Here is a 112,833-nt window from a genome sequence, read left to right as displayed (position 1 = left end):
ACGATTTTATGGTGGCTGTGTGCGGGAGACCTTCGGGTCTGCCGAGGTTGCCTAACGACTCGGTCTTGCAGACCCGCGCACAGCCGCCACCCATCATCTGCAAGTGATGCTAGCGGCTCCAACATTCGTTAGGTGATTTGCCATGATCAAAGTAGCTACCAACGCTCCAAAAAACGCCGGCTCGTCATTCAGCCGTGAGTCACTCGTAAAACCCCAAACCTTCATCCGCCATCACATCCAGTTGCAAGCCGCTCTGGTACATGGCGAAGCCTGGTTCTGTGCCCGTGATTTTGGTCGTCTGATGGGGTTGGAAATCAATGGGCGACAAGTTCTGAAGCTTGATGAAGATCAGCGGCTGATGATGTATCTGTCGGGAAACGATGGTGTTCAAGAGACCTTGATGTTGAGCGAGTCCGGCGTTTACGCAATGCTGGTTTATCACTACTCCCCGGAGAACCGTCATTTGCGTCGTTGGCTGACCCATGAGGTCGTGCCGATGCTTCGTCAGGGCTCGGAGTCAGTTTCAGATCCGCATCTACGTTTGATGATGTGCGCAGGGGAAACGTTGAGACTTCTGCATTGGCGCAATGAGCCATGGATGCGCATGCGAGATATGCCGCACTTGCTGACTCAGGAAAGTCGTCGCCAGGGTTGAAGGCTTCTCGCTAGCGGACTTACTCGCGAATGCGCTGTGTCATTCAGAAAGGTGTTGTCTGACACTCCCTCTTCGCGGGCAAGTCCGCTCCCACAGCGGACATCATTGCCTCAAGACTTACCGTTGCTTTCGATATGCCCCAACGGCACGCGCTTCTCGATGGCGCTCGACAACACAATCGACGTCTTGCTGAACCCGAACTTCGCCACCCGGTTGATCAACTCCTCCAGCTCCGGCATCGATCCCACTGCGGCCTTCATGATCACGCACGGATCGCCCGTCACGCGAAAGCACTCGGTCAGTTGCGGAATTTTGACCAATTCGTCGTACACCTTCTGGCTGCCGTTTTGATGCAGGCGCAGTTCGATCACACACTGGATCGGCAGACCGATTTTCGACAGGTCGATTTTCGCTTCATAGCCGGTGATCACGCCCGATGCCTCAAGCTTGGCCACGCGCTCGGCCACGGCGGGGGCGGAGAGGTTTACTTTGCGCGCCAGGTCGGCGTAGGACGCCCGGCCGTTTTCGAGCAGGGCGCTGAGCAGCATGCGGTCGTATTTATCCAAGGCTTAACTCCTGAAAGTGTCAGTCTTTCGAAATCGTGGTTCATTCCGTAGATCTCCGTGATTTCAAAAGTGTACTGGCCTGATAAACAGGTTTTGTAACTTATTTTTGCCCGCTGGCCTTTCTAGAATAACCAATCTTCTGACACAGACTGTCGAGCTGCCCATGCCTGCCTTGCGCCGTTTTTCCTTGCCGCTGATCGCCGCGTTTTTTGCGTTGTATGTGATTTGGGGTTCGACCTATCTGGTGATTCGCATCGGCGTTGAATATTGGCCACCGCTGATGCTTGGCGGAGTGCGCTTCATCATTGCTGGCACGTTGATGTACGCGTTCCTGCGCTGGCGCGGGGCACCGGCGCCGACGTGGGTGCAGTGGAAAGCGGCGGGGATCATCGGGATTTTGCTGCTCAGTTTTGGTAACGGTGCGGTGAGTGTGGCGGAGCACACGGGGGTGGCTTCTGGCGTGGCGGCATTGGCGGTGGCGACGGTGCCGCTGTTTACGTTGCTCTGCGGTTATTTCTGGGGCGCGCGTAATACTCGTCTCGAATGGGCCGGGGTGGCGCTGGGGATTGTCGGCATTGCCATGCTCAACATGGGGTCCAACCTGCAATCGAGCCCCTTGGGCGCTGCTTTGCTGATTTTCGCGGCGGCGACCTGGGCCTTCGGTTCGGTGTGGAGCAGGCACCTGCCGTTACCGCAGGGCGCGATGGCCAGTGCGGTGGAAATGCTGGTCGGCGGTGTTGTCCTGCTGATCGGCAGTGCGGTGAGTGGTGAACGCTTGCAAGCCGTGCCGCCGATGGAAGGCTGGTTGGCGCTGGCGTATCTGATCTTCTTTGGCTCGATCATCGCCTTCAATTCCTACATGTATCTGCTCAAGCATGTGCGTCCGGCGGCGGCCACCAGTTATGCCTACGTCAATCCGGCGGTGGCGGTGTTGCTGGGGATCGTGTTTGTCGGCGAGACCATCGGCATTGAAGAAGCGCTGGCGATGCTGGTGATCATCAGTGCCGTGGTGCTGATCGGTCTGCCGCAATGGCGTCGTCCGGCACAGCCGCCGGTAGACGTGCCGACGGCCGTTCCGACGGAACAGCGCGCGAATTAGGGTAAACTGCGCGCCATTGCACACTCGTGTCGCACAACTGCGCTGAATTTTCCTACGGTACTCCCATGACTTTCGCCTCCCTTGGCCTGATCGAACCCTTGCTGCGCTCCCTTGAGACGCTCGGCTACCAGACCCCGACACCGGTTCAGGCGCAAGCCATTCCGGCCGTTCTGGCCGGTCGCGACCTGATGGCAGCGGCCCAGACCGGTACCGGCAAGACCGCCGGTTTCGCCTTGCCGTTGTTGCAGTTGCTGGCTATGGAAGGCCCAAAAGTCACCGCGAATTCGGCGCGTGCGCTGATTCTGGTGCCGACCCGCGAGCTGGCCGAGCAGGTTCATGAGTCCGTGCGCCAGTACGCCGAAAACCTGCCGCTGCGCACTTATGCGGTTTACGGCGGCGTCAGCATCAACCCACAAATGATGAAGCTGCGCGGCGGCGTCGATGTGCTTGTTGCCACTCCTGGTCGCCTGATCGACCTGTTCCGCCAGAACGCGCTGAAACTCGATCAGTTGCAAACCCTGGTGCTGGATGAAGCCGATCGTATGCTTGACCTGGGCTTCTCCGAAGAACTGGCGAACATTTACCGCATGCTGCCGAAAAAGCGCCAGACCCTGCTGTTCTCCGCGACTTTTTCCGATGACATTCGTCTGCTGGCCGGGCAAATGCTCAACGACCCGCTGAGCATCGAAGTCAGCCCGCGCAACGTTGCCGCCAACACCGTCAAGCAGTGGATCGTGACGGTGGACAAGAAGCGCAAGGCCGAACTGTTCGTGCACCTGATGCGCAAAGGCAAGTGGAAGCAGGTGCTGGTATTCGCCAAGACCCGCAACGGCGTGGATGCGCTGGTGGAAAAACTCCAGGGTCTGGGCATCAACGCCGACGGCATCCATGGCGACAAGCCGCAAGCGACACGCCAGCGTGCGCTGGATCGTTTCAAACTCAGCGAAGTGCAGATTCTGGTGGCCACCGACGTGGCGGCCCGTGGTCTGGACATCGAAGATTTGCCGCTGGTGGTCAACTTCGACCTGCCGATCGTGGCCGAAGATTACATTCACCGGATCGGTCGTACTGGCCGTGCGGGTGCGACGGGCGAGGCGATCTCGCTGGTGTGTGCCGATGAGGTGAACATGCTCTCGGCGATCGAGATGCTCACGCGTCAGACGTTGAAGCGTCAGAACGAACCTGACTTCGAGCCTGAGCACCGTGTGCCGGATACCGATGCCAGCGGTCAGGTGATCAAGAAGCCGAAGAAACCTAAAAAGCCGAAATCGTCCGGCGGTGGCGGCAAGCGCAATCTGGGCAAGTGGGTGGACAGCGGCGAGACGCAGGCGCCGGAGCCATCGATCAAGCCTGTGCGTAAAGTGCCGGTGTTCAATACCGGGCCGCGCAAGCGTAAGCCATAACCCTCTGCTGAAGGCGCGCTATCCAGGTAGGAGCTGCGGCACGCTGCGATCTTTTGATCTTGTTTTTAAAGGTCAAAAGATCGCAGCCTCGTTTCACTCGACAGCTCCTACAGGGTTTTGTGCCGAAGCCACTCCAGCATCCCGAACCCCGCCGCCCGGCCACTGGCAAAACACCCCGTCAGCAAATAGCCCCCCGTCGGCGCCTCCCAATCGAGCATCTCACCTGCGCAGAACACCCCCGGCAACGCCTTGAGCATCAGCCGCTCGTCCATCGCTTCGAACGTCACGCCCCCGGCACTGCTGATCGCTTCGTCCAGCGGGCGGGTTTTGATCAGTGTCAGCGGCAACGCTTTGATCGCCCGAGCGAGCAGCGCCGGATCGGCAAAGGTTGCAGCGTCAGTCAATTCACGCAACAACGCCGCTTTCACACCATCAATCCCGATCTGACTGTGCAGATGCTTGGCCATCGAGCGCGAGCCGCGCGGTTTGCTCAATGCTGCCTGCAATTTATCCACAGGTCGGCCCGGCAGCAGGTCGATATGAATGGTGGCTGAGCCGTGCTGGTTGATTGCCTCGCGGATCGGTGCCGACAACGCGTAGATCAAACTGCCCTCAATCCCGGTCGCCGTGATCACGCATTCGCCCAAGCGCGGCACATCGTCATTCAAACCGATGGCGATATTTTTCAGCGGCGCGCCGGCGAATTTGCTGACCAGCAATTCGCTCCAGGCCTGCACTTCAAAGCCGCAATTACTGGGCTGCAACGGCGCCAGTCCTACACCGCACTGCTCCAGCGGCAACATCCACGCGCCGTCCGAACCCAGCCGCGACCAACTGCCGCCGCCGAGGGCGAGCAGGGTGGCGTCGGGGTTGATGGATTTCTCGCCTTCCGGGCTGTCGATGCGCAACGCACCTTGTTCATCCCAACCGAGCCAGCGATGGCGGGTGTGGATAACTACGCCACTGTCGCGCAGACGCTTGAGCCAGGCGCGCAGCAAAGGGGCGGCTTTCATGTCGGTGGGGAACACGCGGCCAGAGCTGCCGATAAAGGTTTCGATGCCCAGCTCATGAATCCAGCGGCACAGCGCATCGGCATCAAAACCGCGCAGCAGCGGAGCGATGTGCGGCGCGCGTTCGGCGTAGCGTGAGAGGAACGCCGGGTAGGCTTCGGAGTGGGTGATGTTCATGCCGCCGACCCCGGCCAGCAGGAACTTGCGGCCTACCGAAGGCATGCCGTCGTAGAGATCGACGCGGACTCCGGCCTGGCTCAGCACTTCGGCGGACATCAGGCCGGCGGGGCCACCGCCGATGATGGCGACGTGAGCGTGGGAGGGGGCGGAGTTCTGGGTCATGGCGTGCGCTGCGGTATGGCGGGATAAGGCGCGCATTCTAACAGCCGGGATCTTTGTAGCGGTTGGTTAAAAATTAACCGCCGCGCTGCGCGCCATGTTCGGTATGGGCTGCAGCCCCTTTCACTCAGGTTATCCACAGGCCGTTCCACAGCCATTGTGGGTAACGCAGCACAGCTCAATGACAGCCGTGTGACTGCCAGACGCGCTGCGCGCTGTGGTGGAGAATGCCGTGGCGGCGGGCGAGGGCGTGGCGGTCCTTGCTGTAACCACCGCCGATCACGCCCATCACCGGGATGTCGCGGCCCAGGCAATGGCGCATCACGCTTTCATCCCGGGCAGCGACGCCTTCATCAGTCAGTTGCAGATAACCGAGGGCGTCGTCCTTGTGCACATCGACGCCGGCGTCGTACAGCACCAGATCCGGTTGATAAAGGGGCAGCAGATAATTGAGTGTGTCGTCCACGACCTTCAAATAATCGGCATCGCCCATGCCTTTGGGCAATGGAATGTCCCAGTCACTTTCCGCTTTGCGTGCAGGAAAATTCTTCTCGCAGTGCAGGGAAACGGTAATCGCCTCCGGGGTGTTGTGCAGAATCCGCGCCGTGCCGTCGCCCTGATGCACGTCGCAATCGAAGATCAACACACGGCTCACCCGGCCGCTCTGCAGCAGATATTGGCTGATGATCGCCAGGTCATTGAAGATGCAGAACCCCGCCGGGTAGTCGTAGTGGGCGTGATGGGTGCCGCCGGCCAAGTGGCAAGCCAACCCATGCTCCAGGGCTTTTTCCGCCGCCAGTATCGAACCACCCACCGCGCGCACCGTGCGTCGGGCCAGCGCTTCGTTCCATGGCAGGCCAAGACGCCGCTGGTCTTCGCGGGACAACTCACCGCTCATGTAGCGTTCGATATAGCTACGGTCATGGGCCAGGGCGAGGATGTCGTTGGGGCAGATTTCGGGGCGCAGCAGATCGGCGTCACGGGTCAAGCCGCTGTCGACCAGGTGATCGCGCAGAAGACGAAACTTGTCCATGGGAAAGCGGTGATCCGCAGGAAACTCCGGGCTGTAGTCTTCGTGGTAGATCAGCGGCAGTGGCATGGCGATTTCTGTCAGACGTGTAGGAAAGAGTGAAGGATCCTACCAGCGATGTAGACTTGCGGCATGGAAACGGAGGGGCACGATGGAGCCGATACTGGAACTGGAAAGCGCACGGTTGCTGATGCGTCAGTGGCAGGATGAGGATTTGCCGGAATTTGCGGCGATGTGTGCCGATCCTCAGGTGATGCGCTATTTTCCGGAGCCGTTGAGCCGGCTGGAAAGTGCCGCGTTGATCGGTCGCGTGCGCGGACATTTTGCCGAACACGGCTACGGCTTGTGGGCGCTGGAGCGCAAGGACAGCGGCGAATTCATCGGTTTCACCGGGCTTGGCGTGGTCGGTTTCGACGCGCCGTTCACCCCGGCGGTGGAGATTGGCTGGCGTCTGGCGAAGGAGCATTGGGGCCTGGGTTACGCCAGTGAAGCGGCTTGGACCGCTCTGCGTTGCGGGTTTGATCGATTGGCCCTGAAGGAAATCGTGTCGTTCACTGCGCAACCAAATCTGCCTTCGGAGAAAGTCATGCAGGCGATCGGCATGCATCACGCGCCGGCCGATGACTTTGATCACCCCAAGCTTGCCGTCGATCACCCGTTAAGAAGACATGTGCTGTATCGGATTACCCGGGAGCAGTGGCTGCAAACCTTGCATGGATAAGCTGACACGGACGTTTACAATGGCCGCCATATCATTGGCCCGTGCCAGTACCTGAATCGCCCGCCGCAGCCAAGACTGCGCGGCATTGCTTTGTGTGAGGAGAGTCTGAATGAGCCAAGTGTTGGAAGATCTGGTCGATTTGCTGACCCTGGAACCGATCGAAGAAAACCTGTTCCGTGGTCGCAGCCAGGACTTGGGTTTCCGTCAGTTGTTCGGCGGTCAGGTGCTCGGTCAGTCGCTGTCGGCGGCCAGTCAGACGGTTGAAGAAGCGCGCCATGTGCATTCGATGCACGGTTATTTCCTGCGTCCGGGCGACGCCAAGTTGCCGGTGGTGTACTCGGTTGACCGCGTGCGCGATGGCGGTAGCTTCAGCACCCGTCGCGTCACGGCAATCCAGAAGGGCCATCCGATCTTCACCTGCAGCGCTTCGTTTCAGTATGACGAAGACGGCTTCGTGCATCAGACTCAGATGCCGCAAGTAGTCGGCCCGGAAAGCCTGCCGTCGGAACTGGAACTGTTCCAGCAACGCGCGCAACTGATCCCGGAACACATGCGTGAAAAACTGCTGTGCCCGAAGCCGATCGAAGTGCGCCCAGTCACCGAAAAAGACCCCTACAACCCGCAACCGGCGGATCCGATCAAGTACGTGTGGTTCCGCGCCGACGGCGCACTGGCGGACATTCCGGCGCTGCACAAATACCTGCTGGCCTACGCCTCGGACTTCGGCCTGCTGACCACTTCGATGCTGCCCCACGGCAAATCGGTCTGGCAGAAAGACATGCAGGTCGCCAGCCTCGATCACGCGCTGTGGTTCCACAACGATCTGCGCGCCGATGACTGGTTGCTTTACGCGATGGACAGTCCGTGGGCCGGCAATTCTCGCGGGTTCTCCCGTGGCAGCGTGTTCAACCGCGCCGGGCAACTGGTGGCGTCGGTGACCCAGGAAGGCTTGATCCGTCATCGCAAGGATTGGGCATGAGCCTGGCCGATGTGAAGCACTGGGTGTTCGACATGGATGGCACCCTGACGGTCGCCGTGCATGACTTCGCGGCGATTCGTGTGGCGTTGGCGATTCCGCCGGAGGACGACATCCTCACCCATCTTGCCGCGCTGCCGGCGGATGAATCAGCAGAGAAACATGCGTGGTTGCTGGAGCACGAGCGCGATCTGGCGCTCGGCTCGACGCCGGCCACCGGGGCGGTGGAACTGGTGCGTGATCTGCATTCGCGCGGTTATCGCCTCGGCATTCTTACCCGCAATGCGCGGGAATTGGCGCATGTGACGCTCGAAGCGATTGGTCTGGCCGACTGCTTTGCGGTGGAAGATGTGCTGGGCCGTGATGAAGCGCCGCCCAAGCCGCATCCGGGTGGGTTGCTCAAGTTGGCGGAAGCCTGGGCGGTACCGGCCAGCGAGATGGTGATGGTCGGCGATTACCGCTTTGATCTGGATTGCGGGCGAGCGGCGGGCGCGCGGACGGTGTTGGTGAATCTACCGGATAACCCGTGGCCGGAGCTGACGGATTGGCATGCGCAGGATTGTGTCGAGTTGCGGCGGATGCTGTTGGCCTAAGATCAAAAGATCGCAGCCTTCGGCAGCTCCTACAGTTGCTATTGCAATCCCCTTTAGGAGCTGCCGAAGGCTGCGATCTTTGCTTTTGCTTCTATTCGAACAACGCTTTCTGCCCCTCCGGCGACGTCAACATCCCATCGCCGTTATGCCCGACCCCGGGCACTTCCACCAGCCGCTGATTCACTCCTTCCGGGTGACGGCGCAGCAAATAGCCGAAAAACAGTTTGCCGCGTATCAAACGATAAGCCCCTTGCGCCTCAGCCTCACAGCCCTTGTCCAGCGCCGGGTGCTGCGGGTCGATGTCTTGCTGCCCAAGCAGATAAATCACCTCGCGTTTGATGTAACTGCTTTCAAGCTGCAACGGCGTTTGCCCACCGGCGTACACCGGCATGTCTGACAGACCGTACTTCCAGCGATTGAAACCCATGCACTTGGCGTGATCGAACGCCACGGGCCGCTGCTCATTGAAATACGCGTAGGAAGAAGGATTGGCCACCACGTAACGCAGGCGGATGCCGTTGGCCTTCAGTGCCGGCTGATCCTTGGCGAGCAGGGCATAACGTTGCACCACTTGCCCGCCACCGGAGTGGCCGAAAATCACTATCTGCTTCACGTCCGGAAACTGCTTGCGATCGGTGACTCGGGCGACGATTTCGTCCAGTGCCGCGTAGGAGCTCAACGGATTCGGCCCTGTGGATAAACCGCCACCCATCCACTCGTTGCCTTTCCAGCGCAACACCGTGGCGGGCAACGAGTACAGGGCCACATCACTTTCATTGAGAAACTGCGGCGCGATCACCAGTGTGTGTGCGGTTTGGCCGGCCATCTCGGCGGCGCTTTCGGCGCTCTTGCGATACGTCTCGGCGTTGCGCAGGCGACCGTGAATGACGATCAGCACGCGCTCGATTTTCTCTGGCGCAGGTCCTATGCCCACCGCCATTTCCCCGGCCTTCAGTTGCAGGCGCCCGGAGCTGATCGCGTCGACACCGGCCGCTTGCGCTGTGCTGCCAAAGATCAGTAAAGCCAAAAGCCATTTATGCATTTACAGGTTTTTCGCCGCGAAGGTGTCGCACTGGCCGACCTGGCCCTGCGCGAATCCGGTTTTGAACCAGCGCACCCTTTGCGCCGACGTACCGTGGGTAAACGAGTCCGGCACCACACGGCCCTGACCCTGTTGTTGCAGGCGATCATCACCGATGGCGTTGGCGGCGTTCAAGGCTTCTTCTATATCGCCGGGTTCCAGCCAGTTCAAACGCTTCTGTGCGCTGTAGGCCCAGACGCCGGCAAGGCAATCGGCCTGCAACTCCTGACGTACCAGCAAGCCACCGTCACCTTCCATCTGCCGACCTTGCTGGCGGGCTGTCTGAATTTTCGCCGAGACACCGAGAAGCGTCTGCACATGGTGTCCGACTTCGTGCGCAATCACGTAGGCCTGGGCGAAGTCGCCGGCCGCCTTGAAGCGTTGCGACATCTCCTGGAAGAACGCCATGTCCAGATAAACCTTCTGATCCGCCGGGCAGTAAAACGGCCCGGTGGCCGAGGTGGCCAGACCACACGCCGAGTTGACCCGATTGCTGAACAGCACCAGGGTCGGGTCCTTATATTGCCGGTCGGCCTGCTGGAAAATCGCGCCCCAGGTGTCTTCGGTGTCGCCAAGGATCGAGCGGACAAACTCTGCCTGCTCATCATTGGCCGGCGGCGCCTGGCGGGTTTGCGAGGTGGGTGCCGATTGCTCGGTCATCTGCCCGGTGAGTTGCCCGAGGATCTGCAATGGATCCTGGCCGGTGATCCAGCCAATGCCGACGATCAACAGGATGGCCCCGATGCTAAGCCCCTTGCCGCCACCAAAGCGCATGCCGCCGCCACCGCCAGCATCATCACCACGGGCATCGACGACGTTGTCACTGCGTCGGCCTTTTTTCCATAGCATGTGGGAATCCTCTCTCTAATCGTGGTGATGAGTGTTGCTGGTGTGTGAGTGTGGCGCCAGTCCGGTCGTCCGTCTATTCGTACGCCGTCAGGCAGGTTGACGGGTAAGAACCTGTAGCGTTCGGTGAATTCCATTCCATAAAGTTTTTTTGTGAAGTTATCAGATGGTTCCAGATTTTGCGTTGTGCTGAATGTATTTTAGAATCTGCCAAATTTCAGTGGGATCTCATCATGGCCGGCAGTCAAATTGAACGGGTTTTCAGCGTGCTGGAAAACCTCACCAGTGAGCCGCGTGGTTTAGCGCTGCAAACGCTCGCCGAGCAGATCGACATCCCGAAAAGTGCGACTCACCGCTTGCTCGCCGAGCTGACCCGACTGGGTTATGTAAGGCAGAACCCGGAGACCTTGCGGTATCACTTGTCGACCAAACTGGTGGCGATGGGTTTTCGTTACCTGTCGAGCAGCGGCGCCGATATCGTGCAACCGGTGCTTGACCGCTTGGCTCAGGAAACCGGCGAGCTAATTCGACTTGGGGTTATCGACGGCGAGCGCCAGACCTGGATCGCCAAGGCTCAGGGCGCGCGCAGCGGTTTGCGTTACGACCCGGACATGGGCCGCGATGCGCCGCTGTTCTACACCGCGTCGGGCCATGCGTGGCTGGCGTGCATGAGCGATGCTGAGGCGTTGTCGCTGGTTGAGCGCCAGGGCGCCGAGGTGCCGGCGGATATCGGGCCGAATGCGCCGCGCTCCAATATCGAATTGCTCGAGCGTCTGCGGGTCGCCCGGGAGCAAGGGTATGCTTGCGTCGAAGAAAGTTCGGCCGTGGGGACTGCGGCAATTGCGGCGGTGGTGCGCCACCCCGCTGATGGGCGGGTGATCGGTGTGCTGAGCATCGCCGGGCCGAGTGCGCGGATGCCGGGCGCGAGGCTGCACGAACTGGCACCGTTACTGTTGAAATTCACTGAAGAGTTGTCGGCGGCGAGTCTGGCTTCGGAGCTGTTCGTTTAACTTGAGTTCACTTGGGCCCTCTGCACCTGCTCGCTTGTAAAACTGTGCGCTGTTCGCACACTTTTATGGTTGTCGGGTGTCGTAATCTGGAACCAGGTTCTAGATTGTTGCTTGAGGCTTTTTTCCTCAGCTTGTTTTCTTCAGAGATAGCCAATGACTGTCAGCACCCCACTTTCCGGAGTCAACCAACCCTTCAAGGGGATCTTGCTGATTGTCGTGGCGACCTTCCTGTTCTCCAGCCATGACGCACTGTCGAAGTATCTGTCGGGGTTCTATCCGATCGTGATGGTGGTGTGGGCGCGGTATGTCGTGCACACCTTGTTGATGGCGGGGATTTTTCTGCCGCGTTCCGGGTTGCGTGTCCTGCGCACCAAAAAGCCTTTATGGCAGTTGACCCGCGCACTGTGTCTGCTTGGCACGAGTCTGTTCTTCACCACGGCACTTTTGTACATCCCGCTGGCGGAAGCCACGGCGGTTAACTTTCTTGCGCCGGTTTTGGTGACGGCGTTGTCGGTACCACTGCTGAAGGAGCGGGTGACGCGCGGCCAATGGATTGCGGTGATTTGCGGCTTTGTCGGTGTGCTGATCATCGTCCACCCGGGCGGTGAACTGTTCACGCCGGCGGTGTTGCTGCCCTTCTGCTCGGCACTGTTTTTCTGCTTCTACCAACTGCTGACTCGCAAGCTCGCCGAAGTCGACAGCCCGACCACCAGCAACTTCTTTGCCGGGTTGTGCAACACGTTGGTGATGAGTGCGCTGGTGCCGTTCTTCTGGCAGGTGCCGACGCTGACCCACGCCGGGCTGATGCTGGCACTGGGCAGTTGCGGGATGACCGCGCATTTGTTTCTGACTCAGGCGTTCCGCCATGCCGCGCCGGCGTTGCTGGCGCCGTTCGGTTATTGCCAGATTGTGTTTGCGGGGTTGTTGGGCTGGCTGCTGTTCAACCACACGCCGAGTCTGTTGACGATGATCGGGATTGCGGTGATCTGTTGCAGCGGGTTGGCGGCGGCGTGGCAGCAAAGTCGCCGCTGAAAAGACAGCCGGCCTGAAATCAGGCCGGTGTTTGTAGGCAGGTTACTCGGTAACGGTCGGAATCTTGCGCGGTGCCATGAAGTACATCCACGTCAGCGCAATGAAATACATCGCCGGAATCAGGGTGAACAACACGGTGTAGTTGTTGTTGGTGACGGTGAGGATGTGGCCGACGATCTGAGTCATGAACATTCCGCCGATCGCCGCGCACATGCCGCCGAAACCGAACACCGTGCTCATCATGTGCTTGGGCGTGTAGTCCATCACCAGGCTCCAGATGTTCGCCGTCCATGCCTGGTGCGCGCCGATTGCCAGGGAAATAGCAGCCACGGCGACCCACAAATTGGCGGAGCCGGCAGCCATGACCACGCCGATAATGCAGCAGGCGAACAGCAACATCGACAGCAACCGCGCCTTGATCGCGTTCATCCCGCGACCGATCAGGAACGAGGACAGAATGCCGCCACCCACGCTGCCAAAGTCGGCGGTGACGTAGATGATGATCAGCGGGATCCCCATCTGGGTCACGTTGATGCCCAGGTTGTATTGCTGATTGAGAAACGGCGGCAGCCAGTACAGGTAGAACCAGAACACCGGCGCGGTCAGCGAGTAGGCGAGGGCGAAGGCCCAGGTGCCGCGCATCCGCAGGATTTTCGAGAACGGCACGCGGGCCTGCTCCGGTTCGACTTCCTGCTGGATGTAATCCAGCTCGGACTGTTTCACGCTCGGGTGATCTTCCGGGTTGTAATACTTCAGGCCCCAGAACAACAGCCAGATCCCGCCCAGCGCCGCCATGCACAGAAACGCGGCTTGCCAGCCCCACACATGAAGAACCAGCGGCAGCAGCATCGGCGTGAACATGGCACCGACGTTGGTGCCGGCGTTGAAGATGCCGGTGGCGACGGCGCGTTCACCCGCCGGGAACCACAGACGCGTGGTTTTCACACAAGCGGGATAGTTCGCCGCTTCGGTCAGGCCGAGGACGAAACGGCAGACCATGAAGCCGACCGCCGATGTCGCCAGGCCGTGGGCACCCGTGGCCAGGCTCCAGAGCAGCACGGCGCAGAAGAACACGCGCTTGACGCCGACCCGGTCGATCAGTCGCCCTTGCAGCACGAAACCAATGGCGTAGCCGACCTGAAACCAGAAGTTGATGTTGGCGTAATCCATCGCCGTCCAGCTCATTTCCTTGGCGAGGATGGGCTGCATGACGCCGAGGGCGGCGCGGTCGATGTAGTTCAGGGTGGTGGCGAAAAACACCAGCGCCAGCATGCCCCAACGGGTTTTGCCGACAGCCAGGGCGCCGCGGATCTTGTCGCCGATGCCACCCGTGGCAGTGCTCATGGCCGGAGCCATGCGGGAAGTCTGTGAAGGAATCATGTGTTCCACCCGTTTTTGGATTTTTTATTTGGTGTGCTTTTTGGTTTGCACGCTGCGACCGGTGGTTCAGGCCCGGACTCAATGTGCGGTCGATGTTGGGCAGTGGACGAAAAATCGTCAATTCGTCAAAACGGCATTGTGTTCGATAATCGCACGCAAAACTAACCGGGTAGTACACTTTAAATTGCTGCGCGAAGTGATGCAGCCAATAATTTACCCCACGACAAAAATGGTCCCCCGCAACAAAGCGGCGCAGTCCGGGAGTTGAAACATGCAGCGTTCCATTGCCACCGTTTCCTTGAGCGGCACCCTGCCGGAAAAACTCGAAGCCATCGCCGCCGCCGGGTTCGACGGGGTGGAGATTTTCGAGAACGACCTTCTGTACTACGACGGCAGTCCACGTGAAATTAAACAGATGTGCGCCGATCTCGGGATTGCCATCACCCTGTTTCAGCCGTTCCGCGATTTTGAAGGCTGCCGCCGTGATCGGCTGGCGCGCAATCTGGAGCGGGCCGAGCGCAAGTTCGACCTGATGCAGGAACTGGGCACCGATCTGGTGCTGGTGTGCAGCAACGCTTCGGCGGACAGCGTCGGCGATCAGCAAATACTCATCGATGACCTGCGCTTGCTGGCTGAACATGCCGGCGCCCGTGGCTTGCGCATTGGCTATGAAGCACTGGCCTGGGGCCGTCACGTCAATACGTATCAACAGGTCTGGGACATCGTGCGTCAGGCCGATCACCCGAGCCTCGGCGTGCTGCTCGACAGCTTCCATACGCTATCGCTCAAGGGCGATCCGCGTGCGATTGCCGAGATTCCTGGCGACAAGATTTTCTTCGTGCAAATGGCCGATGCGCCGATTCTGGCGATGGATGTTCTGGAGTGGAGTCGGCATTTTCGCTGCTTCCCGGGGCAGGGCGAGTTTGATCTTGCGGGGTTCCTCGCGCCGATCATCAAGAGTGGCTACACCGGGCCGCTGTCGCTGGAGATTTTCAACGATGGCTTCCGCGCCGCACCGCCACGGGCCAATGCGGCAGACGGCTTGCGCTCGCTGCTCTATCTGGAAGAGAAAACCCGTCAGCGTCTGGAGCAGGAAGCGGCCCCCGTGGCCAACCGCGAAATCCTTTTCGAAACGCCGAAGGCCAGCGAGTACAACGGCATCGAGTTTCTCGAATTCGCTGTCGATGAAAGCCTCGGCGCCAAGTTGTCGAACTGGCTGGAACGCCTGGGGTTCGTCAAGGCCGGGCAACATCGCTCCAAGAGTGTGAGCCTGCTGCGACAGGGTGATATCAACCTGATCCTCAACGCTGAACCCTATTCGTTTGCACACAGCTTTTTCGAAGCACACGGCCCGTCGCTGTGTGCCACCGCCGTGCGGGTCAAGGACAGCGCGAGTGCTCTGGCGCGTGCCGTTGCCTACAAGGGCCAGCCCTATCGCGGTCTGGTCGGTCCTAACGAATTGGAACTGGCGGCAGTGCGCGCGCCGGATGGCAGCCTGATTTATCTGGTGGATGAGGCGGCTGATGTGTATGGCACCGACTTCAATCTGCTGCCAGGCGCGCAGGTGCGCGGAGGCCTCAAGCGCATCGATCACATGGCCATGGCGCTGCCGGCGGATAGCCTCGACAGTTGGGTGCTGTTCTACAAGAGCCTGCTGGATTTCGAGGCCGATGACGAAGTGGTGCTGCCCGACCCCTATGGTCTGGTGAAAAGCCGCGCGCTGCGCAGTCGTGACAGCTCGATCCGTTTGCCGCTGAACATTTCCGAGAACCGCAACACCGCGATCTCCCATGCGTTGTCGAGTTATCGCGGCTCCGGTGTGCATCACATCGCCTTCGATTGTGACGATATCTTCGCCGAAGTCAGCCGAGCCAAAGAGGCCGGCGTGCCGCTGCTGGATATTCCGCTCAACTATTACGACGACCTTGCCGCGCGTTTTGACTTCGACGACGAGTTCCTCAGTGAGCTGGCGTATTACAACGTGCTCTATGACCGTGACGCCCAGGGTGGTGAGTTGTTTCACGTTTACACCGAGCCGTTTGAGGGGCGGTTCTTCTTCGAGATCATCCAGCGTAAAAACGGCTATGCCGGATACGGCGCGGCGAACGTCGCGGTGCGGCTGGCGGCGATGGCCAAATCACGCAGTGGCGCCGTCCGTCAGGCGAAGTTGTAGGAAATTCGTAAGCGCGGGATTAAACACGGGTCGCGCGGCTTCCTTCACCGTGCCGCGCAGCCCATAATCGCCAGCCTGTGCAGTGATGGCCGTGAGCCCGCAATGACAATGACTTCAGAACTCCCCGCAGCCCCCATCGAGCCCGCCGTTGAGCCGCGCAAGAGTCGCAAGAACAATCCGGAAAAGACCCGCGAGAACATCCTGCAGGAGGCGATCGTCGAGTTCGTCCAGCAAGGATTGTCCGGCGCGCGCGTCGACGCGATCGCCGAACGCATCCACACCTCCAAACGCATGATCTATTACTACTTCGGCAGTAAGGAGCAGCTGTACGTCGAGGTGCTGGAAAAGCTCTACGGCGATATTCGTAACACGGAAAGCCGTCTGCACCTTGCCGAGCTGTCGCCAGTGGTAGCGATCCGGCGGCTGGTGGAGTTCACTTTCGATCATCACGACCGCAACGTCGATTTTGTCCGCATCGTCTGCATTGAAAACATCCACAACGCCGAATTCGTGAAGCGTTCCGATGCGATCAAGGCGATGAACAACACCATCCTCGATTCACTCGGCGAGATTTTGCGTCGGGGCGCCGAAGAAGGCGTTTTCCGCAGCGGGCTCAACGCGCTGGACGTGCATTTGCTGATCAGCTCGTTCAGCTTCTATCGCGTGTCGAACCGCCACACATTCGGTGAGATTTTTCAGATTGATCTGCCGGACGAGAGCATCAAGCAGCGTCATCGCGAGATGATCTGCGAGTCGGTGTTGCGTTACTTGCAGGCCTGACATGAGACGAGGGGGCAAGCCCCCTCATTTGGCTAGCCATTCATGCTTTGGAAGTGCGCAAGCATGCGCTGCGCATCCGGCACCACGCCACTGAACAACTCAAACGCCTTCACCGCCTGAAACACCGCCATGTTGCCGCCATCCAGCGTCCGGCAACCTATGGCGCGGGCGTTGCGCAGCAGTTCGGTTTCCAATGGGAAGTACACGATCTCCGCCACCCACAATTCCTTGCGCAGCAACTCGACTGGCACCGGCATACCCGGCAGTTTGGCCATGCCCATCGGTGTGGTGTTCACCAAGCCGTCAGCCTGATTCATTGCGCTCGGCAAATCCTGCCCGGCCACTGCGCGGCCAAAGCCGAAATGCTCATTGAGGTTGTTCGCCAGATGCTCGGCGCGATCACTGTCCACGTCGAAAATGTTCAGCCTTTGTACGCCTTCGCTCAATAGCGCGTGGGCCACTGCCGCGCCTGCACCACCAGCGCCCATCTGGACTACACGCTCACGGGCGGCTTCCTTCAGGCCGCGACGAAAGCCCTCGGCAAAACCCAGGCAGTCGGTGTTGTGGCCGACGCGTTTGCCGTCCTTGAGCACCACGGTATTGACCGCGCCGATACCGCGGGCTTCGGGTGACAGTTCGTCGAGCAGCGGGATAATCGCCTGCTTGCAGGGGAAGGTGATGTTGAGACCGGTGTAGTTCATGCGCTCGGCGGCCAGCAACAAGTCGGGCAGGGCATGGGTGTCCAGTTGCAGTTGATCCAGGTCGATCAGCCGATACAGATATCGCAAGCCCTGGGCGTCGCCTTCGTGCTCATGCAGCGCCGGCGTGCGGGAGGCCTGAATGCCGGCACCGATCAGCCCGGCCAGTATCACGTTTTTGCGGCTCATGCTGCTTGCCCCTTCAGCCGCTGGCTCAAGTGTTCCAGGGCCAGACGATAGCCATGGCTGCCAAACCCGCACATCACCGCCGTGGCGATGGCCGAGACAAACGAGTGATGACGGAACGGCTCGCGGGCATGGACGTTGGACAGATGCACTTCGATCACCGGCAACTCACTGGCCACCAGCGCGTCGCGAATCGCCACCGAGGTGTGCGTCCAGGCTGCCGGGTTGATGACAATCCCGGCGCAACGACCGCGAGCGGCGTGAATCCAGTCGAGCAGTTCACCTTCGTGGTTGGTCTGGCGAAATTCCACGGCCAGGCCGAATTCTTCGCCTGCGCGACCGCACAGGGCAGAGATATCCGCCAGGGTTTCATGGCCGTAAGTGGCGGGCTCACGGGTGCCAAGCAGGTTCAGGTTCGGGCCGTTGAGCACCAGAACGATAGGGGGCATGGGGGTAACTCCACTTCTTGTTTTTGGCTTGGGCCATGGGTTTCGGCCTGTGGAGATAAAATGTACTAGATGGTTACATCGGTCAATTGAACGGCGCCGGCCTTAGCGTTTTTTGTTCGGTGATCGCACAACCTGAAACAAGCGCCCACAAAAAAGCCGTCATTCACGACGGCTTCTTCGTATCTGGCAACAGCAATCAGCGGCGGGTCAGCAACACGCCCGACTCCATGTGATGCGTCCACGGGAACTGGTCGAACAGCGCGCACTGGGTAATGCGGTGCGTGTCGTGCAACTGGGCGATGTTGGCCGCCAGGGTTTCCGGGTTGCAGGAGATGTAGAGGATGTTGTCAAAGCGCCGGGTCAGCTCGCAGGTGTCAGGGTCCATGCCGGCACGCGGCGGGTCGACGAACACGCTGCCGAACTCGTAGCTCTTGAGGTCGATGCCGTGCAGGCGACGGAATGGGCGCACTTCGTTGAGGGCTTCGGTCAGTTCTTCGGCGGACAAACGCACCAGAGTGACGTTATCCACAGCGTTTTCGCTGAGGTTGCTCAGTGCGGCGTTGACCGAGGTCTTGCTGATTTCGGTGGCCAGCACTTTGCGTACGCGGGTCGCGAGCGGCAGGGTGAAGTTGCCATTGCCGCAGTACAGCTCCAGCAAATCGTCAGTGCGATCGCCCAATGCTTCGTAAGCCCAGTTCAACATCTTTTGGTTTACGGTGCCGTTGGGCTGGGTGAAGGCACCTTCCGGCTGGCGATAGCTGAACGTGCGGCCGCCGACTTCAAGTTTCTCCACTACATAGTCTTGGCCGAGCACTTCGCGTTTGCCCTTGGAGCGGCCGATGATGCTGACCCCGAGATCTGCCGACAGCTTGGTCGCTGCCGCATGCCAGTGCTCGTCCAGCGGACGGTGGTAGCACAGGGTAATCATCGCGTCGCCCGCCAGGGTGGTCAGAAACTCCACCTGAAACAGCTTGTGGCTCAACGCCGCGCTGGCCTGCCACGCCGCCTTGAGCTGCGGCATCAGTTGATTGATGCGCAGGCTGGCGATCGGGAACTCTTCGATCAGGATCGGCGTGCGTTTATCGTCCTGAGAGAACATCGCGTAATGACGCTCACCGGCCTCGCGCCACAGGCGGAATTCGGCGCGCAGGCGGAAGTTCTGAAGTGGCGAGTCGAATACGCTCGGCTCGGGTGCATCGAACGGGGCCAACAGGTCACGCAAACGCGTGACCTTGTCTTCTAGCTGTGCGGCGTAAGCCTGGGAATCGAAAGTCATGCGTTGAACCAACCCAACTTGATCACGAACAGAATCGACAGAATCACCAGCGCCGGGTTCAGCTCACGGGCACGACCGGACAGCAGTTTGATTGCGGTCCAGGCGATGAAGCCGAATGCGATGCCGTTGGCGATCGAATACGTGAACGGCATGGCCAGAGCGGTCACCACGACCGGTGCGGCGACGGTGATGTCGTCCCATTCTATTTCCGCCAGGCCCGACATCATCAAGACGGCGACGAACAGCAGCGCCGGTGCGGTGGCGAAAGCCGGAACGCTGGCCGCCAGTGGCGAGAAGAACAACGCCAGCATGAACAGAATCGCCACGACAACAGCTGTCAGACCGGTACGGCCGCCCGCACTCACGCCGGCAGCGGATTCGATGTAGCTGGTGGTGGTCGAGGTGCCCAGCAGCGAACCCGCCATGGCGGCGGTGCTGTCGGCAATCAGTGCGCGCCCCATTTTCGGCATGTGGCCATCCTTGCCCATCAGGCCGGCGCGCTTGGCGACGCCGATCAGGGTGCCGGAGTTGTCGAACAGGTCGACAAACAGGAAGGCGAAGATCACGCTGACCAGACCGATGTCCAGTGCACCCATGATGTCCAGCTGCAGGAAGGTCGGGGCCAGCGAAGGTGGCATCGACGTCACGCCATTGAACGCGGTGAAGCCAAAGGCGATGGAAACGATGGTCACCGCGAGAATGCCGATCAACACCGCGCCGCGCACTTTCAGTGCCTCAAGGGCAACGATCAGGGCGAAACCGAGGGTGGCGAGGATCGGTGCAGGCTGTTTCAGGTCACCGAGGCCGACCATGGTCGCCGGGTTGCTGACCACGATACCGGCGTTGTGCAGCGCGATCAGCGCCAGGAACAGGCCGATACCGGCCGCAATCGCCGAGCGCAGCGGCAGCGGGATGCTGTTGATGATCCATTCGCGGATGCGGAAGATCGACAGCAGGAAGAAGCATACGGCCGAGATGAACACCGCGCCCAGCGCCACTTGCCAGGTGTGGCCCATGTGCAGCACGACGGTATAAGTGAAGAAGGCGTTCAGGCCCATGCCCGGAGCGAGGGCGATCGGGTAGTTGGCGATCAGGCCCATGACCGTGGAGCCGATGGCGGCTGCCAGACAGGTGGCGACGAACACCGCACCTTTGTCCATGCCAGTCTCGCCGAGAATGCTCGGGTTGACGAACAGAATGTAGGCCATGGCCAGGAACGTCGTGATGCCCGCAAGAATCTCGGTGCGCACGTTGGTGTTGTGTGCCTTGAGTTGAAACAGCCTTTCCAGCATGTCTGCTCCCCGTGGCGCGCATGGCGCCGTGAATGTATCGACCTCAACAGCAAAGCACAGACAGTCGCAAGCGCCTGAGAAATTGTGGTGGGCCGGAAAAAGCCGCGCATCATACCAGCAGCGTGAGGAATATGGCGGTTGTTGGTGTCGATCGTCGTCGAAGTTTTGCGTTGGGTCCAACTGCGCCATACTGCGCGCTGATTTTTTGGGGGGTGGGTAACGCATGAGCAAGCGCTGGTTGAAGACTTTCGGCCTATTGGCCGTTCTGATGGGCGGGGCGTCTGGCGCCTGGGCTGCGTCGGCCCCACCGTTAACTCAGTTAAAGGTGTTGAAAGTCGAGTCACCGAGCTGCGGCTTCGAAGACATCGCTGAAGGTCAGGAACAGACGCGTTGCGACCACAGCGGCCCGAATATCAAGGTTTACGTGCTGGAGGTCGGCTACGGTCGCGAGGCGCACGTAGCGTTGGACGGTTTTGAGGTGAACGGCACACGAACCCCGGTCTGCGCTTTTGATAACGGCAATCTGACCGAGTGCACGGTCGGCAAGAAAACCTTGGGCTATCTGTATGTGCTCGACCTGGCTGGCAAGCAGGACGGTATCTTCACCTTTACCAACATGTCCATCAACGCGCCGGGCAACAGGATGTCGACGCAGCTTTACATCAAGTAACGGCGACGACCGAACGAGGCCGGGTAAAGCTGACTACGCTTTGAAGATCACTCAGCGGATAGCGCCCATGACCTTTAGAGCCCTGATTACCCTCGCCGAGGGCATCGATGATCTGCAAAGCGTGACCCTGATCGACGTATTGCGTCGCGCCGGCATCGAAGTGATGGCGGCCAGCATCGAAGGTCGGCGCATGCTGACCTGTGCCCGCGGCACCCGCCTGACCGCCGACGGCATGCTGATCGATGTGCTGGCACAGACTTTCGACCTGATCGTCCTGCCCGGCGGCGGCGTCGGTTCACAACACCTGGCGGCTCATCAGCCGCTGCAACAACTGCTCAAGGATCAGGCCAGCGCCGGACGCCTGTTCGCCGCCATCGCCGAAGCCCCGGCAGTCGCCCTGCAAGCCTTCGGCGTTTTGCGCCAGCGGCGCATGACGTGTCTACCGAGCGCCAGTCATCAGTTGTCGGGCTGTACGTTTGTTGATCAACCGGTGGTGGTTGATGGCAACTGCATCACCGCCCAGGGTTCTGGTGCGGTGCTGGAATTTGCTCTGGCGCTGGTGGAACAACTTGGGGGCAAGGCATTAAGGGCGAAAGTTGGGGGGGAGTTGTTGGTCTGACGAGCGCTAAACCTTCGCCTCTTCCACCAACTCCGTCATCCGATCCCGTTTGGCCAATGTCGGAAACAGTTTGATCCACGTCCCCGTCACCACCAGCGTACCGACTCCGCCCATTACCACTGCCGGCACGGTGCCGAACCAGTGGGCGGTGAGGCCGGATTCGAATTCGCCCAACTGGTTCGAGGCGCCGATGAACAGGCCGTTCACCGCACTGACCCGGCCGCGCATTTCGTCCGGGGTTTCCAGTTGGACGAAGGAGGCGCGGATCACCATGCTGATCATGTCCGCCGCACCGAGCACCACCAGCACGGCCAGCGAGAACCAGAACGAAGTCGACAGGCCGAAAGCGATGGTGGCGACGCCGAATATGCCCACCGCGGTGAACATCACCCGGCCGACATTGCGCTCCACGGCAAACCGCGCGAGGAACAGTGACATCCCCAGCGCGCCGACCGCTGGCGCCGAGCGCAGCAGGCCGAGGCCCCACGGCCCGGTCAGCAATATGTCTTTGGCGAATACCGGCAGCAACGCGGTGGCGCCACCAAGCAGCACCGCGAACAGATCCAGAGAGATCGCCCCGAGAATGTCCGGACGGCTGCGAATGAAACGAATCCCCGCCAGCAACGAATCCAGCGTGGCTTTGCCTTTATTCAACGGGGTTTGCCGAGCGGGCAGGTTGAGCATCAGCGAGCAGGCAATCACATAAAGCAGCACCGTCGGGCCATACACCCAGACGCTGCCGAACGCATAAAGCAAACCGCCGAGTGCCGGGGCGACGATGGTTGCCGACTGTTGCGCCGATTGCGCGGCCGCGACTGCGCGCGGGAACAGCGACGCGGGCACGATGCTCGGCAGCAGCGCCTGTGTGGTCGGCATTTCGAACGAGCGCGCCGCACCCAGCAGGAAGGCGAGGATGAAGATCATTTCCCGGGTGACGTGATCGGTGGCGCTGCCAATGGCCAGCGCCAGAGCGATCAAGGCCTGCAACGACTGACAGATCGCCGCGACTTTGCGCCGGTCATAGCGGTCTGCGACATGCCCGGTGTGCAGCATGAACAGCACGCGCGGTGCGAACTCGACAAGACCCACCAGGCCCAGGTCGAGCACGTTGCCGGTCAACTGATACAGGTTCCAGCCAATCGCCACAGTGAGCATCTGGAACCCGCTGGCGGTGAAAATCCGGGCCAGCCAGAACGCAAGAAACGGACGATGGTGACGTAACAGCAGGGGCTCTTGGCTGGGCATCTGGAGGCAGGTCTGGTTCGAGGGGGAACTGCGAGGTTATCACCAGTCTGTAACAGGAAGTTGCTATGAAAAAAAATTTAGTTAGCCAGACATCGATTATCCCCGCGCCCTCAACTCCCTGCGACAAGGGAGCACGCCGTTTCGCCACATGGCATGTACTTCAGAGCATTGCCGTAACCGTGAGGCAACTTGTCACGCGGCAAACGACCACGCGGTTCTTCGTCTGAAATGGGACTACTCTTTCAACGTTGCTTGATCCAGATCAAGGCCTCTAACGGAATTGATCCGGCGGCCCGATGGCCAGACTCCCTGCGTTGCGATGGTTGTTAAAAAAGAACGAATCAGAATTCGCCGCACTCCATATCCGTGGGGGCAGTAGGCGTAGGGGTCACAAGCCCCGCAGCCGGTATTACCTGACAGAGGAAGACTTATGTTCGGTTTAGAGGCACTCGATCTCGCCCGAATTCAGTTCGCGTTTACCGTCTCATTTCACATCCTGTTCCCGGCCATCACCATTGGCCTGGCGAGCTACCTGGCGGTGCTCGAAGGCTTGTGGCTGAAAACTCATAACGACACCTACCGTGACCTCTACCATTTCTGGTCGAAGATCTTTGCCGTCAACTTCGGCATGGGCGTGGTCTCCGGTCTGGTTATGTCCTACCAGTTCGGCACCAACTGGAGCCGCTTCTCGGACTTCGCCGGTGCCGTCACCGGGCCTTTGCTGACCTATGAGGTGCTCACGGCGTTCTTCCTCGAGGCCGGTTTCCTCGGGGTGATGCTGTTTGGCTGGAACAAGGTCGGACGCGGTCTGCACTTTTTCTCCACGGTGATGGTGGCGATCGGCACATTGATCTCGACGTTCTGGATTCTCGCTTCCAATAGTTGGATGCAAACCCCGCAGGGCTTCGAAATCGTTAACGGCCAAGTCATTCCCACCGACTGGCTGGCCATCATCTTCAACCCCTCGTTCCCGTACCGCCTGATGCACATGGCGACTGCCGCGTTTGTGGCCACGGCATTCTTCGTCGGCTCCTCGGCGGCCTGGCACCTGTTGCGCGGCAAGGACAACCCGGCGATACGCACCATGCTGTCGATGGCGATGTGGATGGCATTGATCGTCGCGCCGATCCAGGCCGTCATCGGCGACTTCCATGGCCTCAACACCCTCAAGCATCAACCGGCAAAAATCGCTGCCATCGAAGGCCACTGGGAAAACAAGGGTGACGAACCCACGCCGCTGATCCTGTTCGGCTGGCCGGACATGAAAGAAGAGAAAACCAAATTCGCCGTGGAGATCCCGTACCTCGGCAGCCTGATCCTGACCCACTCGCTGGACAAGCAAGTGCCGGCGCTCAAGGATTTTCCACCCGAAGACCGGCCGAACTCGACCATCGTGTTCTGGTCGTTCCGGATCATGGTCGGTCTGGGTTTCCTGATGATCTTCACCGGTCTGTGGAGCTTGTGGCTGCGTAAACGCGACACCCTCTACACCTCACGTCCGTTCCTGTATCTGGCATTGTGGATGGGGCCGTCCGGGTTGATCGCGATTCTCGCCGGCTGGTTCACCACGGAAATCGGCCGTCAGCCGTGGGTGGTCTACGGGCTGATGCGCACGGCGGATGCGTCGTCCAATCACAGCTTCGTGCAGATGAGCATCACGCTGATCATGTTCGTCGTGGTGTATTTCGCCCTGTTCGGTGCCGGCCTGGGCTACATGATGCGTCTGGTGCGCAAAGGGCCGAAGATCAGCGAAGGCGCAGAAACGCCAGAAGGTGGTCCGGGCAAGCAACGCACGCCGGCCCGTCCGCTGTCCGCTGCGGACGATACGGCCGATGCCGATCACGATGCTCCCAGCCTGACCAAGGAGATTTGACTCATGGGTATTGATCTTCCGCTGATCTGGGCCGTGATTATCATCTTCGGCATCATGATGTACGTGGTCATGGACGGCTTCGACCTCGGGATCGGGATTCTCTTCCCGTTCATTCCGGGCAAGACCGACCGTGACGTGATGATGAACACCGTCGCCCCGGTCTGGGACGGTAACGAAACGTGGTTGGTGCTGGGCGGCGCGGCGTTGTTCGGCGCCTTTCCGCTGGCCTATTCGGTGGTGCTCTCGGCGCTGTACTTGCCGTTGATTTTCATGCTGATCGGTTTGATTTTTCGCGGCGTGGCATTTGAGTTTCGCTTCAAGGCCAAGGACGACAAGCGTCACCTGTGGGACAAGGCATTCATCGGCGGTTCGGTGGCGGCGACGTTCTTCCAGGGCGTGGCGCTCGGCGCATTCATCGATGGTTTGCCGGTGGTCAATCGACAGTTTGCCGGCGGATCACTGGACTGGCTGACACCGTTCACGATGTTCTGCGGCGCTGCGCTCGTGGTGGCTTATGCCTTGCTCGGTTGCACCTGGCTGATCATGAAGACCGAAGGCAAGCTTCAGGAACAGATGCATAACCTGGCACGGCCGCTGGCATTCGTGCTGCTGGCCGTGATCGGTATCGTCAGTATCTGGACACCACTGGCGCACCCGGACATCGCGACACGCTGGTTCAGCATGCCGAATCTGTTCTGGTTCATGCCGGTACCGATTCTGGTGATGGTGACGATGTACGGTTTGATCCGTGCCGTGGCGCGCAATGCCAACTACATGCCGTTCCTGCTGACCCTGGTGTTGATTTTTCTCGGCTACAGCGGTCTGGGTATCAGCCTGTGGCCGAACATTGTGCCGCCGTCGATCTCGATCTGGGACGCCGCCGCACCGCCGCAAAGTCAGGGCTTCATGCTGGTAGGCACGCTGTTCATCATCCCGTTCATTCTGGGTTACACCTTCTGGAGCTACTACGTGTTCCGCGGCAAGGTCACCCATGAAGACGGTTATCACTAGGCGTGATCACGATGGCGCTGCCCGCAGCGCCATCTCCCTCAAACGGAGGATGAAGCAATGACCGGCAAACATTCCCTGAACGATATTGAAGAAGCTGAAAAAAAGCCGCTGTGGCAGCGGCTCGGCTGGTTAGCGATGATCTGGGTTGGTAGCGTCGGCGCGCTGTTTATCATCGCCAGCCTGATGCGCATGTTCATGAACGCCGCAGGCCTGACCACTCACTGAATCACTCCGTCCCGGCGCCTTCGGGTACGGATTTGTAACCCTCCTGATGGAGGGTTTTTTTTGCCTGGCGGTTTACTTGCGGGCCTTGAGGATCACGAATTTCGGTGTGGCGGCGACTTGCTCGACACCACGGAACAGCCGCGCCAGTTTGCTGTGATAACCCAGATGACGGTTGCCGACGATGTACAACGCGCCGCCCACCACCAGCGCCTCGCGGGCTTGCTGGAACATGCGCCAGGCGAGGAAATCACCCACGACCTGCTGCTGATGGAACGGCGGATTGCACAACACCACGTCCAGCGATTGCGGCTCTTGACCGGCCAAACCATCACCCGCACGCACGATCACGTCGCGATCACCGAACGCGGCGCGCCAGTTTTCGGCAGCCGACTGCACGGCCATGAACGATTCATCGACCAGCGTGTACTGTGCGTCCGGGTTTTGCAGTGCGCTGGCAATGGCCAGTACACCGTTACCGCAACCCAGGTCGGCGACTCGTGCACTGCCAAGATTCTTCGGCAGATGCGGGAGAAACGCGCGGGTGCCGATGTCCAGGCCTTCGCGGCAGAACACGTTGGCGTGGTTAAGCAACTCAATGGCCGGATCGTCAAGGCGATAGCGAGACGGGTAGGGCGACACGGCTGGCGTTTTCGCCTCAGGTGTGGCGATCAGCAGCCGAGCTTTTTTTACCGCCAGTGATGCCTGTACGGGGCCGACGTAGCGCTCCAGCAGGTCGCCCGCTGCGCGCGGCAGATGTTTGACCATCGCTGCTGCGACCACTTCAGCGCCGGGCGCCAGTTGTCCTTGCAGGCGAATCAGTTGTTCCTCCAGCAAGGCCAGGGTTTTCGGTACGCGGATCAATACCCGATCGAACGGCCCGAGCAAGGGCTCACTGGCCGGGATACCGCAAATCGCGTCGAACGCGTGGCCATTGCGCAGCAGGTTTTTTTCCAGCCCTTGAAAGCCCAGAAACGAATCACCGCTACTGCTGACCGTCACCTTGCCGAGCAGACTGGCGGCCAGCGCGCCGAAGCTGTCGTTGAGCACCAGAACCCGCGTGTCAGCCGTCGGTTGCTGCGCGGCCAGATGATTGAGCAAATATTCATCGGCGGCATCGAACGCCTGCAGCGGTTCGTTTTGCTGTTCGGGCTGGCGGATCAGGTCGAGTTGGGCGAAGGGCGTATCGAGCAAAGGCATGGGGCGGGGACTCAGGATAATCGACGGATGTCCCGCTGCCTGGGTGACGTACGGCGGAACCCGACCGAGTGGACTGCAACGCAAACGGCTGGCGTCATCACTCAGGAAGGGCATAAATGGTACGTTTTTTTCTGCGGGAATACCCGCACGTTTTAATCGGGGGCAAAGCAATGGGTCTAGATGATTCCTGCTCTGGCGGCCGCGATGACAGCGGAAATCTTGTTGCAGACGTTGAGCTTCCCGATAACGTTCTGCACGTGATAGTTCACGGTGCGTTCGCTCAAGCTGAGGATTTTCGAGATCTCATAAGCCGTTTTGCCACTGGCGGACAATTGCAGCACCTCCAGTTCTCGGGGTGAAAGATGCGGTTGGCGGGACTTGGCGGGCTGTGCGGGCAAGGCCCTGGCGAACAGTTCGCTCAAGTAGCTGGTGGCGTAGAACATATAGCCAAAATGCTCATACAACTCGAGCGGACTGATCGGGCAGTGCTTTCGGGCAAGGCTGATAATGCTGCACAAGCCGCTTTCCTCGTTATGGAACGCCTGAGACCAGCCGTGTTGCAGTCTGTGTTCCTTCAGTGATTCCCATAACTGAGGCGTTTCGGCGAATACCGTTTCATTCCATACGATGGGTAACATTGAGTGGTTGCAGTGTGCTATTACCGGATCAATTTTCCGGAAGTTTTTTTGTGCATATTGTTGATTCCATTCTTCAGGGTAGTTGTTGATTTGCAAGGCATTAAGATGAATTTCCCGGTGCGGCGAAGTGACTGAAATTGCGCAGAAGTTAAATCCTAGATTCTCGGCAAATTTCAGCAAGATCGGATAAGCGGCATCTATTCCCTTGGCGAAAGTCAGTTGCTTTAGTTGCGACTCCTTCCACGTTTCCATTAAAAACTCTCCGTTGGTGTTGCGGGGGCGCCGAGTGGATCCAAAAGATCCGGCACGGGTCGAAGTGTAGGACGTTTCCTACGAAGAGTTTTAAATTTTTTCGCTCTTGAGAATGCGTGTGTGGTCATAAAGCGTTATTAGCAATAGCGAAGTTTTAGTATGCAACTTGTCATCCTAAATTTTAGTTTGCATAGCTTGCTTGCTTTAAATGCGGTTAATAGTTGTCGGTGGCGAGCGTTGATAAAGCCATTACCAATCATCGGTGTTTAAGCGCGCAGATTTGCGGGACACTGCTGGTCATAGTTCAACGGAGTGCCCCATGACCGCCAGTGCAGAGAAGTTTACCGCTCAGACCTTGCTCGACGTGCAGCCCTTGACCTCCAGCCTGTTCACTTTGCGCACCAGTCGTGATGCCGGTTTTCGTTTCCGGGCTGGGCAATTCGCCCGGCTCGGCGTGACCAAGGCCGATGGCAGCACTGTGTGGCGCGCCTATTCGATGGTGTCGTCACCCTTTGACGAGTTTCTTGAATTTTTCTCCATCGTAGTGCCGGGCGGCGAGTTCACCAGCGAGCTGAGCCGACTGCAGATCGGCGATACCTTGCTGGTGGATCGCCAAGCATTCGGCTACCTGACCCTTGATCGCTTCGTTGACGGCCGTGATCTGTGGCTGTTATCCACCGGTACCGGGGTGGCGCCTTTTCTGTCGATCCTTCAGGACTTCGAGGTCTGGGAAAAATTCGAACGGATCATTCTGGTGTACAGCGTGCGCGAAGCGCGGGAGCTGGCGTATCAGCAGATGATTGCCGGGCTGGCGCAACGTGAATACTTGAGTGAACACGCACACAAGTTGCGTTTCATCCCGACAGTCACCCGTGAAGCCCATCCCGGAGCGTTGAACGGTCGCATTACTACACTGATCGAAAACGGTGAGCTGGAACGGGCGGCGGGCGTGGAGCTGTCGGCTGAACATTCGCGGGTCATGTTGTGCGGCAATCCGCAGATGATCGACGACACTCGTGCGTTGCTGAAAAAAAGGCACATGAGCCTCAGCCTCACCCGCCGACCGGGACAGGTGGCCGTAGAAAACTACTGGTAAACAAACGGCGCCCTAAGGCGCCGTTTTTCAGGGTGCAGTCAAGTCAGGGCTGATTGTTCCGGGCCTTGAGCAGATCGCGGATCTCACCCAGCAATTCTTCTTCCTTGGTCGGCACCGGTGGCAGGGTAGGGGCCACGGCTTCTTCGCGTTTCAGGCGGTTGATGGCTTTGACGCCCATGAAGATTGCGAAAGCGACAATCACGAAGTCGAGCACGCTCTGGATGAATTTGCCGTAAGCCAGCATGACCGCAGGGGCCTCGCCTTGGGCAGCTTTGAGCGTAATGGCCAGGTCACTGAAATCCACTCCACCGATCAGCAGGCCGATCGGCGGCATGATCACGTCACCGACAAACGATGAAACGATTTTGCCGAAGGCGGCACCGATGATGATACCGACGGCCATGTCGACCACATTGCCTTTGACCGCGAAGGCCTTGAACTCACTTATCACGCCCATAGGTTATTTCCTTGTTACAGATGAGTTTGGTGTACGCAGTGTAAATCAGCAAAACGCGTCCTGCGCGAAACACCTTCTTACAATGCCCGTTTTAATCGACACATTAATCCACGATTAGTTTGCAAAGTGCCACTAATCGCGCGCGAAATACGCCGTAACTCACTGATCGGGAAGCCAATTTTTTCAATCATGGCGTTACGTTCTTTCTATTTATGTTCAGCGGCACAGGCCTCTAGCCTTGGGTTGGCGCACCTGGATGCGCCCAAAAAAACCAGAGGAACCTGATATGAATGCCACTCTTGGACTGGGGGCTTTTCCCCATCGCCGCACACTTGGCGTAATCACCGCCAGCCTGTTGACCTTTTCCGTGCATGCCGCGCCCCTGACCCGGGATAACGGTGCGGCGGTGGGCGACAATCAGAACTCGCAGACCGCCGGCGCCAACGGCCCGGTGTTGCTGCAGGATGTGCAGTTGATCCAGAAGCTGCAGCGCTTTGACCGCGAGCGCATTCCCGAGCGTGTGGTTCACGCCCGTGGCACCGGCGCCCACGGCACTTTCACCGTGACCAACGACCTCAGCGACTTGAGCAAGGCCAAGGTATTTGCCGCCGGCCAGAGCACGCCGGTATTCGTGCGGTTCTCTGCCGTGGTTCACGGTAACCACTCCCCGGAAACCCTGCGTGACCCGCGTGGTTTCGCCACCAAGTTCTATACCGCCGACGGCAACTGGGATCTGGTGGGCAACAACTTCCCGACCTTCTTCATCCGTGACGCGATCAAATTTCCGGACATGGTGCATGCGTTCAAACCCGACCCGCGCACCAATCTTGATGATGACTCGCGCCGATTCGACTTCTTCTCCCATGTACCGGAAGCCACGCGTACGCTGACCGAGCTGTATTCCAACTCGGGAACACCAGCCAGTTATCGCGAAATGGACGGCAACGGAGTGCATGCCTATAAGTTGGTCAATGCCAAAGGCGAAGTGCACTACGTAAAGTTTCACTGGAAGAGCTTGCAGGGCATCAACAATCTCACCCCTAAACAAGTCACAAAAGTTCAGGGTCAGGATTACAGTCATATGACCAATGACTTGGTGACTAATATAAACAAAGGCAACTTCCCGAAATGGGACTTGTACATTCAGGTTCTGAAACCACAAGATTTGTCCAAGTTTGATTTCGATCCGCTGGATGCAACCAAGATCTGGCCGGGTATTCCAGAACGTAAAGTTGGACAAATGGTTCTAAACCGTAATCCGGCAAACGTATTCCAGGAAACCGAACAAGTTGCAATGGCTCCGGCCAATGTTGTGCCGGGTATCGAACCTTCCGAAGATCGATTGTTGCAAGGTCGCGTGTTCTCTTATGCCGACACGCAAATGTATCGTCTTGGCGCCAATGCCCTGCAATTGCCGATCAACGCGCCGAAAGTCGCGGTGAACAACGGCAATCAGGATGGCGCGATGAACTTCGGTGCCAGCCAGTCCGGTGTGAACTATCAGCCGAGCCGTTTGCAACCGCGTGAAGAAACGCCAGCGGCGCGTTACAGCCAGATGGCGCTGTCGGGCAGCACGCAGCAGGCGAAGATCCAGCGTGAGCAGAACTTCAAGCAGGCCGGCGATCTGTATCGCTCGTTCAGCAAAAAGGAACGCCGCGACCTGATCGACAGCTTCGGCGGCTCGCTGGCCACCACGGATGACGAGAGCAAGCACATCATCCTGTCCTTCCTTTATAAGGCCGATCCGGAGTACGGCACCGGCGTGACTGAAGTGGCCAAGGGTGACCTGAGCCGGGTCAAGGCACTGGCGGCCAAACTGGTCGACTGATCCAACGCTGATGCAAAACGGGGTCTGAATCAGGCCCCGTTTCGCCAAAGGAGACTGCTGATGCGTATCTGTCTTTTATTGTTTTGCGGTTGCCTGTCGTTCTCTGCGTGGGCGGCTTCGCCCGAGCAGGACCCTGAAGCCATCAGGGCGCAACTGCAGGACTACTATTTCGACGCGGCCCGGCGCGGTGATGTGCCGATGCTCGATACCTTTATCGAGTCCGGATATTCGCTCGACACCCGCGATGACAAGGGCTACACCGCGCTGATTCTGGCGGCGTATCACGGCCAGGCACCCGCGGTTGAAAGGCTACTCGCCGCCGGGGCGGATGCCTGTGCTCAGGATCAACGCGGCAACACGGCGCTGATGGGCGCGATTTTCAAGGGCGAGTTGCAGATTGCCCGGCGCTTGATGGCCACCGATTGCAGTCCCGACCAACGTAACGGTGCCGGTCAGACGGCCGCCATGTACGCCGGCTTGTTCAAGCGTCAGGAATTGCTCGACGCGCTGAAAGCCAAAGGCGCCGATCTGAATGCCGAAGATCCGCTGGGTAACAGCCCCGCACGTCTGGCCAGCGGGGAATTCCGTACCGCCGCGCCGCGCTGATCGGCAGCGCGTGCGTTATCATCGCGGTTTTTGTCGGGGGTTCTGATGGCCAAGGCCAAGCGCATGTACGGCTGCACCGAGTGCGGCGCAACCTTTCCCAAGTGGGCCGGCCAATGTGGCGAGTGCGGTGCCTGGAACACCTTGACCGAAACCATGATCGAGAGCGGCGGCGCGACGGCGCCCACCGGTCGCACTGGTTGGGCCGGGCAACAGGCGCAGATCAAGACGCTGGCCGAAGTCAGCATCGAAGAGATTCCACGGTTTTCTACTGCCTCCGGCGAACTGGACCGCGTGCTCGGTGGCGGGCTGGTCGATGGCTCGGTAGTGCTGATTGGTGGTGATCCAGGGATCGGCAAGTCAACGATTCTGTTGCAGACCCTTTGCAACCTCGCCAAGAGCATGCCAGCGCTGTACGTCACCGGCGAAGAATCCCAGCAGCAAGTAGCCATGCGCGCCCGACGCCTCGGCTTGCCGCAGGATCAACTGCGGGTGATGACCGAAACCTGTATCGAAACCATCATCGCCACTGCCCGTCAGGAAAAACCCAAGGTGATGGTGATCGACTCGATCCAGACGATTTTCACCGAACAACTGCAATCGGCGCCCGGCGGTGTCTCTCAGGTGCGCGAAAGTGCGGCGCTGCTGGTGCGATACGCCAAGCAAAGCGGCACTGCGATTTTCCTCGTCGGCCACGTCACCAAGGAAGGCGCGCTTGCCGGCCCGCGCGTGCTGGAACATATGGTCGACACCGTGCTGTATTTCGAAGGTGAATCCGATGGCCGTTTGCGTTTGCTGCGGGCGGTGAAAAACCGTTTTGGTGCGGTCAACGAACTCGGTGTGTTCGGCATGACCGACAAGGGACTTAAAGAAGTCTCCAACCCATCGGCGATTTTTCTCACCCGTGCTCAGGAAGAAGTCCCGGGCAGTGTGGTGATGGCGACGTGGGAGGGCACTCGGCCGATGCTGGTGGAAGTGCAGGCGCTGGTCGATGACAGTCATCTGGCCAACCCGCGCCGGGTGACGTTGGGCCTGGATCAGAACCGATTGGCGATGTTGCTGGCGGTTTTGCATCGACACGGCGGCATTCCGACCCACGATCAGGACGTGTTCCTTAACGTGGTCGGCGGGGTGAAGGTGCTGGAAACCGCATCCGATCTGGCGTTGATGGCGGCCGTGATGTCGAGCCTGCGTAATCGGCCGTTGCCCCATGATCTGTTGGTGTTTGGCGAAGTCGGTTTGTCCGGCGAAGTGCGTCCGGTGCCGAGTGGCCAGGAACGTTTGAAGGAAGCAGCCAAGCATGGCTTCAAGCGCGCGATCGTGCCCAAGGGCAACGCGCCGAAAGAGTCGCCGCCGGGGTTGCAGATCATCGCCGTGACGCGTCTCGAACAAGCCCTCGACGCCCTGTTCGAATAATCTCTCAGATACGCCACATACCCTGTGGGAGCGGGCAAGCCCGCTCCCACAGGGATTTGTAGTGGTTTCTAGATTTCGATCAGAGCGCCCAATTCTCGCTCCAGCTCCTGCGGGTCACCTAGGTTGAACTCAATCAAGCGCCGCAGGCGTTCGATGGACTCCAGGCTGATGTGCTTGCAGACGAAGCCGAGTTGGCCATGGTCGTCGTGGGTCAGTTGCACATCCATCTTGATGCCGACCTCATCGTTGAGATGAATATCGACCAGAAAATGCCGCTCCCGATCACCTAACCACGGCTCGGGTTTTTCGATCAACAGACCCTTGAGCGACAGATCAATCAATTTGACCGGCCAGATGTACTCGCCCTGACTCAATTCAGTCTTGGCATCGAACGCGATACGTTTGAAGCGGCGACGCTCAGCTGGGTGCTGGCTCATGGCGCAATCCTCACGAAGGTTTGCTGACTATAGACCCGACCAGTCGGTCGCAGCCAATCGTTAAGGCGTCTAGACCAATGTCGGGGTATGGCCTTTGTCGCCGTAAGCGCTAAACTCGGGGTGGCTGTCTTTCTTGTCCACCCTGGCTGGAATAATAAAATGAAAAATAATAATAGCCTGCTACGCCACTTACCCTGGCTAGTGCTGGCAATCGTAGGAGCGTGCGCCCTGGGCGTAGTGGCATTGCGCCGAGGCGAGGCGATCAACGCCTTGTGGATTGTGGTCGCTGCCGTGGCCATTTATCTGGTTGCGTACCGTTACTACAGCCTGTTCATCGCTAACCATGTGATGCAACTCGATCCGCGTCGGGCCACCCCCGCCGTGCTCAACAATGACGGTCTGGACTATGTGCCGACCAACAAACACATTCTCTTCGGTCACCACTTCGCGGCCATCGCTGGCGCGGGGCCTCTGGTCGGTCCGGTACTGGCGGCGCAGATGGGGTATTTGCCCGGCACGCTGTGGCTGATCGCTGGTGTGGTGCTGGCGGGTGCGGTGCAGGACTTCATGGTTCTGTTCATGTCGACCCGTCGTAACGGCCGCTCCCTGGGCGACATGGTGCGTGAAGAAATGGGCCGCATTCCCGGCACCATCGCGCTGTTTGGCTGCTTCCTGATCATGATCATCATCCTCGCGGTGCTGGCGCTGATCGTCGTGAAAGCCCTGGCCGAGAGCCCATGGGGCATTTTCACGGTGATGGCGACCATCCCGATCGCGATGTTCATGGGCATTTACATGCGCTACATCCGTCCGGGTCGCATTGGTGAGATCTCGGTGGTCGGCGTGTTGCTGCTGCTGGGTTCGATCTGGCTCGGTGGGCAGATCGCCGCCGATCCGGTGTGGGCCAAGGCGTTCACCTTCACGGGTGTGCAGATTACCTGGATGCTGGTCGGTTACGGTTTTGTGGCCGCTTCGCTACCGGTCTGGTTGATTCTGGCGCCGCGTGACTACCTCTCCACTTTCCTCAAGATCGGTACCATCGTCGCTTTGGCGATCGGCATTCTGGTGACCATGCCTGAGCTGAAAATGCCCGCGCTGACCCAGTTCGTCGACGGCACTGGCCCGGTGTGGAAGGGCGGTCTGTTCCCGTTCCTGTTTATCACCATCGCTTGCGGTGCGGTCTCCGGTTTCCATGCGCTGATCTCGTCGGGCACCACGCCGAAGTTGCTGGATAACGAAACCAACGCCCGTTACATCGGTTACGGCGGCATGCTGATGGAATCGTTTGTAGCGATCATGGCCATGGTTGCTGCTTCGGTGATCGAGCCTGGCGTGTACTTCGCCATGAACAGCCCGGCAGCCGTCGTCGGCAGTGATGTGGTGTCTGTTGCGCAAGTGGTCACCAGTTGGGGCTTCGCCATTACGCCTGAGGCGCTGCAAGCCGTGGCGAATGACATTGGCGAAACCACGATCCTGGCCCGTGCCGGCGGTGCGCCGACCCTGGCGGTCGGTATCGCGCAGATCCTGCACAGTGTCCTGCCGGGTGAAAACACCATGGCGTTCTGGTACCACTTCGCAATTCTGTTCGAAGCACTGTTCATCCTCACCGCTGTAGACGCCGGCACCCGTGCCGGGCGTTTCATGCTGCAGGATCTGCTCGGCTCTTTCGTGCCGGCGCTGAAACGTACCGAGTCGTGGACCGCCAACCTGATCGCCACCGCCGGTTGTGTGGCGATGTGGGGCTGGTTGCTGTACCAGGGCGTGATCGATCCACTGGGCGGCATCAACACCCTGTGGCCGCTGTTCGGTATCTCTAACCAGATGCTGGCCGGTATCGCGTTGATGCTTGGTACCGTTGTGCTGATCAAAATGAAGCGCCAGCGCTACATCTGGGTCACTTTGCTTCCGGCTACCTGGCTGCTGATTTGCACCACCACAGCAGGCTTCATCAAGCTGTTCGACGCCAACCCGGCGATCGGCTTCCTGTCGCTGGCCAAGAAGTACAGCGATGCACTCGCCAATGGTCAGGTGCTCGCGCCGGCCAAAAGCGTGGAGCAAATGCAGCACGTGATCTTTAACGCCTACACCAACGCAACGCTGACAGTGCTGTTCCTGTTTGTGGTGTTCAGTATCCTGTTCTACGCGCTCAAGGTCGGCATCGCCGCCTGGGGTAAAAAAGAGCGTACGGATAAAGAATCACCATTCCAGGCCCTGCCGGATGCGTAACCAGAGGATTGCACCATGTTCAATGACCTGAGTCGCCTCGGTAAATACCTCGGTCAGGCCGCGCGCCTGATGGTCGGCATGCCCGACTACGACACCTACGTCGAGCATATGCAAACCAAGCACCCGGACAAACCGGTGATGAGCTATGAGATGTTCTTTCGCGAACGTCAGGAAGCCCGTTACGGTGGCAAGGGTGGGCCGAAGTGCTGTTGATTAGAGCCTGAGGTCGAAGCTATCCCCTGTGGGAGCGAGCCTGCTCGCGAATACGGAGTGTCAGTTGATGAATCCATTGGCTGACGCACCGCTTTCGCGAGCAGGCTCGCTCCCACATTTGTTTTTGTGTTCCTTTTAAGGAGATCGGGTTTTGTCTTCTCCCATACCTGTCACTGTACTCAGCGGTTTCCTCGGCGCCGGCAAGACCACTTTGTTGCGGCACCTGTTGAAAGCCGAGCACGGCCTGAAAATCGCCGTGATCGAAAACGAATTCAGCGACGCCGGCATCGACACTCAGTTGCTTGGCGACGAACCTGTGCAAGTCATGACCCTGGCCAACGGCTGTGTCTGCTGCACCATCCACACCGATCTGACCAAAGCCCTGTACTTGTTGCTTGAGCGGCTGGACAGCGGCGAAATCGCCTTCGACCGACTGGTGATCGAATGCACCGGTCTGGCCGATCCGGCACCCGTGGCGCAGACCTTTTTCATCGATGAAGAACTGCGCGAGCGTTACCTGCTCGACGGCATCATCACCTTGGTTGACGCGGCTCATGCCGATGTACACCTGACTCAGACCATCGCCCAGGCACAGATCGGTTTCGCCGACCGCTTGCTGGTCAGCAAAACTGATCTGGTGGATGAAGCAGCGTTCACCGCATTGAGTGAGCGCCTGACGCGGATCAACCGTCGTGCGCCGATCCGTGTGGTCGAGCACGGCAACATCGATCTGGCTGAATTGCTCGACGTGCGTGGCTTCAACCTCAACGCCGATCTCGGCGGTGGGCTGAATCTGCGTCCGGTCAGCAAGGCGCCGTCGATCGATCGCATCTCCAGCCTCGTGCTGCGCACCGAGCAGCCGCTGGATATCGACCAGCTCAGCGAGTTCATGAATGAGTTGCTGGAAGAACACGGCAAACAATTGCTGCGTTACAAAGGCGTGCTGAACATTGCCGGGGAAGATCGGCGATTGGTGTTTCAGGGTGTGCTGAAACTCTATGGTTTCGACTGGGACACCGAATGGGCCGAAGGTGAGGCGCGCGAAAGTGTGATTGTGTTTATTGCTGATGACTTGCCGGAAGAGAAGATTCGGGCGGGGTTTGCCAAGGTTTCGGCAGCCTGATGGATCTTCGGTGTCAGAGATGACGCCATCGCGGGCTTGCCCGCGATGGCTATCTATCCGGCAGCGCAGTGCGCATTGACGGAATACAACAGGGTGCCTTCCAAATGATCCAGATGTTGATTCATCAACATCGCCGCTTTAGCTGCATCCCCACATTCCACCGCCTCGACAATCTCCAAATGCTCCTGCCACGCGCAACAACTGCGCGTCGTTCCATCACCCCGCGCAATCGCCAGTGACGTAATCGGCACAAGGCTGCCAAGAAAATGCGCCAACGGTGCATTCCCCGCCATCTGCGCCAATTGCAGATGAAACTCCCCCGACAATCGAATCGCCGCGCCGCGCCGATCCTGCTCTACGGCCTGACGCTCGCGCTCGATCAAGGCGCGCAGGCGTTTCACGCCATCAGCCTGTGGTCGCTGACAAGCCAGGCGCACCAGTGTGTTTTCGGTCAGGCGCCGTGCATGCAAGGTCTGCCGGGTCTGCTCCATATCGGGCGCAGCAACACGCGGCCGATGATTGGCGCGCAGGACGATCACTTGTTCATGGGACAACTGCGTCAGCACCCGACGCACGTCCGCGCGGCTGACGCCGAACATCTGCTTGAGGCTCTCTTCGGTGAAGCGGCTGGCCGGGTCGATACGTTGTTCCAGAATCGCATCGAACAGCCGTGGATACAGGTCATCAATGCGGGAGAAGGGCAGGGCGGCCGACATGTGGCGAGTGCGCTGTGGTGAGGCAAGACTGTTCATGGCCGGTCTCCAGTGGGAAGAAATTCAGTTGTTCAAATTGTCGTCCGGAATGTTCAGCTCGATGCCCATCCGCTGGCCTTCGCGCAGGATGTGCCGGCGCATTTCGGCGCTGGCCTGGGCGCTGTTTTTGCTGCGGATCGCACGAACCACGGCTTCGTTTTCCTCCAACCTTTCGGCCAGATGCTCAGGGGAATTGCGCAGCACCTCGGCGCTTTGCTTGAGGGCATTGCTGGTCTGTTGCACCACGCTCTGGAAGATCGGATTCGACGTCAGGGTGAACAGCTCTTCGTGAAACGCGATGTAGGCGCTGACCCCGGCTTCGCTGTCACCCGCCTCGAGGGCTTCGCGCATGTCCATCAGAGTCAGGCGCAACTGGCCGACTTCCTTGCTGCTGATCGACTGTGCAACGAGGCCGACGATGAACGGTTCAAGGGTGTAGCGCAGTTGCAGCACGTCTTCGAGACTGGCGCTGGCCACTGCACTGTCGTGGCTTTGGCTGTCGCTGAGCTGTGCGTCGAGTACGACTACGCCTTTGCCCGGCATCGAGCGCACGAGACCGAGGGTTTCCAGGACGATCACCGCTTCGCGCAGGCTCGGGCGGCTGATGCCCAGTTGTTCGGCCAGTTCGCGCTGGCCCGGCAGCATGTCGCCGGAGCGCCACTGACCTCGGGCCAGTGCGGCCCGGAGTTTTTCTACGACTGAGTTGACGACGGTTGAGGTGGTAATCACGTGTCTTGCTCCATGAGCCGTGCCTGCGGGTCAGCAGGCACGGCGATCAATCAGAATTCTTTGGCCGCCGCTTGAGCGACGGTTTTTCTCGGCTGAAAGGTATAGCCCTGCTCGCCGTTGAGCACCTTGTTCGCCCGTTGCACATCGATGTCCTTCTCCCAACGAGCGATGGCCACGGTGGCGACGCAGTTGCCGATCAGGTTAGTCAGTGCGCGGCCGATGCCCATGAACCAGTCCACCGCCAGCACTAACACCAGACCGACCACCGGAATGGCCGGGATCGCCGTCAATGTCGCCGCCAGAATCACCAGTGCTGAACCGGGAATGCCATGGGCGCCTTTGGAGGTGATCAGCGACACCAGCAGAATCGTCAGCAAATCAGTCATGGCCAGCGGCGTGCCGGTGGCGTTGGCGATGAACACGATGGCCAGGGTCAGATAGATCGAGAAACCGTCGAGGTTGAACGAGTAGCCGGTGGGAATCACCAGCCCGACCGTCGAGCTGCCAATCCCCAAGTGTTCAAGTTTGCGCATGATCTGTGGCAGCACGGCGTCAGACGACGCGGTGCCCATGACGATCAGCAGTTCTTCACGCAGGTATTTGAGCAGTGGCCACATGCGCAGGCCGGAGGCGCGCATCACCACACCGAGAATCACGCTGACGAAGGCGACGCAGGTCAGGTAGAACAGGCCAACCAGACTGCCCAGGTGTTGCAGCGAGTCGAGGCCATATTTGCTGGTGGTGAACGCGATGGCGCCGAACACACCGATCGGCGCCAGACGCACGATCATGCCCATGATGCGGAAGATCACATGGCTCAGTTCGTTGATCAGGCGCGAGATCCCGGAAGCGGCTTCGCCGACCAGATTCAATGCGCTGCCGAACAGCACCGAGAACAGCAGTACTTGCAGGATGTTGTTGTCGGCAAACGCGCCGATCACCGACGTCGGGATCAGGTCCATCAGGAACTGCGTGGTGGTGTGCATGTGCTGGCTGCGTTCGGCGAGGTCGCCCATGTCGGCGGCGGACAGTTGCTCCAGATGGATATTGGCGCCGCTGCCGATGCCGGTGCTGAAGGCGAACACCAGACCGATCACCAAGGCAATGGTGGTCAACACTTCAAAGTAGATAACGGATTTGAGGCCGATGCGCCCGACCTTCTTCAGATCGCCCGCGCCACTGATGCCGCTGACCACCACGCAGAATACGATCAGACCGATGAGCATCTTGATCAGTTTGATGAAGCCGTCACCGAGCGGTTTGAGCTGGGCCGAGTATTCAGGAAGGGTCAGTCCGCAGACGATGCCAAGCACCAGTCCGAGAACCACTTGGAGGAAGATTGAACGCGAGCACCATCTGAGCATGGGAGGAATCCTGGTCGGTGTCCTGGCTGCCGTGCGCGTGGCGCATCAGATTCAGGACTTAATTATTTTGGTCTTACCGGTATGTCCAGTGCGGGTGCAGTCTAGGCGCGGATTTTTGCGAATCGCAAGTGAAAAATGACGAATTGGCATGACCGGTCTGACCAGTTGTGCGGTGAGTCCCATTTTTGAGCGGTTCAGGCGTTTGAAAAAATGCAGACATAAAAAAACCGGCCAATCACTTGGCCGGTTTTTCATGCTGCGGATTTAACGTCGCGATTAAGCGCCGTACACCGGCAGTTTCTTGCAGATGGCTTTGACTTTCTCACGAACGGCGTCGATCACCGCTTCGTTGTTCAGGTCAGCCAGGATGTCGCAGATCCAGCCGGCCAGCTCTTTGCACTCAGCCTCTTTGAAGCCACGAGTGGTCACAGCCGGAGTACCGAAGCGCAGGCCGGAAGTGACGAACGGGGAGCGTGGATCGTTAGGCACGGAGTTCTTGTTCACGGTGATGAACGCTTTGCCCAGAGCGGCGTCTGCGTCTTTACCAGAGATTTCCTGCTTGATCAGCGACAGCAGGAACAGGTGGTTTTCAGTACCGCCGGACACCACGTCGAAACCACGCTCGATGAACACACCGGCCATGGCCTTGGCGTTTTTCACCACTTGCTGCTGGTAAGTCTTGAACTCAGGCTGCAGCGCTTCCTTGAAGCAGATCGCTTTAGCGGCGATCACGTGCTCCAGCGGGCCACCCTGGGCACCCGGGAATACCGCGGAGTTCAGCTTCTTCTCGATGTCGGCGTTGGCGCGAGCCAGGATCAGGCCGCCACGTGGACCGCGCAGGGTCTTGTGCGTGGTGGTGGTCACGACGTCAGCGAATGGCACCGGGTTTGGGTAGACGCCAGCGGCGACCAGACCGGCCACGTGAGCCATGTCGACGAACAGGTAGGCGCCAACCTTGTCAGCGATAGCGCGGAAGCGTGGGAAATCCAGAATCTGCGAGTAGGCAGAGAAACCGGCCACGATCATTTTTGGCTTGTGCTCAACCGCCAGACGCTCGACTTCGTCGTAGTCGATCAGGCCGTTGGCGTCGATGCCGTACTGGATAGCGTTGTAAAGCTTGCCGGAGGAGGAAACGCTGGCGCCGTGGGTCAAGTGACCGCCGTGGGCCAGGCTCATGCCCAGAATGGTGTCACCGGCCGACAGCAGGGCCAGGTAGACAGCAGCGTTGGCTTGCGAACCGGCGTGCGGCTGAACGTTGGCGTAATCGGCGCCGAACAGTTCTTTGGCGCGGTCGATGGCCAGTTGCTCAACAACGTCGACGAACTCGCAACCACCGTAGTAGCGCTTGCCCGGGTAGCCTTCGGCGTACTTGTTGGTCAGTACCGAGCCTTGAGCCTCCATCACCGCTGGGCTGGTGTAGTTCTCCGAAGCGATCAGCTCGATGTGTTCTTCCTGGCGCTGAGCTTCTTGCTCCATGGCGGCAAAAAGATCGGCGTCGTACTTGGCAATAGTCAAATCACGGCTGAACATGGCGGTCCTCAAGGATCGGGGGCAGAAAAGGGGGGCATTCTAACCCAATGGGTTTTGGATGGCATATGAAACGACATCATGTCGCAGACAAGTGGTTTTCATGACCGATGTGCGGTGCTTTTGAAGGCCTCTTCGCGAGCAGGCTCGCTCCCACAGTAATCGAGGCAGGCCTGCGATTTTGTGATCGACATCAATTCCTGTGGGAGCGAGCCTGCTCGCGAAGGCCGCACCGCAGATTTTCAGTCGAACATGAAGAGGGCGTCATTGCTGAACTGCGCCTCAAACCGACCCGCCGGCATCGGCCTTCCAAACAGATACCCCTGAACCTCATCGCAGCCATGCTCACGCAGGAAGTCGAGCTGCTCATGGGTTTCCACACCCTCGGCAATCACCGCCAGATTCAAGCTGTGGGCCATGGCGATGATCGCCCGGGCGATCTGCGCGTCCTGTTCGCCGGACGGCAAACCGTCGACGAAGGTGCGGTCGATCTTCAACACGTCGATCGGGAATTGCTTGAGGTAGTTCAGCGATGAATAACCGGTGCCGAAGTCGTCGACCGCGATGCTCAGGCCAAGGTTTTTCAGCCCGGCGAGGATCTGCATGGCTTCGCTGACCTCGCGCATCAGGATACTTTCGGTCAGTTCCAGCTCCAGGCATGCCGGCGGCAGGCCGGTTTCGCGCAGGATGGTGGCGATCCGCGTGCCGAGTTGGCCGTCGGAGAACTGCCGCGCCGAGATGTTCACCGACACCTTAGGCACGCGCACGCGGCTCTGGTGCCAGGTCTTGAGCTGACGGCAGGCCTCGCTGATCACCCAGTCGCCGACATCCACCACCAGTCCGAGTTCTTCCAGCACCGGAATGAAATCCCCCGGCGGCACCAGCCCACGACGCGGATGACGCCAGCGCAGCAGGGCTTCGGCGCCGGTCAGGCGCTTGCCGTCGCCGCTGAATTGGGGTTGGTAATACAGGACGAATTCGTTCTGCTCCAAGGCATGGCGCAGGTCGCTTTCCAGCTCCAGACGCTCCAGCGCACTGGCGTTCATGTCGGCCTGATAGAACTGGAAGTTGTTCTTGCCGCGCTCTTTGGCGTGGTACATCGCGGTGTCGGCGTTCTTCATCAACTGGCTGAGTTCGTTGCCGTCCTGCGGACTCAGAGCGATGCCGATACTCGCGGTGACGAAGAACTCGCGACCTTCGAGCACGAACGGGCGTACCAGACTGCCGAGAATCTGCTCGGCCACATGTATCGCGCGGTTCAGCGCCAGCTCCCGACTTGAGCGGTGTTGCAGCAGGAGAGTGAACTCATCGCCACCCATCCGCGCCACGGTGTCGTCATCGTCGACGCAGGCCAGCAGGCGCGTGGCCATGTCTTTCAACATGCGGTCGCCGGCAGCGTGGCCGAGGGAGTCGTTGATCGGTTTGAAGCGGTCGAGGTCGAGAAACATCAGCACCACCCACGACTTCTGTCGCTCCGCTGCTTGCAGCGCAGTGTGCAGGCGATCCTGGAACAACGTGCGGTTGGGCAGATGGGTCAGGGCGTCGTAATAGGCGAGGCGGTGGATGCGCTGTTCGCTGGCCTTGCGCTCGCTGATGTCGCTGAAGAAGCACACGTAACTGGCCAGATCGCCTTCATCGTCGAGCACAGCGGTGATGCCGACCCACGCCGGGTAGTGCTCGCCATTGCGGCGCTTGAGCCAGACTTCGCCTTCCCACGTACTGTGCTGATGCAGTTGCTTGAGCACGTAACGCAGGTGCGCATCCTGTTGCTCGTCGACGGTGAGCATGTTGGGCAATTGGTCGAGCACTTCCGCCACCGCGTAACCGCTGACCCGACTGAACGCCTCGTTGGCCTGGACGATGTAACCGGCCGGGTCGGTGATCAGGATCGCCGACGTCGAGTGTTCGAATACCGTGGCGGCCATGCGCAAATCTTTCTCGGCGCGGCGCTGCTGACTGATGTCGCGGCCAACGCCGAGCACGCCTTCGAACGCGCCGTGTTCGTCCCACACCAGCACCAGACGCAGTTCGATCGGGATCTTGCGGCCATCGGCGCGCAGGCAGTCGAACAGGAACAGTTGGGTCTGCACCTGATTGCGCAAAATGGCTAACTGTTCGGGTTTATCCAGGGCTTTGCTGACGCGATCCATCAGGGTGTAGATGCCGCTCAGTTGCTGCGGGTTGGCGATGGTCGATTGCCAGCCGTTCTGGAAAATCCATTCGGCGTCGTAGCCCAGCACCGCTTGCACCGACGGGCTGACGTAGTTCAGCGAGAGCTTGCTGTCGGTGGAGAAGATCACGTCGCTGATGCTTTCGGCGAGCATCCGGTAGCGCTGCTCGCTGTCGCGCAGGGATTCGCTGGCTTCGATCTGCTCGGTTATGTCCTTGGCCACGCCGATGATCCGCGTGACCTGATCGTGCTTGTCCCGGGCCAGCGCCTGTTCACGAATGTCGAAGCGCCGCCATTCGCCATCGCGATGACGGAAGCGCAACTGGCACTGCAACAGTTGGCTGTAACCGGCGTGGCGCTGCATCTGCCGTGAGCGATGGTAATAGTCGGCGTCTTCCGGGTGCAGGAGAATTTCCCAGAAGTACTCGCCCATCTGATGCAGTTCGGTGCGGTTGTAACCGAGGGTCTGGCCGAGATGGTGGTTGCTGAAAATCATCCGCTGGCTGATCACATCCTGCACGTACAGATGATCCGGCACGGTGCGCACCACGTCCGACCAGAAGCCCTCGCGCTCCAGCAGCGACAGCTCGATCAGCTTGCGGCTGGTGATGTCGTTGATACTCAGGATCACCGCTTTATAGTCGTGCCGCTCGGTCGGCAGGCGCAGCACCATCCACAGGTGTTGATCGCGACCGTTGATGTCCGGGAGTTTGATTTCCAGTTCCAGCTGCTTTTGTTGCTGGAGCACCGCGTCGAGTACTTGATGGCCGATCGCGCAGTGACGATGTGGATGACCGTCGATCAACAACTGCCAGGCGTGTTCGCAGGAATTGACATTGAGCAATTGCAGCGCGACCTGATTGACCTCGGTGACACGCAGTTCCTGCAGCAATTGCTGGCGCTGTTGCGGCTGGTCCAGCCAGGCCTTGAGCTGGTCGCTGGTCTGGATCTGCGCCTTGTCGAAAATCTGCTTGAGCCCGGACAGATCGAGCACGCACAGGGCAACCCCGGTACCGTCGAAAATGTCCTGATAGCGGCGGCGGCCTTCATGTAATTGGCGCTGACGCCGGCGCATGTTCAGTAGCGCGATCACCGGTAGCATCGAGAACGCCAGACCCAGCAGGCATTTGCCGATGAACGCCGGCAGCAACTCTTCCAGCACGCGCTGGCGGTCGAACAGGCCACGCAATTGCCAATCACTGCTGCTCAGCGGCACGGTGAGTACGGTGTTGGCCAGATCGTCCGGGCTCAGCACGCCAGGCTTGGCGGATGACAGGGCTTCGTCGCGACTGATGATCTGATGGTTGATACGGTTTTCCACCAGCCACAGCGGACGCAGGCCGGTTTCACTCTGCTTGGTCAGCGAGTCGAAGAACGTCGGCGTCAGGCGCAAAGCCCAATAGGCGCGTGTACTGCCGCTGGCCTGATGCAACAAAAGATGCACCACCGAGCCATCGTCGGCGTTACTGAAATAGTGCGCCTGGGCGCGGCTGCGGCGTACCAGTTCGGTGAGGTAGCTGGCGTCGGAGCTGTCGGCGGCGCTGTCACTGATGATTCGCCCGGAAGGGCTGAGCAACGCGAGGCTGCGCAGGTCAGGCAGCGATTGCTGGAGCTTGCGCAGCAACTGCTGCTGTTCGTCGGCCGATTGCGGTTGTTCGACGATCGGTAGCAGATTGAGGGCGATTTGCGCATTCAGCGCCATGTTCAGGCTGACCTGCGAGGCGAGGTCGGCGGTGTAATCGATGGTGTACTGGCGCTGGTTTTTCTGGGTTTCGCGCAGTTGATCGAGCAGTTGCCAGAACAGCAGCGCCAGCAGCAAAAGCACGAGTGTCGCCAGCGCACCCTTTAATGTCCCGCGCAGGGGCGAGCCGGGCGCCGGTTGGGTGCTGCTCACAGAAGCTGGCGGAGTGACATTGGACAAGCTGTAATCCTGCGATCTGGCTGGACTGGCGCGACGTGCACTATAAGCCGGACGCCCAAAGGGCGGCTAGCATGCCTTGAGTCGTGGCGAAGTGCCAGCCCCTCGCGGCTGGACTGCCTTCCGTCAATCAGGTAGCTTTGCCGGTTACGCGGGAGCGTTCCAGCTCCTAGAATCAGACTTTTTCAGCGCGCACGCATTGATCACCATCAAGTGAACGACGCGCACGGTCTGGCCGGGCATCGCCTGCGCTCCAATCATTCATCTGTCACTGACCCAAGGTTCTCCATGGCTCAATACGTCTTCACCATGCATCGGCTGGGCAAAGTTGTTCCGCCGAAGCGGGAAATCCTGAAAAACATTTCGCTGTCGTTCTTCCCCGGCGCCAAGATCGGCGTACTCGGCCTTAACGGTTCGGGTAAGTCCACGTTGCTGAAAATCATGGCCGGCGTCGACACCGAGTTCGAAGGCGAAGCCCGTCCGATGCCGGATCTGAACATCGGTTATCTGCCGCAAGAACCGCAACTTGATCCGACCAAGACCGTGCGTGAAGTGGTCGAGGAAGCGGTCAGCGTGATCAAGAACGCCCAGGCGCGCCTGGACGAGGTCTACGCGGCTTACGCTGAAGAAGACGCCGATTTCGACAAACTGGCTGCTGAGCAGGCCAAGCTCGAAGCGATCCTGCAAGCCAGCGACGGCCACAATCTGGATCGTCAACTGGAAGTCGCTGCCGATGCGCTGCGTCTGCCGGCATGGGACGCCAAGGTCGAATTCCTCTCCGGTGGTGAAAAGCGTCGTGTGGCCCTGTGCCGTCTGCTGCTGTCCGCTCCGGACATGCTGCTGCTCGACGAACCGACCAACCACTTGGACGCCGATTCCGTTGCGTGGCTGGAGCACTTCCTGCACGACTTCCCGGGCACCGTGGTTGCGATCACGCACGACCGTTACTTCCTGGACAACGTTGCTGGCTGGATTCTGGAACTCGACCGCGGTGCGGGCATTCCTTACGAGGGCAACTATTCGGGTTGGCTTGAAGCCAAGTCCGATCGTCTGGCTGCCGAATCCAAGCAGCAGTCGGCCCACGAAAAAGCCATGAAAGAAGAACTGGAGTGGGTGCGCAAAGGCGCCAAGGCTCGTCAGTCGAAATCCAAGGCGCGTCTGCAACGCTTCGAAGAAATGCAATCGCAGGAATTCCAGAAGCGTTCGGAAACCAACGAGATCTACATCCCGGCCGGTCCGCGCCTGGGCGACAAGGTCATCGAGTTCAAGAACGTCACCAAGGGCTACGGCGATCGCGTGCTGATCGACAACCTGTCGTTCTCGATGCCGAAAGGCGCCATCGTCGGCGTGATCGGCGGTAACGGTGCCGGTAAGTCGACCCTGTTCCGCATGCTGATGGGCAAGGAAACGCCGGACTCGGGCAGCATCGAAGTCGGCGAAACCGTGCAACTGGCCTGTGTGGATCAGAGCCGCGAAGACCTCGACGGCAGCAAGACTGTGTTCCAGCAGATCTCCGACGGTTCCGACCAGATCCGCATCGGTAACTACGAGATCCCGTCGCGTACCTACGTCGGTCGCTTCAACTTCAAGGGCGGCGATCAGCAGAAGTTCGTCAAGGACCTGTCCGGTGGTGAGCGCGGTCGTCTGCATCTGGCGCTGACGCTGAAGGAGGGCGGCAACGTCCTGCTGCTCGACGAACCGTCCAACGACCTCGACGTTGAAACCCTGCGTTCCCTGGAAGAAGCCCTGCTGGACTTCCCGGGCGCCGCCATTGTGATCTCTCACGATCGGTGGTTCCTTGATCGCGTCGCGACCCACATCCTGGCGTACGAAGACGACTCGCAAGCGATCTTCTTCGAAGGCAACTACACCGAGTACGAAGCCGACCGCAAAAAGCGCCTCGGCGAAGCGGCTGCCCAGCCACACCGGGTACGTCACAAGAAACTGGCCTGATATCGGGTTGGTTGCATGAAAAGCGGAGCCTTAGGGCTCCGTTTTTTTTTGCCTTTTTTCTCCAGTGAGACCGAGTCGCGGCCTTCGCGAGCAGGCTCGCTCCCACAGGGAAATGCATTTCAAATGTGGGAGCGAGCCTGCTCGCGAAGGCGGTGTTACTGTTGGTGCATCACTTGGGTTTCGCCTCCCCATTCAGGTGCAAAAAAGCCCTTGAAGGACTTCTGATTTATATCCTGTGCACCATTTAATTTCATATCTGCGACATTTTGAACTGTTCCTGTATGCAAATCGTTTGTTACAGTCCGGCCCAATCTCCTCCAACGACAATAAATTTGCCGAGACTTTTCCCATGACCGAATCCGTCGAATCCTTCCTCGCACGCCTGAAAAAACGCGACCCGGATCAACCCGAATTCCACCAGGCTGTCGAAGAAGTCCTGCGCAGTCTCTGGCCGTTTCTCGAAGCCAATCCGCGTTACCTGACCTCGGGAATCCTGGAGCGCATCTGCGAGCCGGAACGGGCGGTGGTGTTCCGGGTGTCGTGGGTCGATGACCAAGGCAAGGTTCAGGTCAATCGCGGTTTCCGAGTCCAGATGAACAGCGCCATCGGCCCGTACAAGGGCGGCCTTCGTTTTCATCCGTCGGTGAATCTGGGCGTGCTGAAATTCCTCGCCTTCGAACAGACCTTCAAAAACTCGCTCACGTCGCTGCCCATGGGTGGCGGCAAGGGCGGTTCGGACTTCGATCCGAAGGGCAAGAGTGACGCCGAAGTCATGCGGTTCTGCCAGGCGTTCATGAGCGAGTTGTACCGCCATATCGGCTCGGACGTCGACGTGCCGGCCGGTGACATCGGCGTTGGCGCGCGGGAGATCGGTTTTCTGTTCGGCCAATACAAGCGCTTGAGCAACCAGTTCACCAGCGTGCTGACCGGCAAAGGCATGACTTACGGCGGCAGTTTGATCCGCCCGGAAGCTACCGGTTTTGGCTGTGTGTACTTCGCCGAAGAAATGCTCAAGCGTCGCGAGCAGACCGTCGAAGGCAAGCGCGTGGCGATCTCCGGTTCCGGCAACGTCGCGCAATACGCGGCGCGCAAGGTGATGGATCTGGGCGGCAAAGTGATTTCCCTGTCCGACTCCGAAGGCACGCTGTATTGCGAGGCGGGGTTGAGCGAAGAACAGTGGTCGGCGCTGCTGGAACTGAAAAACGTCAAACGCGGGCGCATCAGCGAAATGGCGGCGGCATTTGGCCTGGAGTTCCGTGTTGGTCAGCACCCATGGTCGCTGCCGTGCGACATCGCGCTGCCCTGCGCCACCCAGAACGAACTCGACGCCGATGCCGCCCGCACGCTGCTGCGCAATGGCTGTGTTTGCGTGGCCGAAGGCGCGAACATGCCGACCACGCTGGAGGCTGTGGATATCTTTATCGAGGCCGGCATTCTGTTCGCGCCGGGCAAGGCCTCTAATGCCGGCGGCGTGGCGGTGAGTGGTCTGGAAATGTCGCAGAACGCCATGCGTCTGCTGTGGACGGCGGGCGAGGTGGACAGCAAGTTGCACGCGATCATGCAGTCGATCCACCACGCTTGCGTGCATTACGGCGAAGAGAACGGGCGGATCAACTACGTCAAAGGCGCGAACATCGCAGGCTTCGTCAAAGTCGCCGATGCAATGCTGGCGCAGGGTGTGGTTTAACTCGGTTCGACGCGGATCACTTCAATCACTTGATCGCCGGCGGGGCGTTGCCACAGCACCTCGTCGTTGAGCCGGGCACCGAGCAGTGCGCGGCCCAAAGGTGATCCCCAATTGATCAGGCCTTTGGCGGCGTCGGCCTGATCTTCGCCCACCAGTTGCACCCGGCGTTCGGTGCTGTGTTCGTCGGCGTAGGTGACCCAACTGCCGATCTGCACCTTGTCGGTGGAGGTCGCGGCGACGGCGACCTGCGCGCCGCCCAGGCGTTGGTTGAAGTAGCGCAGATCCCGTTCAAGATCGGCCAGGCGCTGTTTGTCAGCCTGTTCGCCCTTGGCCGATTGCTCGGCGTGCAGGGCTTGCAGCTCGGCGACTTTCGCCTGCAACTGCGCCAGCCCTTGCGGGGTGACGTAATTGGGCTGTGTGCTGACCTGCCGTTCGACCGGTTGATCGGCTTGCGCAGCGGCATTGTCTTCGTTGACGAAAGCGCGACTCATGGTGTCCTCCTCTTCATAGAGTTTGGGCCATGGTCGCCGGCATTTGGTTTCACTGGATGTCTGGAAGCGACCTACTGCGAGCGATAAGCCCGCCCGGCGTCCTGGTCTTTCTGTTGCTGCCAGGCGCGTTCGCGTTCGTCCCAATGTTCGTTGCGATATTCTTCGCGACCCTTGTTTTCCAGCATTGCCTGACACTGGCGGAAGCCATCGGTCCAGCCTTCGGCGTACTGCTTGTCCTTGAGATAGCGCGGCACGTTCTTGCGGAATTCACCGCTGATCGAACCGGCCGCCTGGCGGCCGCTGACACAACCGTCATCGAAACCGTCGGCGAAGGCCGGTGGATAACCTTTGGCAATCAAATCTTCGTGAGTGGTCTGGCAACCGCTCAGCACCAGCAAAACGCCCAGCAAACCCGCACACCGCCACATCGCACTCTCCCGCGCCGGTTTTCGGCTTATGGGGGAAGTCTAGAAGGGGATTCGTTGATGGGGTGTGAAAGAAAGATCAAAAGATCGCAGCCTGCGGCAGCTCCTACAGTTGGAATGCATTTCCCCTGGAGCTGCCGCAGGCTGCGATCTTTTCAGTAGTGATACCACTTCACTTCTAGCATCACTTCAGTCTCCGGCGTGGCCAGATGACTGAACTCACGCTGCGCACTCAAGCGCAAGCCGAGGTTGCGTGACAACTCCCACTGCTGATTCAGACTCAGGCTGCGGCGCACTTCGCCATTGAAGAAGTAATCGCCCTTGGCTTCCAGGCTGAGATTGCCCAGCGGGTTTTTCCACAGCACGCCGGTATTGAAACCGCCCGCCGGGGAAACAAACTCGGCGAAGTCATTGTTGTGTTCCACCCGCACCGTGCCGAGAGCAAAACCCAGCACATCGTCGCCCAGCGCCCACGTACCGCCACCACCGCCATTGACGTGGCTGACCAGCGTCTCGTCATCGTGTTTGCCCGGCACCCGCTCCAGGCCTCCGGTGACTTGCCACGACAGCGGCTGCAATAGCTCATTGCGAGGGGTAAGCGAGCGAATGGTCGCAAGATCCAGTTGCTGGAATTGCCACTGGTTGCCTTCGTACTGGCGCAGTTTCATCTGCAGGATTTCAATCTGCGCACCCAGCGGGAAGCTTTCGGCGTTGTCGTTGAGATCGTGATAGGCCATGCGCAAGCCGTACTCGCCAAATGCGCGGTCACCTCGAGTACCGAGACCGGCCTGCCAGGTCCTTGATTCGTGGCCATCTTCGGGCAAGCCCGGTTGCGGGATTTCCAGCTCCGGCGCCGGATTTTTGTTGATTGCCCGCAGCAGTTCAAAACTGCGCTGCGCCCTTTGTGGGTCGCGTTCCTGGCCGTTGGCGCGGTAGCGTTCCAGACGATACGCCGCGTCGATGATCAAGGCTTGGCGGGCGCGGGGCAGGGCCTTGAAGGTCAGGTCTTGCAAAACTTGCTGGTCAGCGCTGACTTTCAGCACCCACTGCTGTTCTTCATCGCTTAACGGTTCGGCGCGACTGAGCAGTTCACGCTCGCGGGAGGGGCGGTATTCGATGCTTTCGACCAGCCCGGCTTCTTTCACCGCTTTGACCGTGTCGGTAGGAATCGCGGTCAGCGGGAATTGTTCGGTCAGGCGCAGGCTCGGCCGCGCCACTTGCAGCAGTTCGAGCAAGCGGTAGGAGCAGTTTTCATCGAAGAAGAAGTAGTCGAACTGGATCTGCTTCAACTCCCACACATGTTCAACCATGCGCGCGGTTTCTTCTTGCGTCAGATTGAGTCGGTATTCCCACAGATCGCGGTTTTCCAGACTGCGGTATTCGGAGAGTTTTTCCTGATACGGCACCAGTGCGAACAGGCCGGGATAGCCACCCATCAAACCTTTCCAGGCGTAAAGGATGCTGTTGTCCGAACCTTCGATGTAAGCACCGAAGTTGATCGCGTAACTGAGCAGCGACGTCTTGTCTGCCTGCACGTCAGCCTGATCGATGCGCAGCAGCGTGTGGCCGAACATCGACGATGGGCTGTTGAGATAAGCCGCCGGGAAGATCATCACCGCGCTGTGCGGCGAGACATCCTTGAACCATTTTTTGTACTCGGCGCACGCAGGTGCCGGCAGGTCGGTCAGGTTGAGCTGCGTTTTCAGCCAGCGCGTGCGCGCCGGGTAAACGCATTGTGCGTGTTGCTCGCCGAGGCTGGCCGGGGCATACAGTGCCTGAACGGTGGCGGCAAGTTCATGGTCGGGATGTTCGTTGCCGTCGGGCGCCAGAAAGAACTTCTTGTCGCTGACATAGCTGCGCCAGCCACCGAGCTTGGCGGTTTCGTAATGACCGAGGGAGATCCAGAAGCGGTCGTTGGCCAGTTGCTGCAAACGTTGAGGGTCGATGTTTGGCGCGGCGGACAGCGGGGCGCAGACACAGAGCGCCAGCCAGGCAAGGCGTTTGAGCATAGTCGGCAACTTAAACAGGAAAAAAACAAAAACCCAAAGAGGGACGGGCCAAAAAAATAAAACCCGCTTCCCGAAAGAAGCGGGCGGAGTCGAGCTTAAGCCTGAGTTGCGTACTTGGCCAGACGTGGGTCTGACTTCAGAACGGACAGGGTGTTGGTATGCACGTCTTCAGCGGTCACGTCAGCCTTGCTGAAGATCTGCTGGAAGTGCTCGTGAGTGACAGCAGCGAAGTGCGCACGGTCTTCCGGCGCCACGCCCAGTACCACGGCATAGGTAGTCAGCGCTTCGCCGTTACCTTTTGCCATGTCTTCGGACAGCTCGTTCATCATGCCATTCATGGCAAACCAGGATTTGCCGCCGTAGGTCAGCGACGCGTTGGTCGAGCAACCGTTGGTGCCGGAAGTCATACCAAACGTGGCGTTACCGGAAGTGCCGTTGGTGGTGGATGCCAGGAAGTGAGCAGGGGTGCCACGCTGACCTTCGAACAGCATGTTGCCCCAACCGCAATCCGGGCCGCCTGGAGCTTGCGCCATTGCGTTGATGGATACAGCGGTGAAGAGAGTACCGAGAAGAATCCGTTTCATAGCTTTGTTCTCTTTATGTGCATACCAATGGACAGGGTTCTGACACCTGACGGTGCCAGTGGGCCAGTATTAGTTCCAGCCGCGCAGTTTGGAGTTTAGGCACGTTCCCGGGGTTCCGTGAGTTTTTACAAAAGATTTGGCGATAACCCCGATTTCATGGGTGGCGGGACATGGGCAGCCGGTTGTCTATGCTTTGTCACATGGCGCGCCTTGCCAGTGGGGCACGGGCAGCGCCAGAATGCCGCTATCTGCCCCGCCTGATTGTTAAGGAAGCCCGATGCCTGATCCTGTTGCTGCCAGCCTGCGTATAGCGCCCGAAGCGCTGACCCGTCCGTTTTCCGCTGAACAGTTCAGCTTCACTACCACCAATGATCTGGAGCCCTTTCGCGGTGTGCTCGGCCAGGAACGTGCGGTCGAAGCCTTGCAGTTCGGCGTGGCCATGCCACGCCCCGGTTACAACGTATTCGTCATGGGCGAGCCCGGCACCGGTCGCTTCTCGTTCGTCAAACGCTACCTGAAAGCCGAAGGCAAACGCCTGCAGACCCCGGCGGACTGGGTTTACGTCAACAATTTCGATGAGCCGCGCGAGCCCCGCGTGCTGGAGCTGCCATCGGGCACGGCCGGCGCGTTCATCGGTGACATCAACGGCTTGATCGACAACCTGCTGGCGACCTTCCCGGCGGTGTTCGAACACCCGTCCTACCAGCAAAAGAAAAGCGCCATCGACCGCGCCTTCAACCAGCGCTACGACAAGGCCCTCGACATCATCGAGCGTCTGGCCCTGGAAAAAGACGTCGCCCTGTACCGCGACAGTAGCAACATCGCCTTCACGCCGATGCTCGACGGCAAGGCGCTGGATGAAGCTGAGTTCTCGCAGTTGCCGGAGGCCGATCGCGAGCGCTTTCATGAAGATATTTCCGGCCTTGAAGAGCGTCTGAACGAAGAACTCGCCAGCCTGCCGCAGTGGAAGCGTGAGTCGAACAACCAACTGCGTTCGCTCAACGAAGAAACCATCACCCTGGCCTTGCAGCCACTGCTGTCGCCGCTGTCTGAGAAGTACGCGGAAAACGCCGCTGTCTGCGGTTATCTGCAAGCGATGCAGGTGTACCTGCTGAAAACCGTGGTCGAGCAACTGGTCGACGACAGCAAGACCGACGCCGTCGCGCGCAAGTTGCTGGAAGAGCAATACGCGCCGAGTCTGGTGGTTGGTCATCCGGCCAGCGGCGGTGCGCCGGTGGTGTTCGAGCCGCACCCGACTTACGAAAACCTGTTCGGCCGTATCGAGTACACCACCGATCAGGGCGCGCTCTACACGACCTATCGCCAGTTGCGTCCGGGTGCCTTGCACCGCGCCAACGGCGGTTTCCTGATCCTTGAAGCGGAAAAAATGCTCAGCGAGCCGTTCGTGTGGGATGCGCTTAAACGCGCCCTGCAATCGCGCAAGCTGAAAATGGAATCACCGCTGGGCGAGATGGGTCGTTTCGCCACCGTGACCCTCAACCCGCAGCACATTCCGCTGCAGGTCAAAGTCATCATCATCGGTGCGCGGTCGCTCTACTACACGCTGCAAGACCTCGATCCGGACTTCCAGGAGATGTTCCGCGTCCTGGTCGACTTCGACGAAGACATTCCGATGGTCGACGAGAGCCTTGAGCAATTCGCCCAGTTGCTGAAAACCCGTACGTCGGAAGAAGGCATGGCGCCGTTGACCGCCGATGCGGTCGCGCGTCTGGCCACTTACAGTGCACGTCTGGCCGAGCATCAGGGGCGCTTGTCGGCGCGCATTGGCGATCTGTTCCAGTTGGTCAGCGAAGCGGATTTCATTCGTCACTTGGCCGGCGATGAAATGACCGATGCCGGTCATATCGAACGTGCCCTGAAAGCCAAGGCCACTCGCACCGGACGTGTGTCGGCGCGGATTCTCGACGACATGCTCGCCGGGATCATCCTGATCGACACCGACGGCGCGGCGGTCGGCAAATGCAACGGGCTGACCGTGCTTGAAGTCGGCGACTCGGCGTTCGGTGTGCCGGCGCGGATTTCCGCCACGGTGTACCCGGGCGGCAGCGGTATCGTCGACATCGAGCGTGAGGTCAACCTCGGCCAGCCGATCCACTCCAAAGGCGTGATGATCCTCACCGGGTATCTGGGCAGCCGTTACGCTCAGGAATTCCCGTTGGCAATTTCCGCGAGTATCGCGCTGGAGCAATCCTACGGTTACGTCGATGGCGACAGTGCATCGCTGGGCGAGGCGTGCACGCTGATTTCGGCGCTGTCGAAAACCCCGCTCAAGCAGTGCTTTGCGATCACCGGCTCGATCAACCAATTCGGCGAGGTGCAGGCAGTTGGCGGGGTCAACGAGAAAATCGAAGGCTTCTTCCGCCTCTGCGAAGCACGCGGGCTGACCGGGGAGCAGGGTGCGATCATTCCGCAGGCCAACGTCGCCACGTTGATGCTCGACGAGAAAGTGCTGGCGGCGGTGCGCGCCGGGCAGTTCCACGTTTACGCAGTGCGTCAGGCCGACGAGGCGTTGAGCCTGCTGGTCGGCGAGCCGGCCGGTGAACCGGATGCTGACGGTCAATTCCCTGAAGGCAGCGTCAACGCTCGGGTGGTTGAGCGTCTGCGCGTGATTGCCGAGATGATCAGTGAAGAAGATCTGAAAGAGGCCGAGAAGGAACTGGCGCAGGAGGCGTTGGCGGAAGCCAAACCGGCGTAACACATTAAGCGGTTAAAACTGTAGGAGCGAGCCTGCTCGCGATCACGGTGTATCAGTCGACATTTCCATCAACTGACACACCATGATCGCGAGCAGGCTCACTCCTACATTTGTTTTGTGTCGATCTTCGGGAAAAGTGCCATCACTCTGGCGCCAATATTCACACAATGACCATTCGGCGCCTTCTGGTTCCATAAAGCTTGCGCGGCGAACTTTTCTTCTATTCTCAGCTCAAGGATATCGACAGTATCACTGGATCGAGCCAGTCCTCCCGTGAGGGCTGAATACCGGCTTCACCGAGGGTCGCCGCCATGTCGCGCAACCTCTGCCTCACCCGTCAATGCCTGGGTCTCGTGACCCGTATCGAGTGCGCCATCAAGCCGTTGGCCGGCGATACTGGCATGTGGACGCTGCTCTTCGCTGCCGGCATGGCCGGCGAACAACCCTCTGCCATCAAAGCCCAAGGCCCGTTTCACGGCCCGGTCGCTGCCGAGTCGATCCTCGATACCATCGTCGAAAGTCTGACCCTGCACGGCTACGAATTGGCCGACGATCCGCAAATCTGGAGCCTGCACCTGCAAGCCCAGCTTCGGCAGATCAACGGCGGGCGAGGACGTAGCCTCAACAGTTAAGGCGCAGGGGCGGGTGCCTGCGACTTGTCGAGTTTGACCTCAAAGCCGTATTGCACGGTGGCGAGGTCGGTTCGCTGGAAGGTTTCGACGTGGGTTGGTCGGCCGTAGAAGTAGTGCACACCGAACAACGCTGGGCCTTCTGCGCTCGCATCATGGCTGACCGAGAGGATCTGCTTCAGATAGTTGCCGCTGTCGTCCTTGACGAAGAACCGCCATTCGTTCGCAGGAAACAGTTTCAGATCCACCGCCAGGGTGTTGTTTTTGATCTCCAGGCCTTTGGGCAAAGACTTGGCGTCGTAGGATTTTTTGTCGACCGTGGCGAGAAACAACGGCATCGAACCGACGGCAATCGCCGGGGTTTCCGGGAACAGATTCAGATCATAGGTAATCGTCGCCCGCAACGGGTCGACCTGATAAGCCTCGGGCGGCAGTTCGATTGGCTCATCAAGTTTGCCGCTGCGCTTTTCGGTGAAGAACGTCACCGGGCTGACGCCGGGGCTAAAGTCGTCACCGAGCAATTCGTCGTTGAAGGTACGTCGATGGGAAAACTCGATACGCGCCGCACTGGGGTCTTCCACCGATTGATGAATACGGATGCCGGCCTTCAATTGGTCTTCTGTCAGGCTTGCGCCTTTGAGCCAGTTCACCGCCAGATCGTCATACACCACCACGGGCAGATCCAGCGCTTGAATGGCTTTTTCCGTGGTGTGCTGATTGAACGCACGAATCGGCAGATCCAGGTTTTTGCGGGTCACGGTGGCCGATGAGAAGTCGAGCACGCTGACTTCCAGGGTTTCGATCGGGCCGTTGAAGTAAACCTTGTTGTAGCGCTTGGGGTGTTGCTGCTCAAAGGCTTGCTGATCGTTACTGAGCTGTTTTTCCAGGGTGTCGCTCCAGCTTTTCTGCTGTTGCAACTGAGCCAGTTGTTTTTCGTAGAAGGCAACCTGCTCCGGACTTTCGTTGATCGAGCCGGCACGCATCAAATATTGCCCGCTGATGTCGCGGGCTTGAACGATCAGCGGATTGAGCTGGGCGTCTGCGACTTCCGGTGCCAATGGCAGGCTGTTGCTGAACTCTACTTGCGCGTAGTTCTTTTCAAGCTTGAGCAGTTTGACGCTGAGGTTGTCGTTGGTGCGGATCTGGCCAACGTCTTTTTGCGTCAGGTCGAAACTGTACAAACGTCGCGGCGCAATGACTTCGACCTGGCCTTGCAGGCTCACTGGTTGCGGCTGGGTTTTCTTGTCCACATTCAGGCCGTCTATGAATGGGTAGGTCACCGTCAGGTCATCGGGGTTGGTGACGTTGGAGCTGGACGGGCTCAACTGAATGCCGGGATCGGTTTCCGACCACTCGGGTTGATAAGCAATGACGCGCTTGTTGCTCAGCGTTACCGACTGCCATTCCACACTATGGGGAAACAGGAAGCCGCCGGGAATGTTCAGGTTGAAGGGGAAGACCGGTTGCAGATCCGTGAGGTAATCGGAACTGGCGTCCTTGTGCAGTACGAACAGGCCATTGATGAAGGTATCGACAAGGCTCTGCGGGGTCGGGTAATGCTTTAGCACGCCGAGGGCGTCTTCGCCGTATTCGGTTTTTGCCGGATTGCTGTCGAGTTTCTGTTTTGCGCGCTCAAGCAGCAGCAGCGAACCGCCAAGTTCGGTGATGGCGTCCTTGAGCTTCGGATCGGTGATGGCATCCAGTGACTGTTCGAACTTTGTGGTCTTTTCTTCAAGGCTGGCAGCCTGCTTGTCGTCGCCGGGTGAGCAACCGCCGAGTAGCATGGCGAAGCAAATTCCGGCAGTCGTTATCGGCAATCGCAGATCCATTTCCACTCGTCCTGTCCACTGTCGCTGGGCTGTCAATGATTTGGACACTAGCAGAAAAACCTTGTCACACACACGCAGGTGGCGGATTTCCGGGCGGTTTCTGGCTGTCACAGGTGGCTGGTATACTCGCCACCCATTACAACCCCCCTTGTGTGAGATTCAATGGAACGCTTTATCGAAAATGCAATGTACGCCTCGCGTTGGCTGCTGGCGCCGATCTACATCGGGTTGTCACTCGGGCTGCTGGCGTTGGCGCTGAAATTCTTCCAGGAAGTTTTCCACATCCTGCCCAACGTGTTCTCGATGGCCGAGTCGGAGCTGATTCTGGTGCTGCTGTCGCTGATCGACATGGCGCTGGTGGGTGGCCTGCTGGTGATGGTGATGATTTCCGGCTACGAGAACTTCGTTTCCGAACTGAACATCGACGAAGGCAAGGAAAAACTCAGCTGGCTCGGAACCATGGACTCTTCGTCGCTGAAGATGAAAGTGGCGGCCTCGATCGTGGCGATCTCCTCGATCCACCTGCTGCGGATCTTCATGGACGCCAAGAACGTCGATCCCGAGCACCTGATGTGGTACGTGATCATCCACATGACCTTTGTGATCTCGGCGTTTGCCATGGGTTACCTCGACAAGCTCACCAAGCACTGATCATTGTGGCGAGGGAGCTTGCTCCCGCTGGATCGCGTAGCGATCCCCCCCTCGCAACACAAAAACACCGCCCGTCTGTTGCGAAACAGACGGGCGGTGTCGTTTGTGGCTTGTGCTTTGGGGCGTGCGGGCATATCCCTGTAGAGGTCTTGGCTCGCCACTGCGTGAGGTGTGTTCATGAACCTGCAAGAGTTGAATGCGTTTGCTATCGCCAAAAAAGTAGATGAGCTGAATCTGATCTCCATGGAAGGCGGGATTTATCTGCTGGAAGCGCGGATGCATGGGGCGGCGTATCCGTTGAGCGATCTCAAGGGCAACATGCTGACGCTGCGTTCGGTGGAGCATGCACGAGATTTGCTGCATAACTTTCCGGTGCTGCCGTTCAACCTCGTCCACACCTCGGTGCATGATGAAATGTGTGGACTAAGTGCCAGCATTGAAGAGAGCCTGAAATTGCCGATTGCCTGGCGCTCCGCCCTGTAGACCCCGTGCCCCAACCGACGGGGCATCTGTGCTAGTCTGCTCGCCCTTTTTGGTTCCGGGCGCGCCGGGACGCGCTGTGTTCGCACGGCAAGTCTTGAGGTCGTCCGCACAGCGGAGCAGTGTCATGTCCGAAGTAAATCTGTCCACCGATGAAACCCGCGTCAGCTACGGCATCGGCCGTCAGCTGGGTGACCAGCTGCGCGACAACCCGCCACCGGGTGTCAGCCTGGACGCCATCCTGGCCGGTCTGACCGACGCCTTCGCCGGCAAGCCAAGCCGTGTGGGTCAGGAAGAAATGTCCGCCAGCTTCAAAGTGATCCGCGAGATCATGCAAGCCGAAGCCGCTGCCAAAGCTGAAGCCGCTGCGGGCGAAGGCCTGGCATTCCTGGCTGAGAACGCCAAGCGTGACGGCATCACCACTCTGGCGTCCGGCCTGCAATTCGAAGTGCTGACTCAGGGCGAAGGCGCCAAGCCTACCCGTGAAGATCAAGTGCGTACTCACTACCACGGCACCCTGATCGACGGCACTGTGTTCGACAGCTCCTACGAGCGCGGCCAGCCTGCAGAATTCCCGGTTGGCGGCGTGATTGCCGGCTGGACCGAAGCTCTGCAACTGATGAATGCCGGCAGCAAGTGGCGTCTGTACGTGCCGAGCGAACTGGCTTACGGCGCTCAAGGCGTTGGCAGCATCCCGCCGCACAGCGTTCTGGTGTTCGACGTCGAGCTGCTCGACGTTCTGTAAGACCTGGCCTGTCCTTGTGATGGGCTAATGTGGGAGCCAGCCTGCTGGCGATGGTGCGACGGGGTTTTCTTTCAGGACCGCGTTGATGCCATCGCCAGTAATCTGGCTCCCACAATTTTTTGTGGTACTGCTCATATTTCGATCTTGTGATGCAGCTCATTGGTCGGGCGCAAGGCCCGGGCATAGCAGAACAGAAACAGATTGCGCACGAGCTCCTTGAGCACCAGCGGCTCGCTGGAATTCAGGCTGCTGACGTCCAGATCCCCTTGATCCTGCAGCTCATGCAGGGCCTCTTCTTCCAGCACTGCGCAGACTTCCCCGGTTTCCCGATGCAGGATTCTCAGATAAGGGTGTGGGCGATCCAGCCAGGCGTCGATCAAATAAGTCATGGTTCTAATCTCCTTGAAAGGGTTTCAATGAGAATAATTCTTATTCGTCAAATAGCAAGCGACTATTGGCATGTTGCGAGTTTTTACGGGTAAAGATTGCGTAAGGTCAAAACGGCTGGCGTTTAGCTATTGCGTGGTTTTTCTGGGGGAAAGCGAGGAGGGTGGAGCTCCATCCCACGGCTGGCGCGGGATGGATGACAGCAGGCTCAGACTTTTCTGACGAACTCGGATTTGAGTTTCATCGGGCCGATGCCGTCGATCTTGCAGTCGATATCGTGGTCGCCATCGCACAAGCGGATGTTCTTGACCTTGGTGCCGACCTTGACCACCAGCGACGTGCCCTTGACCTTCAGGTCCTTGATCACGGTGATGGTGTCGCCGTCCTGCAGGACGTTACCGACCGAATCTTTCTTCACTGCATCGTCAGAGGCCACTTCGGCTTTGCCATTGGCAGACCACTCGTGGGCGCACTCCGGGCAGATCAGTTGGGCACCGTCTTCATAGGTGTATTCGGAATTGCATTTCGGGCAGGGTGGCAGCGTGCTCACTAAGGCTCCTTGAGGATGTGGTTCGCTAAAAGTCGCACATTGTATAAGGTTTTTGCCGTGAGAGGGCAGGCAACAAAAAGCCGCAGGCTTCGGGGAAGGCTGCGGCTCTTGGTGATGCGGCAGAATCAATGCGTGCGCGCGACCGCAAACTCACTCAGTTCAACCAGTGCATCGCGGTATTCGCTGGCCGGCAGCGCATCGAGGCACTTGATCGCACGGGCCACGTAATCACGGGCCAGTTGCGCGGTGTACTCCAGCGAACCGGACGCTTCCACGGCGACGCGGATGCTTTCCAGGTTTTCGATCCCGCCTTTCTGGATCGCCTGGCGCACCAGTGCAGCCTGCTCAGGCGTGCCTTCGCGCATGGTGAAGATCAGCGGCAGAGTCGGTTTGCCTTCGGCCAGATCGTCACCGACGTTCTTGCCCAGGGTTTCGGCGTCGCCCTTGTAGTCGAGCAGGTCGTCGACCAGTTGGAACGCCACGCCCAGGTGATCACCGAAGGTGCGCAGGGCTTCGCTCTGCTCGGCGGTGGCACCGGCCAACGCGGCGGCGCTGTGGGTCGAAGCTTCAAAGAGCATCGCGGTCTTGCCGCGGATGACTTCCATGTAGGTTTCTTCGGTGGTGCTGGCGTCGCGCACCTTGGACAGTTGCAATACTTCGCCTTCGGCGATGATGCGCGTGGCCTGGGACAGAATCTTCATCACCGGCATCGAGCCCAGTTCGACCATCATTTCGAACGAGCGCGAGTACAGGAAATCGCCGACCAGCACGCTCGGGGCGTTGCCCCACATGGCGTTGGCGGTTGAACGGCCACGACGCATGCCGGACATGTCGACGACGTCGTCATGCAGTAGGGTGGCGGTGTGCAGGAATTCGATGGTCGCCGCCAGCAGGCGCATGTCGTCGCCTTCGCGACCCAAGGCCTTGCCACACAGCAACACTAATAAAGGACGCAGACGTTTGCCGCCGGCCGACGTGATGTAGTCGCCGATTTTCGATACCAGCGGCACTCGGGAAGTCAGCTGCTTCTTGATGATGCCGTCGACGGCGCTAAAATCGTCCGCCACCGCGCGGTAGAAAGCTTGGGGTTGCATCAGCGAGAGTCGCTCCAGAAGGGTTGCGCGGCATGCTAGGACCCCCGTCCAGACCTGTCAAGGCGCGATGGACGGCTACTTGCAAGCCTGCCGCGCCTTGCGTACAATCGCGCACCCTGAACTTCCTGGGCAGCACCTGCCTTACGCAATTGCAAGCAGGCCTTCCAGCCTCATGCAGCCATGCCAGCCAATACCTCTTCTTATAAAGAGCTGGGTGAGCAGGATTATCGGAGAAATACCATGTCTTATGCAGTAATCGTTACTGGCGGCAAGCAATACAAGGTCGCCCCAGGTGAATACCTGAAGATCGAAAAACTGGAAATCGCTACCGGCGAATCCGTTACCTTTGATCGCGTTCTGTTGGTTGCCAATGGCGACGACGTGAATATCGGCGCTCCAGTTGTTGCTGGCGCTACTGTTGTGGCTGAAGTGATCTCCCAAGGTCGTCACGATAAAGTCCGCATCATCAAGTTCCGTCGTCGTAAGCACCACATGAAGCGTATGGGCCACCGCCAGTGGTACACCGAGATCAAAATCACCGGTATTCAGGCTTAATTTCAGCCTAATTCCTCACTAGGAGAATTGAACTCATGGCACACAAAAAAGCTGGTGGTAGTACCCGTAACGGTCGCGACTCAGAAGCCAAACGCCTTGGCGTCAAGATGTATGGCGGCCAGAAAATCATTCCGGGCAACATCATCGTGCGTCAGCGCGGCACCCAATTCCACGCCGGTTACGGTGTTGGCATGGGTAAAGATCACACCCTCTTCGCGAAAATCGAAGGCGTGATCAAGTTTGAAGTAAAAGGCGCGTTCAACCGCCGTTACGTGAGCGTTGTCGCAGCTTAATTGCGCAATCGCTGGAAGAGCCCTGTCTTGCGACGGGGCTTTTTCGTTTGTGGGGTGAGTCTCTTGCAAAACTGTTTGTATGGGCTGTCGGCGTGCGATGCAGGTCGTGTATTGGGGTCGCTGCGCTCATTTTTGCAAGAGTCTTATGTCTTGATTGTTTTTCGGCTCGTCCGTATGGCGAGAGGCGTTGGTTATGAAGTTTGTTGATGAAGTATCGATTCGCGTAAAGGCTGGTGACGGCGGCAATGGTGCCATGAGTTTCCGTCGGGAAAAATTCATCGAAAACGGTGGGCCGAACGGTGGTGATGGCGGTGATGGCGGTTCCATCTACATGATGGCCGACGAAAACCTCAACACCCTGGTGGACTACCGTTACACCCGGCACTTCGATGCCGAGCGTGGCTCCAACGGCGGCAGCACCGACTGCACCGGCAAAAAAGGTGAGGATCTGATCCTGCGCGTGCCGGTCGGTACCACGGTGATCGACTCCGCCACCCAGGAAGTCATTGGCGACCTGACCAAGGCTGGTCAGAAGTTGATGGTTGTGCAGGGCGGCTGGCACGGTCTGGGCAACACCCGTTTCAAATCCAGTACCAACCGTGCGCCGCGTCAGACCACTCCGGGTAAGCCGGGTGAGCAGCGCGACCTGAAGCTGGAAATGAAAGTGCTGGCCGACGTCGGTCTGCTGGGCTTGCCGAACGCCGGGAAAAGTACTTTTATCCGTTCGGTTTCGGCGGCCAAGCCGAAAGTTGCCGACTACCCGTTCACCACGCTGGTGCCGAACCTGGGTGTGGTCAGTGTCGATCGCTGGAAGAGCTTCGTCGTTGCCGATATTCCGGGCTTGATCGAAGGTGCTTCTGACGGTGCTGGTCTGGGTATTCGTTTCCTCAAGCACTTGGCGCGCACGCGTCTGCTGCTGCATCTCGTCGACATGGCGCCGCTGGATGACTCCAGCGCTCCGGATGCGGCGGAAGTGATCGTCAACGAGCTGATCAAATTCAGCCCGTCCCTGGCTGAGCGTGATCGCTGGCTGGTGCTGAACAAGTGCGACCAGATCCTTGAGGAAGATCACGATGCTCGCGTCAAGGAAATCGTTGATCGCCTGGAGTGGACTGGTCCGGTTTACGTGATCTCGGCCATCGCCAAGATCGGCACCGAGCGTCTTTGCCACGACATCATGCGTTACATGGAAGATCGCGCCGATCGCCTTGCTGCCGACCCGGCTTACAAGGAAGAGCTGGCCGATCTGGATCAGCGCATCGAAGACGAAGCGCGTGCGCAATTGCAGGCGCTGGATGACAAGCGTGCCCTGCGTCGCAGCGGCGTGAAGTCGGTCCACGACATCGGTGACGATGACTGGGATGAAGAAGATGTGGATGACGAAGACGGTCCGGAAATCATTTACGTGCGTGACTGATTCGTTGCAGTAAACTTAAGCGCCGCTCAATCGAGCGGCGTTTTAGTATCTGGAAATCGATCGTTGGTCAGGAACAGCCACGAATAACGTCACGGGCAGCGCTGGGTCGCGCTGTCCTCAAGCTAAGGTTGAAGATGATGCGGAGCAAGGTGACAGGTGCGCAGCGTTGGGTCGTGAAGATCGGCAGCGCTTTGCTGACAGCTGATGGCAAAGGGTTGGATCGTGCGGCAATGAGTGTCTGGGTTGAGCAGATGGTGGCCTTGCATGAGGCTGGCGTCGAGTTGGTGCTGGTGTCCTCCGGGGCGGTGGCGGCCGGCATGAGTCGTTTGGGCTGGATCGCACGACCCAGTGCGATGCATGAGCTCCAGGCGGCCGCTGCGATCGGTCAGATGGGCTTGGTGCAAGCGTGGGAATCGAGCTTCGCCGAGCATGGCCGACACACGGCGCAGATTCTCCTGACCCACGACGACCTGTCCGATCGCAAGCGCTACCTGAACGCCCGCAGTACCTTGCGTGCGCTGGTCGAGCTGAAAGTCATCCCGGTGATCAACGAAAACGACACTGTAGTCACTGATGAAATTCGTTTCGGTGACAACGATACGCTGGCGGCGCTGGTGGCCAACCTGGTCGAGGCTGATCTGTTGGTGATCCTGACGGATCGCGATGGCATGTTCGACGCTGATCCGCGCAACAATCCCGATGCGCAGATGATCTACGAGGCGCGTGCCGATGATCCGAGTCTGGATGCGGTGGCGGGCGGCACTGGCGGTGCGCTGGGGCGCGGCGGTATGCAGACCAAATTGCGCGCGGCGCGGCTGGCGGCGCGCTCAGGTGCCCACACCATCATCGTCGGTGGGCGGCTTGAGCGGGTGCTTGATCGTCTTAAAGCTGGCGAGCGTATCGGCACCTTGCTGTCGCCTGAGCGCGGCATGCTGGCTGCACGCAAGCAGTGGCTGGCCGGGCATCTGCAGACCCGTGGCACCTTAGTGCTGGATGATGGTGCGGTGTCGGCGTTGTCACAGGGCAACAAGAGCCTGCTGCCGGTGGGTGTCAAACTGGTGCAGGGCAGTTTCCGTCGTGGTGAGATGGTGGTGTGCGTGGCGCCGGATGGTCGTGAGATCGCTCGTGGTCTGGCCAACTACAGTGCGCTGGAAGCACAAAAAATTATCGGACAGTCGTCGGATGCGATTGTCGGTTTGCTGGGTTACATGGCTGAGCCGGAACTGGTTCACCGTGACAATCTGATTCTGGTTTGAGGAAAGCTCGATGCGTGTAGCAAAAGGATTGTTGGGTCTGCTGATTGCGTTGCCATTGCTGGCCTCGGCCGAGGAAATCGGTCAGGTGTCGACGGTGTTCAAGTTTGTCGGGCCGAACGACCGGATCGTGGTCGAGGCCTTTGATGATCCGAAGGTGGAAGGTGTGACCTGTTATCTGTCGCGCGCCAAGACGGGTGGCGTGAAGGGTGGTCTGGGTCTGGCCGAGGATCGCGCCGAAGCCTCGATCGCTTGCCGTCAGGTCGGTCCGATCAATTTCAAGGGTGAGCTGAAAGATGGTGATGAGGTGTTCAAGGAGCGCACGTCACTGGTGTTCAAGACCATGCAGGTGGTGCGTTTTCTCGACAAGAAACGCAATACGTTGGTGTACCTGGTCTACAGCGACCGCTTGATCGAGGGCAGTCCGCAGAATGCGGTGACGGCGATTCCGATCCTGCCGTGGGTGCCGGTTCAGCAATAAGGCAAGAAAATCCATGTGGGAGCCAGCTCCCACATTTTTTTGCTCTGCATTCACCAAATCGCAGGCAATAAAAAACCGACCCTGAGGTCGGTTTTTTAATGACTACGTCGCTTAGGCAGCTTCTTTCAGTGCCTTGACGTGGCCATTCAGACGGCTCTTATGACGAGCAGCCTTGTTCTTGTGGATGATGCCTTTATCGGCCATGCGGTCGATAACTGGCACAGCCAGAACGTATGCAGCTTGAGCTTTTTCAGCGTCTTTTGCGTCGATGGCCTTAACTACATTCTTGATGTAGGTACGAACCATGGAACGCAGGCTGGCGTTGTGGCTGCGACGCTTCTCAGCCTGTTTTGCACGTTTTTTGGCGGAAGGTGAGTTGGCCACCGTCGAGCTCCTCGAAAGACTTTTTAGGAAATAGCAAACAAAATAGGCCGCGAATCATGCCGATGAAGAGATGTCTTGTCAAGGGCACTTCAATCGTTCCGCTAAGTGGTAGGTATAAAGAGGCGGGATATTTATTTCCGGCGCTTGACCTGTAAACTCGCGAGCTTTGGCTCTGTGCTGTTGCGGCGCGGAGTATCGCACAAGTAGGCGCATTGTTCGCCTGCTGTTTATCGAAAGGCCCTGATTTCCTCAATGAATCTGCTCAAATCGTTGGCCGCCGTCAGCTCTATCACGATGCTTTCCCGTATTTTGGGATTTGTTCGTGACACGCTCATCGCTCGCACATTCGGCGCCGGAATGGCGACTGACGCCTTCTTTATCGCCTTCAAACTGCCCAATCTGCTGCGGCGAATTTTTGCCGAAGGCGCGTTCTCTCAGGCATTTGTGCCGATTCTGGCCGAATACAAAAGCCAGCAGGGCGAGGAGGCGACTCGAACCTTTATTGCCTACGTATCGGGTTTGTTGACCCTGGTACTGGCCGTGGTAACGGCCCTGGGCATGATCGCTGCGCCTTGGGTAATCTGGGCCACAGCCCCTGGTTTCACAGATACGCCGGAAAAATTCCAGCTCACCTCTGATCTGTTGCGGGTGACCTTCCCTTATATATTGCTGATCTCCCTGTCGTCGCTGGCCGGGGCAATTCTCAATACCTGGAACCGTTTCTCGGTGCCGGCCTTTGTGCCGACATTGCTCAACGTCAGCATGATCGTGTTTTCGCTGTTCCTCACGCCGTACTTCGATCCACCGGTCATGGCCCTTGGCTGGGCGGTGCTGGTCGGTGGTCTGGCGCAATTGCTCTATCAACTGCCACACCTGAAAAAGATCGGCATGCTGGTGCTGCCGCGCCTGAATCTGCGCGACACCGGTGTCTGGCGTGTGATGAAGCAGATGCTGCCGGCGATCCTTGGTGTCTCGGTGAGCCAGATTTCGCTGATCATCAACACCATCTTTGCCTCGTTTCTGGTCGCAGGTTCGGTGTCGTGGATGTACTACGCCGACCGCTTGATGGAGTTGCCATCCGGCGTACTGGGCGTCGCGCTGGGCACGATTCTGTTGCCGACTCTGGCCAAAACCTACGCCAGCAAGGATCGCCACGAGTATTCGCGCATTCTCGACTGGGGCCTGCGCCTGTGCTTCGTGCTGGTGCTGCCGTGCTCGCTGGCGCTGGGAATTCTCGCCGAGCCATTGACCGTTTCGCTGTTCCAGTACGGCCAGTTCAGTGGCTTTGATGCCGAGATGACTCAGCGCGCATTGATTGCCTATTCTGTCGGCCTTCTCGGGATTATCGTGATCAAAGTGCTGGCGCCGGGCTTTTACGCGCAACAGAACATCCGCACTCCGGTGAAAATCGCAATCTTCACGCTGGTGGTTACTCAACTGTTCAACCTGGTGTTGATCGGCCCGTTGGCCCACGCCGGGCTGGCGTTGGCCATCAGTGCAGGTGCCTGTCTGAACGCCGGTTTGCTGTTCTATCAACTGCGCAAACAGCAGATGTACCAGCCGCAGCCTGGTTGGGCGAAGTTCGGCTTCAAGCTGGTTGTGGCCGTGGCGGTGATGTCGGTGGTGTTGTTGGTCGGCATGCATTTCATGCCGGCCTGGGATCAGGGGCACATGCTGGAACGCTTCCTGCGTCTGGGCGCTTTGGTCGCGGCGGGCGTGGTTTCGTATTTCGGTATGTTGCTGCTGCTCGGTTTCCGTCTGCGCGACTTCAATCGCAAGGCCTTGAGCTGAGGTTTTACCCCTTATAAACGGGCACGGGCCGGCAGTTTTGTCGGCTCGATCACTTTGCGTTACGGTGTTGCCTGTCGTCTGCCGCCGGGTGTGGTTATAATCGGCCACTTTATGAGCAAGAAGCGCGTTATGCAGCTGGTTCGAGGCCTCCACAACTTGCGCCCCCAGCATCGGGGCTGCGTCGCCACTATTGGCAACTTTGACGGTGTTCACCGTGGTCACCAGGCTATCCTGGCCCGGCTGCGTGAGCGTGCGCTCGAGTTGGGCGTACCCAGCTGCGTGGTGATTTTCGAGCCGCAGCCACGGGAATTCTTTGCACCCGAGACCGCGCCGGCACGTTTGGCCCGGTTGCGCGACAAACTGCAACTGCTGGCGGCCGAAGGTGTTGACCGGGTCTTGTGCCTGGCCTTCAACCAGCGTCTGAGCAAGCTCAGCGCCAGTGAGTTCGTCGACACCATTCTGGTAGACGGCCTCGGCGTGCAGCATCTGGAGGTCGGTGACGACTTCCGCTTCGGTTGCGATCGCCTCGGTGATTTCGATTTCCTGCTGCAGGCCGGGCAGGTTCACGGGTTTAGCGTGGAAGCTGCACAAACCGTCGAGCTGGACGGCATTCGCGTCAGCAGCACCCAGGTGCGCAACGCGTTGGCCGCCGCCGATTTTGCCTTGGCCGAACGGTTGCTCGGCCGCCCGTACCGCATTGCCGGTCGCGTGCTACATGGCCAGAAACTGGCCCGGCAACTGGGGACGCCCACTGCCAATATTCAACTCAAGCGTCGTCGCGTGCCGTTTACCGGGGTGTATCTGGTGGATGTCGATATCGACGGCAAGACCTGGCCCGGCGTCGCCAATATTGGCGTGCGGCCCACGGTGCAGGGTGATGGCAAGGCCCACCTTGAAGTCCATCTTTTAGATTTTGCCGGCGATCTGTATGACCGGCGTTTGACGGTGGTTTTCCACCAAAAGCTGCGTGAAGAGCAGCGTTTCGCCTCCCTGGAGGCGCTGAAAACGGCGATCAATGCGGATGTCGCCACCGCCCGTGCACTAGCCGCACCTAGCGCCCATCGCTAATGAAGAGCCTTAAATGACCGACTATAAAGCCACGCTAAACCTTCCGGACACCGCCTTCCCAATGAAGGCCGGCCTGCCACAGCGCGAACCGCAGATCCTGCAGCGCTGGGACAGTATTGGCCTGTACGGAAAGTTGCGCGAGATTGGCAAGGATCGTCCGAAGTTCGTTCTGCACGACGGCCCTCCGTATGCCAACGGCACGATCCACATCGGTCACGCTCTGAACAAGATTCTCAAGGACATGATCATCCGCTCGAAGACCCTTTCGGGTTTCGATGCGCCGTACATTCCGGGTTGGGACTGCCACGGCCTGCCGATCGAGCACAAGGTTGAAGTGACCCACGGCAAGAACCTGGGCGCGGACAAGACCCGCGAACTGTGCCGTGCCTACGCTACCGAGCAGATCGAAGGGCAGAAGACCGAGTTCATCCGCCTCGGCGTGCTGGGCGACTTCGCCAACCCTTACAAAACCATGGACTTCAAGAACGAGGCCGGTGAAATCCGCGCCCTCGCCGAAATCGTCAAGGGCGGTTTCGTGTTCAAAGGCTTGAAGCCTGTGAACTGGTGCTTCGACTGCGGTTCGGCTCTGGCTGAAGCGGAAGTCGAGTACGAGAACAAGAAGTCCTCGACCATCGACGTAGCGTTCCCGATCGCTGACGAAGCCAAACTGGCTGCCGCGTTCGGTCTGCCGTCCCTGAGCAAGCCTGCCTCGATCGTGATCTGGACCACCACACCGTGGACTATCCCGGCCAACCAGGCGCTGAACGTTCATCCGGAATTCAACTACGCCCTGGTCGACGTCGGCGACAAGCTGCTGGTGCTGGCTGAAGAACTGGTCGAAGCCTGCCTCGCTCGTTACAGCCTGGAAGGCTCGGTCATCGCGACCACTACCGGTAAAGAGCTGGAACTGATCAACTTCCGTCACCCGTTCTACGACCGTCTGTCGCCGGTGTATCTGGCCGACTACGTCGAGCTGGGCGCTGGCACCGGTGTGGTTCACTCCGCTCCGGCCTACGGCGTGGACGACTTCGTGACCTGCAAGAAGTACGGCATGGTCAACGACGACATCCTGAATCCGGTGCAGAGCAACGGCGTTTATGTGCCGTCGCTGGAATTCTTCGGCGGTCAGTTCATCTGGAAGGCCAACCCGGCCATCGTCGACAAACTGACCGAAGTCGGTGCGCTGCTGCACACCACCGTCATCGAACACAGCTACATGCACTGCTGGCGTCACAAAACTCCGCTGATCTACCGTGCCACCGCGCAGTGGTTCATCGGCATGGATAAAGAGCCAACCAGCGGCGACACCCTGCGTGTGCGCTCGCTCAAAGCCATCGAAGACACCAAGTTCGTCCCGGCCTGGGGCCAGGCGCGCCTGCACTCGATGATCGCCAATCGTCCGGACTGGTGCATCTCCCGTCAGCGCAACTGGGGCGTTCCGATCCCGTTCTTCCTGAACAAGGAAAGCGGCGAGCTGCACCCACGCACCGTCGAACTGATGGAAGAAGTCGCCAAGCGCGTTGAAGTCGAAGGCATCGAAGCCTGGTTCAAGCTCGACGCCGCCGAATTGCTGGGCGATGAAGCGCCGCAATACGACAAGATCAGCGACACCCTCGACGTCTGGTTCGACTCGGGTACCACGCACTGGCACGTCCTGCGCGGTTCGCACCCGATGGGCCACGAGACCGGCCCGCGCGCCGACTTGTACCTGGAAGGTTCCGACCAACACCGTGGATGGTTCCATTCGTCCTTGCTGACTGGTTGCGCCATCGACAACCACGCGCCGTACCGCGAACTGCTGACTCACGGCTTCACCGTCGATGAGTCCGGCCGCAAGATGTCCAAATCGCTGGGCAACGTGATCGCACCGCAGAAAGTCAACGACACCCTGGGCGCCGATATCATGCGTTTGTGGGTCGCTTCGACGGACTACTCCGGCGAGATGGCCGTGTCCGAGCAGATCCTGCAACGCAGTGCGGACGCCTATCGTCGTATCCGTAACACCGCGCGCTTCCTGCTTTCCAACCTGACCGGTTTCAATCCGGCCACCGACCTGCTGCCGGCTGAAGAAATGCTGGCGCTGGATCGCTGGGCGGTGGATCGCACCCTGCTGCTGCAACGCGAGCTGCAAGAGCACTACGGCGAATACCGTTTCTGGAACGTCTACTCGAAGATCCACAACTTCTGCGTGCAGGAGCTGGGTGGTTTCTACCTCGACATCATCAAGGATCGCCAGTACACCACCGGCGCCGACAGCAAGGCGCGCCGCTCGGCGCAAACTGCGCTGTTCCACATCTCCGAAGCGCTGGTGCGCTGGATCGCGCCGATCCTGGCGTTCACCGCCGACGAGTTGTGGCAATACCTGCCGGGCGAGCGCAACGAATCGGTGATGCTCAACACTTGGTACGAAGGTCTGACCGAGCTGCCAGAAGGCTTCGAGCTGGGTCGTGAGTACTGGGATCGCATCATGGAAGTGAAGGTTGCGGTCAACAAAGAAATGGAAATCCAGCGCGCGGCCAAAGCCGTCGGTGGCAACCTGCAAGCCGAAGTGACGCTGTTCGCCGAAGAGGCGCTGAGCGCCGATCTGGCCAAACTGAGCAACGAACTGCGCTTTGTCCTGATCACTTCGACCGCAAGCGTTGCGCCTTTCGTGCAGGCTCCGGCCGATGCCGTGGCCACCGAAGTCAGCGGCCTGAAGCTGAAGATCGTCAAGTCTGCCTTCGCGAAATGCGCCCGTTGCTGGCACTGCCGCGAAGACGTCGGCGTGAACCCGGAGCATCCGGAAATCTGCGGTCGTTGCGTCGACAACATCAGCGGCGCTGGCGAGGTTCGTGACTATGCCTAATGCCGTTGGCCGTTTCGGACGGTTGAGCTGGCTCTGGTTGAGTTTGCTGGTTCTGGTCATCGACCAGGCCAGCAAGTTCTACTTCGAAGACAAGCTCGAAATGTTCCAGCAGATCGTGATCATTCCCGATTACTTCAGCTGGACCCTGGCTTACAACACCGGCGCTGCGTTCAGCTTCCTGGCTGACAGCTCTGGCTGGCAGCGCTGGCTGTTCGCTTTGATCGCCATTGTTGTCAGTGCGGTGCTGGTGGTCTGGCTCAAGCGTCTGGGTCGCAACGAAACCTGGCTGGCCGTCGCTCTGGCGCTGGTGCTGGGCGGTGCGCTGGGCAATTTGTATGATCGCATTGCCCTGGGCCATGTGATCGACTTCATTCTGGTGCACTGGCAAAACCGCTGGTACTTCCCGGCGTTCAACTTCGCCGACAGCGCCATCACCGTTGGTGCGGTGATGCTCGCACTGGATATGTTCAAAAGTAAGAAAACCGGAGAAACCGTTCATGACTGAACAGGTATTGGCTGAGCAACGCATCGGCCAGAACACGGAAGTCACCTTGCACTTTGCATTGCGCCTGGAGAACGGCGACACGGTCGACAGCACCTTCGACAAGGCCCCAGCGACGTTCAAGGTCGGCGACGGCAACCTGCTGCCGGGTTTCGAAGCCGCGCTGTTCGGCTTCAAGGCTGGCGACAAGCGTACCCTGACCGTTGAACCGGAAAACGCTTTCGGCCAGCCGAACCCGCAGAACGTGCAGGTTATCCCGCGTTCACAGTTTGCTGATATGGAACTGTCGCCGGGTTTGCTGGTGATCTTCAACGATGCAGCCAATACTGAGCTGCCGGGTGTGGTGAAAGAATTCGACGACGCGCAAGTGACCATCGACTTCAACCACCCGCTGTCTGGCAAGACGCTGACCTTTGACGTCGAGATCATCAACGTCAAAGCGCTGTAAAAAATGTAGGAGTGAGCCTGCTCGCGATGAGTGCCTGACATTCAAGGTTGATGTTGATTGACACTGCGCCATCGCGAGCAGGCTCGCTCCTACAGTTTTGAAATTCTTTGTTTTTTCGCGCGCAAGACACGAGGCACAGCATGCAAATCAAACTCGCCAACCCCCGTGGCTTCTGTGCCGGTGTGGACCGGGCGATCGAAATCGTCAACCGCGCCCTTGAAGTCTTCGGGCCGCCGATCTACGTGCGCCATGAAGTGGTGCACAACAAGTTCGTGGTCGAAGACCTGCGCAGCCGTGGCGCCATCTTCGTCGAAGAACTGGATCAGGTGCCGGACGACGTCATCGTGATCTTCAGTGCCCACGGCGTATCCCAGGCTGTGCGTACCGAAGCCGCTGGCCGTGGCCTGAAAGTCTTTGACGCCACCTGCCCGCTGGTGACCAAAGTGCATATCGAAGTCGCGAAATACAGCCGCGACGGTCGTGAATGCATCCTCATTGGTCACGCCGGTCACCCGGAAGTCGAAGGCACCATGGGTCAGTACGACGCCAGCAATGGCGGCGCCATCTACCTCGTCGAGGACGAGAAAGATGTGGCTGAATTGCAGGTGAACGATCCAGAAAGATTGGCGTTCGTCACCCAGACCACCCTGTCGATGGACGACACCAGTCGTGTTATCGACGCCCTGCGCACACGTTTTCCGGCCATCGGCGGCCCGCGCAAGGACGACATCTGCTACGCCACGCAAAACCGTCAGGATGCGGTCAAGCAACTGGCCGACGAATGCGACGTGGTGCTGGTGGTCGGCAGCCCGAACAGCTCCAACTCCAACCGCTTGCGTGAGCTGGCTGAGCGCATGGCCACGCCGGCCTACCTGATCGACGGCGCCGAAGACATGCAAAAGAGCTGGTTCGATGGCGTCGAGCGTATTGGCATCACCGCCGGGGCTTCCGCGCCGGAAGTGCTGGTGCGTGGCGTGATTCAGCAATTGCAGGCCTGGGGCGCTACCGGTGCCGATGAACTCGCCGGCCGCGAAGAGAACATCACGTTCTCGATGCCTAAAGAGTTGCGCGTGCGTTCGATCTGACGCTTTTGACTTTTTGACACAGCGCCTGTTCAGTCTTCTCCCTGCCCAGGCGCACTCGACCGGTCGCCGCCAGCACCACTTGACGCTGGCTGACCGGCTCGCGAGTCGAGCAAATATGTAATGTTCCTGCCTGAAACGCCCGCCCGGGCATCAGTGGTTGTCCAAGACTGCTGAACCGCACGTAACGACTGACCAACCAATTGCCGACAATCGGCACCCTCGCGTCACGCGCATTTTCCATCATAAGTGGATTGCTGCTGTCTTCCGGCCCCTTGCCGCTGATATCCAGAATGATCCGCCAGCCCTGACTCCAGTCACCGTTGATGCCGTGAATCACCACGCTTTGATTGCGCGTGATCGCCATTGTGCGGGCGTTGCGAATACCGTCGAGCAAAGCCTGCGCGGCCTGATCGCGATGATTCGATTCCGTAAGTGTGGCAAACGCCGGGCTGACCAGCAGCAGAACAATTGCGCCAATCGCCAGTCCCATAAGCAGTTCAATCAGGCTGAAACCCTGTTGCGACATGAAAACTCCCTCCATGGAGTGTGATGAGCGGCGCGCTCCTGCGCCGGGCAGGGCAAATCAACCGACAGAGTCCGGTTGAATGTTCTAGCGTGTACAAGCAGGTATAGCCGACGGCAACGGAGGGCATCGATGGATCATCGTACAAAAGGTTTCACGCTGATCGAGTTGCTGGTCGCGGTCGCGATATTCGTGATCCTGATCACCCTGGCGGTGCCTGCGTTCACCCGTTCGATACAAGGCAGCAAGGCCGATACCGAAATGGGCGACCTGCAACGGGCCATCAATTTCGCCCGTCTTGAAGCGATTGATCGAGGCGTGACGACGCGGCTGCGACCGACGGCTGGCGGCAGCGTCTGGACCGGCGAACTGTCGGTCTACGACAGTACTGGCAATTCGGCCAATGTGTTGCGGGTTGTTCCGGCAATGAGCAGCGGCGCAACTCTGACGCTAACCTCTGGAGTGACCGCGCTGGATTTCAACAACCTTGGCGGTCTGGCCGCACCCTCGACGGCGGTGGTCATCAGCTACACGCTGGGAACGCAAAGCAGGACGCTTAACGTGTGTTTGAACGGACGAATTCAATTGGGTGGAAGTTGCGGATGAGGCCAGGGAGCAAGGGCGTTCAGCAGGGCATGACGCTGATCGAAGTGTTGGTCGCGTTGCTGATTCTGACGGTCGGGCTGTTGGGTGCGGCGGCGGTGCAAATGAATGCACTGAAGTACACCGACAGTTCACGCATGACCAGTCAGGCCAGTTTCATCGCCTACGACATGATGGACCGCATCCGCGCCAACTCCGGCGCCGACTACACCGTCACGTCACCGACGTCAGGAAACCTCAGTGTTGCCCGGGATCAGGACCTCTACGACTTCACTACCAACATCGTCAACTTCGGCGGGCCGACCGCCACCGGCACGATCGCCCGCAATCAGCGGGTGTACACGATCACAATCAACTGGAATGACTCACGTGCAGCGAATGCCGCCGGCACTGCGCGCAGCTTTGTCCTGACCAGTCGCGCCACGGTAGATCCGGTGGCCACGCCATGAAGCGCCATAACCGCGGTTTCGGCCTTATCGAAATGCTCATCGCCCTGGCGCTCGGGCTGATCGTGGTGCTGGGAGTGGTGCAAACTTTCCTCGCTGCGAAAAATACCTACGTCAGCCAGAACAGTGCTGCCGCCATGCAGGAAGACGCACGCTTTGTGCTGAGCAAAATGATTCAGGAACTGCGCATGGTCGGAATGTTCGGTTGTCTGGGCACGATCACGGATTCAAGCTCCGCCGGTGACTTCAGCGCCGCGCAGATCACGCCGATCAGTTGGGACAACGCCAATCTCAAGTTGACGCTGGTGACCGCTGACGTCGGCAGCGCTGGTGGCACTCCCACCTGGACTGTGGTCTCCGATTGCCGCAACAGCGCGACGGCCTATACCGGGTTACGCAGCGCGGCGAGCGGACAAATCGCTTTCCCGATCCGGCGTCTTGTCTACAGCTTCAGCAACAACCAGATCCTGATGGGCACCGGCAGCGGCACACCGACCCAGCAGGTGCTGGTTAACAACGTCAGTGCCTTTAACGTGACGTTCGGTCTGGCCAGTTCCGCGACTGATGTAGCCGCCTCGACTTACAGCACCAACCCCAGCGATCCGGCGCGTATTCGCAGTGTGCGCCTGAGCCTGACTCTCAACGATCCGAACAGTCGGGTCGCCAATCAAACCTTCAACGTGGTTGCCGCTTTGCGCAACCGCTTGCAGTGAGGGTCTGGGCGATGAGGATTTCTCTCCATCAACGTCAGACCCAGCGCGGCATGGTGTTGCTGGTCAGTCTGGTGTTTCTGTTGTTGCTCACAGTGATTGGCCTGTCGTCGATGCAGGGTGCCAACCTGCAGGAGAAAATGGCCGGCAGCGTGAGCCTGCGCAACCAGTCGTTCCAGACCGCCGAAGCGGCGTTGCGTGTGGGCGAGAGTGCGGTGCAACTGGACAGCTACTCGTTGGCCGTATGCAGCGGCACGACGCAATGTGCGCCGCCTGCGGAGTCATCGGTGGTCAGTGCGGCAGGGCTCAATTCGGCGTCCGGCGTAACCTGGATCGCCGCCGGGAGCGGGTTCTATGGCGTGCAGAACATCGGCACAACGCTGACCGCCGTGAATGTGCCGAGCAACACCTCGGCGACGCTGTATCGAGTGACCGCTGTCGGGATCGTCGGCACTTCGCGTAGCGTGGTGGAGAGTGTCTATGCGAAGTATTGAACGCTACGCATCGCTGCTGATCGGTATGTTGCTGAGTTTCTATCTGACGGCGCCTGCCTATGCATTTACGCCGTCCGATTCGCCGCTGCTGAGCGCTGCGGCAGTGGCGCCGAACGTCATGCTGCTGATCGATGACTCGGGGAGTATGAACAGCATCATTTATGCCGCGGGATTCGATCCGACCGCTGACCGCACGCCGGCCCGGGAGTGCAATGCATTCCTCGGGTTGTGCTCGGCCCTGAATGCGCCTGCGATTACCGGCGATACCGTGTTTTTATCGAGCCTTCCAACCTCCGGATGCTCCGGTGGGGCGTATGCGTTCTACAACAACAGCCTGGCGCCGCTGTGTCTGAAACTGCCGGACCCGGTGGGCAACGGCAACACGCGTTACTCAGGGGATTACATTGCCTACGTGGTCAGTCTTGCGATCAACAACGGCACCCGTGACTTCACCAATGGGGCGATTCCCAACGATTACCGCATCAACGTTGCGCGCAACGTCTCCACGGCACTGGTCACAAGCAACAGGACGTTGCGCATCGGTCTGTCGACATTCAACCCGGCCACCAACAACAACTCGGGCAATGGCGGTTACATCGCCCGCACCATCACCGACATGTCACCGGTTTCCGGCAGCGTGACCCAGGGCCAGGCTGATACCAACTACAACGCGCTTATTTCAGCCATTAACAATCTGAGTGCCGTGGCCAACACGCCATTGGCGGAAACCTATTACGAAATCACCCGCTACATGCGCGGTATGGCGCCGTATTACAACAACACGCCGAATACTTACACCAGCCCGATCCAATACCGTTGTCAGAAGAATTATGGTGTGGTGATTACCGACGGTTTGCCCACCTTTGACCGTACCTTCCCGAGCAACGACCCGCTGGGCGGCAGCCGCTTGCCGAACTGGGACGGCGTCAACAATGACGGCAATAACCTCAATGGCGACAGCGAGGGCAACACGCTGTATCAGGACGATATCGCCAAGTTCGCTTTCGATATCGACATGCGTTCGACCGGCAATGATGCGGCGGGCAAGAGCTGGAACGCGGTGGATTTTCCCAAACAGAACATGAACACCTACACCGTGGGTTTCGCTGCTGACAACGACATGCTCTCTGACGCGGCGAGTTACGGGCAGGGCAAGTACTATCAGGCAACCGACAGCACCGGCCTGAACGCGGCATTGTCGTCGGCACTGAGTGACATCACTTCCAAGTCGGGTTCAGGCGGCGCCGGCGTCACCAGCGGAACCACGCTGACCAGTAGCAGCAGTTTTTACCAGACCACTTACGACCCCAAGGATTGGCGCGGCACCATCAAGTCTTTTGGCTTTACATCGGCTGGAGCGGTGAATACGTCGACGGCACAGTGGACCACGGACACGACTATTGTGCCGGGCGCAACTGTGCCGACTTATCAATCGTGGAACACCGCCAGCAACGCTGCCGTGACGCTTGCTTATGGTAATTTTTCCGCCACGCAGCAGACGACGCTCAGTCAGGGATTGCCCACCGGTATCACGGGTATCGATCTGGTCGAGTGGAGCAAAGGCACCAACAAGGCCGGACTCAAGGTGCGCAACGTGTTGTTGGGCGACATCATCAACTCGCCGCTGGTACTCGCGTCACCTACGGATAAAACCGCCTCCGATCTGTCTGGCGACACCACCTATACCTCCTACTTGAACACCAAAGCGTCGAATATGAACACCAGCCTGGTGGTGAATGCCAACGACGGTTTCGTCAACGTCATCAACTCGGCCAACGGCACTCGACGTTACGCTTACATGCCGTCCAGTGTTTTGCCGTCTCTGCGGCTGATTGCCGATCCGACCTACATCAATGGTGTCAGCCATAAGTTTCTGGTCGACGGCCAGGTCGGGGTGTTTGACGCCCAACTCAACAGCGCCTGGAAGACTCTTGCCATCGGTGGCACCGGTGCCGGTGGCAAGACGTTCTACGCGCTGCAACTGTTCGACGCGTCGGCCGGTAATGTTTTACGCGCACTTTGGGAAGTCAGTGCGCCAACGACAGCAAACACCTCCAACGTTTTCAATGATCTGGGTTATGCCTACGCGCGGCCGGAAGTGGCACGCTTGGCCGATGGTCGCTGGGCGGCGTTCATTTCCAACGGCTACGGCAGCAACTCCGGCGTGGCAGCGTTGTACGTGCTGGATGTGCGCGATGGCTCGCTGATCAAGAAAATCGTGATCGACAGTTCAGAAACCACCAACGGTCTGTCGTCGGTGAAGCTCAAGGTCAATTCGCAAAATGTGGTGCAAGCGGCTTACGGCGGTGACTTGAAAGGGCGGTTGTGGAAGTTTGATCTGAGTGCCACGTCGACGGACAGCTGGGGCGTGGCGTTTTCCGGCAAACCGCTGTTCACCACGGCGGGCGGCGCGACTCAGCCGATCACCGCGCAGCCACTGCTGGCGGACAATTCGCTGGGCGGCAAACAGATCTTCGTCGGCACCGGTAAATTCAACGAAACAGCCGACAAGGCCAACAAGGATTTGCAGGCGTTCTATTCGGTGTGGGATGCCGGCGGTGGCTCGGGACAGCTCACCGTCAGCAGTTTGCAGCCACAGGCGATAACCGGTTCATTCTCCGGCAGCTCCGGGCAATTCCTGACCACAACGCAGAATGACACGAACTATCCGGGGGAGAAGGGCTGGTATCTGCCGCTTGTGTATAACAACGTGCTGACCGGCGAGCGAGTCATCAATCAAGCGAATATCGTGCTTGGCCGTATCGTCTTCACCACCGCGAGTGTCGACACCACAGACCCCTGTGCGAGTCTCGGTACGGGCAAACTGGTCGAACTCGATGCGTTCAGCGGTAAGATGCTCAACTACGCCGTGATCGACACCAATTCCGACGGCCTGGTTGACAGCAATGACACGATCTCCAGCGGTGTGATATTCACTGGCGGCAATCCGACGGTGAACTTCATCTCCAGTGACGGGAAGCGCAAGGGAGTGACCGACTCCAGTGGCAACATCACGATCGTTGTAGAAAAGGGCGGCGGCGGCAGCCGTCGTATCATGTGGCGACAAATACAGTAAGTGAGAGTTTGAGGCATGCGCAGATCCAACCGAGGCTTCACCCTGATCGAAATCATGATCGTGATTGCGATCATCGGGATCATGCTCACCATTGGCATCCCAAGCTATACCGAATACGTGAAGAAGGGCCGTCGCGCCGAAGTGGTGTCGCTGCTGTCGGAACAGGCGCAAAGCCTCGAACGTTTCTACACCAGAAACAATCTCTACACCGGCATCACTGGTCTGAGTGCGGGCAACGATTTCTACACCATCACGCCGACGATCACTGACCAAACTTTCCTGCTGACTGCCACACGCAAGTCGGGCACGGCCATGGCCACCGACAAGTGCGGGGATTTCACCTTGACCAATACCGGCGTCAGAAGCATGAGCAATGCGACTACCGGGCTGACCACCAAGGATTGCTGGGGCCGCTGAGGCGCTTCTTTCGGGCGCCATTTTGCGCCCACTGTCTTTTTTACGGTTGGATCAAACATGACCAGGCAACAGCAAGTGGTGATTGTCGGTGGCGGGGTGATTGGCCTGCTGACCGCCTACAATCTCGCCTCCGAAGTGGGCAGCGTAGTGCTGCTGGATCGCTCGAACGTCGGCCAGGAATCGTCCTGGGCGGGCGGCGGCATCGTTTCTCCGCTGTATCCGTGGCGCTACAGCCCGGCGGTCACAGCGCTGGCGCATTGGTCACAGGATTTTTATCCACAGCTCGGCGAGCGATTGTTTGCTGATACCGGTGTAGATCCCGAGGTTCACACCACAGGCCTGTACTGGTTGGATCTGGACGACGAAGCCGAAGCGCTGGCCTGGGCTGAGCGGGAGAACCGGCCCCTGCGGGCTGTGGATATCTCGGCGGCCCATGACGCGGTGCCGGTACTTGGCGGTGGCTTCTCGCGGGCTATCTACATGGCTGATGTGGCCAACGTAAGAAACCCGCGTCTGGTGAAGTCGCTGAAAGCGGCATTGCAGGCGCTGCCGAACGTGATCATTCACGAGCAGTGCGAGGTCAGCGGGTTTGTTCGTGAGGGTGAGCGGGTTGTTGGTGTGCAAACCGCCACTGGCGTGATCAAGGGCGATCAGGTTGTGCTGACGGCAGGTGCGTGGAGCGGTGATTTGCTCAAGACGCTTAACCTGACGCTCCCGGTGGAGCCAGTCAAAGGCCAGATGATTCTCTACAAATGCGCGGCTGACTTCTTGCCGAGCATGGTGTTGGCCAAGGGCCGTTATGCGATTCCGCGTCGCGACGGGCATATCCTGATCGGCAGCACGCTGGAACATGAGGGCTACGACAAGACGCCGACCGATGTTGCGCTGGAAAGCCTGAAAGCCTCGGCGGTGGAGTTGTTGCCAGCGCTGGCGGAGGCCGAAGTGGTCGGGCATTGGGCCGGGTTACGTCCGGGCTCGCCTGAGGGGGTTCCTTATATTGGCCGAGTGCCGGGGTTTGATGGCTTGTGGCTCAACTGTGGGCATTACCGAAATGGGTTGGTGCTGGCGCCGGCGTCATGTCAGTTGTTTGCCGATGTGATGCTGGGGCGCACGCCGATTATTGATCCGGCGCCGTATGCGCCAGAAGGCCGCATCTAGTCAGATACCTTCTGGTGTCTGTTAGGCCGCCATCGCGGGCAAGCCCGCGATGAGGCCCTCAATCCAGACCGAGTTTTTTCAGCCTGTAGCGCATCGACCTGAACGAAAGACTCAACCGTTGCGCCGCCGCCGTGCGGTTCCAGCGGGTCTCCTCCAGCGCCTGCAGGATCAGTTTGCGCTCGACGCTCTCCAGGTAATCCTCCAGATTGTCGATCTGCGTCAAATCCGCAATGCCGCCATCCGCCGCGCAGTTGCCTTCGCTCAAGCGCAGGTCTTCAGCCTCGATCACGCGGTTCTCACACAAGGTGTGCGCGCGTTCGAGAACGTTCTCCAATTCCCGCACATTGCCCGGAAAGCGATAATTTTTCAGCGCTTCCAACGCCTGCGGATGCAGGCGCGTAGCTGGTTGCCCGGTGTCTTTGGCCAAGCGCTGGAGCATGTGAGCCGCCAGCACTTCAATGTCATCGCGGCGCTCGCGCAGGGACGGCACGCGCAGTTCAATCACGTTGAGCCGGTAATACAGATCCTGGCGAAAACGCTCGGCGGCAACTTCTGCATCGAGATCCTTGTGCGTGGCACAGAGTATTCGTACATCAACCACGGTTTCCTGCTGGCCGCCAACGCTGCGCACGGCTTTTTCCTGAATCGCCCGCAGCAACTTGACCTGCATCGAGAGTGGCAAGTCTGCCACTTCATCAAGAAATAACGTGCCGCCGTGTGCGGCCTGAAACAGCCCCGGCTTGTCCTCGACCGCGCCAGTGAAACTGCCTTTGCGATGGCCGAAAAACTCGCTTTCCATCAGCTCCGAAGGAATCGCCCCGCAATTGACCGGCACAAACGGTTGGCCGGCACGCGGGCCTTGTTCGTGAATCAGCCGCGCAACCAACTCTTTGCCGCTGCCGGATTCGCCGCTGATATACACCGGCGCCTGACTGCGAGCCAGTTTGTCGATTTGTTTGCGCAGCGTTCGCATCGGTAATGAATCGCCAAGCAATCGTCGATCAATCGAGACAGAAACGCCGCCCACCGCCGGCATGCGCAGCGCTGTTGCGACCAGTTCGCGCAATCGTGTGAGATCCACCGGCTTGGTGAGAAAGTCGAACGCACCGGCCTTCAGCGCGTTGATCGCCGTTTCGAGGCTGCCATACGCGGTAATCATCGCCACCGGCAACTGGGGATAACGATGCTGGATGTGCTGCACCAGTTCCAGCCCCGTGCCGTCGGGCAGGCGCATGTCGGTCAGGCACAGGTCAAAGGCCTCGCGCTGCAGCAACGCTTGGGCTTCGCCAAGATTGCGTGCGCTGAAGGTGTCGAGTTTCATCCGTCCCAGGGTGATTTCCAGGAGTTCGCGAATATCCGGTTCGTCGTCGACGATGAGGACTTTTTGCCGTGGGCTCGTGTTCAACTTTGTTTCCGTCCGTGAGCAAAGGTGATGCGAAAGCAGCCGCCGCCTTGGCGTGATTTGAAGTCTAGGCGCGCCTGGTTGCTTTCGCACAGCTCACGGGACAGATAAAGCCCAAGGCCGGTGCCCTGGCTGCTGGTAGTAAAGAACGGTTCGAACAGATGAGCCTGTTCATCGAGCGCCACGCCGGGGCCGTTGTCCTGCACTTCGAGCACTGCCAGTTGGCTGTCGAGATCCATGAACAGATACAGCCAGACTTCAGCATGCTCATGCAGCAGGGCGCTGTGGCGCCAGCCGTTGCGAAGCAGATTGTCGAGAATTTGCGTGAGCTGGTTGGGGTCCATCAGGGTGGTGAAGTCGCCCGAGTTGATCCGCAGATGGATCTGCTGGCGCTCGGTGGCCTGTTCGCGGCTTTCGGCGACAAAGTTTTCCAGCCACGGCTTTAGATCCAGCCGTTGCGGGGCGCTCTGTTGGCGGCGGGACAGTTGCAGGACGTTTTCGATGACTCGGTTCATGCGTTGGGAGTGATCTTGAATGATCTGCGTCAGACGCCGATCCGCGCCATCGAGTTCCTCGGATTCCCCCAATAGCTGTGCGGCGTGACTGATGGCCCCCAGTGGATTGCGAATTTCGTGGGAGATACCGGCGGTCAGGCGCCCGAGCGCGGCGAGTTTCAGTTGTTGGGCCTGTTGGGCGATTTGTGCGAGGTCTTCGAGAAACACCAGTGTCTGTTGATTGGGGCTCTGTTCGAGGGCGATGAAGCTTGGCTGCAGTTCCAGGCCGTTGCCGGGGATTTTCAGGCTTTGCGGGCGCAGGGTCGGGTTGTTCATCCACAGTTGCAGGCGATCGACTAGCGCGGGCGAATAATCATCGATCAAATGGCCTTGAAGGTGCGACTGCGCGAGCAAGGTCTGGGCGCTCTGATTGGCCAGTTGGACGCGGCGCTGTTCGTCGAGCACCAGGATCCCGGTGCGCATGCGTTGCAGAATCAGCGCGTTAAGGGCTTCAAGGCCGACCACCTCGCTGGCCCGTCGCTCAGCCAGAGTTTCACTGACTTCAAGGCGCCGGATCAGACCCTGGACCAGCAACGAGGCAGCAAAACACAAAGCACCGAGGGTGCCCGCTTGCAGGTATTCATTGGCGCTCAGCGGATGGCTGAAGTTGAGCAGAAAACTAAAACCGACAATACCGAGCGCAGCGATAGCGGCAATCAGCAGGCCTATGCGTCGGCGCAGCAGGGTGTTGCTGATCGCCACCGAGACCACCAGCAAATTGCCGAGGGCACTGGCGACACCGCCCGCCGCGAAGAACAAACCGCACAACAGCAGCACATCGACAAGGGCCAGGCTGAACAGTTGCGCGGGCCGCCGGGTGTTTTCAAGAAACACTACCAGAAGAATGTTCAGCACCAGATACAGCCAACTGCCGCCGCGCAGCAGATCGTCGTTGGCCGACGTCAGCAGGCGGTTGTCCATGTTGCTGGAGATCAGCAGCACCAGGGTGATGCCGACACTTAAACGGTAGAGATGATAAAGGCGCAGCAGACGCTGAGCCTGTTTGCTGTCGGCGTTGGCGGCCTCAGCGATCACTGGAACCAGGGCCTTGCTCAAGATGAGCCTGGCTGCAATACCACTGTTGTTGAAGGTTCAGCGCGCGGTCGCGGGGCAGGTGCACGCCGCAATGGGCACAGCGCACCATCGGCGCGGCGTCTTGCTCGCGGGGAGATTGTGCGGATGAGGCGGGGGCCTTGAATTTACGCCACAACCATATCGCAGCGAAAATCAGGGCAATCCAGAACAATAAACGAAGCATGATGAGCGGCTTTTCGACTGATGATCCGGCAGTTTAGCCAAGGACATGACAAGCGCACAGCCTATTAAAGCGCGGTCATGAAAAAGGGAGATCCGAAGATCTCCCTTTTCTGTGCATCCGGTGTGATCAGTCGAACACGCCGAAAGTCATGTAGCTGAACCAGGAACGGTCGGTGTCGCTCGACTCTGGCTCCGGCTCTTCGATCACGTCACCGTTCTCGTCTTTAGGCTTCAGCTCGTTCGGGATCGCGTCTTTCGCGTCCTGGAACTGCTTCTGCACGTCCTGGTTGGCGCGGGTCTCTCCCGGCGGCAGCGGTGGACGCGATTCGATCAGACCCAAAGTTGCCTTGCTCAGGAACGAACGGTTGTCGGCTTCGGCAACCCTTGGCACGAACTGGCCATCTTGCAGGCTAGGGTGGTTCGGGTAGTTGAGCTTCAGGGTTTCCAGGCTGCTGGCCGCCAGTTCGTCCAGGTGCAGACGCTGATAGGCTTCGGTCATCACCGCCAGGCCGTCACCGACCGATGGGGTTTCCTGGAAGTTTTCCACGACATAACGACCACGGTTGGCAGCGGCAACGTACGCCTGACGGGTCAGGTAATAGTCGGCCACGTGGATTTCGTAGGCCGCCAGCAGGTTGCGCAGGTAAATCATGCGCTGCTTGGCGTCCGGCGCGTAGCGGCTGTTCGGATAGCGGCTGGTCAGCTGGGCGAACTCGTTGTAGGAGTCGCGGGCAGCGCCCGGGTCACGCTTGGTCATGTCCAGCGGCAGGAAGCGCGCCAGCAGGCCGACGTCCTGGTCGAAGGAAGTCAGACCTTTCAAGTAATACGCGTAATCCACGTTCGGGTGCTGCGGATGCAAACGAATGAAACGCTCGGCGGCGGACTTTGCAGCTTCCGGTTCGGCGTTTTTATAGTTGGCGTAGATCAGCTCCAGCTGTGCCTGATCGGCGTAGCGACCGAACGGATAACGCGACTCCAGAGCCTTCAGCTTGGCTGTGGCGCTGGTGTAGCTATTGTTGTCCAGGTCAGTCTGAGCCTGCTGATACAGCTCGGCTTCGCTGAGGTTTTCGTCTACGACTTCCTTCGATGAGCAAGCAGCGGTCAATGCGAGGATGGCGATCAGCAGCAGGTGTTTCACTTGCATGGCGGCTTGCGTCCCTATGACGGCCGCTGTCTTGGGCGGGGCCGTCCTGTTATGATGAGCGCCCCGTTGAAAAGCCTCGGGGCAAAAGACGCCGTATTTAACCACAAGCGCGCAGCCGAAACCAAAAGCTGTGCCGACGCCCAGTCAGAGCATGTCCGATAAAATTGAACTTCGCGCAGAGGTGCCGTCCGAATTGGGCGGCCAACGCCTCGATCAAGTCGCCGCCCAACTCTTCGCTGAGCACTCACGCTCGCGCCTTTCCGCCTGGATCAAAGAAGGTCGCCTGACTGTGGACGGGACGGTCATCCGCCCGCGCGACATCGTGCATGGCGGTGCCATCCTTGAGCTGACTGCCGAGCAGGAAGCCCAGGGCGAGTGGATCGCCCAGGACATCGAGCTCGACATCGTCTATGAAGATGACGACATTCTGGTGATCAACAAGCCTGCGGGCCTGGTGGTGCATCCGGCTGCCGGTCACGCCGATGGCACCTTGCTCAACGCCTTGCTGCACCACGTGCCGGACATTATCAATGTCCCGCGCGCCGGTATCGTGCATCGTCTGGACAAGGACACCACCGGTTTGATGGTGGTAGCCAAGACCATTCAGGCGCAGACAAAGCTTGTGACTCAATTGCAGAGTCGCAGCGTGAGCCGGATCTACGAGTGCATCGTGATCGGCGTGGTGACCGCCGGTGGCAAGATCAACGCCCCGATCGGCCGTCACGGCCAGCAGCGTCAGCGCATGGCAGTGATGGAAGGCGGCAAGCCTGCCGTCAGCCACTACCGCGTGCTGGAGCGTTTCCGTTCCCACACCCATGTACGGGTGAAACTGGAAACCGGTCGTACCCACCAGATCCGTGTTCACATGGCGCACATCAACTTCCCGTTGGTCGGCGATCCGGCGTACGGCGGTCGTTTCCGCATTCCGCCTGCTGCGAACCTGAACATGGTCGAAACCCTCAAGAACTTCCCGCGACAGGCTCTGCATGCGCGTTTCCTTGAGTTGGATCATCCGACGAGCGGTGAGCGCATGAGCTGGGAATCTCCGTTGCCGGAAGACTTCGTCTGGCTGCTGACCCTGCTAAAGCAGGATCGCGAGGCCTTCATCGGATGAACTGGCTGACGCCGGACTGGCCTGCGCCGGCCAGCGTCAGGGCCTGTGTCACCACCCGTGAGGGTGGTGTCAGCGAGGCGCCGTTCGACAGCCTCAACCTGGGCGATCATGTTGATGATCGTCCCGAGGCTGTTGCCGAGAACCGTCGGCGTTTGACTGATCACTTCTCTATAAAGCCTGCCTGGTTGCAGCAAGTCCACGGCATTGCCGTGGCGCATGCGGATCCTGCCGTTGTTGCGACTGCCGACGCCAGTTGGACTGCCACTCCTGGAATTGCCTGCGCTGCAATGACGGCAGATTGCTTGCCGGCGTTGTTCTGCGACCGTGCCGGTACCCGCGTTGCAGCGGCCCATGCCGGTTGGCGTGGTCTGGCGGCGGGCGTCCTCGAAGCCACACTCGACACGCTCGATGTCCCGGCGCAAGAGGTTCTGGTCTGGCTCGGCCCAGCCATCGGCCCACAAGCCTTTGAAGTCGGCCCGGAAGTTCGGGAAGTCTTCATCAATCAATTGCCCGAAGCGGCAAGCGCCTTCGTGCCGAGCCACAATGCTGGCAAGTTCATGGCTGACATCTATTTGCTGGCGCGCCTGCGACTGGCAGCGCGTGGTGTCACAGCGGTTTACGGTGGCGGTTTCTGCACCGTGACCGATCCGCGCTTCTTTTCTTACCGCCGTGCATCTCGCACTGGTCGGTTCGCCTCCCTGATCTGGCTGACCCGCTAGACTTGCCTGACCTGCATCAACTCTCCGCCGCTTGAATCTCGCAGAATCGACCGCATCTACTGTGGTATCTGGCAGGTTTCTTTATTCAGGATGGTTTTAGGTCCGGCCTGCTCAAAAGGAAGGTGACCCATGCGTATAGACCGTTTAACCAGTAAATTACAGTTGGCATTATCCGACGCCCAATCGTTGGCTGTCGGCCACGATCATCCGGCCATTGAGCCGGCGCACTTGATGCAGGCCATGCTTGAACAGCAGGGTGGTTCGATCAAACCCCTGCTGATGCAAGTGGGTTTTGACGTCAACAGCTTGCGAAAAGAGCTGACCAAAGAGCTCGATCAATTACCGAAAATCCAGAACCCCACCGGCGACGTCAACATGTCGCAGGATCTGGCGCGCCTGCTCAATCAGGCTGACCGTCTGGCCCAGCAGAAGGGCGACCAGTTCATCTCCAGCGAACTGGTGCTGCTCGCCGCGATGGACGAAAACAGCAAGCTCGGCAAGTTGCTGCTCGGCCAAGGCGTGAGCAAAAAGGCCCTGGAAAACGCGATCAACAACCTGCGCGGTGGCGACGCCGTCAATGATGCCAACCACGAAGAGTCGCGTCAGGCGTTGGACAAGTACACCGTCGACCTGACCAAGCGTGCCGAAGACGGCAAGCTCGATCCGGTGATCGGGCGTGACGACGAAATTCGTCGCACCATTCAGGTTCTGCAACGCCGCACCAAGAACAACCCGGTGCTGATCGGTGAGCCTGGCGTGGGTAAAACCGCGATTGCCGAGGGTCTGGCCCAGCGCATCATCAACGGCGAAGTGCCGGACGGCCTCAAGGGTAAGCGTCTGCTGTCGCTGGATATGGGTGCGCTGATTGCGGGTGCCAAGTACCGCGGTGAGTTCGAAGAACGCCTGAAATCGCTGCTCAATGAGCTGTCGAAGCAGGAAGGGCAGATCATTCTGTTCATCGACGAACTGCACACGATGGTCGGCGCGGGCAAGGGCGAAGGCTCGATGGATGCCGGCAATATGCTCAAGCCAGCGCTGGCGCGTGGCGAGTTGCACTGTGTCGGCGCGACCACACTCAACGAGTACCGCCAATATATAGAGAAGGACGCGGCACTTGAGCGGCGCTTCCAGAAAGTGCTGGTGGATGAGCCGAGTGAAGAAGACACCATCGCGATCCTGCGTGGCCTCAAGGAGCGTTACGAGGTCCACCACAAAGTTGCGATCACTGACGGCGCGATCATCGCGGCGGCCAAGCTCAGCCATCGTTACATCACTGATCGGCAGTTGCCAGACAAGGCCATCGACCTGATCGACGAGGCTGCCAGCCGTATCCGCATGGAGATCGACTCCAAGCCGGAAGTGCTTGATCGTCTTGAGCGTCGCCTGATTCAGTTGAAGGTCGAATCACAGGCGCTGAAGAAAGAAAGCGATGAAGCGGCGATGAAGCGTCTGGAAAAACTCCAGGAAGAAATCGTTCGTCTTGAGCGTGAGTATTCGGATCTGGAAGAAATCTGGAACTCGGAAAAAGCCGAGGTACAGGGTTCTGCGCAGATTCAGCAGAAGATCGAACAGTCCCGTCAGGAACTGGAAGCCGCACGCCGTAAAGGTGATCTGAACCGCATGGCCGAGTTGCAGTATGGGGTGATCCCGGATCTGGAGCGCAGCCTGCAAATGGTCGACCAGCACGGCAAGAGCGAAAACCAGTTGCTGCGCAGCAAGGTGACTGAAGAAGAGATCGCCGAAGTTGTGTCGAAGTGGACAGGCATACCGGTGTCGAAAATGCTCGAAGGCGAGCGCGACAAGCTGATGAAGATGGAAAGCCTGCTGCACCAACGTGTGATCGGTCAGGACGAAGCGGTAGTGGCGGTGGCCAACGCGGTGCGGCGTTCCCGCGCCGGGCTGTCTGACCCGAATCGTCCAAGTGGCTCGTTCATGTTCCTCGGCCCTACCGGTGTCGGTAAAACCGAGCTGTGCAAGGCGCTGGCCGAATTCCTCTTTGATACTGAAGAGGCGATGGTGCGGATCGACATGTCCGAGTTCATGGAGAAACATTCCGTGGCTCGTTTGATCGGTGCGCCACCGGGATACGTCGGTTACGAAGAGGGCGGTTATCTGACCGAGGCGGTTCGGCGCAAGCCTTACTCGGTGATCCTGCTGGACGAAGTCGAGAAGGCGCATCCGGATGTGTTCAACATTCTGCTGCAAGTGCTTGAGGACGGGCGTCTGACCGACAGCCACGGCCGTACGGTGGACTTCCGCAACACTGTGATCGTCATGACCTCGAACCTCGGTTCGTCGCAGATCCAGGAACTGGTCGGTGACCGTGAAGCCCAGCGTGCAGCTGTAATGGATGCGCTGACGTCGCACTTCCGGCCGGAGTTCATCAACCGGGTCGACGAAGTGGTGATCTTCGAGCCTCTGGCGCGGGATCAGATCGCGGGCATTACCGAGATCCAGTTGGGCCGTCTGCGCAGTCGTCTGGCCGAGCGTGAGCTTAAGCTGGAGCTGAGCCCGGAAGCGATGGACAAGTTGATTGCTGTCGGTTACGACCCGGTCTATGGCGCTCGTCCTTTGAAACGGGCGATCCAGCGCTGGATCGAAAACCCGCTGGCGCAGTTGATCCTGTCGGGGCATTTCCTGCCCGGCGCGACGGCGACCGGTGCCGTTGTGAACGACGAAATCGTTTTCAACTGAGCCGCAGCGTCAATGAAATAGGGAAGGCCTCGCATTGCGAGGCCTTTTTTTCGCCAGGCTGTTGAACTCAAAGGAAAAGGCTTGTAAAGTGCGCCCCGCAGTCAGTCACCCACAAGGTTTCAGCTCACTGAGCAGGAATCTGAAATAAGTTGCAAATCATTAACTTGAAAGCAATTTAGGGGGTTGACAGAGGTGATCTAGGTTGTAGAATAGCGCGCCTCAGACACACGAACGCAGCGATGCGAACAGAGTCTAAGAGCTGTAAGTTTCACCGTTGTAAATTGAAATATGTAGTTCCGTGATAGCTCAGTCGGTAGAGCAAATGACTGTTAATCATTGGGTCCCAGGTTCGAGTCCTGGTCACGGAGCCAATTTCAAACCGGGGTATAGCGCAGTCCGGTAGCGCGCCTGCTTTGGGAGCAGGATGTCAGGAGTTCGAATCCCCTTACCCCGACCATTTTTGGGTCGTTAGCTCAGTTGGTAGAGCAGTTGGCTTTTAACCAATTGGTCGTAGGTTCGAATCCCACACGACCCACCATTTTTGAAACCAGTTTGCACTGGGATCGAATCTTAAGATCAGAGGCCAAAAGCGCTGATCGAAGAAGGCGATCTTTGAAAGGTCGCCTTTTTTTTACCGGGGTATAGCGCAGTCCGGTAGCGCGCCTGCTTTGGGAGCAGGATGTCAGGAGTTCGAATCCCCTTACCCCGACCATATTAAAAATCCTCGTATCGAAAGATACGGGGATTTTTTTTGTCTGGCGGTCAGGGCCTGGCACCAGACGTAAAAAAGCCGCGCCTCCTTCAGGGAGGGCGCGGCTTTTTGCTTTCAGCGAATCAGACGCCGTCTTGATCTTTCAGATGCTCGAACAGGCCCTTGGGCATCTTCTTGCCATTGGCTTCGAAGTTGGCCTTCACGTTGTTGTAGGCCTCTTGCTCGTCGATGAAACCGTCATGGTTGGTGTCAATCTTGTCGAAATCAGATTTCGGCGCGACTTTGAGGAATTCGGCACGGGAAACCTTGCCGTCGCCATCGGAGTCGGTCTTGGCCATCGACGCATCGCCACACTTGCCTTCACCGCATTTGCCTTCCGGTGTCTTTACCGATGTTTCTGCCGAGGCAACCATATAGCCCTGGGCCAGTGGCTGGGCGGCAAACACCGAGCCGGACAGCATCAGACCACCCGCCAGTGCGGCGCCGATCAGGCCAATGGATTTTTTACCGAGAGTCGAAGTACGGGACATTACATTCTCCTACGGTTGCACAGTGCAACCACACGTTAAGGACGACATCCGGAGCAGAGGTGCTCGGGTGAGGCCATTAGGCGGTGGCGGTGTATCGCGACTGTGTCGTGGAGCGGGGGAGTTTGTAAGCGAAGGTGGGGAAGGTGGGGCGGAGATACAGTCAGACACATATCTCCCAATCAACATGAAACACTGTGGGCGCGAGCTTGCTCGCTCCCACAGTTCTTACATCAATGCAGCTTCAGACGCGGCTCAGTCCCGCGACCAATCTTGCTACCGAGCATCAACATCGCCGTGCGGAATGGCCCGTACAGTGCCATTTGGTGCATGCGATACAGCGACACGTAAAACATCCGCGCCAGCCAGCCTTCAAGCATCACGCTGCCGGTCAGGTTGCCCATCAAGTTACCCACAGCCGAAAAACGCGACAGCGAAATCAGCGAGCCGTAGTCGGTGTACTTGTACTCCGGCAGAGTCTTGCCTTCGATGCGCAGCTTCAGCGATTTGGCCAGCAAGGATGCCTGTTGGTGTGCAGCTTGCGCACGTGGCGGCACGTTGCGATCCGAACCCGGTTGCGGGCACGCGGCGCAGTCACCGAAGGCGAAAATGTTTTCGTCCCGGGTGGTTTGCAGCGTCGGCAAAACTTGCAGTTGATTGATGCGGTTGGTTTCCAGGCCGTCGATGTCCTTGAGGAAACCCGGTGCACGAATGCCGGCCGCCCAGACTTTCAGGCTGGCTTTGATCTCGTTGCCGTCGGCGGTAATCAGGCTGTCGGCGGTAACTTCGCTCACCGACGCATTGGTCATCACGTTGACCCCGAGTTTCTCCAGAGTCTTGTGTACCGGCCCGCTGATACGCTCCGGCAGGGCCGGCAGCACCCGTGGCCCGGCTTCGATCAGGGTGATGTGCATGTTTTCCGGTTTGATCCGGTCCAGACCGTAAGCCGCCAGCTCATGGGCGGCGTTATGCAGTTCTGCCGCCAGTTCGACGCCCGTGGCGCCGGCGCCGACGATCGCCACGCTGATCTGTTCGACCACATCGGTTTGCCCGGCGTGCGCACGCAGATAGTGGTTGAGCAGTTGCTGGTGGAAGCGCTCGGCCTGTTTGCGGGTGTCGAGGAAAAGGCAGTGCTGCGCCGCACCCTGGGTGCCGAAATCGTTGGTGGTGCTGCCGACGCTGATCACCAGCGAGTCATAGGCCACTTCGCGGGCCGGCACCAGTTCCACGCCGTTTTCGTCGTAGGTGGCGGCTAGCTGAATTTTCTTCGCGGCACGATCAAGCCCGCTCATGCGCCCCAACTGGAACTCGAAGTGGTTCCATTTGGCCTGGGCAACATAGTTGAGTTCGTCTTCGGAAGAGTTCAGCGATCCGGCGGCCACTTCATGCAACAGCGGTTTCCAGATGTGCGTCAGGTTCGCGTCGACCAGCATCACACTGGCCGTGCCGCGCTTGCCCAGAGTCTTACCCAGACGGGTAGCCAACTCCAGACCGCCGGCGCCGCCGCCGACAATAACAATACGATGGGACATAGGGATAACTCGCAAGGTTTTTAAAGGAAATCGGTGCGGTTACCTTCGCGAGCGCCAGGCAGCTCATAGCGTCAGATAACTTATAAGTCGGCTCAACAGGCCCAGACCAATGGTCACTGCCAGCACCAGCACCAGGAGCATCCACGGCCGGAAAGGCCGGCGCTCGACACGGTGTTGGGACAATTGCAGGTACTCTTCGACATGCTTTTGGTCTTCGGGGTTCAGGCGGCTGGTCATAAAGGCCTCGTCAGGTAGACGTTGCTGAATGTGCAGAAGCTACAGTGGTTTTCAACCGGGGTTGAACGCAGCATAGCCGCTGTCCGGAACCGGTTCGACAGACACACCGTCGTCGAGGCGAATGATCCCGCTTTGTAACACCCGTGCGGTGATTCCGCCATGCCCGCGCACCGCTTGGAAAGTGCCGGGGCCGAGGTTGTTTTGCAGGCGGGCGCAAGGCTGACACCAGCCGGTGGTCTCGAAAATTGCCTGACCGATGCGAAAGCGCCGACCCTTGAGGCTGAACAGGTTGATCCCACTGATAACGAGATTGCGCCGCAGATCTTCAGGTTTGACCGGTTGATCGGCCGGGCGGCCCATCAGCGCGCTGATCACCGCGAGGTGTTCAAACTGGATCAGCGTCACCTGCCGCGCGTTGCGCACGCCGGGGCGGGCGTGATCGCCAGTCAGTCCGGCTTCCAGCCGCGCTTCCACAGCATCGAGTTCGATCATTGGCCCACGGGATTCGGGACGCACGCCAATCCAGCGCACTCGGCCGGTTTGCGGAACATCGGCGATCAATTGCTGAAGCGGCGTCACAGGCTGATTCCAACATCAAACACGATGCTTCTTCCAAGGTTGCTACGTAGAAAGTCCGGTGCATCGGGGTGGGCGAACAGCACGCGGGCGAATGTCGGGCCGACAAGGGACAGCGAGCGCCAGCCCTGACGCAAATATTCGGTCGGTGGTGGAAAGTGGCTGTTCAGATCCAGCACTTCGCGCTTGAGGCTGGCGAAGGCGATGATATCCAGTTCGCCCAGATCCATGCCACGCTCTTTGTAGTTGTGGGCTTTCTTGCGCAAGGTCGGCGCCAGTCTGAGCAGGAATTCATTGGCCGGAATCCGGCGCGGCTTGGCTTCGCGGCGCACCAGTTGGCTGAGGGAGAACGCACTGCGTCGCCGCTGCAATTCGTCGCGCCATTCGTCGTTGAGTCGGCGGCCTTCGTCGAGAACGAAGAACACTTCGAAGTTGGCATCACGAAACAGCACGTCCGGTGGCTCGCCGGCAGGGGCGAACTCGTCGGCGCGGTAGGGAATGTTCAGGCCTTGCAGCAGGCGCTGGCAGACCCAACGCTCACGCTCCCATTTGCGGGCATTGGACAGGAACGCGTTGGCCTGCTCGGCCGCGATGGTCAGCAGGCGTAAATAATCTGAGTCATCCATAGGCCCAAGCTTAGCGTTCAAATGCGACAAGCAGAAAGCCTTGCGTGGCAAAGTGCGTCAGTGGGCAGTCGAGAATGGCGGTGTAGACTCAATACAGCCGAGTCATTACGTCAAACCAAGGGGACTTATCGTGAAATTTCGCTGGCTAATGGTGTTTGCTCTTGTCCCGCTGTGGGCCCACGCCCTCGAAAACGGCGAGCGACTTGCCCCCTGGACGCTGCTGGATCAGTACGATCAGGCCTACACGCTCGATAACAGCACTACGACGCTGTTGGTGGCGCGGGACATGGATGGCGCCAAGCTGATCAAGGAAGCCATGAAAGATCAGCCCAAGGGCTATCTGGAGGCGCGCCACGCGGTGTTCGTTGCGGACATCCAGCGCATGCCGGCGCTGATCGCCAAAATGTTCGCCGTGCCCGCCATGCGGGACTACAGCTACCGGGTCATGCTCGACCGTGAGGGCCGGGTCGCGTCGCGCTATCCCGGCGCAGAAGGGCAGGTGTTGTGGCTGCAATTGAAGGACGGTCGGCTGCTCGAACAGCATGAGTACGCCAACGCTACCCAACTGCGCGAGGCACTGGAGAAGGCGCGGCCATGATCGGTGTCGAGGTGCTGTCGACTGAAAGCCTGGCAGTGGGCTGGCTGATTTATCTGCCGGTGCTGCTCTGGGCGATCTTTCGCGCACCTTGGGTCGAGTTGTTCAGCGACATCCGCCGTCAGCACTTGTTGTTCGGCACAGTGTTCGCGTTGTTTCTGTTGTGGCTGGTGCGCAGGGATTTCGACACCGGTGTGTCTTATCACTTCATCGGCATGACGGCCGTGACGTTGCTGCTGGACTGGCCGCTGGCGATTGTCGGCGGGTTGATTGCTCAGATCGGCCTGGTGCTGCTCGGGCGTCAGGATCTCGCGGCGCTTGGGGTCAATGGCGCTTTGTTTATTCTGCTGCCGGTGCTGATTACCGAATGCGTGGCGATCCTCGTCGAGCGCGCTCAGCCGCGCAATCCATTTGTGTATATCTTCTGTTCCGGGTTTCTGGCGGCTGCGCTGTCGGCGTTGATGTGCCTGCTGTTGAGCCTGACGCTGCTCTGGTACGACGGCCTCTTTGCCATGCCGGAGTGGCTGGAAGACTTCATCGGCTACCTGTGGCTGATCATTTTTCCCGAGGCATTCATCAACGGTGTGGTGATCAGTGCGCTGGTGGTGTTCAGCCCTGAGTGGCTGGAGACCTTCAATCGCACGCGCTACCTTTCGGCGCCGTGGAAGGACGACGATCCGAAGTCTTGATCCACATCAAACCAGCCCGGCAAGCGTCATTTCATGCTCGTGCAAATCCCTTCAGGAGCAGCGGTATGAGTGTGTACGAGTGGGCGAGACAGGAAACACGGCAGAGTCTGGAGATGGCGCAGGAGGTGGGGTTTGATCCGGGACTGAGTCTGCGCGCCTTGCTCAGTGCAGTGGTGCAACAGAGCAAGGCTGTGCGCAATGCCGAAGACCTTGCCGACGAGTTGCGCTTTCTGGCGGAAAACCTCGACGACGATCAGGACTACGGCTTCATGCGTCCTTGAGCGGGATCAGTGACGCGGGTCGAAATCGCCGGAAAACAGTTCATCCTCGGCATCCGGGGCGACCGGAATCTTGTGTTCCTCGGAGGCCCACGCACCGAGGTCGATGAGTTTGCAGCGATCGGAGCAGAACGGGCGGAATTTGTTCTCGGGCGTGAATTCCACGGGTGCGCCGCAGGTTGGGCATTCTACGGTTGGGATCTGGCTCATGATTGGCCTCCACTTAAAGTCAGGTAAAAGTCATGCAGGCGCTCGACCTCGCTGTGCAGCCAGGCGAGGTCGCGGTCGTTGACCACCACGTCGTCGGCACGGCTCACACGGTCTTCGCGGCTCGACTGGGCCTTGAGGATCGCCTGAACTTGCTGTTCGCTGGTCTGGTCACGCTGCAAGGTGCGTTCGATCTGCAGTTGTTGCGGGGCGTCGATCACCAGGATGCGCTGAGTCATTGCGTATTGCCCGGATTCGATCAGCAGCGGTGATACCAGAATCGCGTAAGGCGATTTTGCCAGCGCCAGGTGATGGGCGATTTCCTCGGCGATCAACGGATGCAGCAGGGCTTCGAGCCAGCGGCGTTCCTCCGGAACCTCAAAGATCAGTTTGCGCAGCGCGGCGCGATCCAGCGTTCCGTCCGCTTGTAACACGCCAGCGCCAAAGTGTTCGGCAATCTTCGCCAGCGCCGGACGCCCCGGTTCGACCACCCAGCGCGCCGCATGATCAGCGTCGACCACATGAATGCCGAGGTCGATAAAGTGCTGGGCCGCGGCGCTTTTGCCGCTGCCGATGCCGCCGGTCAGGCCGAGAATCCAGGGTTTTTCCACAGGGGTATTCATTTCAAACCGACAAACTGCCAATAGAAGTCGGTTATTTGACCACCCCAGAGCAAGGCAATCCAGCCGGCAATTGCCAGATAGGGGCCAAACGGGATTGGCGTCGAGGTTTCCTGGTCGCGCAGGCGCAGCAAAATCACTCCGATGATCGCGCCCACCAGCGATGAGAGCAGGATCGTCAGCGGCAAAATCTGCCAGCCACCCCAGGCGCCGAGCAGCGCCAGCAGCTTGAAATCACCGTGGCCGATGCCGTCCTTGCCGGTCAGCAGTTTGAACAGCCAGTACACCGACCACAGCGCCAGATAACCGGCCACCGCGCCCCATAGTGCATCGTGCAACGGCACGAACAGCCCGAAACTGTTGACGATCAGCCCCAGCCATAACAAGGGCAGCACCAGCACATCGGGCAGCAATTGGTGATCTGTGTCGATCAGGCTCATCGCCAGCAAGCCCCAGGTGAGGAAGATCAACAGGCACGCTTGCCAGCCGAATCCCAGGTGCCAGGCAATGAACGCCGAGAGCAGGCCGCAGGCCAGTTCCGTCAGCGGATAGCGTTTGCTGATCGGCGCGGCACACGCGGAACAACGTCCGCGCAGCCACAGATAACTGAGCAACGGAATGTTTTCCCAAGCGCGGATTCGATGCGCGCAGTGCGGGCACTCGGAGTGGGGAAGCATCAGGTTGTAGGTCGGCAGCGGCGTTTCGCCGGGAAGACCTAGTACGTCCTGGGCCTGCTGGCGCCAGTCACGCTCGAGCATCTTTGGCAGACGCCAGACCAGCACATTGAGAAAGCTGCCGACCACCAGCCCAAGCAACAGCGCGGTGAAGACAAAAGCCAGCGGATAGAGGACAAACAGTTCGTCGATAGGCATGTCAGATCGCTGAGCCGAGTTGGAAGATCGGCAGGTACATGGCCACCACCAGACCACCGACGATCACCCCCAGGACCACCATGATGAACGGCTCCATGAGGCTGGTGAGGTTGTCGACCATGTTATCCACTTCGTCCTCGTAAAACCCTGCGACTTTGGCGAGCATCTCGTCCAGCGCGCCGGACTCTTCGCCGATTGCGGTCATCTGCACCGCCATGTTGGGAAACACGCCGGTGGTGCGCATCGAAAAATTCAGCTGCATACCGGTGGAGACATCTTGGCGGATCCGCAGAATCGCTCTCTTGAACACGACGTTGCCAGCGGCACCGGCCACCGAATCCAGCGCTTCGACCAGCGGCACCCCGGCGGCGAAGGTAGTCGACAGGGTTCGGGCGAAACGAGCGACGGCAGATTTGTACATCAGCGTGCCCACCAGCGGCAGCTTCAGCAGCCAGGTGTCGCGACGGTCGCGCAAGGCCTGGGAAGTTTTCAGCGCATGTCGAATGCCGAAAAACGCCACGACCAGAAAGATCAGAATCGCCCACCACCATTGCTGCATGAATTCCGAGAGGCTGATCACCATCAGGGTAAAGCCCGGCAATTCGGCGCCGAATCCGGAAAATACCGACTGGAACTGCGGCACCACTTTCACCAGCAGAATCCCGGTCACTATGGTGGCCACCAGCACCACGGCGGTGGGGTAGGTCATGGCCTTCTTGATCTTGGCCTTGAGGCTTTCGCTCTTTTCCTTGTAGGTCGCGACCCGTTCCAGCAACGTGTCGAGGGCGCCGGACTGTTCGCCGGCATCCACCAGGTTGCAATACAACTCGTCGAAATATTGCGGCTTTTTGCGCAGGGCGTTGGCGAAACTGTTACCGGCGGCGACCTCCTGTTTCACCTCGTCCACCAGTTTGCGCATGGCCGGGTTTTCGAAGCCCTCGCCGATGATGTCGAACGACTGCAACAGCGGCACTCCGGCCTTCATCATGGTTGCCATTTGCCGGGTAAACAGCGCGATGTCCCGGACCTTGATGCGTTTGCCGAAACTCAGAATCGATGCGGATTTTTTGCGCACTTTGCCCGGATTGATCCCCTGTTTGCGTAGTTGCGCCTTGATCAGGGCCGGATTAAGACCGCTCAATTCACCACTGAGTTTGCTGCCTTTCTTGTCCGTGCCTTCCCAGGCGTAGACGCTGATTTTCGCTGCCTTGACCGCCATATTCAGTCCTTGGTGACCCGGTTGATTTCTTCCAGGCTGGTGATGCCTTGCATGGCTTTATGCAAACCGGAAGTGCGCAGGTCGTCGAAACCGTCGCGGCGCATCTGAATGTCGATTTCCAGCGAATTGCCCTCGGCCATGATCAGCCGTTGCAGGTCGGGTGTGTTCTTCACCACTTCATAAATCCCCACGCGTCCCTTGTAACCGCCGTTGCAGTGATCGCAACCGACCGGCTCGTAGATCGTGAAACTGCCGATGCGTTCCTCGGGGAAGCCTTCCTTGATCAGGGTTTCGCGGGGGATCTCGATGGCTTTCTTGCAATGGCTGCACAACTTGCGCGCCAGCCGCTGGGCGATGATCAGGCTGACCGAAGTGGCGATGTTAAAGCCGGGAATACCCATGTTGTGCAGGCGGGTGAGGGTTTCCGCCGCGCTGTTGGTGTGCAGGGTCGAGAGCACGAGGTGACCGGTCTGCGCAGCCTTGATCGCAATCTCGGCGGTTTCCAGGTCACGGATCTCGCCGACCATGATCACGTCCGGGTCCTGCCGCAGGAACGAGCGCAGGGCCTGGGCGAAATCCAGCCCCTGTTTAGGATTGACGTTGACCTGGTTGATGCCTTCCATGTTGATCTCCACCGGGTCTTCGGCGGTGGAGATGTTGATGTCGACGGTGTTGAGAATATTCAGCCCGGTATACAGCGACACGGTTTTACCCGAGCCGGTGGGGCCGGTGACCAGAATCATGCCTTGTGGCTGCTTGAGCGCGGCCATGTACAGATCTTTCTGCGCTGGCTCGTAACCGAGTGCATCGATGCCCATCTGCGCGCTGGACGGGTCGAGAATCCGGATCACCACTTTTTCGCCCCACAGGGTCGGCAGGGTGTTGACCCGAAAGTCGATCGACTTGCTCTTCGACAGGCGCATCTTGATCCGTCCGTCCTGCGGTTTGCGCCGTTCCGAGATGTCGAGGCTGGCCATGACTTTCAGGCGTGCGGCAATTCGCCCGGCCAGTTGGATGGGCGGTTTGGCTACCTCGCGCAAAATGCCGTCGGTGCGTACCCGCACGCGGTAGTTCTTTTCGTAAGGCTCGAAATGCAGGTCGGAGGAGCCGCTCTTGATCGCGTCCAGCAGCATCTTGTGAACGAAACGCACCACCGGCGCATCGTCGGCATCGAGTCCGCCGATGGCGTCCTGTTTGTTGTCATCGATGGCTTCGACATCGATGCCGTCGAGATCGACATCGGCCATGTCTTCGAGACCGCTGGCATGGGTGTCGAAGAATTTTTCGATGGCATCGGTAAGCTTGTCGTCTTCTACCAGAATGGCTTCGGTGTTCAGCCCGGTGCTGAACTGGATGTCGTTGATCGCCTGATGATTGCTCGGGTCGGAAATCCCCACGAACAACTTGTTGCCGCGTCGCCACAAGGGCAGTGCGTGATGCTGGCGTACCAGTTTTTCACTGACCAGGCCTCTGGGCTGGGTTTCCTTGTCCAGACAATTGATGTCGAGGAAAGCCATGCCGAAGTGCTCCGAGGCGATCTCGGCCACCTGTGAGCTCTTCACCAGTTTGTTCTGCACCAGATAGCTGACCAGTGACTGTCGATTGCGCTGGGCCTGTTGCCAGGCCTGCTGGGCGCTTTTTTCCGTAAGCAGTTCGGCCTGCACCAATTGCTTGGCCAGACCGCTCAGAGCGATGTCATTCATGGGGATTCCGCACGCTTGCAGTTCATGACTTATAGCCTAGTCAAGTGACAGCGCCAAACATGGCCGGTGCAGGTGACAAAAAGTGTCAGATAGTGCGGTTACAGGTTGTAGGAAGCTGCGTCGAGCGCGGTAACCGCCTAGTGCGCAGGGCATTGAGGCGCTTGGCATGGGCTATGCTCAGTCCTTCTCAGATCATGAGAATTCGACTCATGCATGGAGCGTGTCTATGAAAAAACAACAAGGCTTTACTCTGATCGAGCTGCTGATCGTTGTGGCAATCATCGGGATTCTGGCGACTATCGCCCTGCCGCAGTATTCGAAATATCAGGCGCGGTCGAAGGTGACGGCGGGGCTGGCGGAAATCAGCGCACTGAAAGTGCCGTTTGAGGACACCATCAATCAAGGGACAAACCCGACGCTTGCAATCGTGAAGGGTGATGCGGTCACTACCACTTCAAATTGTGCATTGACGGCTTCAGGTACAGCCGCTGACGGTGCGGGAACCATTGTTTGTACGATCGCCAATGCTCCAGCGCCAGTGTTGGGCAAAACTATCACGCTGACTCGTTCCTCCGGCACGGGCGCAGGCGTTTGGAGCTGTGGTACCACAGTGGCTCCGGACTACTCGCCAAAAGGCTGCACTGCCAGCGGTACTTGATCTCAGGCCATGTCTGAAAAATGCCCCGCCAATGCGGGGCATTTTTCATTGCGCAGTGGTTCTCAAAAGCTTCAATAATTTCAGCACCTTAGGAACTTTTCGAAAAACCGCAACTTGCATGTGAATATTTCCCGAGTCATGCAATTTGCATGAATCCGTAATTTTGCAAAATTCATAAGTTATTGATTTATATGGTTTTTATACTTATGGAAAAGTTGGCACAGCGTTCGCAATATCTCCAGTAACCCTGCTGACAAGACATCCAGCAGACTTTCCAGAAAAACAGGAGTTACTCGTATGAAGAAGTTCGCTATCACTGCCGCTGCTGCTACCGCGCTGACCCTGACCATGGCTTCCGGTGCATTCGCTCAATCCACCCAGGCTACCCAGGCTCCAATGACTCTGGCTGCCGGTGAAGTGACTCAGGCGAAAGAGGCTACCTCCGACACTTGGATCACCACCAAGGTCAAAGCTGATCTGGTCACCGAAAAAGGCATTCCAGGCACCGACATTAAGGTCGAAACCAACAAAGGCGTTGTGTCGCTGTCGTCGACTGTAGCTGTCACTGATGCTCAGAAAACCACTGCAGTAGCCATCGCCAAGAAGATCAAAGGCGTTGAAGCGGTTTCCGCTGACGGCCTGAAAGCCAAGTAAGGCATGACTTCTCGCCTGGACCGGGAGAAGGCGCGACAGACGGGCCGAGCAATACGTCTGCCGCAACTTTAGAGTTCATGCGAACGGTCACACGGAGGTGACCATTACAGGCCCCGGCACTTGTGTCGGGGCCTGTTCTATTTCCCAAGGCAAAAAGATCGCAGCCATCGGCAGTTCCTACATTGTTTTCCTGTAGGCGCTGCCGAAGGCTGCGATCTTTTGATTTTCAGTTGCCCCGTTTGCTGTTGATCTGGCGCAGACGATTGCCTTCAAAGCGCAGGTATTGATACATGCCGTTGCTCGGGCCGTAGGTCCATTCCTCGACCTGAAACTCTTCGCGGCGATTGGCGCTACGCTTGTAACCCAGCGCATCGCGACTGACCGGCTCTCCGCACTTTTGCAGTACTTCGCTTGCGCGGTCGCCAAGGCTGATCAGTTGGCTGCCGCAACGCAACGTATCCGACGCTGAGGCTTGGCCAACAACGAGTGTCAGTGTCATCACGGCCAGCCATTTGCGCTTCATCACTCGGCATCCAGATGCATTTGCGTCACCACCCGACCATCGCTTTCAGCCTCGCCCAGATTGGTGTCGATGAAGTACACGCGCTCGTCAGCCAGTTGACCTTTATCCACCAGATAATCCTTGATGCTGCTGGCGCGGTCCTGGCCCAACTGGCGCAGCAACACATCGCTGCCGCTCCAGAAATTGATCACGGCTTCGCGCATTTTCGCTGTGCGTTCTTCCTTGCCCAGATCCTTCCATTCGGCCGGCGGCTGAGTCTTCAGGCGAGTGCGATAGATGCCTTCGAGCAATGGGCCTTTCTCGCTGTCCGGCACTTCTATCAAGGAAGCCTGAGCCGGGACTTTATCGCCACGGCGCTGGAGCATCTTGTAGTAGTTGTACTGGTATTCACGTTCCAGGCGCTGCTCGGCGAGCAATGGACCGTCGCTGCTTTTGGCGGCGGCGCCCTCGATTTCCAGGCGTAGGGCCGGACGTTCCTTGAGTGCCTGGGATAGCTTGATCAGCGCACTCTCGGCATCCTTGTTCAACTCGCTGGACCCCGGCGCGAACGACACTGTGCCGAGGTCTTCGGAACCGCCACCGCTGACAAGTCCGCCAATCATTTTGAAAGGCGCGGCAGCGGCTTTGACGATCAGGTTGCGCAGGGTCTGCCAGACAATCGGCATCACGCTGAACTGCGGGTTGTTCAAGTCGCCCGTCACCGGCAGTTCGATGGAGATCTTGCCGTCGACGTCCTTGAGCAATGCGATTGCCAATTTCAGCGGCAGGCTTGTCGCGTCCGGGCTGTCGACTTTTTCACCGAGTTGCAATTGCTCGACCACCACTTTGTTCTCGGCTTTCAACTGGCCTTTGGTGATCAGGTAATGCAGATCGAGGTTGAGTCGGCCCTTGCGGATGCGGTAACCGGCGAATTTGCCGGAGTAGGGCGTCAGTGTGGTCAGCTCGACACGTTTGAAACTGGTGGTGATATCGAGGCTTGCCATCGGGTCGAACGGATTGACCGCGCCCTTGATGGTCACTGGCGCATAGCGATCAACCTTGCCCTTGATATCGACAGTGGCCGGTTTCACCTGTCGACTGTCGATGGTGCCGATCTGGCCGTTAAGTTGCTGGACGGCGGTGGCGAAGTTCGGGGTCAGGCTGAAGTCGGCGAAGTTGGCCGAACCGTCATTGATTGCGATGCCGCCGATGTGGATGCCCAGCGGTTTTTCTTTGCTCGCCGGTTTGGCGGCTGCGGCTTTTGCGCCGCTGTCGGCAGGCTGTGGAATCAGCAGGTCGTCGATGTTGGTGGTGCGGTCATCGTTGATCATGAAACGCACATACGGCTGGAACAGGTTGACCTTGTCGATCGACAGGCTGTCGCCGTGCTGATAGTTCAGGCCTTCCACCACCACTTGCTGCCATTTGAGGAAGTCGCGGGTTTTCAGGGTGTCGAGGGTGTGCAGTTGATCGATCTGAGCCCGGCCGGTCACGCTGAGCGCCAGCGGGTCGGTGCTTTTGAGATTGACCTTGAGGTCACTGCCAAGCATGCCGCTGCGCAATTCGAGGCGAATGAACGGATTGATGTAGGACTGCGCGACACGCAGGTCGATGTCCTGAGTTTTCACGTTGAGCTGGGCGGTGACCGGCGCGAGATTGACCACGCCGTCGGCCATGATCTTGCCTTGCTTGCCCAGCCCGGAATCGAGTTTAACCTTGAAGGGCGAACCGTTGAGGCTGTCGAAATCCTGCAAGTCAGCGTTCAGCGGGCCGACATCCAGCGCCACCGGTGGATTGGCCGAACGGTCAGCCAGATGCACTTGGTAGTTGCGCAACTGCACATCTTTGAGCAGCACCTGCCATGGCTTGCTCGGGGCAGTGGATTCAGCCTTGGGCGAATCGGCGGCGGCCGGCGTACTGGCCGGTTCGGCGGCGGCTTTGGCGGCGGGCTTCGACGGTTGGCTGGCGAACAGTTTCTGCCAGTCCAGTTGGCCGTCGGCTTCGAGGGCGGCCCAGGTTTCCAGTTTGTTGCTGCGGATCTTGCCGACCACCACTTGCTGCTTGGCCAGGTCCACGGTGGTGTCGCTGATGTCGAGGCGTTCGAGTTTTGCCAGTGGGCGCCCGTCCGGTGCCTTGATGGCGAACGGCGCGATGCTGACCGCAACGTTGTTCAGCAGCAGTTCGGTTTCTTTCGACAGGTTGAGCTTGTAGTCGGTGCTGAGGCTGACCACGCCGTTCTCCAGCACCAGTGGCACCGCATCACGCACGTACGGCCAGAAGGATTTCATCTGGCCGTCGGTGATTTTCAGTGTGCCTTCGGAGGCAATCGGGATCAGGCTGAAGTTGCCTTTCCAGTCGATCTGCCCACCGGCCGGGCCGGCGGCGACCAGCGTCATGTCGGCGCTGTCTTCGGGCAGGGTGCTGAGGTTTTTCAGTTCGAAGTCGAGTTTGTCGTAAAGGAACTCGATCGGCTCACTAGGGCGCGCATCCTCGAAATGCAGGGCGCCACCCGCCAGTTTGATCCGGTCGATGCGCAGCGGGAACGGTTTTGCATCCGGGTCGGTCGGAGTCGGTTCGCTGGCCGGCAGCTTGAACAGGCCCAGCAGGTTGAGCTTGCCGTCTTTGGCGAAGAGGATTTCAGTCTTGGATTTGTCCAGCTCGATATCGGACAGGTGCAGCGCTTTTGTCCACAGGCTGTCGAGTTGCAGGTTGGCGTACAGGCGTTCGAAGCCGACCTGCTCTTTGCCCGGTTCGCCGATAACCAGGCCCCACAGGGTGACCTCAAGGCTGAACGGATTGAGTTCGATGCGCTGGATATGCGCAGGCACCGTGGCGTAGTTGGCCAGTTGCTGGTTGGCTACACGCAGGGCGATGCCCGGCAAAATCAGAAACCCCAGCAGGCTGTAGAGGGCCAGAGCGGTCAACAGGGCGCCAATCGCGCGAATCAATCCTTTGGGCATGTGCGGCTTCATCTGTCTGAATCGGAGTGCCTTGGAGTATGGCACGCGATTCTGGTTCCGAAGTACATGGCGTGGGACAGGATTGTTCAGATTTTTCCGCAATCGTTGTAGGAGCAACCTTCGGCAGCTCCTGCAAAGGGATGCGATCAGAGCTGCAGGATCAGGGTTTTCAACGGCGGCTGCTGATCCATTGACGGGAAGTCGGCGCCCGGCGTCATCACGCTCCACTCGCGCACCGGACGTCCGGCCTTCTCGGCGCAGCGCAACACCTGCTCACGCCAGTCGTCCATGCTGACTTTCGCCAGGTTGTTGCAACAGATCAGCACGCCGTTGTCGGCGGTGGTCAGCAGGGCCGGTTTGAGCAAGCTCTGATAGTCGCGCAGCAGGTCGACGGTGCCGAATGCGCTCTTGGCCCAGGCTGGCGGATCAAGCAGCACCAGATCGTATTGGCGTTGTTCGAGGCGCTGATAGCTCGGCAGCTTCTGCCCGCGCCGCTGGCTGATCGGCAGGCCGGCGAGTTGGCGAATCGCAGGGAAGTAATCGGACTGGATAAATTCCATTTCGGGCAATTGCGGATTGAGCTGGCCATTTTCGCGACCGACTGCGAGGTTGCCTTCGGCGAAGTCCAGATTGCACACCTCACGCGCACCACCGGCCGCGGCACTGAGGCCGACGCCGCAGGTGTAGGCGAACAGGTTGAGCACGCTTTTGCCCTGGGCGTGATCCTTGACCCAGCCGCGGGTGTTGCGCAGGTCGAGGAACAGCAACGGATCCTGCCCGGCATGGCGCCCGCGAACTCGGTAGTTCAGGCCCCACTCGTGGCCGATCAGATCGGCCAACGCGGCGGCGTCGGCTTTATAGACGCTGTCTTCGCGGTCGATACGCGAGTTGCCGCGGGAGCGGTCGTTGTAGACCAGCAGGGCTTCAAATCCAAGGGTCTGGTTGACCATGGCGTGCAGTTGCAGCAGGTCGTCACGCTCCAGCGTCTGGTGAAAGCTTTGCACCAGCAGTTGCGGGCCGTAGCGGTCGATCGTCAGGCCGCCGGCGCCTTCCTGGCTGCCGTGGAACAGCCGATAGCAATCGGTGCCCTGGCTATGCAGCTCGGCGAGCAGGTCCTGGCGTTGGTCGAGGGCGGCGCGCAGCGCCTGATTCAAGGAAGACATGCGTGCGCCTTGCTGGTGAGAATTGGGGCGCGGGAGTTTAGCATTGTGCTGCTACCGATGCCCTGAGGCATTACCGATTACCTGTGTGCAGGTCAGGTGAGCAGGCCCATCCGCCGCTTGGCCCGTTGCACCGACCCATTACGCATCGCCCAACGCAGCATCGGCGCGCTGCGCCTGACGCTGGCGCGGATCAGTTGCCGTTGCAGCGAACTCTGCCGCACATCGAGCATGTCGCTGGCCCAGTCCGGCAAGAGGTCGATACCGGCCTTCATCATCAGATCGCCAAAGGGCCGCGCCAACACGCTGGGGGCTGGCGCGTCGAGCAGCAGACGCAAGACTTCGCGGCTGCGCTCATCGCACAGCAATTGCGGGCGCATGCGTTGCAGATAATCCGCCACAGCTTGCCGTGACTTCGGCACGTCGCGGGCGCCCAGGCGTTCGGCGACCACAGCGATCTCCGCGTAATAACGATCCTGATCCGCCGGCGACAACTGCGGATTGCGATAACGCAAATGCGCGGCGAGGAAGTTGCTGACTTCCGCCACATGCACCCACGTCAGCAGATCCGGATCGCTGGCCGCATATGCTCGGCCATCCGGCGCAGTGCCGACCACTTGCAGGTGAATGGTGCGCACTTTTTCGATCAGCCATTCGGCGTCCCGCCGCGAGCCGAAGGTGGTGCCGGACACGAACTGGCTGGTACGGCGCAATCGCCCGAGCATGTCCTGGCGAAAGTTCGAATGATCCCAGACCCCGGCCAGCGCCAGTGGATGCAGCGCTTGCAGCAACAATGCGCTGATACCGCCGATCAACATGCTGCTGAAGTCACCGTGCACCTGCCAACTGATCGAGTCGGGGCCGAACAGGCCGGGATCGCCCTTGGGATTTTCCAGGTCGAGCTGACCAAGAGATAACCCGGTCAGGCTCATGAGTTGGGTTTCGATACGGCTGCGGATAAATTCCATGACCACTCATTGTTGAAGAGCGGGCGCGACCGGTTGATCGCGCCCGGGATGTTACTGATTGAGGCGCTTGTCGATCAGGCCTTGCACCACGCTCGGGTCGGCCAGGGTCGAGGTGTCGCCGAGGCTGTCGAGTTCGTTGCAGGCGATCTTGCGCAGAATGCGCCGCATGATCTTGCCTGAGCGGGTTTTCGGCAAGGCCGGCGCCCACTGGATCAGGTCCGGTTTGGCGAAGCTGCCGATTTCCTTGCTGACGTGGGCCAGCAATTCTTTCTTCAGCTCATCATTCGGTTCGGTGCCGTTCATGGGGGTGACGAAGGCGTAGATGCCCTGGCCTTTGACGTCGTGGGGATAACCGACCACCGCGGCCTCGGCAATGCTGTCGTGCAGCACCAGCGCGCTTTCCACTTCGGCAGTGCCGATGCGGTGACCGGAAACGTTGATCACATCGTCGATACGCCCGGTGATCCAGTAATCGCCGTCCTCGTCGCGACGGGCGCCGTCGCCGGTGAAGTAATAGCCGGGGTAGGGTTTGAAATAGGTGTCGACCATCCGCTGCGGGTCGCCATAAACACTGCGGATCTGCGCCGGCCAACTCGATTTGATGGCGAGCACGCCGCTGCCAGCGCCTTTGATTTCCTTGCCCTGCTCATCGAGCAGCACCGGTTGCACGCCGAACATCGGCTGTGTGGCGCAGCCCGGTTTGATCCGCTGCGCACTGACCAAGGGGCTGAGCATGATGCCGCCGGTTTCGGTCTGCCACCAGGTATCGACAATGGGGCAGCGCTGTTCGCCGACCACATTGAAATACCATTCCCACGCTTCCGGGTTGATTGGCTCACCCACGCTGCCGAGTAATCTGAGGCTCTGGCGCGAAGTTTCCTTCAGCGGTTCGGCACCTTCACGCATCAACGCGCGCAGCGCGGTGGGCGCGGTGTAGAAGATGTTGACCTTGTGTTTGTCGATCACCTGCCAGAAACGCGAACTGCTCGGATAGCTCGGTACGCCTTCGAACATCAACGTGGTCGCACCATTGGCCAGCGGGCCGTAGACGATGTAGCTGTGGCCGGTGACCCAGCCGACGTCGGCGGTACACCAGAACACTTCGCCGTCGCGGTAGTCGAGCACGTACTTGAAGGTCATCGCCGCTTGCAGCAAGTAGCCGCCAGTGGTGTGCAGCACGCCTTTGGGTTTGCCGGTGCTGCCGGAGGTGTAGAGGATGAACAGCGGATCTTCGGCGTCCATCGGCTCTGGCGGGCAGTCGTCGCTGACCTCGCGCACAGCCTGGTGATACCAGAGATCGCGGCCCTCGACCCAGTCCACATTGCCCTGGGTGCGCTCGACTACGACGACGGTGCTGACAGCCGGGCAATTTTGCAGGGCTTTATCGACGTTCTGTTTCAGCGGCACGAATTTGCCGCCGCGCACGCCTTCGTCGGCGGTAATCACGGTGCGGCAATCGGCATCGAGAATGCGGTCACGCAGTGAATCAGGGGAAAAGCCGCCGAACACCACCGAATGAATCGCGCCGATCCTCGCGCAGGCGAGCATGGCGTAGGCGGCTTCCGGGATCATCGGCATGTAGATGCACACCCGGTCGCCTTTCTTCACGCCACGGTTTTTCAGCACGTTGGCCAGTCGGCAGACGTGGTGATGAAGTTTTTTATAGGTGATTTGCGCCGATTCGGCAGGGTCGTCGCCTTCCCAGAGCAGGGCTGTCTGATCGCCGCGCTGTTCGAGATGGCGGTCGATGCAGTTGTAACTGACGTTCAGTTGGCCGCCGGCAAACCAGGAGGCTTCACCGGTTTTCAGGTCATAGCGCTGAACGGTCTGCCACGGTGTACTCCAGTCAAGGAAGCGGGTGGCCTGTTCGGCCCAGAAAACGCTGGGGTGTTCAATGGATTCGCGGTACAGGCGTCGGTAGTCGTCCTGACTCAACTGAGCAGCCCGGCGGACGGCATCGGCTTTGGGGAACGTGCTGATATCGAACATGACGGTTCCTTATTCTTGTTGTGCGAAGAATAAAGATGCGCCGAGAGATCGAGAGGTTCAAGTCATCCACAAAACAACTGTGGGAGCGAGCCTGCTGGCGAAGGCGGGGTGTCAGTCAACAAAGATGCTGAATGACAAACCGCATTCGCGAGCAGGCTCGCTCCCACAGTGGAGAAGTGTTGCCCGCAGGATCTGTGGGCAACACAGTCAAATCACCCGCGGTGACGACCGCGGAAGTAGTTGATCAGGCCTTGGGTGGACGGATCGTCAGCGGTCGTTTCATCGCTGCCGACCAGACGGTTGTAAACGCCTTTGCCCAGTTCCTTGCCCAGTTCCACGCCCCACTGGTCGAAGGCGTTGATGCCCCAGACCACGCTTTGCACGAACACTTTGTGCTCATACATGGCAACCAGCGCGCCGAGACGACGCGGGCTGATGCGTTCGACCACAAGGGTGTTGCTCGGACGGTTGCCCGGGATCACCTTGTGCGGTGCGATTTTGTGCACGTCTTCTTCGCTCACGCCTTTGTCGCGCAGTTCTGCTTCGGCTTCCGGCAGGGTCTTGCCGAGCATCAGCGCCTGGCTCTGCGACAGGCAGTTGGCGTACAGCCACTGGTGGTGGTCGGACACCGGGTTGAAGCTGACGATCGGCACGATGAAATCGGCCGGAATCAGTTGGGTGCCTTGATGCAGCAACTGGTGGTAAGCGTGCTGACCGTTACAGCCGACGCCGCCCCAGATCACCGGACCCGTGTCAGTCGACACCGCAGTGCCGTCCTGACGCACGCTCTTGCCGTTGGATTCCATGTCCAATTGCTGCAAGTGCTTGGTGATGTTACGCAGGTAATGGTCGTACGGCAGGATCGCGTGGCTTTGCGCGCCCCAGAAGTTGCCGTACCACACGCCGAGCAGCGCCAGCAGCACTGGCATGTTCTGTTCGAAGGGGGCGGTCTGGAAATGCTGGTCCATGGTGTAGGCACCGGACAGCAGTTCCTTGAAGTTGGACATGCCGATGGCCAGGGCGATCGGCAAACCGATGGCCGACCACAGCGAGTAGCGGCCGCCGACCCAGTCCCACATCGGGAAGATGTTTTCTTCACGAATACCGAACGCAATGGCGGCGGCGTTGTTGCTCGATACGGCGATGAAGTGACGATACAGCTCGGCTTCCGAACCGCCCTGAGCCAGGTACCAGGCGCGAGCGGCCTGAGCATTTTTCAGGGTTTCGAGGGTGTTGAACGACTTCGACGAAACGATGAACAGCGTGGTTTCGGCGCGCAGTTTTTGCGTCAGTTCGTGGAACTCGCTGCCGTCGATGTTCGCCAGATAGTGGCAACGCACGCCTTTCTGCGCGTAGGACAGCAACGCTTCGGACACCAGTTCAGGGCCGAGGAACGAGCCACCGATGCCGATGTTGACCACGTCGGTGATCGGCTTCTCGGTGTAACCGCGCCACAGACCGTCGTGGATGCGGCCGACCAGATCGGTGATCTGGTTCAGAACCTTGTGGACTTCCGGCATCACATTGACGCCGTTGACCGACAATTTGTCGCCCACCGGGCGGCGCAGGGCGGTGTGCAGTGCCGGGCGGCCTTCGGACGAGTTGACGATTTCGCCGTCGAACAGCGCTTTGATCGCGCCCTTCAGATCGACTTCATTGGCCAGACCCACCAACAGATTGCGGGTCTCGGCGTTGATCAAATTCTTCGAATAGTCGAGAAACAGTCCGCAGCTGCTGAGGGTGAACTGATTGAAGCGCTGCGGATCGGCGTTGAAGGCCTCGCGCATGCTGAAATCCTGCATGGCTTGGCGGTGGTCTTTCAACGCTTGCCAGGCAGGCAGAGCGGTAACGTCGTGAGGAGTGCGGTAGTACGCCATCGCTGCGGTTTTCCTTTTTACTTGAACGGCCTTTTGAACACGGAACAGGCCAGCACGCCATGGTTGGGCATGGGCCACCTGCGTCGACAGGGTTTCTGGACACAGGGCGAATACAGTAAACCTCGCGCTGCGTTCTGTCTTGACTTTGTCTGACCCGATCCCTGTACTTTTTTAACATTGATACCGGTAACGAGGCGACAAACGGAGAATAGCGAGACTGAATTGAGCACAAACGACTGTGGGAGCGAGCTTGCTCGCGAAGGCGTCGTGTCAGTAGACGCTTGGTCATCTGACAGATTGCATTCGCGAGCAAGCTCGCTCCCACAGTGATATTGCAGTGTACTCAGGTCGGCGTATCGAGATTCAGGTGCAGGTTATCGATCAACCGCGTGGTGCCGAGGAACGCCGCGACCAGAATCACCAGATCGCGATCTTCAGCCGTCGCCGGACGCAAGGTCAGGGCATGGCGAATCTCCAGGTAATCCGGGCGCAGGCCTGCGGCTTCCAGTTGTTGCAGCTGCGCGCTGATCAGCGCCGGGAAATCCCGCTCACCCTGTTTGATCGACTCGGCAATCGTGCTCAGGGTGCGATAGACCACCGGGGCTAAGGCACGTTGTTCTTCGCTGAGGAAACCATTGCGCGACGACAGCGCCAATCCATCGGCGGCACGGACGGTCGGCTCGCCGATGATCTGGATCGGCATGTTCAGGTCATGCACCAGTGCGCGGATCACCGCCAGTTGCTGGAAATCCTTCTGGCCGAAAATCGCCAGATCCGGCTGAACCATGTTGAACAGTTTGCTGACCACCGTCGCCACGCCTTCAA

106 protein-coding genes and 4 tRNA genes (1 of these 110 running past the window's edge) are annotated in these 112,833 nt (G+C 59.2%); 59 read left to right on the top strand and 51 right to left on the bottom strand.

Translation table 11 applies throughout. From position 1 onward, the window contains the following. The first annotated feature begins 142 nt into the window (after nucleotides 1–142). The gene (locus ACA069_RS24775; protein ID WP_497615401.1) at nucleotides 143–655 is read left to right on the top strand and encodes a BRO-N domain-containing protein; all 513 of its coding nucleotides are present in this window, start codon (nucleotides 143–145) and stop codon (nucleotides 653–655) included. 110 nt (nucleotides 656–765) lie between these two features. On the opposite strand, the gene ACA069_RS24770 is transcribed toward ACA069_RS24775, so the two are convergent. After that, nucleotides 766–1,221, bottom strand: coding sequence for an Lrp/AsnC family transcriptional regulator (locus tag ACA069_RS24770; RefSeq protein WP_497615400.1), 456 nt, complete (start codon nucleotides 1,219–1,221; stop codon nucleotides 766–768). Nucleotides 1,222–1,384: 163 nt separating this feature from the next. On the opposite strand from ACA069_RS24770, the gene yedA reads away from it, so the two are divergent. Both yedA and rhlE1 read left to right on the top strand, forming a co-directional pair. Further along, nucleotides 1,385–2,320, top strand: a complete 936-nt coding sequence (gene yedA, locus ACA069_RS24765; protein ID WP_187680941.1) for a drug/metabolite exporter YedA — start codon at nucleotides 1,385–1,387, stop codon at nucleotides 2,318–2,320. 65 nt (nucleotides 2,321–2,385) lie between these two features. After that, the gene (gene rhlE1 / locus ACA069_RS24760) at nucleotides 2,386–3,723 is read left to right on the top strand and encodes an RNA helicase RhlE1 (RefSeq protein ID WP_401267318.1); all 1,338 of its coding nucleotides are present in this window, start codon (nucleotides 2,386–2,388) and stop codon (nucleotides 3,721–3,723) included. Between the two features lie 107 nt (nucleotides 3,724–3,830). Here rhlE1 and ACA069_RS24755 read toward each other — a convergent pair whose 3' ends face one another. Continuing rightward, a complete protein-coding gene (locus ACA069_RS24755; protein WP_497615399.1) occupies nucleotides 3,831–5,075 on the bottom strand; it encodes a TIGR03862 family flavoprotein in 1,245 nt (414 codons plus the stop codon). 175 nt (nucleotides 5,076–5,250) lie between these two features. After that, nucleotides 5,251–6,171: a histone deacetylase family protein gene (locus ACA069_RS24750; protein ID WP_489879945.1), complete on the bottom strand. Its 921-nt coding sequence runs from the start codon at nucleotides 6,169–6,171 to the stop codon at nucleotides 5,251–5,253. 82 nt (nucleotides 6,172–6,253) lie between these two features. On the opposite strand from ACA069_RS24750, the gene ACA069_RS24745 reads away from it, so the two are divergent. From ACA069_RS24745 to ACA069_RS24735, 3 genes are all read left to right on the top strand, one after another. Then, nucleotides 6,254–6,823, top strand: a complete 570-nt coding sequence (locus ACA069_RS24745; RefSeq protein WP_497615398.1) for a GNAT family N-acetyltransferase — start codon at nucleotides 6,254–6,256, stop codon at nucleotides 6,821–6,823. Between the two features lie 109 nt (nucleotides 6,824–6,932). Further along, on the top strand, nucleotides 6,933–7,802 hold the full coding sequence (gene tesB, locus ACA069_RS24740; RefSeq protein WP_497615397.1) for an acyl-CoA thioesterase II: 870 nt from the start codon (nucleotides 6,933–6,935) through the stop codon (nucleotides 7,800–7,802). After that, nucleotides 7,799–8,392, top strand: coding sequence for an HAD family hydrolase (locus ACA069_RS24735; protein ID WP_401267309.1), 594 nt, complete (start codon nucleotides 7,799–7,801; stop codon nucleotides 8,390–8,392). The genes tesB and ACA069_RS24735 overlap by 4 nt, the downstream gene beginning before the upstream one ends. 91 nt (nucleotides 8,393–8,483) lie before the next feature. On the opposite strand, the gene ACA069_RS24730 is transcribed toward ACA069_RS24735, so the two are convergent. Both ACA069_RS24730 and ypfJ read right to left on the bottom strand, forming a co-directional pair. Next, nucleotides 8,484–9,434, bottom strand: a complete 951-nt coding sequence (locus ACA069_RS24730) for an alpha/beta hydrolase family protein (protein WP_497615396.1) — start codon at nucleotides 9,432–9,434, stop codon at nucleotides 8,484–8,486. Then, a complete protein-coding gene (ypfJ, locus tag ACA069_RS24725) occupies nucleotides 9,435–10,322 on the bottom strand; it encodes a KPN_02809 family neutral zinc metallopeptidase (protein ID WP_187680933.1) in 888 nt (295 codons plus the stop codon). Between the two features lie 230 nt (nucleotides 10,323–10,552). Here ypfJ and ACA069_RS24720 point away from each other — a divergent pair, with 230 nt between their 5' ends. Both ACA069_RS24720 and ACA069_RS24715 read left to right on the top strand, forming a co-directional pair. Next, nucleotides 10,553–11,329 carry an IclR family transcriptional regulator gene (locus tag ACA069_RS24720; protein WP_489879949.1) on the top strand — a complete coding sequence of 259 codons (777 nt, stop codon included), beginning with the start codon at nucleotides 10,553–10,555 and terminating at the stop codon, nucleotides 11,327–11,329. A gap of 153 nt (nucleotides 11,330–11,482) precedes the next feature. Beyond that, on the top strand, nucleotides 11,483–12,361 hold the full coding sequence (locus ACA069_RS24715; protein ID WP_401267301.1) for a DMT family transporter: 879 nt from the start codon (nucleotides 11,483–11,485) through the stop codon (nucleotides 12,359–12,361). Between the two features lie 42 nt (nucleotides 12,362–12,403). Here ACA069_RS24715 and ACA069_RS24710 read toward each other — a convergent pair whose 3' ends face one another. Continuing rightward, nucleotides 12,404–13,741: an MFS transporter gene (locus ACA069_RS24710; protein ID WP_497615395.1), complete on the bottom strand. Its 1,338-nt coding sequence runs from the start codon at nucleotides 13,739–13,741 to the stop codon at nucleotides 12,404–12,406. A 271-nt stretch (nucleotides 13,742–14,012) separates the two neighbouring features. Here ACA069_RS24710 and quiC point away from each other — a divergent pair, with 271 nt between their 5' ends. Both quiC and ACA069_RS24700 read left to right on the top strand, forming a co-directional pair. After that, a complete protein-coding gene (gene quiC, locus ACA069_RS24705) occupies nucleotides 14,013–15,914 on the top strand; it encodes a 3-dehydroshikimate dehydratase QuiC (protein ID WP_497615394.1) in 1,902 nt (633 codons plus the stop codon). Nucleotides 15,915–16,016: 102 nt separating this feature from the next. Next, nucleotides 16,017–16,694, top strand: a complete 678-nt coding sequence (locus tag ACA069_RS24700) for a TetR/AcrR family transcriptional regulator (RefSeq protein WP_497615393.1) — start codon at nucleotides 16,017–16,019, stop codon at nucleotides 16,692–16,694. Nucleotides 16,695–16,726: 32 nt separating this feature from the next. On the opposite strand, the gene ACA069_RS24695 is transcribed toward ACA069_RS24700, so the two are convergent. The 4 genes from ACA069_RS24695 to ACA069_RS24680 all read right to left on the bottom strand — a co-directional run bounded on the left by ACA069_RS24695 (nucleotide 16,727) and on the right by ACA069_RS24680 (nucleotide 20,595). Next, nucleotides 16,727–17,581, bottom strand: coding sequence for a shikimate dehydrogenase (locus ACA069_RS24695; RefSeq protein WP_497615392.1), 855 nt, complete (start codon nucleotides 17,579–17,581; stop codon nucleotides 16,727–16,729). After that, the gene (aroQ, locus tag ACA069_RS24690) at nucleotides 17,578–18,027 is read right to left on the bottom strand and encodes a type II 3-dehydroquinate dehydratase (RefSeq protein WP_187681208.1); all 450 of its coding nucleotides are present in this window, start codon (nucleotides 18,025–18,027) and stop codon (nucleotides 17,578–17,580) included. The genes ACA069_RS24695 and aroQ overlap by 4 nt, the downstream gene beginning before the upstream one ends. 196 nt (nucleotides 18,028–18,223) lie before the next feature. Next, nucleotides 18,224–19,303, bottom strand: a complete 1,080-nt coding sequence (trmA, locus tag ACA069_RS24685) for a tRNA (uridine(54)-C5)-methyltransferase TrmA (RefSeq protein WP_187681207.1) — start codon at nucleotides 19,301–19,303, stop codon at nucleotides 18,224–18,226. Next, nucleotides 19,300–20,595: an NCS2 family permease gene (locus ACA069_RS24680; protein ID WP_497245258.1), complete on the bottom strand. Its 1,296-nt coding sequence runs from the start codon at nucleotides 20,593–20,595 to the stop codon at nucleotides 19,300–19,302. Before ACA069_RS24680 ends, trmA begins: the two co-directional genes overlap by 4 nt. Nucleotides 20,596–20,818: 223 nt before the next feature. Between ACA069_RS24680 and ACA069_RS24675 the strand changes: the two genes are divergently transcribed. Both ACA069_RS24675 and ACA069_RS24670 read left to right on the top strand, forming a co-directional pair. Beyond that, a complete protein-coding gene (locus ACA069_RS24675; RefSeq protein ID WP_489879952.1) occupies nucleotides 20,819–21,265 on the top strand; it encodes a DUF4879 domain-containing protein in 447 nt (148 codons plus the stop codon). Nucleotides 21,266–21,332: 67 nt separating this feature from the next. Continuing rightward, the gene (locus ACA069_RS24670; protein WP_497615391.1) at nucleotides 21,333–21,884 is read left to right on the top strand and encodes a DJ-1 family glyoxalase III; all 552 of its coding nucleotides are present in this window, start codon (nucleotides 21,333–21,335) and stop codon (nucleotides 21,882–21,884) included. A gap of 6 nt (nucleotides 21,885–21,890) precedes the next feature. Here the strand turns inward: ACA069_RS24670 and ACA069_RS24665 are convergent, their stop codons facing one another. Further along, entirely contained in the window at nucleotides 21,891–23,129 is a 1,239-nt protein-coding gene (locus ACA069_RS24665) for an MFS transporter (RefSeq protein ID WP_497615390.1), read from the bottom strand. Nucleotides 23,130–23,559: 430 nt separating this feature from the next. On the opposite strand from ACA069_RS24665, the gene ACA069_RS24660 reads away from it, so the two are divergent. Genes ACA069_RS24660 through ACA069_RS24650 form a run of 3 tightly spaced genes read left to right on the top strand, consistent with a single transcriptional unit; the run spans nucleotide 23,560 to nucleotide 26,238 of the window. Then, a complete protein-coding gene (locus ACA069_RS24660; protein ID WP_401267284.1) occupies nucleotides 23,560–25,002 on the top strand; it encodes a cytochrome ubiquinol oxidase subunit I in 1,443 nt (480 codons plus the stop codon). Nucleotides 25,003–25,005: 3 nt separating this feature from the next. Beyond that, nucleotides 25,006–26,013 carry a cytochrome d ubiquinol oxidase subunit II gene (gene cydB / locus ACA069_RS24655; protein WP_401267283.1) on the top strand — a complete coding sequence of 336 codons (1,008 nt, stop codon included), beginning with the start codon at nucleotides 25,006–25,008 and terminating at the stop codon, nucleotides 26,011–26,013. 57 nt (nucleotides 26,014–26,070) lie between these two features. Next, nucleotides 26,071–26,238, top strand: a complete 168-nt coding sequence (locus ACA069_RS24650) for a DUF2474 domain-containing protein (protein WP_187681201.1) — start codon at nucleotides 26,071–26,073, stop codon at nucleotides 26,236–26,238. Nucleotides 26,239–26,310: 72 nt separating this feature from the next. Here ACA069_RS24650 and ACA069_RS24645 read toward each other — a convergent pair whose 3' ends face one another. Both ACA069_RS24645 and ACA069_RS24640 read right to left on the bottom strand, forming a co-directional pair. Further along, entirely contained in the window at nucleotides 26,311–27,435 is a 1,125-nt protein-coding gene (locus ACA069_RS24645) for a methyltransferase (protein ID WP_489879980.1), read from the bottom strand. Nucleotides 27,436–27,611: 176 nt separating this feature from the next. Beyond that, nucleotides 27,612–28,325 carry an autoinducer binding domain-containing protein gene (locus tag ACA069_RS24640; protein WP_489879955.1) on the bottom strand — a complete coding sequence of 238 codons (714 nt, stop codon included), beginning with the start codon at nucleotides 28,323–28,325 and terminating at the stop codon, nucleotides 27,612–27,614. Nucleotides 28,326–28,644: 319 nt separating this feature from the next. Between ACA069_RS24640 and ACA069_RS24635 the strand changes: the two genes are divergently transcribed. Next, complete coding sequence (locus ACA069_RS24635) at nucleotides 28,645–29,421, top strand: ferredoxin--NADP reductase (RefSeq protein ID WP_401267276.1); 777 nt, start codon at nucleotides 28,645–28,647, stop codon at nucleotides 29,419–29,421. Nucleotides 29,422–29,464: 43 nt separating this feature from the next. Here ACA069_RS24635 and mscL read toward each other — a convergent pair whose 3' ends face one another. Further along, nucleotides 29,465–29,878, bottom strand: coding sequence for a large-conductance mechanosensitive channel protein MscL (gene mscL / locus ACA069_RS24630; protein WP_187681198.1), 414 nt, complete (start codon nucleotides 29,876–29,878; stop codon nucleotides 29,465–29,467). Nucleotides 29,879–30,164: 286 nt separating this feature from the next. On the opposite strand from mscL, the gene ACA069_RS24625 reads away from it, so the two are divergent. The 3 genes from ACA069_RS24625 to radA are packed head-to-tail and all read left to right on the top strand — an operon-like array spanning nucleotide 30,165 to nucleotide 33,725. Continuing rightward, nucleotides 30,165–31,706, top strand: a complete 1,542-nt coding sequence (locus tag ACA069_RS24625; protein ID WP_497615389.1) for a catalase — start codon at nucleotides 30,165–30,167, stop codon at nucleotides 31,704–31,706. Between the two features lie 60 nt (nucleotides 31,707–31,766). Next, complete coding sequence (locus ACA069_RS24620; RefSeq protein ID WP_497615388.1) at nucleotides 31,767–32,312, top strand: ankyrin repeat domain-containing protein; 546 nt, start codon at nucleotides 31,767–31,769, stop codon at nucleotides 32,310–32,312. 45 nt (nucleotides 32,313–32,357) lie between these two features. Then, nucleotides 32,358–33,725 carry a DNA repair protein RadA gene (gene radA, locus ACA069_RS24615; RefSeq protein ID WP_007909773.1) on the top strand — a complete coding sequence of 456 codons (1,368 nt, stop codon included), beginning with the start codon at nucleotides 32,358–32,360 and terminating at the stop codon, nucleotides 33,723–33,725. Nucleotides 33,726–33,793: 68 nt separating this feature from the next. On the opposite strand, the gene ACA069_RS24610 is transcribed toward radA, so the two are convergent. Next, nucleotides 33,794–34,162, bottom strand: coding sequence for a PilZ domain-containing protein (locus tag ACA069_RS24610; RefSeq protein WP_497615386.1), 369 nt, complete (start codon nucleotides 34,160–34,162; stop codon nucleotides 33,794–33,796). 159 nt (nucleotides 34,163–34,321) lie between these two features. On the opposite strand from ACA069_RS24610, the gene ACA069_RS24605 reads away from it, so the two are divergent. The 3 genes from ACA069_RS24605 (at nucleotide 34,322) to yjiA (ending at nucleotide 37,724) form a co-directional block, all read left to right on the top strand. Beyond that, nucleotides 34,322–36,388, top strand: a complete 2,067-nt coding sequence (locus tag ACA069_RS24605) for a carbon starvation CstA family protein (RefSeq protein WP_187679183.1) — start codon at nucleotides 34,322–34,324, stop codon at nucleotides 36,386–36,388. A gap of 15 nt (nucleotides 36,389–36,403) precedes the next feature. Further along, nucleotides 36,404–36,601, top strand: a complete 198-nt coding sequence (locus tag ACA069_RS24600; protein ID WP_003228401.1) for a YbdD/YjiX family protein — start codon at nucleotides 36,404–36,406, stop codon at nucleotides 36,599–36,601. Between the two features lie 151 nt (nucleotides 36,602–36,752). After that, nucleotides 36,753–37,724 (top strand): GTPase, encoded by a 972-nt coding sequence (gene yjiA, locus ACA069_RS24595; protein WP_401267263.1) that lies wholly within the window; start codon nucleotides 36,753–36,755, stop codon nucleotides 37,722–37,724. A 53-nt stretch (nucleotides 37,725–37,777) separates the two neighbouring features. Here yjiA and ACA069_RS24590 read toward each other — a convergent pair whose 3' ends face one another. The 5 genes from ACA069_RS24590 to morA form a co-directional block, all read right to left on the bottom strand. Next, nucleotides 37,778–38,476 carry a GntR family transcriptional regulator gene (locus ACA069_RS24590; protein ID WP_497615385.1) on the bottom strand — a complete coding sequence of 233 codons (699 nt, stop codon included), beginning with the start codon at nucleotides 38,474–38,476 and terminating at the stop codon, nucleotides 37,778–37,780. Between the two features lie 24 nt (nucleotides 38,477–38,500). Further along, on the bottom strand, nucleotides 38,501–39,205 hold the full coding sequence (locus ACA069_RS24585; RefSeq protein ID WP_187679186.1) for a FadR/GntR family transcriptional regulator: 705 nt from the start codon (nucleotides 39,203–39,205) through the stop codon (nucleotides 38,501–38,503). A 50-nt stretch (nucleotides 39,206–39,255) separates the two neighbouring features. Continuing rightward, nucleotides 39,256–40,569, bottom strand: a complete 1,314-nt coding sequence (locus ACA069_RS24580) for a C4-dicarboxylate transporter DctA (protein ID WP_187679187.1) — start codon at nucleotides 40,567–40,569, stop codon at nucleotides 39,256–39,258. Nucleotides 40,570–40,845: 276 nt separating this feature from the next. After that, the gene (gene glyA, locus ACA069_RS24575) at nucleotides 40,846–42,099 is read right to left on the bottom strand and encodes a serine hydroxymethyltransferase (RefSeq protein WP_187679188.1); all 1,254 of its coding nucleotides are present in this window, start codon (nucleotides 42,097–42,099) and stop codon (nucleotides 40,846–40,848) included. A 239-nt stretch (nucleotides 42,100–42,338) separates the two neighbouring features. Next, nucleotides 42,339–46,187: a cyclic di-GMP receptor MorA gene (gene morA, locus ACA069_RS24570; protein WP_489879961.1), complete on the bottom strand. Its 3,849-nt coding sequence runs from the start codon at nucleotides 46,185–46,187 to the stop codon at nucleotides 42,339–42,341. Between the two features lie 285 nt (nucleotides 46,188–46,472). On the opposite strand from morA, the gene ettA reads away from it, so the two are divergent. Both ettA and gdhA read left to right on the top strand, forming a co-directional pair. Next, nucleotides 46,473–48,137, top strand: coding sequence for an energy-dependent translational throttle protein EttA (gene ettA, locus ACA069_RS24565; protein WP_187679258.1), 1,665 nt, complete (start codon nucleotides 46,473–46,475; stop codon nucleotides 48,135–48,137). Between the two features lie 349 nt (nucleotides 48,138–48,486). Then, the gene (gene gdhA / locus ACA069_RS24560; RefSeq protein WP_497615384.1) at nucleotides 48,487–49,824 is read left to right on the top strand and encodes an NADP-specific glutamate dehydrogenase; all 1,338 of its coding nucleotides are present in this window, start codon (nucleotides 48,487–48,489) and stop codon (nucleotides 49,822–49,824) included. Here gdhA and ACA069_RS24555 read toward each other — a convergent pair. The 4 genes from ACA069_RS24555 to ACA069_RS24540 form a co-directional block, all read right to left on the bottom strand. Beyond that, on the bottom strand, nucleotides 49,821–50,315 hold the full coding sequence (locus tag ACA069_RS24555; protein WP_497615383.1) for a GreA/GreB family elongation factor: 495 nt from the start codon (nucleotides 50,313–50,315) through the stop codon (nucleotides 49,821–49,823). The genes gdhA and ACA069_RS24555 overlap by 4 nt on opposite strands. A gap of 71 nt (nucleotides 50,316–50,386) precedes the next feature. Then, entirely contained in the window at nucleotides 50,387–50,743 is a 357-nt protein-coding gene (locus ACA069_RS24550; RefSeq protein ID WP_187679192.1) for a hypothetical protein, read from the bottom strand. Between the two features lie 152 nt (nucleotides 50,744–50,895). After that, nucleotides 50,896–52,749, bottom strand: a complete 1,854-nt coding sequence (locus ACA069_RS24545) for an Lnb N-terminal periplasmic domain-containing protein (RefSeq protein WP_489879963.1) — start codon at nucleotides 52,747–52,749, stop codon at nucleotides 50,896–50,898. Nucleotides 52,750–52,844: 95 nt separating this feature from the next. Further along, nucleotides 52,845–53,333: a DUF3015 domain-containing protein gene (locus tag ACA069_RS24540; protein ID WP_042561159.1), complete on the bottom strand. Its 489-nt coding sequence runs from the start codon at nucleotides 53,331–53,333 to the stop codon at nucleotides 52,845–52,847. A gap of 277 nt (nucleotides 53,334–53,610) precedes the next feature. Between ACA069_RS24540 and ACA069_RS24535 the strand changes: the two genes are divergently transcribed. Together ACA069_RS24535 and ACA069_RS24530 are read left to right on the top strand one after the other, a co-directional pair. After that, nucleotides 53,611–56,049 (top strand): Lon protease family protein, encoded by a 2,439-nt coding sequence (locus tag ACA069_RS24535; RefSeq protein WP_187679194.1) that lies wholly within the window; start codon nucleotides 53,611–53,613, stop codon nucleotides 56,047–56,049. Nucleotides 56,050–56,360: 311 nt separating this feature from the next. Further along, the gene (locus ACA069_RS24530) at nucleotides 56,361–56,681 is read left to right on the top strand and encodes a PA4575 family protein (protein WP_095189336.1); all 321 of its coding nucleotides are present in this window, start codon (nucleotides 56,361–56,363) and stop codon (nucleotides 56,679–56,681) included. On the opposite strand, the gene ACA069_RS24525 is transcribed toward ACA069_RS24530, so the two are convergent. Then, complete coding sequence (locus ACA069_RS24525; protein WP_497615382.1) at nucleotides 56,678–58,507, bottom strand: hypothetical protein; 1,830 nt, start codon at nucleotides 58,505–58,507, stop codon at nucleotides 56,678–56,680. The two genes, ACA069_RS24530 and ACA069_RS24525, sit on opposite strands and share 4 nt — an antisense overlap. A gap of 162 nt (nucleotides 58,508–58,669) precedes the next feature. Between ACA069_RS24525 and ACA069_RS24520 the strand changes: the two genes are divergently transcribed. The 3 genes from ACA069_RS24520 to bamJ all read left to right on the top strand — a co-directional run bounded on the left by ACA069_RS24520 (nucleotide 58,670) and on the right by bamJ (nucleotide 60,383). Beyond that, a complete protein-coding gene (locus ACA069_RS24520) occupies nucleotides 58,670–59,158 on the top strand; it encodes a TIGR00645 family protein (protein ID WP_129395586.1) in 489 nt (162 codons plus the stop codon). Between the two features lie 177 nt (nucleotides 59,159–59,335). After that, nucleotides 59,336–59,641 (top strand): DUF6482 family protein, encoded by a 306-nt coding sequence (locus tag ACA069_RS24515; protein ID WP_187679196.1) that lies wholly within the window; start codon nucleotides 59,336–59,338, stop codon nucleotides 59,639–59,641. A 124-nt stretch (nucleotides 59,642–59,765) separates the two neighbouring features. After that, the gene (bamJ, locus tag ACA069_RS24510; protein WP_039761705.1) at nucleotides 59,766–60,383 is read left to right on the top strand and encodes a BamJ family beta-barrel-assembly machinery protein; all 618 of its coding nucleotides are present in this window, start codon (nucleotides 59,766–59,768) and stop codon (nucleotides 60,381–60,383) included. Between the two features lie 131 nt (nucleotides 60,384–60,514). Here the strand turns inward: bamJ and ACA069_RS24505 are convergent, their stop codons facing one another. The 3 genes from ACA069_RS24505 to ACA069_RS24495 form a co-directional block, all read right to left on the bottom strand. Further along, entirely contained in the window at nucleotides 60,515–60,772 is a 258-nt protein-coding gene (locus tag ACA069_RS24505) for a PA4570 family protein (RefSeq protein WP_003228365.1), read from the bottom strand. A gap of 206 nt (nucleotides 60,773–60,978) precedes the next feature. Continuing rightward, nucleotides 60,979–61,320, bottom strand: a complete 342-nt coding sequence (locus ACA069_RS24500; RefSeq protein WP_497615381.1) for a zinc ribbon domain-containing protein YjdM — start codon at nucleotides 61,318–61,320, stop codon at nucleotides 60,979–60,981. 125 nt (nucleotides 61,321–61,445) lie between these two features. Further along, nucleotides 61,446–62,414, bottom strand: coding sequence for a polyprenyl synthetase family protein (locus ACA069_RS24495; RefSeq protein WP_187679198.1), 969 nt, complete (start codon nucleotides 62,412–62,414; stop codon nucleotides 61,446–61,448). Nucleotides 62,415–62,654: 240 nt separating this feature from the next. Here ACA069_RS24495 and rplU point away from each other — a divergent pair, with 240 nt between their 5' ends. From rplU to ACA069_RS24470, 5 genes are all read left to right on the top strand, one after another. Continuing rightward, the gene (gene rplU, locus ACA069_RS24490; protein WP_003176051.1) at nucleotides 62,655–62,969 is read left to right on the top strand and encodes a 50S ribosomal protein L21; all 315 of its coding nucleotides are present in this window, start codon (nucleotides 62,655–62,657) and stop codon (nucleotides 62,967–62,969) included. Between the two features lie 35 nt (nucleotides 62,970–63,004). Further along, on the top strand, nucleotides 63,005–63,262 hold the full coding sequence (gene rpmA, locus ACA069_RS24485) for a 50S ribosomal protein L27 (RefSeq protein ID WP_003176049.1): 258 nt from the start codon (nucleotides 63,005–63,007) through the stop codon (nucleotides 63,260–63,262). A 193-nt stretch (nucleotides 63,263–63,455) separates the two neighbouring features. After that, nucleotides 63,456–64,679: an Obg family GTPase CgtA gene (cgtA, locus tag ACA069_RS24480; protein ID WP_401272240.1), complete on the top strand. Its 1,224-nt coding sequence runs from the start codon at nucleotides 63,456–63,458 to the stop codon at nucleotides 64,677–64,679. Between the two features lie 137 nt (nucleotides 64,680–64,816). Then, entirely contained in the window at nucleotides 64,817–65,935 is a 1,119-nt protein-coding gene (gene proB, locus ACA069_RS24475; protein ID WP_497618301.1) for a glutamate 5-kinase, read from the top strand. Between the two features lie 10 nt (nucleotides 65,936–65,945). Next, nucleotides 65,946–66,413: a CreA family protein gene (locus ACA069_RS24470; RefSeq protein ID WP_401272238.1), complete on the top strand. Its 468-nt coding sequence runs from the start codon at nucleotides 65,946–65,948 to the stop codon at nucleotides 66,411–66,413. A 111-nt stretch (nucleotides 66,414–66,524) separates the two neighbouring features. Here the strand turns inward: ACA069_RS24470 and rpsT are convergent, their stop codons facing one another. Continuing rightward, nucleotides 66,525–66,797, bottom strand: coding sequence for a 30S ribosomal protein S20 (rpsT, locus tag ACA069_RS24465; RefSeq protein WP_003228351.1), 273 nt, complete (start codon nucleotides 66,795–66,797; stop codon nucleotides 66,525–66,527). 252 nt (nucleotides 66,798–67,049) lie between these two features. On the opposite strand from rpsT, the gene murJ reads away from it, so the two are divergent. The 6 genes from murJ to ispH all read left to right on the top strand — a co-directional run bounded on the left by murJ (nucleotide 67,050) and on the right by ispH (nucleotide 74,536). Then, nucleotides 67,050–68,588: a murein biosynthesis integral membrane protein MurJ gene (murJ, locus tag ACA069_RS24460; protein WP_489879969.1), complete on the top strand. Its 1,539-nt coding sequence runs from the start codon at nucleotides 67,050–67,052 to the stop codon at nucleotides 68,586–68,588. A 129-nt stretch (nucleotides 68,589–68,717) separates the two neighbouring features. Next, entirely contained in the window at nucleotides 68,718–69,656 is a 939-nt protein-coding gene (ribF, locus tag ACA069_RS24455) for a bifunctional riboflavin kinase/FAD synthetase (protein ID WP_167394884.1), read from the top strand. 13 nt (nucleotides 69,657–69,669) lie between these two features. After that, nucleotides 69,670–72,501, top strand: coding sequence for an isoleucine--tRNA ligase (gene ileS, locus ACA069_RS24450; RefSeq protein ID WP_489879970.1), 2,832 nt, complete (start codon nucleotides 69,670–69,672; stop codon nucleotides 72,499–72,501). Then, a complete protein-coding gene (lspA, locus tag ACA069_RS24445) occupies nucleotides 72,494–73,006 on the top strand; it encodes a signal peptidase II (RefSeq protein WP_187679204.1) in 513 nt (170 codons plus the stop codon). Before ileS ends, lspA begins: the two co-directional genes overlap by 8 nt. A 7-nt stretch (nucleotides 73,007–73,013) precedes the next feature. After that, nucleotides 73,014–73,451 (top strand): FKBP-type peptidyl-prolyl cis-trans isomerase, encoded by a 438-nt coding sequence (gene fkpB / locus ACA069_RS24440; protein ID WP_185037054.1) that lies wholly within the window; start codon nucleotides 73,014–73,016, stop codon nucleotides 73,449–73,451. 140 nt (nucleotides 73,452–73,591) lie between these two features. Continuing rightward, nucleotides 73,592–74,536 carry a 4-hydroxy-3-methylbut-2-enyl diphosphate reductase gene (ispH, locus tag ACA069_RS24435; RefSeq protein ID WP_187679205.1) on the top strand — a complete coding sequence of 315 codons (945 nt, stop codon included), beginning with the start codon at nucleotides 73,592–73,594 and terminating at the stop codon, nucleotides 74,534–74,536. On the opposite strand, the gene ACA069_RS24430 is transcribed toward ispH, so the two are convergent. After that, nucleotides 74,508–75,062: a GspH/FimT family pseudopilin gene (locus ACA069_RS24430; protein WP_497615380.1), complete on the bottom strand. Its 555-nt coding sequence runs from the start codon at nucleotides 75,060–75,062 to the stop codon at nucleotides 74,508–74,510. The two genes, ispH and ACA069_RS24430, sit on opposite strands and share 29 nt — an antisense overlap. A 129-nt stretch (nucleotides 75,063–75,191) precedes the next feature. Between ACA069_RS24430 and ACA069_RS24425 the strand changes: the two genes are divergently transcribed. From ACA069_RS24425 to thiO, 7 genes are read left to right on the top strand one after another with little or no spacing between them, the layout of a single operon-like run. Beyond that, nucleotides 75,192–75,665 carry a GspH/FimT family pseudopilin gene (locus tag ACA069_RS24425; protein WP_497615379.1) on the top strand — a complete coding sequence of 158 codons (474 nt, stop codon included), beginning with the start codon at nucleotides 75,192–75,194 and terminating at the stop codon, nucleotides 75,663–75,665. Then, the gene (gene pilV / locus ACA069_RS24420; protein ID WP_497615378.1) at nucleotides 75,662–76,111 is read left to right on the top strand and encodes a type IV pilus modification protein PilV; all 450 of its coding nucleotides are present in this window, start codon (nucleotides 75,662–75,664) and stop codon (nucleotides 76,109–76,111) included. The genes ACA069_RS24425 and pilV overlap by 4 nt, the downstream gene beginning before the upstream one ends. Next, nucleotides 76,108–76,821, top strand: coding sequence for a PilW family protein (locus tag ACA069_RS24415; protein ID WP_401268496.1), 714 nt, complete (start codon nucleotides 76,108–76,110; stop codon nucleotides 76,819–76,821). Before pilV ends, ACA069_RS24415 begins: the two co-directional genes overlap by 4 nt. A gap of 11 nt (nucleotides 76,822–76,832) precedes the next feature. Further along, nucleotides 76,833–77,312 carry a pilus assembly PilX family protein gene (locus ACA069_RS24410; RefSeq protein WP_497615377.1) on the top strand — a complete coding sequence of 160 codons (480 nt, stop codon included), beginning with the start codon at nucleotides 76,833–76,835 and terminating at the stop codon, nucleotides 77,310–77,312. Further along, nucleotides 77,299–80,388 carry a pilus assembly protein gene (locus ACA069_RS24405; RefSeq protein WP_497615376.1) on the top strand — a complete coding sequence of 1,030 codons (3,090 nt, stop codon included), beginning with the start codon at nucleotides 77,299–77,301 and terminating at the stop codon, nucleotides 80,386–80,388. The genes ACA069_RS24410 and ACA069_RS24405 overlap by 14 nt, the downstream gene beginning before the upstream one ends. A gap of 15 nt (nucleotides 80,389–80,403) precedes the next feature. Further along, a complete protein-coding gene (locus tag ACA069_RS24400; RefSeq protein ID WP_401268489.1) occupies nucleotides 80,404–80,805 on the top strand; it encodes a type IV pilin protein in 402 nt (133 codons plus the stop codon). 57 nt (nucleotides 80,806–80,862) lie between these two features. Further along, nucleotides 80,863–81,963, top strand: a complete 1,101-nt coding sequence (gene thiO, locus ACA069_RS24395) for a glycine oxidase ThiO (RefSeq protein WP_489879976.1) — start codon at nucleotides 80,863–80,865, stop codon at nucleotides 81,961–81,963. 58 nt (nucleotides 81,964–82,021) lie between these two features. Here thiO and ACA069_RS24390 read toward each other — a convergent pair whose 3' ends face one another. The 4 genes from ACA069_RS24390 to ACA069_RS24375 form a co-directional block, all read right to left on the bottom strand. After that, nucleotides 82,022–83,368 carry a sigma-54-dependent transcriptional regulator gene (locus ACA069_RS24390; protein WP_187679214.1) on the bottom strand — a complete coding sequence of 449 codons (1,347 nt, stop codon included), beginning with the start codon at nucleotides 83,366–83,368 and terminating at the stop codon, nucleotides 82,022–82,024. Next, nucleotides 83,365–84,954 carry a sensor histidine kinase gene (locus ACA069_RS24385; protein ID WP_187679259.1) on the bottom strand — a complete coding sequence of 530 codons (1,590 nt, stop codon included), beginning with the start codon at nucleotides 84,952–84,954 and terminating at the stop codon, nucleotides 83,365–83,367. The genes ACA069_RS24390 and ACA069_RS24385 overlap by 4 nt, the downstream gene beginning before the upstream one ends. Then, nucleotides 84,944–85,177: a PP0621 family protein gene (locus tag ACA069_RS24380; protein ID WP_262410350.1), complete on the bottom strand. Its 234-nt coding sequence runs from the start codon at nucleotides 85,175–85,177 to the stop codon at nucleotides 84,944–84,946. Before ACA069_RS24380 ends, ACA069_RS24385 begins: the two co-directional genes overlap by 11 nt. Nucleotides 85,178–85,303: 126 nt before the next feature. Then, nucleotides 85,304–86,320 (bottom strand): outer membrane protein assembly factor BamD, encoded by a 1,017-nt coding sequence (locus ACA069_RS24375; protein WP_187679215.1) that lies wholly within the window; start codon nucleotides 86,318–86,320, stop codon nucleotides 85,304–85,306. A gap of 151 nt (nucleotides 86,321–86,471) precedes the next feature. Between ACA069_RS24375 and rluD the strand changes: the two genes are divergently transcribed. The 7 genes from rluD to ACA069_RS24340 all read left to right on the top strand — a co-directional run bounded on the left by rluD (nucleotide 86,472) and on the right by ACA069_RS24340 (nucleotide 91,559). Further along, nucleotides 86,472–87,434: a 23S rRNA pseudouridine(1911/1915/1917) synthase RluD gene (gene rluD / locus ACA069_RS24370; protein ID WP_401268484.1), complete on the top strand. Its 963-nt coding sequence runs from the start codon at nucleotides 86,472–86,474 to the stop codon at nucleotides 87,432–87,434. Then, nucleotides 87,431–88,153 carry a peptidoglycan editing factor PgeF gene (gene pgeF, locus ACA069_RS24365; protein WP_497615375.1) on the top strand — a complete coding sequence of 241 codons (723 nt, stop codon included), beginning with the start codon at nucleotides 87,431–87,433 and terminating at the stop codon, nucleotides 88,151–88,153. Before rluD ends, pgeF begins: the two co-directional genes overlap by 4 nt. 129 nt (nucleotides 88,154–88,282) lie before the next feature. Then, complete coding sequence (gene clpB / locus ACA069_RS24360) at nucleotides 88,283–90,847, top strand: ATP-dependent chaperone ClpB (protein WP_401268480.1); 2,565 nt, start codon at nucleotides 88,283–88,285, stop codon at nucleotides 90,845–90,847. Between the two features lie 295 nt (nucleotides 90,848–91,142). Further along, nucleotides 91,143–91,218 (top strand) — tRNA-Asn (locus tag ACA069_RS24355). Between the two features lie 9 nt (nucleotides 91,219–91,227). Next, a tRNA-Pro gene (locus ACA069_RS24350) sits at nucleotides 91,228–91,304 on the top strand. A 5-nt stretch (nucleotides 91,305–91,309) separates the two neighbouring features. Beyond that, nucleotides 91,310–91,385 (top strand) — tRNA-Lys (locus ACA069_RS24345). A 97-nt stretch (nucleotides 91,386–91,482) separates the two neighbouring features. Continuing rightward, nucleotides 91,483–91,559, top strand: a tRNA-Pro gene (locus ACA069_RS24340). Between the two features lie 122 nt (nucleotides 91,560–91,681). Here ACA069_RS24340 and ACA069_RS24335 read toward each other — a convergent pair. The 5 genes from ACA069_RS24335 to ACA069_RS24315 all read right to left on the bottom strand — a co-directional run bounded on the left by ACA069_RS24335 (nucleotide 91,682) and on the right by ACA069_RS24315 (nucleotide 95,057). Then, the gene (locus tag ACA069_RS24335; protein ID WP_187679219.1) at nucleotides 91,682–92,089 is read right to left on the bottom strand and encodes an HvfA family oxazolone/thioamide-modified RiPP metallophore; all 408 of its coding nucleotides are present in this window, start codon (nucleotides 92,087–92,089) and stop codon (nucleotides 91,682–91,684) included. A gap of 230 nt (nucleotides 92,090–92,319) precedes the next feature. Continuing rightward, entirely contained in the window at nucleotides 92,320–93,618 is a 1,299-nt protein-coding gene (locus tag ACA069_RS24330) for an NAD(P)/FAD-dependent oxidoreductase (RefSeq protein WP_489881338.1), read from the bottom strand. A 63-nt stretch (nucleotides 93,619–93,681) separates the two neighbouring features. Next, nucleotides 93,682–93,855, bottom strand: a complete 174-nt coding sequence (locus ACA069_RS24325) for a DUF3094 family protein (protein WP_003228304.1) — start codon at nucleotides 93,853–93,855, stop codon at nucleotides 93,682–93,684. Between the two features lie 51 nt (nucleotides 93,856–93,906). Continuing rightward, a complete protein-coding gene (locus tag ACA069_RS24320; RefSeq protein ID WP_489881339.1) occupies nucleotides 93,907–94,434 on the bottom strand; it encodes an MOSC domain-containing protein in 528 nt (175 codons plus the stop codon). Continuing rightward, nucleotides 94,431–95,057 (bottom strand): DUF1780 domain-containing protein, encoded by a 627-nt coding sequence (locus tag ACA069_RS24315; protein WP_003228301.1) that lies wholly within the window; start codon nucleotides 95,055–95,057, stop codon nucleotides 94,431–94,433. The genes ACA069_RS24320 and ACA069_RS24315 overlap by 4 nt, the downstream gene beginning before the upstream one ends. Before the next feature lie 148 nt (nucleotides 95,058–95,205). On the opposite strand from ACA069_RS24315, the gene ACA069_RS24310 reads away from it, so the two are divergent. The 3 genes from ACA069_RS24310 (at nucleotide 95,206) to ACA069_RS24300 (ending at nucleotide 96,622) form a co-directional block, all read left to right on the top strand. Beyond that, entirely contained in the window at nucleotides 95,206–95,655 is a 450-nt protein-coding gene (locus tag ACA069_RS24310; protein WP_222944172.1) for an FAD/FMN-containing dehydrogenase, read from the top strand. After that, a complete protein-coding gene (locus tag ACA069_RS24305) occupies nucleotides 95,652–96,341 on the top strand; it encodes an energy-coupling factor ABC transporter permease (RefSeq protein ID WP_401268471.1) in 690 nt (229 codons plus the stop codon). The genes ACA069_RS24310 and ACA069_RS24305 overlap by 4 nt, the downstream gene beginning before the upstream one ends. Nucleotides 96,342–96,406: 65 nt before the next feature. Further along, complete coding sequence (locus tag ACA069_RS24300) at nucleotides 96,407–96,622, top strand: hypothetical protein (protein WP_007959584.1); 216 nt, start codon at nucleotides 96,407–96,409, stop codon at nucleotides 96,620–96,622. Between the two features lie 6 nt (nucleotides 96,623–96,628). Here ACA069_RS24300 and yacG read toward each other — a convergent pair whose 3' ends face one another. From yacG to pilB, 5 genes are read right to left on the bottom strand one after another with little or no spacing between them, the layout of a single operon-like run. After that, a complete protein-coding gene (gene yacG / locus ACA069_RS24295; protein WP_007959585.1) occupies nucleotides 96,629–96,829 on the bottom strand; it encodes a DNA gyrase inhibitor YacG in 201 nt (66 codons plus the stop codon). Continuing rightward, complete coding sequence (gene coaE, locus ACA069_RS24290) at nucleotides 96,826–97,449, bottom strand: dephospho-CoA kinase (RefSeq protein WP_489881340.1); 624 nt, start codon at nucleotides 97,447–97,449, stop codon at nucleotides 96,826–96,828. Before coaE ends, yacG begins: the two co-directional genes overlap by 4 nt. Next, nucleotides 97,446–98,318 (bottom strand): prepilin peptidase, encoded by an 873-nt coding sequence (locus tag ACA069_RS24285; protein WP_497615374.1) that lies wholly within the window; start codon nucleotides 98,316–98,318, stop codon nucleotides 97,446–97,448. Before ACA069_RS24285 ends, coaE begins: the two co-directional genes overlap by 4 nt. Before the next feature lies 1 nt (nucleotide 98,319). Further along, the gene (locus ACA069_RS24280; protein WP_497615373.1) at nucleotides 98,320–99,537 is read right to left on the bottom strand and encodes a type II secretion system F family protein; all 1,218 of its coding nucleotides are present in this window, start codon (nucleotides 99,535–99,537) and stop codon (nucleotides 98,320–98,322) included. Between the two features lie 2 nt (nucleotides 99,538–99,539). After that, nucleotides 99,540–101,240, bottom strand: coding sequence for a type IV-A pilus assembly ATPase PilB (gene pilB / locus ACA069_RS24275; RefSeq protein ID WP_489881343.1), 1,701 nt, complete (start codon nucleotides 101,238–101,240; stop codon nucleotides 99,540–99,542). 226 nt (nucleotides 101,241–101,466) lie between these two features. Between pilB and ACA069_RS24270 the strand changes: the two genes are divergently transcribed. Together ACA069_RS24270 and ACA069_RS24265 are read left to right on the top strand one after the other, a co-directional pair. Continuing rightward, complete coding sequence (locus tag ACA069_RS24270; protein WP_187679228.1) at nucleotides 101,467–101,898, top strand: pilin; 432 nt, start codon at nucleotides 101,467–101,469, stop codon at nucleotides 101,896–101,898. A 297-nt stretch (nucleotides 101,899–102,195) separates the two neighbouring features. Beyond that, nucleotides 102,196–102,552 (top strand): BON domain-containing protein, encoded by a 357-nt coding sequence (locus tag ACA069_RS24265; RefSeq protein ID WP_497615372.1) that lies wholly within the window; start codon nucleotides 102,196–102,198, stop codon nucleotides 102,550–102,552. Between the two features lie 226 nt (nucleotides 102,553–102,778). On the opposite strand, the gene ACA069_RS24260 is transcribed toward ACA069_RS24265, so the two are convergent. The 7 genes from ACA069_RS24260 to panC form a co-directional block, all read right to left on the bottom strand. After that, nucleotides 102,779–103,075, bottom strand: a complete 297-nt coding sequence (locus ACA069_RS24260; RefSeq protein WP_401268456.1) for a DUF2845 domain-containing protein — start codon at nucleotides 103,073–103,075, stop codon at nucleotides 102,779–102,781. After that, nucleotides 103,075–106,026: a DUF748 domain-containing protein gene (locus ACA069_RS24255; protein WP_497615371.1), complete on the bottom strand. Its 2,952-nt coding sequence runs from the start codon at nucleotides 106,024–106,026 to the stop codon at nucleotides 103,075–103,077. The genes ACA069_RS24260 and ACA069_RS24255 overlap by 1 nt, the downstream gene beginning before the upstream one ends. Before the next feature lie 134 nt (nucleotides 106,027–106,160). Next, complete coding sequence (locus ACA069_RS24250; RefSeq protein ID WP_497615370.1) at nucleotides 106,161–107,177, bottom strand: class I SAM-dependent rRNA methyltransferase; 1,017 nt, start codon at nucleotides 107,175–107,177, stop codon at nucleotides 106,161–106,163. A gap of 92 nt (nucleotides 107,178–107,269) precedes the next feature. Further along, the gene (locus tag ACA069_RS24245) at nucleotides 107,270–108,142 is read right to left on the bottom strand and encodes an oxygenase MpaB family protein (protein WP_489881347.1); all 873 of its coding nucleotides are present in this window, start codon (nucleotides 108,140–108,142) and stop codon (nucleotides 107,270–107,272) included. A gap of 51 nt (nucleotides 108,143–108,193) precedes the next feature. Then, nucleotides 108,194–110,131, bottom strand: a complete 1,938-nt coding sequence (acs, locus tag ACA069_RS24240) for an acetate--CoA ligase (protein ID WP_489881348.1) — start codon at nucleotides 110,129–110,131, stop codon at nucleotides 108,194–108,196. A 212-nt stretch (nucleotides 110,132–110,343) separates the two neighbouring features. Beyond that, entirely contained in the window at nucleotides 110,344–112,008 is a 1,665-nt protein-coding gene (pgi, locus tag ACA069_RS24235; RefSeq protein ID WP_187679235.1) for a glucose-6-phosphate isomerase, read from the bottom strand. Nucleotides 112,009–112,351: 343 nt separating this feature from the next. Continuing rightward, nucleotides 112,352–112,833, bottom strand: the 3' portion of a protein-coding gene (gene panC / locus ACA069_RS24230; protein WP_497615369.1) for a pantoate--beta-alanine ligase. Its footprint extends 379 nt past the window's final position; 482 of the gene's 861 nt are visible here — the last part of the coding sequence; its start codon lies beyond the right edge, outside the window; the stop codon is at nucleotides 112,352–112,354.

This window comes from Pseudomonas sp. LBUM1652, from assembly GCF_059716105.1.
The sequence above is the reverse complement of the archived record's forward strand: the minus strand, read 5'-3'. Positions and strand labels throughout refer to the sequence as shown.

Coding starts and splice junctions, on each gene's coding strand:
- ACA069_RS24735 (WP_401267309.1), top strand. CDS start 7,799: ATGAGCCTGGCCGATGTGAAGCACTGGGTGTTCGACATGGATGGCACC.
- ACA069_RS24640 (WP_489879955.1), bottom strand. CDS start 28,325: ATGGAAACGTGGAAGGAGTCGCAACTAAAGCAACTGACTTTCGCCAAG.
- ettA (WP_187679258.1), top strand. CDS start 46,473: ATGGCTCAATACGTCTTCACCATGCATCGGCTGGGCAAAGTTGTTCCG.
- ACA069_RS24755 (WP_497615399.1), bottom strand. CDS start 5,075: ATGACCCAGAACTCCGCCCCCTCCCACGCTCACGTCGCCATCATCGGC.
- ACA069_RS24515 (WP_187679196.1), top strand. CDS start 59,336: ATGAACCTGCAAGAGTTGAATGCGTTTGCTATCGCCAAAAAAGTAGAT.
- pilB (WP_489881343.1), bottom strand. CDS start 101,240: ATGAATGACATCGCTCTGAGCGGTCTGGCCAAGCAATTGGTGCAGGCC.
- ACA069_RS24305 (WP_401268471.1), top strand. CDS start 95,652: ATGATCGGTGTCGAGGTGCTGTCGACTGAAAGCCTGGCAGTGGGCTGG.
- pgi (WP_187679235.1), bottom strand. CDS start 112,008: ATGGCGTACTACCGCACTCCTCACGACGTTACCGCTCTGCCTGCCTGG.
- ACA069_RS24650 (WP_187681201.1), top strand. CDS start 26,071: ATGACCGGCAAACATTCCCTGAACGATATTGAAGAAGCTGAAAAAAAG.
- proB (WP_497618301.1), top strand. CDS start 64,817: ATGCGGAGCAAGGTGACAGGTGCGCAGCGTTGGGTCGTGAAGATCGGC.
- ACA069_RS24255 (WP_497615371.1), bottom strand. CDS start 106,026: ATGAAGCCGCACATGCCCAAAGGATTGATTCGCGCGATTGGCGCCCTG.
- ACA069_RS24620 (WP_497615388.1), top strand. CDS start 31,767: ATGCGTATCTGTCTTTTATTGTTTTGCGGTTGCCTGTCGTTCTCTGCG.
- bamJ (WP_039761705.1), top strand. CDS start 59,766: ATGTCCGAAGTAAATCTGTCCACCGATGAAACCCGCGTCAGCTACGGC.
- ACA069_RS24265 (WP_497615372.1), top strand. CDS start 102,196: ATGAAGAAGTTCGCTATCACTGCCGCTGCTGCTACCGCGCTGACCCTG.
- cydB (WP_401267283.1), top strand. CDS start 25,006: ATGGGTATTGATCTTCCGCTGATCTGGGCCGTGATTATCATCTTCGGC.
- ACA069_RS24325 (WP_003228304.1), bottom strand. CDS start 93,855: ATGACCAGCCGCCTGAACCCCGAAGACCAAAAGCATGTCGAAGAGTAC.
- gdhA (WP_497615384.1), top strand. CDS start 48,487: ATGACCGAATCCGTCGAATCCTTCCTCGCACGCCTGAAAAAACGCGAC.
- ACA069_RS24505 (WP_003228365.1), bottom strand. CDS start 60,772: ATGACTTATTTGATCGACGCCTGGCTGGATCGCCCACACCCTTATCTG.
- ACA069_RS24540 (WP_042561159.1), bottom strand. CDS start 53,333: ATGAAACGGATTCTTCTCGGTACTCTCTTCACCGCTGTATCCATCAAC.
- ACA069_RS24610 (WP_497615386.1), bottom strand. CDS start 34,162: ATGAGCCAGCACCCAGCTGAGCGTCGCCGCTTCAAACGTATCGCGTTC.
- yedA (WP_187680941.1), top strand. CDS start 1,385: ATGCCTGCCTTGCGCCGTTTTTCCTTGCCGCTGATCGCCGCGTTTTTT.
- ispH (WP_187679205.1), top strand. CDS start 73,592: ATGCAAATCAAACTCGCCAACCCCCGTGGCTTCTGTGCCGGTGTGGAC.
- thiO (WP_489879976.1), top strand. CDS start 80,863: ATGACCAGGCAACAGCAAGTGGTGATTGTCGGTGGCGGGGTGATTGGC.
- ACA069_RS24545 (WP_489879963.1), bottom strand. CDS start 52,749: ATGCTCAAACGCCTTGCCTGGCTGGCGCTCTGTGTCTGCGCCCCGCTG.
- coaE (WP_489881340.1), bottom strand. CDS start 97,449: ATGAATACCCCTGTGGAAAAACCCTGGATTCTCGGCCTGACCGGCGGC.
- ACA069_RS24750 (WP_489879945.1), bottom strand. CDS start 6,171: ATGCCACTGCCGCTGATCTACCACGAAGACTACAGCCCGGAGTTTCCT.
- ACA069_RS24520 (WP_129395586.1), top strand. CDS start 58,670: ATGGAACGCTTTATCGAAAATGCAATGTACGCCTCGCGTTGGCTGCTG.
- ACA069_RS24245 (WP_489881347.1), bottom strand. CDS start 108,142: ATGGAATTTATCCGCAGCCGTATCGAAACCCAACTCATGAGCCTGACC.
- ACA069_RS24710 (WP_497615395.1), bottom strand. CDS start 13,741: ATGATTCCTTCACAGACTTCCCGCATGGCTCCGGCCATGAGCACTGCC.
- ACA069_RS24675 (WP_489879952.1), top strand. CDS start 20,819: ATGAGCAAGCGCTGGTTGAAGACTTTCGGCCTATTGGCCGTTCTGATG.
- ACA069_RS24555 (WP_497615383.1), bottom strand. CDS start 50,315: ATGAGTCGCGCTTTCGTCAACGAAGACAATGCCGCTGCGCAAGCCGAT.
- ACA069_RS24375 (WP_187679215.1), bottom strand. CDS start 86,320: ATGCAAGTGAAACACCTGCTGCTGATCGCCATCCTCGCATTGACCGCT.
- ACA069_RS24330 (WP_489881338.1), bottom strand. CDS start 93,618: ATGTCCCATCGTATTGTTATTGTCGGCGGCGGCGCCGGCGGTCTGGAG.
- ACA069_RS24380 (WP_262410350.1), bottom strand. CDS start 85,177: ATGCTTCGTTTATTGTTCTGGATTGCCCTGATTTTCGCTGCGATATGG.
- rluD (WP_401268484.1), top strand. CDS start 86,472: ATGTCCGATAAAATTGAACTTCGCGCAGAGGTGCCGTCCGAATTGGGC.
- trmA (WP_187681207.1), bottom strand. CDS start 19,303: ATGACTTTCGATTCCCAGGCTTACGCCGCACAGCTAGAAGACAAGGTC.
- ACA069_RS24315 (WP_003228301.1), bottom strand. CDS start 95,057: ATGGATGACTCAGATTATTTACGCCTGCTGACCATCGCGGCCGAGCAG.
- ACA069_RS24260 (WP_401268456.1), bottom strand. CDS start 103,075: ATGAAGCGCAAATGGCTGGCCGTGATGACACTGACACTCGTTGTTGGC.
- ACA069_RS24715 (WP_401267301.1), top strand. CDS start 11,483: ATGACTGTCAGCACCCCACTTTCCGGAGTCAACCAACCCTTCAAGGGG.
- ACA069_RS24670 (WP_497615391.1), top strand. CDS start 21,333: ATGACCTTTAGAGCCCTGATTACCCTCGCCGAGGGCATCGATGATCTG.
- ACA069_RS24550 (WP_187679192.1), bottom strand. CDS start 50,743: ATGTGGCGGTGTGCGGGTTTGCTGGGCGTTTTGCTGGTGCTGAGCGGT.
- ACA069_RS24280 (WP_497615373.1), bottom strand. CDS start 99,537: ATGGCGGTCAAGGCAGCGAAAATCAGCGTCTACGCCTGGGAAGGCACG.
- ACA069_RS24600 (WP_003228401.1), top strand. CDS start 36,404: ATGTTCAATGACCTGAGTCGCCTCGGTAAATACCTCGGTCAGGCCGCG.
- murJ (WP_489879969.1), top strand. CDS start 67,050: ATGAATCTGCTCAAATCGTTGGCCGCCGTCAGCTCTATCACGATGCTT.
- rpmA (WP_003176049.1), top strand. CDS start 63,005: ATGGCACACAAAAAAGCTGGTGGTAGTACCCGTAACGGTCGCGACTCA.
- ACA069_RS24425 (WP_497615379.1), top strand. CDS start 75,192: ATGGATCATCGTACAAAAGGTTTCACGCTGATCGAGTTGCTGGTCGCG.
- ACA069_RS24645 (WP_489879980.1), bottom strand. CDS start 27,435: ATGCCTTTGCTCGATACGCCCTTCGCCCAACTCGACCTGATCCGCCAG.
- ACA069_RS24635 (WP_401267276.1), top strand. CDS start 28,645: ATGACCGCCAGTGCAGAGAAGTTTACCGCTCAGACCTTGCTCGACGTG.
- yacG (WP_007959585.1), bottom strand. CDS start 96,829: ATGAGCCAGATCCCAACCGTAGAATGCCCAACCTGCGGCGCACCCGTG.
- ACA069_RS24695 (WP_497615392.1), bottom strand. CDS start 17,581: ATGAGCCGCAAAAACGTGATACTGGCCGGGCTGATCGGTGCCGGCATT.
- ACA069_RS24400 (WP_401268489.1), top strand. CDS start 80,404: ATGCGCAGATCCAACCGAGGCTTCACCCTGATCGAAATCATGATCGTG.
- ACA069_RS24495 (WP_187679198.1), bottom strand. CDS start 62,414: ATGCAACCCCAAGCTTTCTACCGCGCGGTGGCGGACGATTTTAGCGCC.
- pilV (WP_497615378.1), top strand. CDS start 75,662: ATGAGGCCAGGGAGCAAGGGCGTTCAGCAGGGCATGACGCTGATCGAA.
- ACA069_RS24605 (WP_187679183.1), top strand. CDS start 34,322: ATGAAAAATAATAATAGCCTGCTACGCCACTTACCCTGGCTAGTGCTG.
- ACA069_RS24335 (WP_187679219.1), bottom strand. CDS start 92,089: ATGTCCCGTACTTCGACTCTCGGTAAAAAATCCATTGGCCTGATCGGC.
- glyA (WP_187679188.1), bottom strand. CDS start 42,099: ATGTTCAGCCGTGATTTGACTATTGCCAAGTACGACGCCGATCTTTTT.
- ACA069_RS24700 (WP_497615393.1), top strand. CDS start 16,017: ATGACAATGACTTCAGAACTCCCCGCAGCCCCCATCGAGCCCGCCGTT.
- ACA069_RS24405 (WP_497615376.1), top strand. CDS start 77,299: ATGCGAAGTATTGAACGCTACGCATCGCTGCTGATCGGTATGTTGCTG.
- ACA069_RS24580 (WP_187679187.1), bottom strand. CDS start 40,569: ATGCTCAGATGGTGCTCGCGTTCAATCTTCCTCCAAGTGGTTCTCGGA.
- mscL (WP_187681198.1), bottom strand. CDS start 29,878: ATGGGCGTGATAAGTGAGTTCAAGGCCTTCGCGGTCAAAGGCAATGTG.
- ACA069_RS24590 (WP_497615385.1), bottom strand. CDS start 38,476: ATGAACAGTCTTGCCTCACCACAGCGCACTCGCCACATGTCGGCCGCC.
- ribF (WP_167394884.1), top strand. CDS start 68,718: ATGCAGCTGGTTCGAGGCCTCCACAACTTGCGCCCCCAGCATCGGGGC.
- ACA069_RS24310 (WP_222944172.1), top strand. CDS start 95,206: ATGGTGTTTGCTCTTGTCCCGCTGTGGGCCCACGCCCTCGAAAACGGC.
- ACA069_RS24665 (WP_497615390.1), bottom strand. CDS start 23,129: ATGCCCAGCCAAGAGCCCCTGCTGTTACGTCACCATCGTCCGTTTCTT.
- cgtA (WP_401272240.1), top strand. CDS start 63,456: ATGAAGTTTGTTGATGAAGTATCGATTCGCGTAAAGGCTGGTGACGGC.
- ACA069_RS24625 (WP_497615389.1), top strand. CDS start 30,165: ATGAATGCCACTCTTGGACTGGGGGCTTTTCCCCATCGCCGCACACTT.
- rhlE1 (WP_401267318.1), top strand. CDS start 2,386: ATGACTTTCGCCTCCCTTGGCCTGATCGAACCCTTGCTGCGCTCCCTT.
- aroQ (WP_187681208.1), bottom strand. CDS start 18,027: ATGCCCCCTATCGTTCTGGTGCTCAACGGCCCGAACCTGAACCTGCTT.
- ACA069_RS24250 (WP_497615370.1), bottom strand. CDS start 107,177: ATGTCTTCCTTGAATCAGGCGCTGCGCGCCGCCCTCGACCAACGCCAG.
- ACA069_RS24730 (WP_497615396.1), bottom strand. CDS start 9,434: ATGCATAAATGGCTTTTGGCTTTACTGATCTTTGGCAGCACAGCGCAA.
- ACA069_RS24525 (WP_497615382.1), bottom strand. CDS start 58,507: ATGGATCTGCGATTGCCGATAACGACTGCCGGAATTTGCTTCGCCATG.
- lspA (WP_187679204.1), top strand. CDS start 72,494: ATGCCTAATGCCGTTGGCCGTTTCGGACGGTTGAGCTGGCTCTGGTTG.
- acs (WP_489881348.1), bottom strand. CDS start 110,131: ATGTTCGATATCAGCACGTTCCCCAAAGCCGATGCCGTCCGCCGGGCT.
- ACA069_RS24270 (WP_187679228.1), top strand. CDS start 101,467: ATGAAAAAACAACAAGGCTTTACTCTGATCGAGCTGCTGATCGTTGTG.
- pgeF (WP_497615375.1), top strand. CDS start 87,431: ATGAACTGGCTGACGCCGGACTGGCCTGCGCCGGCCAGCGTCAGGGCC.
- radA (WP_007909773.1), top strand. CDS start 32,358: ATGGCCAAGGCCAAGCGCATGTACGGCTGCACCGAGTGCGGCGCAACC.
- quiC (WP_497615394.1), top strand. CDS start 14,013: ATGCAGCGTTCCATTGCCACCGTTTCCTTGAGCGGCACCCTGCCGGAA.
- ileS (WP_489879970.1), top strand. CDS start 69,670: ATGACCGACTATAAAGCCACGCTAAACCTTCCGGACACCGCCTTCCCA.
- rplU (WP_003176051.1), top strand. CDS start 62,655: ATGTCTTATGCAGTAATCGTTACTGGCGGCAAGCAATACAAGGTCGCC.
- tesB (WP_497615397.1), top strand. CDS start 6,933: ATGAGCCAAGTGTTGGAAGATCTGGTCGATTTGCTGACCCTGGAACCG.
- ACA069_RS24775 (WP_497615401.1), top strand. CDS start 143: ATGATCAAAGTAGCTACCAACGCTCCAAAAAACGCCGGCTCGTCATTC.
- clpB (WP_401268480.1), top strand. CDS start 88,283: ATGCGTATAGACCGTTTAACCAGTAAATTACAGTTGGCATTATCCGAC.
- ACA069_RS24535 (WP_187679194.1), top strand. CDS start 53,611: ATGCCTGATCCTGTTGCTGCCAGCCTGCGTATAGCGCCCGAAGCGCTG.
- ACA069_RS24430 (WP_497615380.1), bottom strand. CDS start 75,062: ATGTCGCAACAGGGTTTCAGCCTGATTGAACTGCTTATGGGACTGGCG.
- ACA069_RS24660 (WP_401267284.1), top strand. CDS start 23,560: ATGTTCGGTTTAGAGGCACTCGATCTCGCCCGAATTCAGTTCGCGTTT.
- ACA069_RS24720 (WP_489879949.1), top strand. CDS start 10,553: ATGGCCGGCAGTCAAATTGAACGGGTTTTCAGCGTGCTGGAAAACCTC.
- ACA069_RS24680 (WP_497245258.1), bottom strand. CDS start 20,595: ATGCTGGAAAGGCTGTTTCAACTCAAGGCACACAACACCAACGTGCGC.
- ACA069_RS24745 (WP_497615398.1), top strand. CDS start 6,254: ATGGAGCCGATACTGGAACTGGAAAGCGCACGGTTGCTGATGCGTCAG.
- ACA069_RS24285 (WP_497615374.1), bottom strand. CDS start 98,318: ATGCCTATCGACGAACTGTTTGTCCTCTATCCGCTGGCTTTTGTCTTC.
- ypfJ (WP_187680933.1), bottom strand. CDS start 10,322: ATGCTATGGAAAAAAGGCCGACGCAGTGACAACGTCGTCGATGCCCGT.
- ACA069_RS24530 (WP_095189336.1), top strand. CDS start 56,361: ATGTCGCGCAACCTCTGCCTCACCCGTCAATGCCTGGGTCTCGTGACC.
- ACA069_RS24415 (WP_401268496.1), top strand. CDS start 76,108: ATGAAGCGCCATAACCGCGGTTTCGGCCTTATCGAAATGCTCATCGCC.
- ACA069_RS24300 (WP_007959584.1), top strand. CDS start 96,407: ATGAGTGTGTACGAGTGGGCGAGACAGGAAACACGGCAGAGTCTGGAG.
- ACA069_RS24410 (WP_497615377.1), top strand. CDS start 76,833: ATGAGGATTTCTCTCCATCAACGTCAGACCCAGCGCGGCATGGTGTTG.
- ACA069_RS24470 (WP_401272238.1), top strand. CDS start 65,946: ATGCGTGTAGCAAAAGGATTGTTGGGTCTGCTGATTGCGTTGCCATTG.